The 88,108-nt window shown below is 42.7% G+C and carries 81 protein-coding genes; 70 read left to right on the top strand and 11 right to left on the bottom strand.

Annotated elements, in window-relative coordinates; genetic code table 11:
- On the top strand, nucleotides 1-255 hold a 255-nt coding region (locus T541_RS0111725), incomplete at its 5' end, for an IS3 family transposase (RefSeq protein ID WP_026652845.1).
- A gap of 95 nt (nucleotides 256-350) precedes the next feature.
- On the opposite strand, the gene T541_RS0111720 is transcribed toward T541_RS0111725, so the two are convergent.
- Nucleotides 351-638, bottom strand: coding sequence for a YerC/YecD family TrpR-related protein (locus tag T541_RS0111720; RefSeq protein WP_026652915.1), 288 nt, complete (start codon nucleotides 636-638; stop codon nucleotides 351-353).
- A 221-nt stretch (nucleotides 639-859) separates the two neighbouring features.
- Between T541_RS0111720 and T541_RS0111715 the strand changes: the two genes are divergently transcribed.
- From T541_RS0111715 to T541_RS0111705, 3 genes are all read left to right on the top strand, one after another.
- A complete protein-coding gene (locus T541_RS0111715) occupies nucleotides 860-1,060 on the top strand; it encodes a cold-shock protein (RefSeq protein ID WP_013281837.1) in 201 nt (66 codons plus the stop codon).
- A gap of 194 nt (nucleotides 1,061-1,254) precedes the next feature.
- Nucleotides 1,255-2,037: a murein hydrolase activator EnvC family protein gene (locus T541_RS0111710; RefSeq protein WP_026652914.1), complete on the top strand. Its 783-nt coding sequence runs from the start codon at nucleotides 1,255-1,257 to the stop codon at nucleotides 2,035-2,037.
- Nucleotides 2,038-2,052: 15 nt separating this feature from the next.
- Nucleotides 2,053-2,505: a bactofilin family protein gene (locus T541_RS0111705; RefSeq protein ID WP_026652913.1), complete on the top strand. Its 453-nt coding sequence runs from the start codon at nucleotides 2,053-2,055 to the stop codon at nucleotides 2,503-2,505.
- Between the two features lie 124 nt (nucleotides 2,506-2,629).
- Here T541_RS0111705 and T541_RS0111700 read toward each other — a convergent pair whose 3' ends face one another.
- A complete protein-coding gene (locus tag T541_RS0111700) occupies nucleotides 2,630-5,083 on the bottom strand; it encodes a GH36-type glycosyl hydrolase domain-containing protein (protein ID WP_026652912.1) in 2,454 nt (817 codons plus the stop codon).
- A gap of 430 nt (nucleotides 5,084-5,513) precedes the next feature.
- Here T541_RS0111700 and T541_RS0111695 point away from each other — a divergent pair, with 430 nt between their 5' ends.
- The 7 genes from T541_RS0111695 (at nucleotide 5,514) to T541_RS0111665 (ending at nucleotide 13,058) form a co-directional block, all read left to right on the top strand.
- Nucleotides 5,514-6,539, top strand: coding sequence for a LacI family DNA-binding transcriptional regulator (locus T541_RS0111695; RefSeq protein ID WP_026652911.1), 1,026 nt, complete (start codon nucleotides 5,514-5,516; stop codon nucleotides 6,537-6,539).
- A 23-nt stretch (nucleotides 6,540-6,562) separates the two neighbouring features.
- A complete protein-coding gene (locus T541_RS0111690) occupies nucleotides 6,563-7,468 on the top strand; it encodes an ABC transporter permease subunit (RefSeq protein ID WP_026652910.1) in 906 nt (301 codons plus the stop codon).
- A gap of 27 nt (nucleotides 7,469-7,495) precedes the next feature.
- Entirely contained in the window at nucleotides 7,496-8,431 is a 936-nt protein-coding gene (locus tag T541_RS0111685) for a carbohydrate ABC transporter permease (RefSeq protein ID WP_051538219.1), read from the top strand.
- A gap of 79 nt (nucleotides 8,432-8,510) precedes the next feature.
- Entirely contained in the window at nucleotides 8,511-10,067 is a 1,557-nt protein-coding gene (locus T541_RS0111680) for an ABC transporter substrate-binding protein (RefSeq protein WP_026652908.1), read from the top strand.
- A 184-nt stretch (nucleotides 10,068-10,251) separates the two neighbouring features.
- The gene (locus T541_RS0111675; protein ID WP_026652907.1) at nucleotides 10,252-10,764 is read left to right on the top strand and encodes a hypothetical protein; all 513 of its coding nucleotides are present in this window, start codon (nucleotides 10,252-10,254) and stop codon (nucleotides 10,762-10,764) included.
- Nucleotides 10,765-10,779: 15 nt separating this feature from the next.
- Nucleotides 10,780-12,114, top strand: a complete 1,335-nt coding sequence (locus tag T541_RS0111670; RefSeq protein WP_081779951.1) for an ATP-binding cassette domain-containing protein — start codon at nucleotides 10,780-10,782, stop codon at nucleotides 12,112-12,114.
- Between the two features lie 5 nt (nucleotides 12,115-12,119).
- On the top strand, nucleotides 12,120-13,058 hold the full coding sequence (locus T541_RS0111665) for an ABC transporter permease (protein WP_197025169.1): 939 nt from the start codon (nucleotides 12,120-12,122) through the stop codon (nucleotides 13,056-13,058).
- A 73-nt stretch (nucleotides 13,059-13,131) separates the two neighbouring features.
- Here T541_RS0111665 and T541_RS0111660 read toward each other — a convergent pair whose 3' ends face one another.
- On the bottom strand, nucleotides 13,132-13,485 hold the full coding sequence (locus tag T541_RS0111660; protein WP_026652904.1) for a hypothetical protein: 354 nt from the start codon (nucleotides 13,483-13,485) through the stop codon (nucleotides 13,132-13,134).
- A gap of 220 nt (nucleotides 13,486-13,705) precedes the next feature.
- Between T541_RS0111660 and T541_RS0111655 the strand changes: the two genes are divergently transcribed.
- The 9 genes from T541_RS0111655 (at nucleotide 13,706) to T541_RS0111615 (ending at nucleotide 22,123) form a co-directional block, all read left to right on the top strand.
- On the top strand, nucleotides 13,706-13,984 hold the full coding sequence (locus T541_RS0111655) for a hypothetical protein (RefSeq protein ID WP_155839508.1): 279 nt from the start codon (nucleotides 13,706-13,708) through the stop codon (nucleotides 13,982-13,984).
- Nucleotides 13,985-14,157: 173 nt separating this feature from the next.
- Entirely contained in the window at nucleotides 14,158-15,351 is a 1,194-nt protein-coding gene (locus T541_RS0111650; protein ID WP_026652902.1) for an ABC transporter substrate-binding protein, read from the top strand.
- A gap of 225 nt (nucleotides 15,352-15,576) precedes the next feature.
- The gene (locus T541_RS0111645; RefSeq protein ID WP_026652901.1) at nucleotides 15,577-16,461 is read left to right on the top strand and encodes a branched-chain amino acid ABC transporter permease; all 885 of its coding nucleotides are present in this window, start codon (nucleotides 15,577-15,579) and stop codon (nucleotides 16,459-16,461) included.
- Nucleotides 16,462-16,466: 5 nt separating this feature from the next.
- On the top strand, nucleotides 16,467-17,516 hold the full coding sequence (locus tag T541_RS0111640; RefSeq protein ID WP_026652900.1) for a branched-chain amino acid ABC transporter permease: 1,050 nt from the start codon (nucleotides 16,467-16,469) through the stop codon (nucleotides 17,514-17,516).
- Nucleotides 17,516-18,274, top strand: a complete 759-nt coding sequence (locus tag T541_RS0111635; RefSeq protein WP_026652899.1) for an ABC transporter ATP-binding protein — start codon at nucleotides 17,516-17,518, stop codon at nucleotides 18,272-18,274. The genes T541_RS0111640 and T541_RS0111635 overlap by 1 nt, the downstream gene beginning before the upstream one ends.
- A gap of 24 nt (nucleotides 18,275-18,298) precedes the next feature.
- A complete protein-coding gene (locus T541_RS0111630; protein WP_026652898.1) occupies nucleotides 18,299-19,012 on the top strand; it encodes an ABC transporter ATP-binding protein in 714 nt (237 codons plus the stop codon).
- Between the two features lie 22 nt (nucleotides 19,013-19,034).
- On the top strand, nucleotides 19,035-19,673 hold the full coding sequence (locus T541_RS0111625; RefSeq protein ID WP_026652897.1) for an AAA family ATPase: 639 nt from the start codon (nucleotides 19,035-19,037) through the stop codon (nucleotides 19,671-19,673).
- Nucleotides 19,674-20,559: 886 nt separating this feature from the next.
- Nucleotides 20,560-21,042, top strand: a complete 483-nt coding sequence (locus tag T541_RS0111620; protein WP_026652896.1) for a hypothetical protein — start codon at nucleotides 20,560-20,562, stop codon at nucleotides 21,040-21,042.
- A gap of 49 nt (nucleotides 21,043-21,091) precedes the next feature.
- A complete protein-coding gene (locus T541_RS0111615; protein ID WP_026652895.1) occupies nucleotides 21,092-22,123 on the top strand; it encodes a 5'-3' exonuclease in 1,032 nt (343 codons plus the stop codon).
- On the opposite strand, the gene T541_RS0111610 is transcribed toward T541_RS0111615, so the two are convergent.
- Nucleotides 22,124-22,309: a hypothetical protein gene (locus tag T541_RS0111610; protein WP_026652894.1), complete on the bottom strand. Its 186-nt coding sequence runs from the start codon at nucleotides 22,307-22,309 to the stop codon at nucleotides 22,124-22,126. It abuts the gene before it with no gap.
- An 82-nt stretch (nucleotides 22,310-22,391) separates the two neighbouring features.
- Here T541_RS0111610 and T541_RS0111605 point away from each other — a divergent pair, with 82 nt between their 5' ends.
- Together T541_RS0111605 and T541_RS0111600 are read left to right on the top strand one after the other, a co-directional pair.
- Nucleotides 22,392-23,624, top strand: a complete 1,233-nt coding sequence (locus tag T541_RS0111605; RefSeq protein ID WP_026652893.1) for a sensor histidine kinase — start codon at nucleotides 22,392-22,394, stop codon at nucleotides 23,622-23,624.
- Nucleotides 23,625-23,731: 107 nt separating this feature from the next.
- Nucleotides 23,732-24,427, top strand: coding sequence for a lysophospholipid acyltransferase family protein (locus tag T541_RS0111600; RefSeq protein WP_242840777.1), 696 nt, complete (start codon nucleotides 23,732-23,734; stop codon nucleotides 24,425-24,427).
- Nucleotides 24,428-24,506: 79 nt separating this feature from the next.
- Here the strand turns inward: T541_RS0111600 and T541_RS21400 are convergent, their stop codons facing one another.
- Nucleotides 24,507-24,674: a hypothetical protein gene (locus tag T541_RS21400; RefSeq protein WP_155839507.1), complete on the bottom strand. Its 168-nt coding sequence runs from the start codon at nucleotides 24,672-24,674 to the stop codon at nucleotides 24,507-24,509.
- Nucleotides 24,675-24,884: 210 nt separating this feature from the next.
- On the opposite strand from T541_RS21400, the gene T541_RS0111590 reads away from it, so the two are divergent.
- The 10 genes from T541_RS0111590 (at nucleotide 24,885) to T541_RS0111545 (ending at nucleotide 35,911) form a co-directional block, all read left to right on the top strand.
- On the top strand, nucleotides 24,885-25,079 hold the full coding sequence (locus T541_RS0111590; RefSeq protein ID WP_026652891.1) for a DUF6465 family protein: 195 nt from the start codon (nucleotides 24,885-24,887) through the stop codon (nucleotides 25,077-25,079).
- A gap of 163 nt (nucleotides 25,080-25,242) precedes the next feature.
- Nucleotides 25,243-26,439 (top strand): UDP-4-amino-4,6-dideoxy-N-acetyl-beta-L-altrosamine transaminase, encoded by a 1,197-nt coding sequence (gene pseC / locus T541_RS0111585; RefSeq protein ID WP_026652890.1) that lies wholly within the window; start codon nucleotides 25,243-25,245, stop codon nucleotides 26,437-26,439.
- Between the two features lie 54 nt (nucleotides 26,440-26,493).
- Complete coding sequence (wecB, locus tag T541_RS0111580; RefSeq protein WP_026652889.1) at nucleotides 26,494-27,681, top strand: non-hydrolyzing UDP-N-acetylglucosamine 2-epimerase; 1,188 nt, start codon at nucleotides 26,494-26,496, stop codon at nucleotides 27,679-27,681.
- Nucleotides 27,681-29,111 carry a sugar transferase gene (locus tag T541_RS0111575; RefSeq protein WP_026652888.1) on the top strand — a complete coding sequence of 477 codons (1,431 nt, stop codon included), beginning with the start codon at nucleotides 27,681-27,683 and terminating at the stop codon, nucleotides 29,109-29,111. Before wecB ends, T541_RS0111575 begins: the two co-directional genes overlap by 1 nt.
- Entirely contained in the window at nucleotides 29,108-30,151 is a 1,044-nt protein-coding gene (locus tag T541_RS0111570) for a polysaccharide biosynthesis protein (protein WP_026652887.1), read from the top strand. Before T541_RS0111575 ends, T541_RS0111570 begins: the two co-directional genes overlap by 4 nt.
- Before the next feature lie 6 nt (nucleotides 30,152-30,157).
- The gene (locus T541_RS0111565) at nucleotides 30,158-31,450 is read left to right on the top strand and encodes a glycosyltransferase family 4 protein (protein ID WP_026652886.1); all 1,293 of its coding nucleotides are present in this window, start codon (nucleotides 30,158-30,160) and stop codon (nucleotides 31,448-31,450) included.
- 53 nt (nucleotides 31,451-31,503) lie between these two features.
- Nucleotides 31,504-32,691, top strand: coding sequence for an NAD-dependent epimerase/dehydratase family protein (locus T541_RS0111560; RefSeq protein WP_026652885.1), 1,188 nt, complete (start codon nucleotides 31,504-31,506; stop codon nucleotides 32,689-32,691).
- A 128-nt stretch (nucleotides 32,692-32,819) separates the two neighbouring features.
- A complete protein-coding gene (locus T541_RS0111555) occupies nucleotides 32,820-33,275 on the top strand; it encodes an ACT domain-containing protein (RefSeq protein ID WP_026652884.1) in 456 nt (151 codons plus the stop codon).
- A 41-nt stretch (nucleotides 33,276-33,316) separates the two neighbouring features.
- Nucleotides 33,317-34,525: a homoserine dehydrogenase gene (locus tag T541_RS0111550; protein ID WP_034466940.1), complete on the top strand. Its 1,209-nt coding sequence runs from the start codon at nucleotides 33,317-33,319 to the stop codon at nucleotides 34,523-34,525.
- A gap of 66 nt (nucleotides 34,526-34,591) precedes the next feature.
- Nucleotides 34,592-35,911 carry an aspartate kinase gene (locus T541_RS0111545; protein WP_026652882.1) on the top strand — a complete coding sequence of 440 codons (1,320 nt, stop codon included), beginning with the start codon at nucleotides 34,592-34,594 and terminating at the stop codon, nucleotides 35,909-35,911.
- Nucleotides 35,912-36,009: 98 nt separating this feature from the next.
- Here T541_RS0111545 and T541_RS0111540 read toward each other — a convergent pair whose 3' ends face one another.
- The gene (locus T541_RS0111540) at nucleotides 36,010-36,819 is read right to left on the bottom strand and encodes a hypothetical protein (protein ID WP_026652881.1); all 810 of its coding nucleotides are present in this window, start codon (nucleotides 36,817-36,819) and stop codon (nucleotides 36,010-36,012) included.
- Nucleotides 36,820-37,063: 244 nt separating this feature from the next.
- Between T541_RS0111540 and T541_RS0111535 the strand changes: the two genes are divergently transcribed.
- The 5 genes from T541_RS0111535 (at nucleotide 37,064) to T541_RS0111515 (ending at nucleotide 44,524) form a co-directional block, all read left to right on the top strand.
- On the top strand, nucleotides 37,064-37,570 hold the full coding sequence (locus tag T541_RS0111535) for a DUF6106 family protein (RefSeq protein WP_034466936.1): 507 nt from the start codon (nucleotides 37,064-37,066) through the stop codon (nucleotides 37,568-37,570).
- A gap of 49 nt (nucleotides 37,571-37,619) precedes the next feature.
- Nucleotides 37,620-39,077: an IMP dehydrogenase gene (gene guaB, locus T541_RS0111530; RefSeq protein ID WP_026652879.1), complete on the top strand. Its 1,458-nt coding sequence runs from the start codon at nucleotides 37,620-37,622 to the stop codon at nucleotides 39,075-39,077.
- A 28-nt stretch (nucleotides 39,078-39,105) separates the two neighbouring features.
- Entirely contained in the window at nucleotides 39,106-41,829 is a 2,724-nt protein-coding gene (locus T541_RS0111525) for a putative bifunctional diguanylate cyclase/phosphodiesterase (protein ID WP_242840776.1), read from the top strand.
- 98 nt (nucleotides 41,830-41,927) lie between these two features.
- Nucleotides 41,928-43,634 carry a glutamine--tRNA ligase/YqeY domain fusion protein gene (locus T541_RS0111520; RefSeq protein WP_051538218.1) on the top strand — a complete coding sequence of 569 codons (1,707 nt, stop codon included), beginning with the start codon at nucleotides 41,928-41,930 and terminating at the stop codon, nucleotides 43,632-43,634.
- Nucleotides 43,635-43,666: 32 nt separating this feature from the next.
- Complete coding sequence (locus T541_RS0111515; RefSeq protein WP_026652876.1) at nucleotides 43,667-44,524, top strand: DUF2225 domain-containing protein; 858 nt, start codon at nucleotides 43,667-43,669, stop codon at nucleotides 44,522-44,524.
- Nucleotides 44,525-44,607: 83 nt separating this feature from the next.
- Here the strand turns inward: T541_RS0111515 and T541_RS19470 are convergent, their stop codons facing one another.
- Nucleotides 44,608-44,907, bottom strand: a complete 300-nt coding sequence (locus T541_RS19470) for a hypothetical protein (protein ID WP_051538217.1) — start codon at nucleotides 44,905-44,907, stop codon at nucleotides 44,608-44,610.
- 209 nt (nucleotides 44,908-45,116) lie between these two features.
- On the opposite strand from T541_RS19470, the gene T541_RS20750 reads away from it, so the two are divergent.
- The 6 genes from T541_RS20750 to T541_RS19460 all read left to right on the top strand — a co-directional run bounded on the left by T541_RS20750 (nucleotide 45,117) and on the right by T541_RS19460 (nucleotide 50,902).
- A complete protein-coding gene (locus T541_RS20750; protein ID WP_051538216.1) occupies nucleotides 45,117-45,725 on the top strand; it encodes a TetR/AcrR family transcriptional regulator in 609 nt (202 codons plus the stop codon).
- Between the two features lie 10 nt (nucleotides 45,726-45,735).
- Nucleotides 45,736-46,674, top strand: coding sequence for a carbohydrate kinase family protein (locus T541_RS0111500; RefSeq protein WP_026652875.1), 939 nt, complete (start codon nucleotides 45,736-45,738; stop codon nucleotides 46,672-46,674).
- A 198-nt stretch (nucleotides 46,675-46,872) separates the two neighbouring features.
- Nucleotides 46,873-48,393, top strand: a complete 1,521-nt coding sequence (gene malQ / locus T541_RS0111495) for a 4-alpha-glucanotransferase (protein WP_026652874.1) — start codon at nucleotides 46,873-46,875, stop codon at nucleotides 48,391-48,393.
- Between the two features lie 20 nt (nucleotides 48,394-48,413).
- Nucleotides 48,414-49,445, top strand: coding sequence for a LacI family DNA-binding transcriptional regulator (locus T541_RS0111490; RefSeq protein WP_026652873.1), 1,032 nt, complete (start codon nucleotides 48,414-48,416; stop codon nucleotides 49,443-49,445).
- Between the two features lie 111 nt (nucleotides 49,446-49,556).
- Complete coding sequence (locus T541_RS0111485; RefSeq protein WP_026652872.1) at nucleotides 49,557-50,108, top strand: DJ-1 family glyoxalase III; 552 nt, start codon at nucleotides 49,557-49,559, stop codon at nucleotides 50,106-50,108.
- A 257-nt stretch (nucleotides 50,109-50,365) separates the two neighbouring features.
- Nucleotides 50,366-50,902, top strand: a complete 537-nt coding sequence (locus T541_RS19460) for a CYTH domain-containing protein (RefSeq protein WP_034466931.1) — start codon at nucleotides 50,366-50,368, stop codon at nucleotides 50,900-50,902.
- A 514-nt stretch (nucleotides 50,903-51,416) separates the two neighbouring features.
- Here the strand turns inward: T541_RS19460 and T541_RS20745 are convergent.
- Nucleotides 51,417-52,193 (bottom strand): hypothetical protein, encoded by a 777-nt coding sequence (locus tag T541_RS20745; protein WP_051538215.1) that lies wholly within the window; start codon nucleotides 52,191-52,193, stop codon nucleotides 51,417-51,419.
- Nucleotides 52,194-53,061: 868 nt separating this feature from the next.
- Between T541_RS20745 and T541_RS0111465 the strand changes: the two genes are divergently transcribed.
- Entirely contained in the window at nucleotides 53,062-53,544 is a 483-nt protein-coding gene (locus T541_RS0111465) for a hypothetical protein (protein ID WP_026652871.1), read from the top strand.
- Nucleotides 53,545-53,782: 238 nt separating this feature from the next.
- A complete protein-coding gene (gene tig, locus T541_RS0111460; protein WP_026652870.1) occupies nucleotides 53,783-55,312 on the top strand; it encodes a trigger factor in 1,530 nt (509 codons plus the stop codon).
- Between the two features lie 699 nt (nucleotides 55,313-56,011).
- On the opposite strand, the gene T541_RS0111455 is transcribed toward tig, so the two are convergent.
- A complete protein-coding gene (locus tag T541_RS0111455; RefSeq protein WP_034466927.1) occupies nucleotides 56,012-56,878 on the bottom strand; it encodes a glycoside hydrolase family 43 protein in 867 nt (288 codons plus the stop codon).
- Between the two features lie 62 nt (nucleotides 56,879-56,940).
- Here T541_RS0111455 and T541_RS0111450 point away from each other — a divergent pair, with 62 nt between their 5' ends.
- From T541_RS0111450 to T541_RS0111355, 20 genes are all read left to right on the top strand, one after another.
- Nucleotides 56,941-57,801 carry an AraC family transcriptional regulator gene (locus T541_RS0111450; RefSeq protein WP_026652868.1) on the top strand — a complete coding sequence of 287 codons (861 nt, stop codon included), beginning with the start codon at nucleotides 56,941-56,943 and terminating at the stop codon, nucleotides 57,799-57,801.
- A 208-nt stretch (nucleotides 57,802-58,009) separates the two neighbouring features.
- Nucleotides 58,010-59,404, top strand: a complete 1,395-nt coding sequence (locus T541_RS0111445; protein ID WP_026652867.1) for an ABC transporter substrate-binding protein — start codon at nucleotides 58,010-58,012, stop codon at nucleotides 59,402-59,404.
- Nucleotides 59,405-59,456: 52 nt separating this feature from the next.
- On the top strand, nucleotides 59,457-60,353 hold the full coding sequence (locus tag T541_RS0111440; RefSeq protein WP_026652866.1) for a carbohydrate ABC transporter permease: 897 nt from the start codon (nucleotides 59,457-59,459) through the stop codon (nucleotides 60,351-60,353).
- Nucleotides 60,354-60,365: 12 nt separating this feature from the next.
- Nucleotides 60,366-61,208 carry a carbohydrate ABC transporter permease gene (locus T541_RS0111435; protein ID WP_034466924.1) on the top strand — a complete coding sequence of 281 codons (843 nt, stop codon included), beginning with the start codon at nucleotides 60,366-60,368 and terminating at the stop codon, nucleotides 61,206-61,208.
- A 4-nt stretch (nucleotides 61,209-61,212) separates the two neighbouring features.
- Nucleotides 61,213-62,610 (top strand): MGH1-like glycoside hydrolase domain-containing protein, encoded by a 1,398-nt coding sequence (locus T541_RS19450; protein ID WP_051538214.1) that lies wholly within the window; start codon nucleotides 61,213-61,215, stop codon nucleotides 62,608-62,610.
- Nucleotides 62,597-63,895, top strand: coding sequence for a glycoside hydrolase family 28 protein (locus tag T541_RS19445; protein ID WP_034466921.1), 1,299 nt, complete (start codon nucleotides 62,597-62,599; stop codon nucleotides 63,893-63,895). The genes T541_RS19450 and T541_RS19445 overlap by 14 nt, the downstream gene beginning before the upstream one ends.
- A 168-nt stretch (nucleotides 63,896-64,063) precedes the next feature.
- Nucleotides 64,064-64,666 carry an ATP-dependent Clp endopeptidase proteolytic subunit ClpP gene (gene clpP / locus T541_RS0111420; RefSeq protein WP_026652864.1) on the top strand — a complete coding sequence of 201 codons (603 nt, stop codon included), beginning with the start codon at nucleotides 64,064-64,066 and terminating at the stop codon, nucleotides 64,664-64,666.
- Between the two features lie 64 nt (nucleotides 64,667-64,730).
- Complete coding sequence (clpX, locus tag T541_RS0111415) at nucleotides 64,731-65,999, top strand: ATP-dependent Clp protease ATP-binding subunit ClpX (RefSeq protein WP_026652863.1); 1,269 nt, start codon at nucleotides 64,731-64,733, stop codon at nucleotides 65,997-65,999.
- Between the two features lie 160 nt (nucleotides 66,000-66,159).
- Entirely contained in the window at nucleotides 66,160-66,777 is a 618-nt protein-coding gene (gene yihA / locus T541_RS0111410) for a ribosome biogenesis GTP-binding protein YihA/YsxC (protein WP_026652862.1), read from the top strand.
- 93 nt (nucleotides 66,778-66,870) lie between these two features.
- Nucleotides 66,871-67,473 (top strand): HdeD family acid-resistance protein, encoded by a 603-nt coding sequence (locus tag T541_RS0111405; protein WP_026652861.1) that lies wholly within the window; start codon nucleotides 66,871-66,873, stop codon nucleotides 67,471-67,473.
- Nucleotides 67,470-68,120, top strand: a complete 651-nt coding sequence (locus tag T541_RS0111400; RefSeq protein ID WP_026652860.1) for a hypothetical protein — start codon at nucleotides 67,470-67,472, stop codon at nucleotides 68,118-68,120. Before T541_RS0111405 ends, T541_RS0111400 begins: the two co-directional genes overlap by 4 nt.
- A gap of 373 nt (nucleotides 68,121-68,493) precedes the next feature.
- A complete protein-coding gene (locus tag T541_RS0111395; protein WP_026652859.1) occupies nucleotides 68,494-69,021 on the top strand; it encodes a cob(I)yrinic acid a,c-diamide adenosyltransferase in 528 nt (175 codons plus the stop codon).
- Between the two features lie 45 nt (nucleotides 69,022-69,066).
- A complete protein-coding gene (locus T541_RS0111390; RefSeq protein WP_026652858.1) occupies nucleotides 69,067-69,288 on the top strand; it encodes a hypothetical protein in 222 nt (73 codons plus the stop codon).
- Nucleotides 69,285-71,882 (top strand): ATP-dependent chaperone ClpB, encoded by a 2,598-nt coding sequence (clpB, locus tag T541_RS0111385; protein WP_026652857.1) that lies wholly within the window; start codon nucleotides 69,285-69,287, stop codon nucleotides 71,880-71,882. The genes T541_RS0111390 and clpB overlap by 4 nt, the downstream gene beginning before the upstream one ends.
- Nucleotides 71,883-72,257: 375 nt before the next feature.
- Nucleotides 72,258-76,601, top strand: coding sequence for an Ig-like domain-containing protein (locus T541_RS0111380; protein WP_026652856.1), 4,344 nt, complete (start codon nucleotides 72,258-72,260; stop codon nucleotides 76,599-76,601).
- Nucleotides 76,602-76,670: 69 nt separating this feature from the next.
- Nucleotides 76,671-77,114 (top strand): hypothetical protein, encoded by a 444-nt coding sequence (locus T541_RS0111375; protein ID WP_026652855.1) that lies wholly within the window; start codon nucleotides 76,671-76,673, stop codon nucleotides 77,112-77,114.
- 136 nt (nucleotides 77,115-77,250) lie between these two features.
- Nucleotides 77,251-77,919 (top strand): hypothetical protein, encoded by a 669-nt coding sequence (locus T541_RS0111370; RefSeq protein WP_155839506.1) that lies wholly within the window; start codon nucleotides 77,251-77,253, stop codon nucleotides 77,917-77,919.
- Complete coding sequence (locus tag T541_RS0111365; protein WP_026652853.1) at nucleotides 77,919-78,347, top strand: DUF6560 family protein; 429 nt, start codon at nucleotides 77,919-77,921, stop codon at nucleotides 78,345-78,347. The genes T541_RS0111370 and T541_RS0111365 overlap by 1 nt, the downstream gene beginning before the upstream one ends.
- A 68-nt stretch (nucleotides 78,348-78,415) precedes the next feature.
- Entirely contained in the window at nucleotides 78,416-80,503 is a 2,088-nt protein-coding gene (locus T541_RS0111360) for a WG repeat-containing protein (RefSeq protein ID WP_026652852.1), read from the top strand.
- Nucleotides 80,504-80,519: 16 nt separating this feature from the next.
- A complete protein-coding gene (locus tag T541_RS0111355) occupies nucleotides 80,520-81,053 on the top strand; it encodes a hypothetical protein (protein ID WP_155839504.1) in 534 nt (177 codons plus the stop codon).
- Nucleotides 81,054-81,062: 9 nt separating this feature from the next.
- Here T541_RS0111355 and T541_RS19440 read toward each other — a convergent pair whose 3' ends face one another.
- Nucleotides 81,063-81,947: an AraC family transcriptional regulator gene (locus T541_RS19440; RefSeq protein ID WP_051538213.1), complete on the bottom strand. Its 885-nt coding sequence runs from the start codon at nucleotides 81,945-81,947 to the stop codon at nucleotides 81,063-81,065.
- 260 nt (nucleotides 81,948-82,207) lie between these two features.
- Here T541_RS19440 and T541_RS0111345 point away from each other — a divergent pair, with 260 nt between their 5' ends.
- The 5 genes from T541_RS0111345 (at nucleotide 82,208) to T541_RS0111320 (ending at nucleotide 87,753) form a co-directional block, all read left to right on the top strand.
- Nucleotides 82,208-83,611 (top strand): ABC transporter substrate-binding protein, encoded by a 1,404-nt coding sequence (locus tag T541_RS0111345; protein WP_026652850.1) that lies wholly within the window; start codon nucleotides 82,208-82,210, stop codon nucleotides 83,609-83,611.
- A 77-nt stretch (nucleotides 83,612-83,688) separates the two neighbouring features.
- A complete protein-coding gene (locus T541_RS0111340) occupies nucleotides 83,689-84,585 on the top strand; it encodes a carbohydrate ABC transporter permease (RefSeq protein ID WP_026652849.1) in 897 nt (298 codons plus the stop codon).
- A 5-nt stretch (nucleotides 84,586-84,590) separates the two neighbouring features.
- The gene (locus T541_RS0111335) at nucleotides 84,591-85,487 is read left to right on the top strand and encodes a carbohydrate ABC transporter permease (RefSeq protein WP_051538212.1); all 897 of its coding nucleotides are present in this window, start codon (nucleotides 84,591-84,593) and stop codon (nucleotides 85,485-85,487) included.
- 32 nt (nucleotides 85,488-85,519) lie between these two features.
- On the top strand, nucleotides 85,520-86,158 hold the full coding sequence (locus T541_RS0111325; protein ID WP_081779948.1) for a YesL family protein: 639 nt from the start codon (nucleotides 85,520-85,522) through the stop codon (nucleotides 86,156-86,158).
- Nucleotides 86,159-86,178: 20 nt separating this feature from the next.
- Nucleotides 86,179-87,753 (top strand): glycoside hydrolase family 28 protein, encoded by a 1,575-nt coding sequence (locus tag T541_RS0111320; RefSeq protein WP_026652846.1) that lies wholly within the window; start codon nucleotides 86,179-86,181, stop codon nucleotides 87,751-87,753.
- A gap of 100 nt (nucleotides 87,754-87,853) precedes the next feature.
- Here the strand turns inward: T541_RS0111320 and T541_RS0111315 are convergent.
- Nucleotides 87,854-88,108, bottom strand: a 255-nt coding sequence (locus tag T541_RS0111315; RefSeq protein WP_026652845.1) for an IS3 family transposase, incomplete at its 5' end; no start/stop codon positions are given.

Genomic DNA, 88,108 nt, shown 5'->3' with positions numbered 1-88,108 from the left:
TATTCGAATAGACTGAAGCAAGAACGTATCTTCCAGAGCATGTCACGAAAAGGTAATTGCCTAGATAATTCAGTTATGGAGAATTTCTTCAGCTTGCTAAAACAAGAAATCTATTATGGTGTGGTTTATTACAGTTTCGAAGAATTGAAATCTGAAATAGAACGATATATAAAGTATTACAACGAACAAAGAATAAAAGAAAAACTAGGATGGATGAGTCCTGTTCAATACAGGCTTAACCTCTTGGCTGCATAAAAACAGCGTAGCAGCCATAAACTGCTACGCTTAAAAAGTCTAACTTTTGGGGGTCACCTCAAAAACCTCTCTGACTCGTCATTGATGAAATATAATCAGTCGTTAAGTCTGTCGAATACAAGCTCGTAACCATCATCTCCATAGTTGAGAGAGCGGTTAACACGGCTGATTGTTGCTGTTGAAGCTCCAGTTCTGTCTGCGATCTCCAGATATGTTCTGTGATCTCTAAGCATTGAAGCTACCTCAAATCTCTGTGAAAGAGAGAGGAGTTCGTTGACAGTACACAAGTCTTCAAAGAAGCTATAGCACTCCTCTTTGTTCTGCAAACAAAGAATGGCGTCAAACAGGTGATCAACTGCATCTGTTCTAATTTTTTTGTTCATGTAGTAGGTCCTCCATGTTGTTGTTTTCTTGATGAAAATTAATATTCAAAATAACGTAAATAACTGATTCGTGCTTATGTATTTTATCACTCTAACGTTCTAAAGTAAAGATGTTTGAAAAAGATTTATTTTCTTTACTTTTGTGCATAATTGTGATAATGTAAATATGTTGTCATAGACAACATAACGATTATTTTTTTATTTTTAGTGGAGGTATTACAATGAACAAAGGTACTGTTAAGTGGTTCAACAACCAGAAGGGTTACGGCTTCATCTCAGACGAGGCTGGAAATGATGTATTCGTACATTATTCAGGACTCAACATGGAAGGTTTCAAGTCTCTCGAAGAGGGCGCTTCAGTTGAGTATGATGTAATCCAGGGCGAGAAGGGACCTCAGGCCGTAAACGTAAACAAGCTTTAATTCATTGAACTAAAGCAATTAATCAGACTACAAAGTGCCTTATTCTAAATAGATATATTTTGAATTCGCAAGATTGTAACAATGATTAATCAGAAGAGCCATCTGACATAAGTCAGATGGCTCTTTTGCGACTGTGACAGATTTGCCTTTTCGTATGCTTATATGGTAAAATAAAGTGTTAGTCGGAGGTGAATATGAGCAATTCTAATAAGCCCAGAAAGCACAGACACAAAAGAAATTACACATTCATGATAATATCAGGAGACTCTGATGGAAGCACAAAGCGTCTTCATCTGAATCATTTCAAGACGCAGCTTCTTGCCTATATTTCTTTTGCTGTTGCACTTGCTATTATCTGTTACATTATCTATTCTGCTCTTACTATTAGTAATCTGCGTAAGATGCAGACAAGTGCTCAGACACAGATCAATGAACTTACTGTAACAAATAGTACCTTGGAAGCATCTAATGATATGCTTCAGAACGAAGTTGAACAGTTAAGCGCTGCCATCAATAAAAGACTTGTTGATGAACAGGCATCTGCAGAAGAGGCAGAGACCCTTGCTGTTCCTTCAGGATTTCCTTTAACAGGTACAGCGTCCATGACCAGTGCGATGGATGATCCTACATCAACTGAGGTGACAGCCATCACAGATGACAACAAGGACGACCTTAAGGGCAATCCGATCATGCTTTTTACTGCTGCTTCTGGTAGCAACATAATCGCAGCAGGAACTGGAACAGTTCTTTCTGTTACTACTGATGCCAAGTTTGGCAACCTAGTATCGATAGACCATGGAAATGGCTATATTTCTTATTATCGTAACCAGGGAGATCCATTGGTTTCTGAGGGAGATGCAATTGATAGGGGAGATATTATATTTGTCGTTGGAGAGGATAACACCACCTTGGGTTATCAGATTCAGCAGGACGAACAGTATATTGACCCAGAAGAGTTAATAGAGATCAACGGTTAATGGAGGATTTACAAGATGTTTGGAAACAAAAAAGAAGATGCTGATGTAACAACAGCCTTAGAGCAGGTTGGAACAATCATTGGACCAGGAGCCATGCTTGAGGGACCTCTTACAACCAAGGATTCAACAAGAATCGATGGTACTGTAAAGGGTAACGTTACTATCAGCGGAGCACTGATTGTAGGTCAGGGCGGCAAGATTGAGGGAACAGTTTCTGCTGTTAATGCCTACATCGCTGGCGAGGTAGTAGGAAATGTAGTATCACCTCAGGGTAAGATTGAGATCAGTGATACTGGTAAGGTTATTGGTGATATCACATGCAAGGGAATCATCATTGATGAAAATGCTGTCTTCCAGGGCAGATGTGAGATGACCAATATCGACAAGAACTCAGCTGAGATAGCTAAAGAGAGAGCTGCTGCTGAGAAGACATCAGAGGAGTCCAAGGAGTCCAAGGAGAACAACTAATTAAGCTTTCCAGTGACTTGACAGTTTAACAAAGGTAAATAGTACTAAATCAAAAGCCCGTATTCATCATCGATGAATACGGGCTTTCTTATGTATATTATTTTGGAAAAGAAAAGCTTTTTGATTAACCCATGATTGCTTCTACTGTGTATTCCTTTACAGATGGATCGTAAGGAATTACGTTTCCAGAAACCTCAGCGCCGTTTACAACGAGCTTCTTGATTCCCTTCTGAGCACCATTCTGCTTAACAGAAATCTTGTAGGTAGCACCACGGTACTTTCTTGTTACATCGAAGTCACCAAATCCCTCAGGGATACATGGATCAATTGAAAGACCCTTGTGTGTAGGATAGATACCTAAGATGTACTGTGAAATATTAACAAATGTCCAGGCAGCTGTTCCTGTAAGCCAGCTGTTCTTACCCTGTCCATGGAACTTAGCATCTCTACCAGCTACCATCTGTGAATATACATATGGCTCTGTGCAGTGAACATCACTGATGTCTTCAATGTAAGCTGGGCAAGTCTTCTTGTAGATATCGAAAGCTCTGTTACCATGACCAAGAACTGTCTCAGCAATAGATACCCAAGGATTGTTGTGACAGAAGATACCAGCATTCTCCTTGTATCCTGGTGGATAAGAAGAAACCTCACCAAGTTCAAGGTGATACTTAGTATAAGCAGGCTGTAAGATCATTACGCCATACTTGGTATCAAGTCTTTCCTCAACGCTCTTAAGAGCCTTCTCTGCAAGACCTTCCTTAACACCGATGCCTGCAAGAACGCAGAAGCCTTGTGGCTCGATGTAGATCTGACCCTCTTCACATTCCTTAGAACCAACCTTGTTGGAATATGCATCATATGCACGAACGAACCATTCGCCGTCCCAACCAGCTGTGATAGCTGCTTCATAAACCTTAGCGATTTCTTCACGAGCTCTTTTTGCCTCTGCATCATCTCCAAGGAGTTCAGCAAGCTGTGCGTACTCTTCACCGTACTTAACAAACATACCAGCGATGAATACTGACTCAGCGACAGGTCCCTCTGAAGGTCCGAAAGTCTGGAAGGATTCACCTGGGTGCTCTGAGAAGCAGTTAAGGTTAAGGCAGTCATTCCAGTCAGCTCTTCCAATAAGTGGAAGACCATGAGGTCCCTTGTGGGTAGCTGTGAAGTTGAATGAGCACTTAAGGTGCTCCATGAGAGTCTTAGCAACGCTCATGTCGTTATCGAAAGGAACCATTTCTTTTAAGATAGAAAGGTCACCTGTCTCTCTAATATATGCGCTTGTTCCAGCGATGAGCCAAAGTGGATCATCATTGAAGCCAGAACCGATGTCGGAGTTACCCTTCTTGGTAAGTGGCTGATACTGGTGGTAAGCACTACCATCCTGGAACTGAGTAGAAGCAATATCAATGATACGCTGTCTTGCTCTGTCTGGAATGAGGTGTACGAAACCAAGAAGATCCTGACAAGAATCTCTAAAGCCCATTCCACGGCCGATTCCGGACTCATAATAAGAAGCAGATCTGGACATGTTGAATGTAACCATGCACTGATACTGGTTCCAAATGTTGACCATACGATCAACCTTCTCATTAGAAGAAGAGATGTGGTAGATTCCAAGAAGCTCGTTCCAGTACTTCTTAAGCTCTGCAAGAGCTGCGTCTACAGAAGACTCTGTGTTGTACTTATCAAGCATCTCGTAAGCTTTCTTCTTATTAACAACAGAAGGAGCTTCCCACTTGTCATCCTCAGCATTCTCAATATAACCAAGAACAAAGATGAATGTCTTGGACTCACCAGGAGCAAGAGTTACATCGATCTGGTGAGAAGCGATTGGTGACCAGCCGCTTGCTACTGAGTTAGTGCTCTTACCTTCCTTAACAACGTCTGGGCTGTCAGGACCATTGTAAGCACCAAGGAATGCATCTCTGCTGGTATCAAAACCATCAACCTTAGTGTTAACACCATAGATAGCATAGTGATTACGACGCTCTCTGTACTCTGTCTTGTGGAAGATAACAGATCCGTCTCTTGTAACCTCAACTTCACCAGTGCTTAAGTTTCTCTGGAAGTTCTTCATATCGTCGTCCGCATTCCAGAGACACCATTCAACATATGAGAAAAGACTGAGCTTAGCTTCAGTGTTCTTACTATTAGTAACTGTAACCTTAGAAATCTCACAGTTGTCATCCATAGGAACAAAGGTCAAAACCTGAGCCTTGACGTTGTTCTTACTTGATGTAAATGTGCTATATCCAAGACCATGACGGCACTCATATTCGTCAAGAGCAGTCTTAACTGGCTGCCAGCCTGGATTCCAGATTACTCCCTCAGCAGAATCAGTTGTGTCTTTAATATAGAAGTATTTTCCATTGTTATCATATGGAACATTGTTGTAGCGATATCTGGTGAGTCTTAAAAGCTTAGCATCCTTATAGAATGTGTATCCACCACATGTATTAGATATAAGTGAAAAGAACTCTTTATTACCAAGGTAGTTGATCCAAGGCAATGGAGTCTTAGGTGTGGTGATGACGTACTCACATGATGCATCATCAAAATAACCGTACTTCATATAAACCTCCCGTTACTTAAACGTTTAAGAAAATTTCTAAGCAAATTATATATGGTAAAGTCCTATAATGCAACATAAATTTTAATTTCTTTATGAAAGATAACGAAAACTTTTTATCTTACGTTAAGTGTAGTAAAAATCATAGTTAACGGGAAACTGGTATACAGAATATAGGTAATTACTATCTAATTTAAGTGTAATTTTTCGTAAAGTTGAATATTAACGAAAAAAGTAGCGAAAACGTTTACTCGAATTATTGGTTTCTCATTAACCATTCGGTAAAAATGTATGAAATAACGATAAAATAATTGGATAAAAGTACCAAAAATATAAAATATGCACAAAAGAAATTAAAAAAGTATTGATTTTGGGGTAAATGTGTAGTACATTAAAGACACGAAAACGATTAAGTATTATTTCGAGGGAAAATATGTCGAAGGGGAAAGTATCATTAAAGGACATTTCCGAGGCTTGTGGAGTTTCAGTGGCTACGGTTTCCAAGGCGCTTAACGATCACAGTGATATAGGCCAGGAAACCAAAGAGAGAATTAAAGAAATTGCAGATAAGCTTGGATATCATCCAAATGCTGCGGCTAAGGCCCTTAAGACGAACAGAACTAACAATATAGGAGTTTTGTTCGTGGATGAAGCCAATAGTGGTCTTACTCATGACTATTTCAACCACGTTCTTGATAGTTTTAAAAGAACTGCAGAAGAGAATGGCTTTGATATAACCTTCATAAATGGAGGAAAAGCCAGAATCAACAATATGTCTTATCTGTCACATGCAATATACAGGAACTTTGACGGAGTGATGATCGCCTGTGTGAATTTCTCAGATCCAGAGGTTGATGAACTTGTTAAGAGTAGTATTCCTGTAGTGACAATTGACCATCTTTTTAACAACAGAATAGCAATTGTATCAGACAACGTTAAGGGCATGAGCGAACTTACCTCTTATGTATATGAACAGGGACACAGGAAGATTGCATATGTTCACGGTCTTGAATCTTCAGTTACACAGAGCAGATTATCTTCTTTTTATAAGACACTTCAAGACTACGGTCTCTCGGTACCGGATGAATATGTAGTATCTTCACCTTATCGTAATACTGACGCAGCGTTTGATGCTACTCAGAAGCTATTGGATCTCCCAGATCCGCCAACATGCATCTTTTATCCAGATGACTTTGCAGCATTTGGAGGAATCAATGCCATAAGGCAGAGGGGACTTAGGATTCCAGAAGATATCTCGGTAGTTGGTTACGACGGAATTGAGCTGGCCAGAAGGATAAGTCCTATACTTACAACAATTGTTCAGGATACGGTCAAGATTGGTTCGCTTGCAGCTTCCAAACTGATTGAACTCATCAATAATCCAAAGGGGACACTCATCGAACAGATAGTAGTGAATGGAACATTGGAAAAGGGTCAGTCGGTAGCGAAGATAGATTAAACACATATAGGAGAGAGTAGGGTATGAAAGAATTTTTAAGAAACACGTGGAAACACAGGGCACATGTAGTTATGGCACTACCAGTGTTCCTTATCTTGTTTTTCATCATGTATGTACCTATGGCAGGTCTTGTTATGGCCTTCAAGAATTTTGACTATAACTTAGGAATTTGGAAGAGCCCATGGAACGGCATTGATAACTTCAAGTTCCTGCTTGCATCAAAGGCTACATTCTTAAACATCACCAAGAACACATTGTTTTACTATTTTGTATTTACTATTGTAGGTACATTCTTGAATGTAACACTGGCTATCATGATCGATAAGCTTGTATTTAAGAAGATGGCTAAGACAATGCAGACTCTGATGATCATCCCAGTGTTCATTTCATACGCAGCTGTACAGTTCATTGTATATGCGTTCATCAGTTCAGACACAGGTATCATCAACCATACATTAGGAACAAGCACAAGATTTTATTCATCAGTTAATCTTTGGCCAATGATTCTTCTTATCGTTAAGATCTGGAAGGACACAGGTTACGGCTCAGTTCTTTATATGTCAGTACTTGCTGGTATTGACTCAGAGCTTTACGAGGCAGCTGATATCGATGGTGCGAACTCATGGCAGAAGATCTTTCATATTACAATACCTTCATTGATTCCAATGATAACTGTAATGCTTCTTCTTTCAGTTGGTTCAGTAATGCACTCAGATACAGGTCTTTTCTATCAGGTAACACGTAACAGCGGAATGCTTTACAGAACAACTCAGGTTATTGATTCTTATGTACTTAACGCTATTATGAGTAGTTCAAACTTTGGTTTCGTAGCAGCTACGTCCTTCTTCCAGTCGGTTGTCGGACTCATCATGATGCTTATTGCGAACTTCTCAGTTCGTAAGATCGCACCAGAGAACGCATTATTCTAAGACAACTGAGTTTGAAAGGAGAACAAAATGGCTAAGTTAAAAAGAGATAACAAACTTGATATAGCACCGTCCAAAAAAGAGAGAGTTACAGTTGGACAGGTCATACTTTTGATCATACTTATTTTAGCAACATTGTTTGCATTCCTTCCTGTAGAGCTTACTTTCGTAGCAGCATTTACAGATGAGAGAAGTATCGCAGAGAACGGATTCAGATTCATACCTCTTAAGTTTTCAACAGCAGGTATGGCAGCAGTACTTAAATATGGTAAGCAGCTCGCTCAGTCATATTTAATAACTATTTTCATTACAGTAGCAGGTACATTCCTTGGACTTTTATTTATGAGTATGTTTGCTTACTCAATCAGCCGTAAGGAATTCAGACTTGCAAAGTTCTTATCAATTTACTTATTGATACCTATGCTTTTCAACGGTGGTACACTTTCAGGATATATCATTTTCTCTCAGTACTACCACCTGAAGGATAACCTGTTAGTACTTATCCTTCCACTGTGCGTATCAACAATGAACGTTATTATTCTTAGAACATATATTGTTAACAGTATTCCTGGAGAGCTTATGGAAGCTGCCAAGATCGATGGAGCTGGAGAGTACAGAACATTCTTCCAGATCACACTTCCGCTTCTTAAGCCTTCACTTGCAGCCGTTGGTTTCATGATGGCTACAGCTTACTGGAATGACTGGCAGAACGCTCTTCTGTTCATTAGCTCAGATAACAAGAAACCTTTGCAGCTTCTTCTTATCAACATCCAGAAGAGTATCGAGTTCCTTCTTAACAACGTAAACGTTCCTGCATCAGCAAGAGCTGCTATGGGCGGTACAATCCCACAGTACTCTTCAACAATGGCAACAGTTCTGGTAGTTATTGGACCTATCATGATAGTATATCCATTCTTCCAGAAGTACTTCATTAAGGGTCTTACAGTTGGATCTGTAAAAGGCTAACTTATTTCTTACTTATTAACTTTGGTATTCACCCAGAGGGGGTTGAATATAAAAAACAAATTCTATAAGGGAGGCTTATATGAAGAGAAAAGTTATTTCACTAATGATGGCAACAGCTATGTCACTTTCACTTCTTGCTGGATGTACTTCAGGATCAGCTCCTGCTACATCAGGTGAGGGCAGCGGTGACGCAAACACAGCAGCAGCAGCTCAGTCAGAGGACAACAGTGGTTCTGGGGAAGCAGCAGCTGAGGGAGTTACAGAGATCAGCGTTTACAGATGCTCATTCAACGTAGCTAACCCTGATTCAGCTCAGGTTCAGAAGGTTCAGGATGCAATCAACGAGTACATCGCTGACAAGATTCCTGTAAAGATTAAGCTCACAGATATCGGATCAGGTGAGTATACAGAGAAGGCTAACCTTGCTCTTGCTAACAAGGAGATCAACCTTCTTTGGACAGCTTCATGGGAAGGCACAATCGGAACTAACGATCTTGTACCTCAGAACGCTGTATATGATCTTACAGATATCGTTCCTGGTTCAACACTTTACGGCTCAATGGCAGAAGGCCAGTGGGAAGCTGCTAAGTACGATGGAAAGATCTTCTTCGTACCTGTATATAAGGACAACGTAGAAGGATATGACTTCATGTTCCGTCAGGATCTTATCGATCAGTTCGGTTGGGACATCACAACTGTTAAGGAACTTAAGGATCTCGAGCCAATGCTCGCTGATGCTAAGGACGCTGGTCTTAAGTATCCATTCCTTACACAGAAGACAGCTATGTTCTACAGATGGTACATCGATAGCTTTGATTTCTTCACAGCTGACGCTGGTGCAAACTTCGTTGCTGTAGACAGATCAAAGGATGAAGTAGTTGATACAATCACAACTCCTGAGTACCTTGAGTTCTGCACACTTATGGCTGAATGGGCAGAGAAAGGCTACATCTCAGAGGATGATGTAACAAAGACAACTAACGACCAGACAACACAGACTCAGGATTGGGCTGTAACATGGTGGACAGATATCCCAGTTAACGACGAGGCAGATGCTCGTTATGGTCAGGACGTTACAATGCAGCCTGCAACAGACAGATGGGCTCACTCAACATCAGCTCTTGGTTCTTGCTACTGCGTAACAGCTAATTCAACAGAAGCTCAGGCTAAGGCTTGCGTAGACTTCCTTGGTCTCCTTTACACAGATTCTAAGCTCGCTGATATGTACACATTCGGTATCGAGGGTGAGGACTTCACATACGATGCAAATGGTCAGGTTGAGCAGACATCAGAGAAGTACAACCACTCAATGTGGGAGTCAGCTAACGCTACAATCGTTACTCCACTTGCAAACGAGCCAGCTAACAAGGCAGAGCTCTATGATGCATTCAACGGTGGTGCAAACACATCTTGCGCAGCAGGATTCAGATTCGACAAGAGCCCTGTAGAAGACAAGTATGCAGCATGTGCTAACGTTGCTGGTGAGTACGGATTCGCTCTTGAGAACGGCGGTGTTGCAGTTGCAGACGTTGAGGCTACAATCGCAGCTTACCAGGCAGCTCTTGACGAGGCTGGTTACCAGGATGTACTTGCTGAGTTCCAGAACCAGTACAATGCATGGAAGGCATCTAAGTAATTTAGCTCATTTAATATGCTATCCTATTTTATATCTTGGCCATACCTCCAGGATATAGGATGCTCTTTCCTTTTATAAACGTTTTACAGAAAAGGCCATGGCGTTCCCCGATGCCATGGCTTTTTTCTGTTTATTTGCATTAATCATTTATGATTGATACAATTAATTCAAGGGGGAAGAAAATATGCTTCATTTACCGTATGTGGGGATTGCTTTCGCTGTTGTTTTCTATGTAGTATTTGGCATAGCAGTCAGATTGATGGAACTGTCGGATTCGGACAGGAACAAGGCTCGGCTATCGATAATAGTCGTTTCTTTAACGTCGTTTATGTTATCGACGCTTTTAGGTGGATTTATCCGCTTTCATGAGAATGCTATTTTCCAAGGAGTATTCTTCATCGTTCTTTCATCTTGCGCGCTGGTTATTCTATCAGCGATTTTCATTGAGCTGCACAACATTAGAAAGAGAGTAAAGATAAGAAGATTTATGGTTCTTTTCGACATAGTCGACAGATTTTTAAACGAGGGAAAGACCAAAGAAGAGATCATAAATTACCTGACAGACATTCAGAAGCTCACTATTAAAGAAGCAACAGATTTTATGGATTTTATTTCTGATCCTACTAATTATAAATTCCTTGCTGACGTAAATGATAAAATCCATGAGGCACAGATGTTCCGTAACTCTGGTAAATAATACCGGGAGGTATTGATGATATCTATAAGTTCCGTGGATCCTTATGATATTTTGCGTCAGATTGTATTATATCTTTTTACAGGAATAGGTTATTTTGGGATATTCAGAAAGTGTGGTGTCAAGGGCATTTGGGCCTTTGTTCCCATGGCAAGAGAATATCATATGGGCCTGTGCGCTGATAAAGAGAGTGAAGGTAAAAAGCTCAGCGTCATAACAGGTATTGTTCTTGTCTCTAATTTCTTTATATTTGCCATCGATGAAGAATATATAGAGGTGGCACTTCTTTTAGCTATAGCAACTATAGCTCTTATTATCACTGAAGTTATTTTCCACATCAGAATTCTTATAGGTCTTACCAAGGTCTTTAACAGATCAAAATGGTGGGTTTGGCCTTTGTGGCTGTTTGAAAGCATAACCACTCTGTTATGGGGCTATTCATCCAAATTCCAGCCAAGTCATAAAGTTGATTACGTAGATGAAAGTGTTCAGGTAAAAGAGCTAGGAACTAACCTTAAGGCTACTGATCAGGGACTTTCCGTTAACATTAAGGAGCGCAGCACAATACAGTTCTTTAAAAAGAAAGTTCTTTTAAAAGATATCCACATGAACATTCCGAAGGGACATATGGTGCTGTTACTTGGCGGATCTGGCGCCGGTAAGACCACCTTTGTTAATGCTGTTACGGGATATGAAAAGGCTAAGGCTGAGATCAAGATAGACGGAAGCAATGTCTACAAAGACTATTCCAAGATGCTCTATGATATTGGCTTTGTGCCTCAGCAGGACCTGATGAGGGAGAATGACACAGCGATACTGACTCTTTCAGATGCCGCATCATTGAGGCTGCCATCGAAGGTTAAGAGGCCTGAGATCCATAAGAGGATAAAAGATGTAATGGCTCAGTTTGGTCTGTCTGCAGCCAGCGGAACTTTGGTGGAGAAAATGTCTGGAGGTCAGAAAAAGCGCCTTTCCATTGCCATGGAATACATTTCAGATCCTTCTATATTTATATTAGATGAGCCGGATTCAGGTCTGGATGGCATTGTAGCCAGAAGCCTTTTTACGAGGCTTAGGGAAATTGCGGATCAGAACAAGATTGTAATTGTTATAACCCACACACCGGATAGAGTGGCAGATCTTTTTGATGATGTTATTGTCCTTGCCAAGGATTCCAAGAGAACTGGCCGGTTGGCCTGGTATGGTCCTATAAAAGAGGCCTATGAGTTCTTTGGAAAGGATTCTATGGAGGGAATTCTCTCCTGTATAAACCCTAAGGACGCAGGTGGAGAGGGCCGTGGTGATGAGTTTGTCGAAAAGTATGCAGCACGTCTGCAGGAAATGGTAGGGTGATGGACATGCTTAAGATAAAACACAGAGGGCGAGTGGCCCAGACAAGAATATATCTTGGAAAGTTCTTTAGGATGTTCATCTTTCAGAATGACTGGAAAGTTCTTCCCATGTCGGCTGTCATAGCGGGACTTGTGTCCTTTGCAGTGGGAGCCAATCTGTATAAGACCATGGAAGGCACCCTGATGGGATCCTTTGCCCTGGCCTGTATATGCATCTGGAACGGCTTCTTTAATTCCATTCAGGTGATATGTAGAGAAAGAGCTATTCTTAAAAGGGAACACAGATCAGGACTTCACATTAGCTCCTATATAGCGGCTCACATGATCTATCAGGCAATCCTGTGCGTGCTTCAGGTATTTATAACAATTCAGGTTCTTAACTTTATGAACGTAGTGCTGCCAAGTAAGCCGCTTATTACGGCGATTCCTGTTTTGGACTTTGGAATTACATTATTTTTGGTGACCTACTGTGCAGATATGCTGGCCCTTCTTATTTCAGCTTTTTCAAGGACCACCACAGCAGCTATGACAATAATGCCTTTTATGCTTATTGTACAGCTCCTGTTTTCCGGAGGATTCTTTTCACTTCCTCAGGAGGCTATGCCTTTAACTAATCTGACAGCTACCAAATGGGGACTGACAGCTCTTTGTGCCCAGGGTGATTACAACTCCCTGCCCATGGTCTCAATCTGGAACAGTGTGGTTAAGATGAAGAATATTGAGTACGAGGGACAAAGACCTGTCTATGAAATGCTTAAATATATAGAAGAAAATGACATGAGGGATGAAATCCTCATGGAGACAGGTAAGCAGAATCAGAATCCTGACTATGCCTTTGACAGGGATATAGTTATAAGATGCTGGAAATGGCTGATCATGTGGACTGTTGTGTATGTGGCTCTGGCCATATTCCTGCTGGAATTCATAGATAAGGATAAGCGATAGAACTTCCAGATAAAAACAATAAAACAGGGGCAGACACCACATTTCGTGGCATCTGCCCCTTTAAAAATCTCCTTTATGCCATCAGATCAATGGCATTACCTGTCATTCCATAGCTTGTTCCAGCTGATGACTGGTCATAGCCTACAGTCATATTCTGGAATCTGGAAGCGATGTCGTTGTACATTCTGTTTGCTTCCTGTGATTTCTGAACTACATTTGCTGAAAGTGCAAGAGGATCATTCTCATCATCCTTTGAAACAACCTGCGCATTTGGATACACCACAGGCGGCACGTTCATGATCGCGCCGGACATACCAGTCTCAAGGAAATCATCAGATACCTCTGATTTGTTCTTTATGTTGTAGTTAAGGGGCTGAATGAAATCCATCCCGTATCCACTACCAATTCCACCAATAGATATTCCCATATACACCTCATTTTTCACAAAAAACCTTGTGGTTACCCCATATTCCTCATGGTATTAATGTAGCAGAACAGGCAATCATATATCAATTATCTCTGTCGGAATATTGTATAAAAAATTAGTGGTTAAATCTAAAATTTTGTTAAAATTATGGTATAGTATTATTAGGGCGAAATATAGTATGGGCAGAAAATTTGATTTTCAGAGAAAGGAGCGACTGCTTATGAGTAATAGTCAGCTGCAATATTCTCCGTTCAAACCAAATTTGAAGACAGCCGAAGTATTTGCGTGGGGCGATCCGGAGTATAACTTGTTTGATCAGCTTAACGAGAAGTATGAGCAGAGCCATCCTGAGTTCGTGGAGCTCTCTTCATATGAGAAGATGGTCATCAGGCAGCAGATTCATCATGAAGCTATAGGTCTTACACCGCTTAATCTTATTATGGATTTTGTGGAAGACCCACAGTTTGATGAGTTTAGAGCTGTTGAAGGATACAGATAGAATATTGCAATGAGCTAAAAGAGATTTGTCTTTCTATCACATAGGAAGATAAATCTCTTATTTTTACGGTATTTTCGGTTGACTTTTTCACTACAAAGCTTTAATCTATAAAAGTAAGATCAATTGTATACAAAAATACATTTGATTATTTTTTTATATTGAGGAGGAAAATCATGAAGAAGTTTAACAAATTTGTTAGTGCTGTTCTTACTTCAGTGATGGTAGCTTCCATGGTTGCTGGTTGTGCAGATGCAACAAGCACAGGTGGCGGATCAGCTGAAGGCGCTGGCTCAGATGGAGCTAAGGTATTTAAGATTGGTGCAATCGGACCTCTTACAGGTGGCGCAGCAGCTTATGGTAATGCAGTAGTTAACGGTGCAGAGATCGCTGTAGAAGAGATCAATGCAGCAGGTGGTATCAACGGATATCAGATCGAATACAAGAAAGAAGACGATGAGTGCGATGCTCAGAAGTCTGTAAATGCTTATAACACACTTAAGGACTGGGGCATGCAGTTCCTTGTTGGTTCTACAACAAGTGCCTGCTCGATCGCAGTTTCTGAGAACACTAAGGCTGACAACATGTTCCAGCTTACACCTTCAGGATCTGCTGTAGAGTGCGTTCAGTATGACAACGCATTCAGAGTATGCTTCTCAGATCCTAGCCAGGGACTTGCTTCTGCTCAGTATATTGCAGAGCACAAGCTTGCTACCAAGATTGGTATTATCTATGACAGTTCAGACGTATACTCAACAGGTGTTTACCAGACCTTCGTAGATGAGGCTGGCAGACAGGGCCTTGAGATCGTTTCTTCAGAGGCTTTCACACAGGATAACAACACAGACTTCACAGTTCAGCTTCAGAAGGCTAAGGACGCAGGAGCAGATCTTTTATTCCTTCCTTTCTATTATAAGGATGCTTCACTTGTTCTTACTCAGGCAAGCACAATGGATTATCACCCAACCATCTTCGGTGTAGATGGACTTGATGGAATCCTTACAGTTGAGAACTTTGACACATCACTTGCAGAGGGCGTAATGCTTCTTACTCCTTTCGCAGCAGATGCTACAGATGACCTTACAGTTAACTTCGTTAAGAAGTATCAGGAGAAGTACGGAGAGGTTCCTAACCAGTTCGCAGCTGACGCTTACGATGCAGTTTATGTAATCAAGGCAGCTATCGAGAAGGCAGGAGCTACACCAGATCAGAGCGTATCAGATCTTTGCGAAGCACTTAAGGGTGCCATGACTCAGATCGAGGTTGCAGGCCTTACATCAGCTAAGATGACATGGGATGCTTCTGGTGAGCCTAACAAGGAGCCTAAGGCTGTAGTAATCAAAGATGGTGCATACGTTTCAGCAGACTAATATGTAATTTCACATTAACCGACTTATCTAGCAAGGGATGCTGTAATAGGTATCCCTTGTTTTCTTTTATTCGCGCGAAGGCACGAGCCAGGTGAACATGTAAGCATGTTCACCTGGCGACGCCCGCGGGGTATTTTACATTATGCTATTTCTGGGTTACATAATATTCAATAATGCCGGAATTAGTAGTACTATAAAAAGAGAATTTTTTTGTTGGAGGTCAAAATGAGTTTTCTTAACTATCTCATCAGTGGACTTAGTTTAGGAAGTATCTATGCCATCATAGCCCTTGGTTACACCATGGTATATGGCATTGCCAAGATGCTTAACTTTGCCCACGGCGATTTCATCATGGTAGGCTGCTACATCATCTTCTGTATCAGCAGCAGATTTTCCAATAATCCTTTAATTGGAATAGTGATTGCCATTGTATTCTGTACGATCCTTGGTGTGACTACAGAGCTTGTGGCATATAGACCCCTCAGAGGAGCTGCATCTCCTTTAGCTGTTCTTATTACAGCCATTGGTGTCAGCTACTTCCTTGAGAACCTGGCACTTATCATCTTTGGCGCAGACACTAAGTCTTTTACATCAGTTGTTAGCTGGGAAGGACTTTCACTGGCTGGTGGTAAGCTCAAGATTCAGGGCGTTACTCTTGTAACTATCATTGTGGGTCTCCTTATTCTTATCGCCCTTGAAACCTTTATTGGCAAGACCAAGCAGGGTCAGGCGATGCTGGCAGTTGCTGAGGATAAGGGCGCTGCAGCACTTATGGGTATCAACGTAAACAGAACAATCGCTCTTACCTTTGCCATTGGTTCGTCCCTGGCAGCTGTGGCTGGAGCACTTCTTTGCTCTGCATATCCAGCTCTTTCTCCATATACAGGAGCTATGCCTGGTATCAAAGCCTTCGTTGCTGCGGTTCTTGGTGGAATCGGATCAATCAGAGGCGCTGTTATCGGCGGCCTTCTTCTTGGAATAGTTGAGATTTTAAGTAAGACATATATTTCTTCACAGCTTTCAGAAGCTATCGTGTTTGGAATCCTGATTGTGGTTCTTCTTGTAAGACCTACAGGTATTCTTGGTAAAAAGATTCAGGAAAAGGTGTGATCGGTATGAAAAAACAGACTAAAGACAATTTAATCACATACGGCATTGTGATCGGAGCCTTTGTTTTAGTCCAGCTCCTGGCAAACACAGGCCATCTTTCCAGCCACATGAAGGGACTTCTGGTTCCTGTTACATATTACGCTGTGATCGCAGTTGCTCTTAACCTTTGCGTAGGTATTCTGGGAGAGCTTAGTATCGGACACTGCGGATTCATGTGCGTTGGAGCCTTCTCAAGTGCTTTCTTTTCAAAGGTTACTCAGGACAGCATTCCTACAGGGCCAAGATTTCTTTTAGCATTTATTATCGGAATCCTTGTGGCAGCAGCCTTTGGTTTCCTTATTGGTATTCCTGTATTAAGACTTAAGGGCGACTACCTGGCAATCGTAACTCTTGCCTTTGGTGAGATCATCAAAAATGTCCTGGCAGCCTTCTATGTAGGCGTTGATTCCAAGGGTGTTCACTTCTCCATGAAGAGTGCATCAGACTTAGGACTCCTAGATGACGGCAAGGTTATTATTAACGGCGCCATGGGTATCACAGGATCACCTCAGAATTCAAACTTTACCATTGGAATAGTGGTTCTTCTCATATCTCTTTTTGTGGTTCAGAACCTTATTAACTCAAGACAGGGAAGAGCTATCATGGCTATCAGAGACAATAGCATCGCTGCTGAGGCAAGCGGAATCAATGTCACCAAGTACAAGATGATGGCATTTACCATTTCTGCTGCAATTGCCGGTGCTTCAGGAGTTCTTTTCTCCCATAATATCTCTTCAGTAACCGCATCATCCCAGTACTTTGGCTACAACGTGTCCATTCTGGTGCTGGTATACGTGGTTCTTGGCGGAATCGGCAATATCAGGGGAAGCGTTATCGCAGCTACAATCCTTTACATGCTGCCTGAGATGCTTCGTTTCCTTAACAAATACCGTATGCTTATCTACTCCATCGTTCTTATCGTGATGATGATCGTGAACTGGTCACCTAAGATCATTGAGTGGAGGAAAAGAACTTTTGGCAAGATTTCAATTGGACGCAGAAAGGAGACTGCATAATGGCTTTACTTGAGGTAAACGATCTAAGCATCTCTTTTGGCGGACTTAGAGCGGTAGATGATTTTGATATTACAATTGAAAAGGGCGAGCTCTACGGACTTATCGGACCAAACGGTGCCGGCAAGACCACAGTGTTCAACCTTCTTACAGGCGTATACAAGCCCAATGAGGGAATTATAAGACTTGATGGTGAGGATATCACAAGAAAGAGCACCATCGAGATCAATCACGCAGGAATTGCCAGAACCTTTCAGAATATCAGGCTTTTCAAGAACATGCCTGTTATCGACAATGTTAAGGTTGGACTTTCTGAAAGGTACAAGTACAGCGCCCTTGAGGGAATTCTTCACCTAGGAAGATATCGCAAGGTGGAAAAAGAGATGGATGAAGAGGCCACAAGACTCCTTAAGGTCTTTGATCTTGAAGGGGAGAAGGATACTCTGGCAGCTAACCTTCCTTATGGTAAGCAGAGAAAGCTGGAGATAGCCAGAGCCATGGCCACCAATCCTAAGCTGCTTTTGCTGGATGAGCCTGCAGCCGGCATGAACCCTAATGAGACAAAAGAGCTCATGGAGACCATTGCGCTGGTTCGTAAGGAGTTTGATATGACTATCCTCCTTATCGAGCACGACATGAAGCTGGTTTCTGGTATCTGTGAGAAGCTGACAGTTCTTAACTTTGGTCGTGTCCTTTGCCAGGGCGATACTAAGACTGTGCTTTCAGATCCAGAGGTTATTAAGGCATACTTAGGTGAATAATATCCCATGAGTAGGAGACAATAAATGGACAGATTATTAGAGGTAAAAGATCTAAGCGTATATTATGGCGTCATTCAGGCGCTTAAAGGTATATCCTTCCATGTGGACAAGGGAGAGGTTGTAGCCCTCATCGGTGCCAACGGCGCAGGTAAGACCACCACACTTCACACCCTTTCACAGCTCATCGGAGCAGATGGCGGATCTATCGAATATAAGGGACACAACCTTACCAAGACTCCTAACCACAAAATCGTGGAGCTTGGAATGGTGCAGGTTCCAGAGGGACGAAGAGTTTTTGCAGAGATGACAGTTCTTCAGAACCTCAAGATGGGAGCCTACACCCGCAAGGACAAGGCGGAGATTGAAGAGACTTTGGAAAAGATCTACAAAAGATTTCCACGTCTTGAAGAGAGAAAGAATCAGCTGGCTGGAACCTTATCAGGTGGAGAGCAGCAGATGCTGGCCATGGGACGAGCTCTCATGTCACATCCTGAGATCATCCTGATGGACGAGCCATCTATGGGACTTTCACCTATCTTCGTTAATGAGATCTTCAAGATCATTGAGGATGTTAATAAGGATGGCGTAACAGTTCTTTTGGTTGAGCAGAACGCCAAGAAGGCGCTTTCCATCGCAAACCGCGCATACGTACTTGAAACCGGAGCAATCGTTAAAGAGGGCGATGCAAAAGAGCTGCTTAATGATGAGTCAATTAAGAAGGCATATCTGGGTGAGTAAAGCACTGTAAAAGGGAGAAAACATGAAGAAAAACATCGTAATCACAATCGCAAGACAGTATGGTAGTGGCGGAAGAACCGTAGGCGAAATGCTGGCCAACGATCTGGGGATTCACTACTATGATAAGGAGCTCATTAAGCTGGCTTCAGAGGAGAGTGGAATTAACGAAGGACTTTTCCTTGATGCGGATGAGAAGCTCCGTAATAACGGCTTTTTCAAGGTTCCTGTAAATGTTTATAAGGGAGAGATCATTGGCCCTGACAGTAAGGACTTCACATCTACAGACAACCTGTTTAACTTCCAGGCTAAGTCCATTAAGAAGCTGGCTGAGACCACAAGCTGCGTCATCATTGGACGAGCAGCCAACTTTGTCCTTAAGGACTACGACAACGTGCTGTCAGTATTTGTTCACGCTCCCCATGACTTCCTCATGCAGGAAGCTGGCAAGGTGCAGCCTCTTAAGGGAAAAGAGCTTGAGAAATTCTGCGCAAGGGAAGACAAATACAGATCTGATTACTACACTCACCACACAGGCCAGAAGTGGACCGACGCCATGAACTACGACCTGTGCCTGGACAGCAGCAAGCTGGGCTTCGAGAAATGCGTAGAAGCCATCAAAGCCCACGCCAAGGTACGATTCGGGGAAGATATCTTCGACTGAGTGGCATCAGTCCAGCCCCGGCAGGCTTTATTTTGTGTTGTAAGAGCGAGCCTCCATTTAAGAGCTTTCCAAAAGTGTTTCAAAAATCCTGCTTGCGAATTAACTGTTTGAGGTTAGACTCCCAGATTTTTACGGCAGGTGCTTTTGATCTGGCTCGTTACAAAAAAGGTGCACATTTTCTCAGATGCTCCCGCAGGCTTTTCTTTAATGCGCATGCTGCACGATAAATACTTGCAGGGCGGATTATATTACATGGCAATTGGAGCTTTGCTCCATAGGCAAAATAAAAAACGAGAATTTCCAAACTCCATGAGCTTGGAAATCTCGTTTCCTTTTTTGCCGTAATGAGCGCTTTGCGCTCTTGCCATGTAATATAATCTTTTCGCCCTGCTTCAGACAATCGTTCGCATGCGCGTAAAAGCCTGCCGTGGGAGCATTAGAAAATGGCACTTTTGTTGCCTATACTCGCCAGTATCAAAACACCCTGCCTTTAAAAATCCAGGAGTCTAGCCGAGTTTTAATTCGCAGGATTTAAAAACACCTTTTGGAAAACCTTAAATTGCGGCGAGCGAACCAACACAAAATAAAGCCTGCCGGGGCTGGACTGTGACTACTTCATAAAGTTGTGGACGGGAAAACTGTACAAGACAAAACAGGTGCACTGGCAAGATGCACCTGTTTTTAGGTAGGAGATTTCTTATGACTATTGTATGTCACGAGGTAAACGCCTTGGCATTGACGTCTACGATGTTAGCATCTGCTAACAGAGATTATATTAGCATAGGCTAACAATCATTGCAATACTTTTTTTAGAGTTTTTTATTTTTATTGGAATTAGGGTCCTGCCATGGTAAAGTAATATGTGACATAGCAAGGAGGAAAAGCAATGGGACTAGTTAAACAGCGTGATAAGAAATTCTACTTATTCTGTATATTTTTTGCGTTAGTTTTCATTATATGTGCACTGTATATATCAGGAATGGTTAAGGAGTCCAGCAGACTTAAACAGTTCAGATCAGATGTATTCATGATCTGCAATGATACCAATGTCTGCTATGCAGAGGGACCTGATGGAAAGGTTAAGGTTGATCCTAGTAACCTTCCAGCTATCAGGGCGCTTCTTAATGCATCCAAGGGTAAACTTATCATTGAGGATAAGCCTGTCATTGATCAGATCGAGCTTAACTTTGACTGCGAAGGCGGCGAATGGACAATGCTCATTGGCCAGGTGGACAACGAGCTTATTAAGGTTGAGGTTAGAGGAACCAGGAATTATATCGTATACCTCACAGATGCCAGCAACTATGACAGATATGTAAAGGCTGTATCTCTTGAGGGAATCAACGCCAAGAATAAGCCTATCTCATGAAGCAATGCCTTATTGATAGTACTAGATATATCTTTTTTCAGGGGGAAACATGAGCAATAAATTCATACTTATAGATGGAAGTTCCATGTTGGTTACCAACTACTATGGCAATCTTCCCAAAGCACTTTTATTTGAAAAAGATCCAGAGAAAAAGGAAAAGCTCTTTTCACAGATAATGCACAATGACAAGGGCCAGTACACCAACGCCATGTATGGCATGATGCGTACAATCCTTAAGATAATAGCAGAGCAGAAGCCTACACATATGATGTTCGCCTTCGATATGACAAGGGACACCTTCAGAAGAGAGAAGTATCCTGAGTATAAGGCCAACAGAGGAGATACACCACAGCCCCTTAAGGAGCAGTTCGAGAACATGGAGAACCTCTTAAAGGACATGGGCTTCCAGGTTCTTTGCGACAACAACTACGAGGCGGACGACCTGGTAGGCAGCGTAGCTTCCAAGTTTGAAAAAGAGATACCATCCTTTATCATCACCAAGGATCACGATTATCTTCAGCTTGTTTCCGACTACACAAGGGTTTGGCTGATTCAGACCAAGCAGGAGACAGCAGATGAGCTGGCTGGTAAGTACGGCGCAGAATTTGGCTGGAATTCCAAGCTTTGCCCTATTCCGGATAAGGCCTTTGAGGTAACTCCTAAGCTCTGCCTTTCAGAGTACGGTGTTAAGCCTTTACAGATTCCTGATCTTAAGGGAATCCAGGGTGATACCAGTGATAATATCCCTGGAGTTAAGGGCGTCAGCAGCGCAGCAATTCCGCTTCTTGCAGAGTATGGCACAGTAGAAGGCATTTATGAAGCCATCGACGCCTGCCCAGATGAGAAGGCACAAAAAGAGCTGGCTAAGTACTGGAAGGAATCTCTTGGAATCTCAAGAAGCCCATTAAAGGCCCTTATTCAGTACAGAGACATGGCCTTCCTTTCCAAGGACCTTGCTCAAATAAGAAAAGACTTCGGTTTTACCCAAAGTCTTGATGATTTTAAGATCAATATTAACAGAGATAAAGCCCTTGCTGAATTCGAGAAATACGGCTTTAAATCTCTTATAGACAAGCTTTGATCAGGCCATATTCTTGGACATGACCAGACAAAAGGCTGCAATAACAACAAGTACGAGAGCCAGAATCCTCATCCATTTGAAGGTTTCGGGCTCTTCTTCATTTGCTTTATTAAGTTCACCGATAGTGAATACAACAACTCCGGCAATAAAAATCACAGCCGCATAGATAAGAAGTAGCTTGTTCATGCGCACCTCCAACATCTCTTCTACGATTTATTATACACTAATTACGTTATATTATGTATAATTTCAGTAGGGGGAATATCTTATGAAGCTCTTTATCAAATCCAGATTCACCATATCTCAGCTGATGGAATTCGAAAAAAATCCCGATGTAGTAAATCAGAAGTGTAAGACCACCTGTATAGTACTACTGGGCTTTATTGTATACAGTATTATATCTGTGATACCTTCTCTTATGCGCGGCTATGCCCATGGCGTTGTCACAAATGTCTTTATAGCCATATTGTTCAGTACTGCGGCTTTGCTAATCCATATAGAAAAGAAAAATATCTTTTACGTTGTAACAGGCACCTACGCCCTGAACGTGCTATTGTTCATCCACTTCATCATGGAGACGGACTGGACAATGGGAATGGACGCATTCTGGCTCTTTATCCTGATCACGCCCTTTATCACCGACTATCTGGTGGGGCCTGTATACGGCACTATCGCGGCCTTTTCAGGACTGCTTCTTAGCATAGCTCTTTTCCATACCGATATGAATCTATACCTGCAGCCCTACGGACTTAACATGACCCAGTGGTATAGCACAATCTATATAGTTGTTATGATCTCGGCAGCAGCCATAGTGTATGAGCTTACTGCCTATCAGATTGAGAAAAGAGATTCCGATGAAAAAATCGCTTACTACGAGAGGGAGCGTGTAAAAAAACTTAAAGAGCAGCTCTCCATCTATGAGAATAACGAGCACACCATCAGAAAGTATAAACACGACCTTAGACACTACAACAGAGTTCTGGCGGGGTATATTGAAGAGAAGGACTACGACAAGGCTGCCAATTACCTGAAGGAATTTGATTCCCTGCTTGAGACCGTTACGGCTGTGTCCTTCTGCGACAACCAGATCGTCAACGAACTCCTTACCATTTATGCATCCAGATGCCAGAAGCTTGGCTTTAAGCTCAGGGTAAAGGCCTCGGTTCCTGAGAAATTCCCGATGGAGGAGCTGGACCTTACCAGTCTTTTGGCCAATGCCATGGAGAATGCGCTAGAGGCCCAGGAGAAGGTTCCGGAAAAAGAAAGATCTATACAGGTTGAGATAAACTATGACGGCAAGAAGCTTAAGCTTTTTACCAAGAATCCGTGTGCCATCATCAACACCTTTGGGGAGGACGGTCTTCCTGTCAGCACCAGAGAGATTCCAAGCGGAATCGGAACAGAGCAGATAAAAGAAATATCTGAGAAATACAGCGGTATCGCCAGCTTTACTCAGGAGGGGGATTTCTTTATTCTAAGAGCAATAATGACCTGTGTATGATAATCCGTTAAGTTGCGCAGAATTATTACATTTGATAATATTAAGCGATGAAAAAAGGGAAGTTGGATTATTGAATGCGTAATTATTTTCACACGATATTAATTAATTTGCATAGAATCATTTACTATGTGATCAAGGCCAGACTTTGGACCTTTAACATGGACTCCCACACAGATGAGGAGAGATATGTTATTGCCAGGGAGATGGTTTCTAAAATGAATAAGTCATCGGGATATGAGACTATTGGCGATGGAATGGATAAGCTCCCTAAGGAAGGGGGATATGTTCTTTATCCTAACCATCAGGGCAAATATGATGTTCTTGGAATTGTGGATACTCATGATAAGCCCGTGTCCTTTGTTATGGATGAAAAGAAATCTCATATCATCTTAGTTGCAGAATTCCTTAAGCTTGTGAGGGGTAAGACCATTCCTCTTAATTCTCCAAGGGAAACCATTGTTGTGTTTAGGGAGATGGCTGAGGAGATCAAGCAGGGAAGGAAGTTCATTCTTTTCCCAGAGGGTGGATACAAAGAGAACAACAGAAATATTGTTGAGGAGTTTAAGCCAGGAAGCTTTAAACTGGCTCAGATGGCTAAGGCCCCTATTGTTCCTGTAGCTCTTGTGGATTCCTATAAGGTTTATAACAGCGATCACTACGGACCTGTTACTACATACACTTATTACCTTGACCCTATCTATTATGATGAGTACAAGGATATGAAGACCAGAGATATTGCGGCCCTTGTGGAGGACAGGATAAAGGCCAAGATTGAAAAACATCTGGAAGAGCATTCAGCATGATCAATATTTTTTCTCAATAAAAAGCGGTGTGTCTATATGAAACACACCGCTCAATTTTTTTATTTAGTTCTTTTAAATCTTATTTCCACTTTTTCAAGCCTTCGAATGCATATCCGGAAAGGTCCACACCACAGTCAACGCTACTAAGAGTCTGAAGACTTGGTCTAAAAGATTCAACGTGGATTACTTCCAGTCTTTGTCTCGTAATATTTTTTGAAGGGGGAATTCCAGTTTTCTTATTAGTCATAATGGGCACCTCCTTGTGAGAACAAATAAACAATCTCCTCTTGTACTTTTATTATAAAAGACAGATAATTTGTTGAGAAGTAAGAAAATACTAAAAATTCATCGTTTTTGAAATAATCATTCACTTTTTTTCAAAAAAAGAGTTATAATGTAACGTAAATATACATAACACATATTGATTTTTTTCTTAAGAGAGGGAGGAAAGGAAACAATGGCAGCTAAAGTAAATGCAAAAATTGAACTTCAGCTTGGTGACAAGGCTCTCAGTGAAGAGGAACTTGTATCAAGAGCTAAGAAAGCTTATGGCAAGACAGACATCAAGAACCTTGATATCTATGTTAAGCCAGAAGAGGGCAAGGGTTATTTTGTAGTAAATAACGATGCTACTGGAAGCTTTGATCTTTAATTGATCATCTGACATTTTTGCTAACGACCATGAGGAGCAGACAGGACTATATCCTGCCTGCTCTTTCTTTTGGGGTCTTTCTAATCCTGAATTTAGACATATAGGAAGAAACATGATAAAATACGAAGTTAGGTATGTGTATTTTTAAGAAAGAAGGGATAATATGGAAAAGCTTGCTATACTTGGCGGAAAGCCAGTTAGAGAAGAGAAGATATATTACGGTCGTCAGTGGATCGGAGATGACGACGTTGAGGCAGTAGCTTCAGTACTTAAGGGAGATTACATCACCTGCGGACCTTCAGTAGAAGCTCTTGAAAAGAAGCTTTGCGAAGTAACAGGTGCTAAATATGCAGTAGCTGTATGTAACGGAACAGCAGCTCTTCACTGCGCATGCATAGCAGCAGGACTTAAGGAGGGTGACGAGGTTATTACAACTCCTCTTACCTTTGCTGCATCTGCTAACTGTGCAGTATATGTTGGCGCAACACCAGTATTTGCTGATGTTGATCCAGAGACCTATAACATTGATCCAGACAGCATTGAGGCTCATATCACTGAGAAGACCAAGGCTGTTGTTGCTGTAGACTTTACAGGACAGGCCGTTGATCACGACAGGATCAGAGCCATCTGCGACAAGCATAATCTTATCTGCATCATCGATGCAGCTCACGCAATTGGAACTAAGTATAACGGTAAGCCAGAGGGTTCAATTGGCGACATGACATGCTTTAGCTTCCATCCAGTTAAGACCATCACATCTGGTGAGGGCGGTGCCATCACTACTAACGATCCAGAGCTTTACAAGAAGCTCCACCTTGCTTCACAGCACGGTATTGTTCGTACTCCAGATGAATTCGTTGAGAAGAATCCAGAGGGTATCTGGTACTACGAGATGCAGACCCTTGGCTTTAACTACAGAATGACTGACTTCCAGGCAGCACTTCTTATCAGCCAGCTTAAAAAGCTCCCTGAATTCTCCAAGAGAAGACACGAGATCGTTAAGAAGTATGATGAGGCCTTCAAGGATGTTCCAGAGATCATCGTACAGAAAGAGATTCCTCAGTCAGATACAACAAGACACCTCTACATCATTCAGCTTGATCTTGATAAGCTCAGTTGCACAAGAAGAGAGTTCTTTGATGCCATGAGTGCTGAGAACGTTCAGTGCCAGGTTCACTACGTACCTGTTTACTGGTTCCCATTCTACGAGGAGAGAGGCTACAAGAGAGGCCTTTGCCCAGTAGCTGAGAAGATCTACAAGGGAATCATGAGTATTCCTCTTTATCCTATGCTTACAGACGAGGACACAGACAGTGTAATCGAGGCTGTTAAGAAGGTTGTTGAGTGGTACAGAAAGTAATCTGTAAAAAGAGCTAAAAAGAAAAAGAGAAGAAATCTAGGAGCATTAACTTATATGGCAGATAATGTTGGATTTAAGAATAATGGCAAATTAAAGCTACTGATCATTGTAGGTACAAGACCTGAGATCATCAGACTTTCCGCAGTTATCAAAAAGTGCAGAAAGTACTTTGACGTGATCCTTGCCCACACTGGTCAGAACTATGACTATAACTTAAATGGTATTTTCTTTAAGGACTTAGAGCTGGACGAGCCTGAGGTTTACCTTGACGCAGTAGGAGAGGACCTGGGCGCCACAATGGGTAACATCATCGATAAGAGCTACAAGCTTATGGTGGAGACAAGGCCTGATGCAGTGCTGGTTCTTGGAGATACCAACAGCTGCCTTTCAGTTATTGGAGCCAAGAGACTTCATATTCCTATTTTCCACATGGAGGCTGGTAACAGATGTAAGGACGAGTGCCTTCCAGAAGAGACCAACCGCAGAATTGTGGATATTATCTCAGACGTTAACATGGCTTACTCAGAGCATGCAAGAAGATATCTTGCAGACTGCGGACTTCCTAAGGAGAGAACCTTTGTTACAGGATCTCCAATGGCTGAGGTTCTTAGAGCTAACCTTGATAAGATCAAGAGTAGCAACGTTCACGAAAGACTTAGTAAGGAAACAGGCGTAGACATTAAGCCTGGCAAATACATTCTTCTTTCTGCCCACAGAGAAGAGAACATTGATACCAAGGAGAACTTTGAGTCCCTCTTTGGTGCCATCAATGAAATGGCCCAGAAGTACGATATGCCAATCCTCTATTCCTGCCATCCAAGAAGCAGAAAGAGACTTGAGGAATCAGGCTTTGTTCTTGATAAAAGAGTTATCGCCCACGAGCCACTGGGCTTCCATGATTACAACTGCCTTCAGATGAATGCCTTTGCAGTTGTATCCGACTCAGGTACACTTCCTGAGGAGAGCAGTTTCTTTTTAAGTGTTGGAAATCCTTTCCCTGCAGTATGCATCAGGACCAGCACAGAGAGACCTGAGGCCATGGATAAGGGTAACTTCATCTTAGCTGGTATCAGCAAGAGCAGTCTTCTTCAGGCTGTAGATACAGCAGTTGAGATGAACAAGAACAGTGACCTTGGCGTACCAACACCTGACTACGTTGATGAGAATGTATCAGACAAGGTAGTTAAGATTATTCAAAGTTTTACATTAGTAGTAGATAAAATGGTTTGGAGAAAGGTTTAATGGGGAAAACTAAGATCCAAAATAGATATATATACAGATGGCTTTGCATGGTTCTTTTGTCCATTATTGCCACAGGAATGTTCTTCTTTGTCTGGATCAGATTCGTAAGATTCAACAACCAGACCGGAAGCCTTATGGGACTAGGTAACCTCCTTATGGCAGCAGGCATCTACTTTGTCCTGTACCATATTATTGGTAAGGCCCTTAAGGCCTTCAGGATTGGCGTTGACAGAAAGGCCAATCTTCTGGCTTCCCAGGTGCTTACACTCTTTAGTGTAAACTTTGTGGAAATTCTGATTTCCTGTGCTATCACCGGACAGTTCAGATTCTTTCCGGATTTCCTTTGGAGATATGCTCTTTTATCATTGGTTCAGAGTGTAGTTCTGTGCCTATTGATACTGCCACTGGTTGACCTTTACAGATATCTTTTCAAGGCCCATCAGATCCTGGAGATCTATCAGGATGCAGATTATGAAAAGCTCCATTTCATGAATGGAAGACCGGACAAGTTCCACATCGCAGATGTAGTCAATGTGAACATTGGATTGCAAAAGATCTACGACATGATGGAGCCCTACGATGCAGTATTCATCAACGATATTCCATCGGAACTTAAGAACGACATCCTTAAGGAATGCTTCAATCAGGGCAAGAGAGTTTACTTCACACCTAAGATTTCAGATATAATTGGCAAGAATTCAGAGGAGATCAATCTTTTTGATACACCTCTTTACCTTTGTAGGAACAGCGGGCTTTCAGCATCGCAGCTCTTTGTAAAAAGAACTTGTGACATAATCTTTTCACTTATTGGAATTATTCTCACAAGCCCGATTCTCTTAATTACCGCCCTTGCTATTAAGCTTGAGGATGGGGGCCCTGTGTTCTTTAGACAGGACAGAACCACCATCGGCGGAAGAGAGTTCAGCATTCTCAAATTCAGATCCATGATCGTGGATGCGGAGAAGGACGGACGTCCTCATCCAGCCGGGGAGAAGGATCCAAGAATTACCAAGGTTGGATCTTTTATCAGAGCAACCAGAATAGACGAGCTTCCACAACTCATCAACATCTTAAAGGGAGATATGTCCATTGTGGGACCACGCCCTGAGAGAGTTGAGCATGTAAGGAAGTACACAGAGGATATTCCTGAGTTTGTGTACAGACTTAAGGTAAAAGGCGGACTTACAGGTCCTGCCCAGGTTTTTGGTAAGTATAATACGAGCCCACTTAACAAGCTTAAGATGGATCTCTTTTACATAACAAATTACTCTATACTGCTGGATCTTCAGATACTGTTTGAGACAGTTAAGATCCTGGTTCAGAAGGAAAGCACGGAAGGCTTTACCGATGAGAAGGCAGCAGAGATGCACAATGCAGACAACAGGATCATTGAGATCAGTAATAATAGAAATACAGGAGATAGGAAATGAGTGAATTTAAGGATAAGACACTACTTATAACAGGAGGTACAGGAAGCTTTGGTCACTGCGTACTTGACCACTTCCTTACAAGTGATATCGGAGAGATCAGGATCTTTTCACGTGATGAGAAGAAGCAGGATGACATGAGACATGAGCTTCAGGCTTTCTATCCTGAGTACTACAACAAGGTTAAGTTCTTTATTGGCGATGTACGTAACATTCAGAGCCTTCGTGACAGTATGTATGGCGTTGATTATATCTTTCATGCAGCAGCTCTTAAGGAGGTTCCAAGCTGTGAGTTCTTCCCTATGGAGGCTGTAAGAACCAACATCGAGGGTACAGACAATCTTATTCATGCAGCTGTTGAATGCGGCGTTAAGCATGTTATCTGCCTTTCAACTGATAAGGCAGCTTACCCAATCAATTCAATGGGTATCTCAAAGGCCATGATGGAGCATATCGTTTATGCCAACGCAAGAATGGCAGCAGAGAGAGGTACAATCCTTAATTGTACTCGTTACGGTAACGTAATGTGCTCAAGAGGATCAGTTATTCCACTCTTTAGGGAGCAGATCAAGAATGGCCATCCAATCACAATTACAGACCCTAACATGACAAGATTCATGATGAACCTTGATGAGGCTGTTGACCTTGTTATGTTCGCATTTACACACGGTAACCCAGGAGATCTTTTCATCCAGAAGGCAGACGCTGCTACTATCGGAGATCTCTCTACAGCAGTTCAGAGACTCTTTGGTGAGACTGAGGTTAAGGTTATCGGATCCCGTCACGGTGAGAAGCTCTACGAGACTCTTCTTACCAAGGAAGAGAGACTTCGTGCAGAGGATATGGGCGATTACTACCGCGTTGTTGCTGATGCAAGAGATCTTAACTATGACAAGTTCTATGTTCAGGGTGAAGTTCACACTGCAGCAGATGAGGCTTACACAAGCCATAACACCAACAGACTTGATGTTGACGGTATGGTCAAGAAGCTCCTTGAGACCAAGTATGTTCAGGAAGAGCTTGAAAAGCTTAAGAATGCGTAATCTATTATGACAGATGCAAACAGTAATAATGGCAATCTGAATATGAATAACGAAAAGGGCCTTAAGATACTGGTGGTTACCGAGTGCTTTTGGCCTGATATATATGCGGTTAATGACATCGTGGAGAAGCTGGTTCAGAAAGGCCACAGAGTAACTGTACTCACAGGCCTTCCAGACTACACCACCACCAGGATTCCGCCTGAATATAAGCATGGTAAGAATAGACATCAGAACTATAAAGGGGCTGATGTCTATCGTGTTCCTACCATCGCAAGACGCCATGGGCCTATTTTCAGAAGTCTTAGCTATCTGTCCTTTGCTTTTAATGGCAAGTTCAGGGCTTTGACTCAGGATTTTAAGCACACTGACGTCTGGGGGAAGACTTCCGAGGATGCAGACTTCGATGTTATCTACGTGTGGGAAGTATCGCCAGTTACTATGGCAGTGCCAGCGATAGCCCTTAAAAAGCGCTATCACAAGCCGCTTTTTTTATATTGCATGGACATTTGGCCTGAGTGCGTAAAGGCCATGAGCATCAAGGAGGGAACTCTTCCCTACAGGATGATACATGCCTGGACCAAGAGGATTTACAAAGCCTGCGATCATATCGCGGTTTCTTCAGAGCCATTCTTTGAGTACCTTCAGAGAGTTAACGGCATTGGCAGAGAGAAGATGAGCTACCTTCCTCAGTACGCTGACGCTGGGCTCCTTTCACTGGATACTAAGAAGACCCCTGACGGAAGGACGGATTTTCTTTTTATCGGCAATATTGGAAAGGCTCAGAACGTGGACTGCCTCATTAGAGCCATGTCTGTGTTTAAGGGTAGGAACGACGTTACCCTTCACATGGTAGGCGGCGGATCTGCCTACGAAGATACTGTAGCCCTGGTAAAAGAGCTGTCTTTGGAAGACCAGGTTATCTTCTACGGACCAAAGCCCTTTAAGGAGGCTGTGGCCTTCTATACCAAGGCAGATGCATGTGTCCTGACTCTTGATGGAAGTACCCGTATTGGAGATACACTTCCAGGTAAGCTTCAGACCTACATGGCAGCAGGTAAGACTATCCTGGCAGCAGCTAATGGTGCAGCCAGCGATATTATCGGTAAGGCCCAGTGCGGTAAGTGTGTTACTGCCGGGGACGATGTGGCCTACGGACAGGCCCTTTTGGATTTTGCTGATAACAAGGATAAGTATGCTGACTGTGGAGATAAGGGCAGAGACTTCTTTAGAGATAACTTCATGGAAGATCAGCACTTCGAGACGCTGATAGATAAACTTAGAGAGATGAGCGGTAAGTAATTAGCTCTTTTTACAGATTCAGATTAAGAAATACGAGAAAGTGAGTGAATGAGATGAAAATTCTCGTTACAGGTGCAAAGGGCTTCGTTGGACGAAACCTTGTGGAAAATCTTAAGAACATCAGAGATGGCAAGGATAGAACCAGGCCTACACTTCATATCGAGGGAATATTTGAATACGACATAGATAGCGATCCTATTCTTTTAAAGGACTACTGCCAGGAGGCGGACTTTGTCTTCAATCTGGCTGGAGTTAACAGACCTAAGGATCCTAAGGAATTCATGGAGGGCAATTTTGGCTTTGCCTCCACTTTACTTGGGCTTTTGGAGGAGTATGGCAACAAGGCTACAATTATGCTTTCATCCTCAATCCAGGCCTCATTAGAGGGAAGATTTGCAGATTCTGAGTACGGTAAGAGTAAGCTTGAGGGAGAAAAGCTCTTCTTTGAGTACAGCAAGAGAACCGGTGCCAAGGTGCTGGTGTACAGATTCCCTAACCTTTTTGGCAAGTGGTGCAGACCTAACTACAATTCTGCTGTGGCTACCTTCTGCAACAACATCGCCAATGATCTTCCTATTCAGGTCAACGACCCATCTACAGAGCTTGAGCTTGTCTACATTGATGACCTGGTAAAAGAGATGCTTGATGCCCTTGAGGGCAGAGAGCACAGGGATGGTGACTACTGCAAGGTTCCTGTAAGCCATAGAGCAACTTTAGGAGAGATCGTAGATCTTTTAAACAGACTCGAAGCAATGCCTAAGAGCCTTGTGATGCCTGAGATTCCGGAAGGGTCTTTTGCCAAGAAGCTCTATTCAACATATCTTTCATACCTTCCTAAGGAGAAGGTTATTTATGACATTCCAATGTCTTCTGATGACAGGGGACATTTTACAGAACTTATTAAGTCCGCTTCCTGCGGACAGGTCAGCATCAACGTTTCCAAACCTGGTGTGACCAAGGGCCAGCACTGGCACAATTCTAAATGGGAGATCTTTATCGTGGTATCAGGTCACGGGCTTATCCAGGAGAGGAAGCTTGGCATAGACCCGGAAACAGGTAAAGAGTATCCTGTTCTTAACTATGAGGTTTCAGGTGATAAGATTCAGGCAGTGCAGATGCTTCCTGGATATACACACAACATTGTCAATCTCTCAGAGACAGAGGATCTTGTTACAGTCATGTGGGCTAACGAGATTTTCGATGAGAATAAGCCTGAAACCTATAGAGAAATAGTAGAGTAATGTGAAATATTAACAAAAACCTCGCCAAAAATCCTGTCTTGTTAGTGAAAATTATTATTGCCTTTGGGACTTTAATGTGCTAAACTCTTTCCAGTGCAAACAGATGTCCGCGGAGGAAATACATTTTCATGCAACAAGATACAGGATACTACGTAATTAAAAAGCAGGCTGTACCAGAGGTTCTTCTCAAGGTTGTTGAGGCTAAGAAGCTACTGGAGTCCGGAAAGGTCAAGACAGTTAATGAAGCTGCCACAAGACTTGGCATCAGCCGTAGCTCTTTTTACAAGTACAAAGAGGATATATACGAGTTTCACGATAGCCTCCAGGGAACCACACTTACACTCACATTCCAGATGAATGATGAGGTGGGACTTCTGTCTTATGTGCTCAATCTCATTGCTGAGTTTGGAGCCAACATCCTTACGATACATCAGTCGATTCCGCTTAACGGAGTTGCATCTATTTCAATCACAATTCAGGTTTTACCAACTACAAGAGATGTAATGGAGATGATTTCCATTATGGAAAAGGCCGAAGGTATGCACAAGGTCCATATTACTGGACGAAGTGCTACGTTCTCTTAATTTGTTTTTAATACACTTAGAATATATACTTGGAGGAAGACATGGCAAAGGTAGCAGTTTTGGGTTATGGAACAGTAGGAAGCGGCGTAGTAGAGGTTTTGGATACTAATGCCCAGGAAGTTGCAAAGAGCGCAGGAGAGAGCGTTGAACTTAAGTACATTCTGGATCTTCGCGATTTCCCAGGAGATAAGCATGAGGCTCAGGTGGTTCATGATATTAACGTGATCTTGGATGACCCTGAGGTAGATGTTATTTGCGAGACTATGGGTGGTCTTGAGCCAGCCTTTACATTTGAAAAGAACGCCATTATGAAGGGCAAGAGCGTATGCACTTCTAATAAAGAACTTGTGGCTGTTCACGGACCAGAGCTGGTAGAACTTGCCAAGAAGCACAATGTGAGCTACCTTTTTGAAGCCAGTGTTGGCGGCGGAATTCCTGTTCTTCGCAGCATCAATGATTCTCTCAAGCATGAGAAGATCGATGCCATAACAGGTATCCTTAACGGAACCACCAACTACATCCTCACCAAGATGGATAAAGAGGGAATGGGCTTTGAGACAGTTCTTAAGAAGGCTCAGGAGAAGGGCTACGCAGAAAGAAATCCTGAAGCTGACGTTGAAGGCTATGATGCCTGCCGTAAGATCGCCATTCTTTCAAGCCTTATGAGTGGTAAGCATGTTAACTACGAGGATATCTATACAGAGGGTATTTCCAAGATCAGCATCGAGGACTTTGAGTATGCAAGAGCGCTCAACATGTCTATTAAGCTCCTTGGAATGTGCAAGAGAAATGAGAATGGCTTCTTTACTATTGTTGCTCCATTCCTTGTTCCTCAGGAGAATCCTCTTGCAGCTGTTAACGGAGTATTCAATGCCATCAACGTTCATGGCAATATGCTTGGCGATGTAATGTTCTACGGAAAGGGCGCCGGCAAGAATGCCACAGCAAGTGCTGTTGTTGCTGACGTTATCGATATTCTTAAGCACAAGGGTAAGCACATCGAAGTTAACCTTGGATCAGAGAAGGCAGAGCTTACAAGCAAGGACAACGCAGTAAGACGCTTCTTTGTAAGAGTTCCAGAAGGCGAGAAGGACAAGGCCTATGAGCTCTTTGGACAGGACATTGACGTTGTTAAGAGAAACAGCGTTCATTCAGAATTCGCCTTCGTTACAGACCTTGTTTCTGAAAAGGATTTTGAGGAGAAACTGTGGAAGTTCGACAGCGTTAAGGGATATATCAGACTGTACTAATTGCCTGCTGATCAGACAATAATATGATTTTATAAATAATATTATGATTATCGAGGAAAAGAAATTATGAAAAAGGTAGTTAAATTCGGCGGTAGCTCACTTGCCAGCGCAGAGCAGTTCAAGAAGGTTGGCGAAATCATCAAGGCAGATCCTGACAGAGTATATGTTGTTCCTTCTGCTCCTGGAAAAAGAAATTCCAAGGACACCAAGGTTACTGACATGCTCTACAAAACCTACGCCCTTGCTGAGGCAGGAAAAGATTTCTCCAAGCAGCTTGCTGATATCAAGGCAAGATATGATGAGATCATCAAGGGACTTTCCCTTAAGCTTAGCCTTGCCGATGAGTTTAAGACAATCGAGAAGAACTTTAAGATAAAGGCAGGAAGCGACTACGCAGCCAGCCGTGGAGAATACTTAAACGGTATCATCATGGCAGCATACCTTGGCTATGAGTTCATCGATTCTGCTACAGTTGTATCTTTTGACAAGAACGGTGAGTTTGATGCAGAGAAGACCAACAAGCAGATGGCCAAGAAGCTTGAGAAAACTCCAAAGGCTGTAATCCCTGGATTCTACGGAGCATATTCCGATGGCAAGATCAAGACCTTCTCAAGAGGTGGTTCTGACATCACAGGCTCCATCGTTTCAAGAGCTATCAAGGCTGATGTTTACGAGAACTGGACAGATGTATCAGGATTCCTTGTTGCAGATCCTCGTATCATCGAGAAGCCACCACACATTGAAACTATCACATATACAGAGCTTCGAGAGCTTGCCTACATGGGAGCTTCAGTTCTTCATGAGGATGCTATCTTCCCTGTTCGTAAGGAAGGTATCCCGATCAATATCAGAAACACCAACAAGCCAGAGGATCCTGGTACTTGGATCGTAGAGTCTACAGCTAAGAAGTCCAAGTTCGTTATCACAGGTATCGCAGGTAAGAAGGGCTTCTGCTGCGTGAACATCCTTAAGGATCAGATGAACTCTGAGGTAGGATTTATGCGTAAGGTTCTTCAGGCCTTCGAGGATCAGGATATCTCAATCGAGCACGTTCCTTCTGGAATCGATACTATGACTGTATTTGTTCAGCAGGATGAGTTCATTGAGAAGGAGCAGTCAGTTGTATCTGAGATCCACAGACTTGCTCATCCAGATATGCTTGAGATTGAGTCAGACCTGGCACTTATCGCAGTTGTAGGTCGTGGCATGAAGTCAACCCGTGGTACAGCGGGCCGTATCTTCTCAGCCCTTGCTCATGCTTCAGTCAATGTCCGCATGATCGATCAGGGTTCTTCCGAGCTTAACATCATCATCGGTGTTGAGACTCGTGACTTTGAAAAGGCCATCAGAGCTATCTACGATATCTTTGTAACAACAGCAATCTGATGATTTAGAGGCTGCCTGGTATTCCGGGTAGCCTTTTTTGTGGCAAAGAAAAAGCACGTACCATATTCAAAATGGTACGTGCTTTATTGATGTCTATTTTACTGCTCCAGCATGAATTCTATGAACTTAAGGCACATGTCAGTGCGCTGTGTTGTCTGAATGATGCCGATGATAGGAGCATCTGTTGCTTCATAGGCGTGGGCCCCTGAAAGAACCTTGGAAGTAGTCTGATCTACGCGGATACCTACAGGAATTGGCTTATCCATGTTCTCGATTGGAACATCAGGATAAACGCCTGTCTTGTACTGCTCAGCAGCCATGGCTGCGTAGTGGTTGTCCTTGTCATACTCTCCTGTAGAGAGGAAGGTCTGATATGCATCTGAATCAAGGTAATCCAGGAAGGACTGATCTACATATACAAGCTGGTCGCTGTATTTGGACAGCTGCTCCTCTGAAAGAACTGTAGTCAGATCAATGAAGGTCTGCATATTAGCGTAGTAGTAAAAGGCTGAAGTATCGCCCATGATAACATCCAGCTCTCCTGCAGAGATGTTAGCCATGATCTTCTGTACAGTAACCATGGTCATCTGGTCAACGGTCTGAGGATTGTAGCTTGAAGACATATCGATGTTACATTCATAGGAGCTGGTGTCCATCTGTGAATATTCTTCAAAGGACTTCTCGACATCCTCCTGTGAAAAAGAAGCACTGCTGTTGATGACCATAGCGTAGAAGCCTGTTGGCTTAGCTGCTGCAATATCGTGGATAAGTACGCTTATAAGAATGATCACTGCTATTGCCACAACAACATGAATCTTGTAGTATTCCCAAAAATAATCCCAGTGTGCTTTAAAACCCTGGCCCTTAAGTTTCTTCCTTTGTTCCCTTATTTCCTCATGTACTGACATTTAAAAATCCTCTTTTCTATATAATAATTAACAGAAAAATAATACTTTTTTATTGTTAAAACATATATAATAATGCTAGGGTACTTTCGCATTGTTTAAATGATAGAATTTTGGTCTGAGAGTGTCAACAGAATTCACAAAAAAGTCTTGAAAGACCAATTGAAATAATATAAGATAGTCGATAAAATGGCACTGAGGTGTTTTTTCCTCATCCAAGACTATTTCAGGAGGATAGATTTCAGACATGGCCAGCGATAACAACTACGTAGAATGCCTTGTTGCTAGTAAGGCTTCCCCGGTAATTACATTACTCAAGTACATTACCTTGATACTAGCTATTTTTTCTTTTTTAGCCTTTATCCTTATTGGCTTTATCGGACTTATCTTTTTAGTACTATTTGGAGTTGCTTATTATTTCCTATCACTTAATGCGAATATCGAATTTGAGTATCAGTACTGTGACAGAGAGATCACTGTAGACAAGATCCTCAACAAATCTAAGCGCAAGAACGTTGGTAAATATGACGTGGCTAAGATCGAGGTCATGGCACCTTCAAGATCTTATCATCTCGATGAGTACAAGAATAAGACCCTTAAGGTTCTTGATTACTCAGCAAGGGAGAAGAACCCACAGCCAGATCCAACTTATACAATTATATATGATGGCAAGGAAAAGTTGATTCTTGAGCCTGACAGCGACCTTGTTGCTGCAATCAAGAATGTTGCACCAAGAAAGGTGTTCACTGATTAAAGATCAGTTCACATAACAACAAGATTTTAGGGAAGAATGGAGTTTGAAGATGGGACAGATTATCGGCGAAGGAATTACTTTTGATGACGTGCTTTTGGTACCTGCTTATTCACAGGTTATACCAAACCAGGTGGATGTAGGAACTTATCTTACACGTAAGATCAGACTTAACATTCCTATGATGAGTGCAGGAATGGACACAGTAACAGAGCATAGAATGGCAATTGCCATGGCTAGACAGGGTGGTATCGGTATCATCCACAAGAACATGTCAATCGAAGCTCAGGCAGAAGAAGTTGACAAGGTTAAGAGATCAGAGAACGGCGTTATTACTGATCCATTTTCACTTTCACCAGAGCACACACTTGCAGATGCAGATTCTCTCATGGCTAAGTTCCGTATTTCAGGCGTGCCTATCACAGAGGGAAGAAAGCTTGTAGGTATCATCACTAACCGTGATCTTAAATTTGAAACAGATTTTTCCAAGAAGATAAAAGAGGTAATGACATCTGAGAACCTTGTTACAGCTAAGGTTGGCATTACCTTAGAGGAAGCTAAGAAGATCCTTGCAGCATCCAAGAAGGAGAAGCTTCCAATCGTTGATGACGACTATAATCTTGCAGGACTTATTACTATTAAGGATATTGAGAAGACTATCAAATATCCTCTTTCAGCCAAGGACGACCAGGGAAGACTTCTCTGCGGCGCAGGCGTTGGTATTTCTGCTAACTGCCTCGACAGAGTTGCAGCCCTTGTAGATGCTAAGGTTGATGTTATCGTACTTGATTCAGCTCATGGACATTCTGAGAACGTTCTTAAGTGCCTTAGAATGATCAAGGAGCACTACCCAGATCTTCAGGTAGTAGCTGGTAACTGTGCTACAGGCGCTGCTACTAAGGACCTTATCGAGGCTGGTGCTGATGCTGTTAAGGTAGGTATCGGACCTGGTTCTATCTGTACAACACGTGTTGTTGCAGGTATCGGTGTTCCTCAGATCTCAGCAGTTATGGACTGCTATGAAGTTGCTAAGGGATACGGTATTCCTATCATCGCTGATGGTGGTATCAAGTATTCAGGAGATATTACAAAGGCCATCGCTGCAGGTGCTAACCTTGTAATGATGGGATCAATGTTTGCTGGCTGTGATGAAGCTCCAGGAGAGTTCGAGCTTTATCAGGGCAGAAAGTATAAAGTATATCGTGGAATGGGATCTATTTCAGCTATGGAGAATGGCTCAAAGGATCGTTATTTCCAGGAAGATGCCAAGAAGCTTGTTCCTGAAGGTGTCGAGGGTCGTGTAGCCTATAAGGGAACAGTAGAAGACACAGTATTCCAGTTAATCGGCGGACTTCGTTCAGGTATGGGATATTGCGGTTGCGGTTCTATTGAAGAACTCAAGGAAAACGGCAGATTTATTAAGATGACATCAGCAGCTCTTCGTGAGTCACATCCTCATGACATCCAGATTACTAAGGAAGCGCCTAACTATAGCGTAGACGATCACTAATTTTCTACATTTTTCTTGAGGGGGAAAATTGCAGGAGAAAGTTACTGGAGCGGAACTTGAGATGACCACAAAAGTGGGCTCTTTAGGTGAACCAAAAGGAGCTCTTGGTAAGTTTGCGCCAAAACACTCTGAGCAGATGCAGTCCTGGCAGGACAGATTCTGCGAGATGGCTGGTGTTTATGCTCTGTGTCTTGACGACGTGGGAACACCACTGACTCAGTTCTCCGGCAATCCTCATGAAGTTCAGATTATCAAGAAGTACGTCACTGACGTACGTATCCATAATATATTCAAAAGAGTCTCTGAGAGCGATTTGGAGGATCAGGCTGTAGAAATTACAGAGATCCCCAATCTTCGCCTTGGGGCAGTAGCTGTTAAGAATAACGGCGAGACCAACGCGGTGTGGATTGTCTGCGGCATCTTTGTAAATGCAGACTATGACGAGGAATTCTTCCACGAACCACCGCTTAACTCATTCCAATATGAAATTTCCGAATCCAAATTTTATAAGACCTTAGATATACTAAGGGAGACCCTTAATGTCCTAATCCAGGTGGAGGCATCAAGGTCTGAAGCTGTTGCCATAAGTGAAGAAAGCAGACAGCAAAAGCTTGAGATGACCACATCCTTCCACAGGGCAGAGACCATGACAGAGATAGTATCTTTCCTTGATAGTAACGAGGCTATTGAGACCATCATGGTGGACATCCTGTCTAAGCTTTGTAATTATCTGCAGATAAGTAACGCCTTTACCTGCAGGATTCATCACGATACCCTGATGGACATCATAGTTCAGTGGACTGTTCCAGGTCTTACCAAGATGTTCACGGACACCACAGACCAGGATGTATGCTGGTTCCTTGGAAGTGATAAGGCTGTTGTTATTTCCAGTGACACCCAGATGAATGCCGGCGAGCGTGAGCAGCTTGATACCTTTGGCATCAAAGCTCTTGTTTCCATGCCTATTATCATAAACGGCGCCCCAAGATTCTACGCATGTCTTACAGAAACCAAGGAAAGCAGAATCTGGTCCATTGATGATATTAAGTTCATCAACGACGCCATCAGAATTCTTCAGAGTATTATCACTAAGAGAATACAGACCAATTCACTGGCTAGCTCTTTTGCCTCATTGGAAGCGGTCCTTGATAATGTGGGAAGTAGTATCTATGTAAGAGACATTGGCACCGGAGTTCTTCTCTTTGCAAATAGGAGCTTTAAGAAGCACTTCAGTAGAGAGCTGGCAGAGAATAAGCTGATAGAGCTCTTTGAATCCAACATTCCATCAAGGTCTCACTCCGGTAACTACGAGGTTTATCAGAAGGCCAGAGAGAAGTGGTACGACGTATACTACACCAGGATTAAGTGGGTCGACGGAAGACCGGTTTCACTGTGCGCTATTTATGATGTAACGGAAAAGAAATTGTATCAAAAGAGAATTGAGCAGCAGGCCTATACTGACTTCCTTACAGGCCTATACAACAGAATGTGCTGCGAAAAGGATCTGGCTAGATACGTGGATCAGGCAAGACAGACCGGCGGCCATGGAGCCCTTATGTACCTTGACCTTGACGACTTTAAGCATATCAACGACAGCTTGGGCCACCAGTACGGAGACGTGCTGCTTCAGGATATTTCCAAGGCTGTCAGCAATATAGAGGGAATCAACAATTCCTGCTATCGTATGGGCGGCGATGAATTTGTCATCATCGTTCCTCCAGAGAGCTATGAAAGACTTGATAAGATCATGGAGGATATCAAGAACGCATTTGCAACACCTTGGTATCTGAAGGACAGCGACTACTACTGCACTATGAGTATGGGTGTAGTTAAGTTTCCTGACCATGGCGACAATGTTTCAGAGCTTATCAGAAAATCTGACGTGGCCATGTACGAGGCCAAGAAGTCAGGTAAGAACAGGATCGCGGAGTACTCCGATAATATTGATTCTTCCTCAATCCACAGACTGGACCTTGAGAAGAACATGTACGATGCCATTGGAAAGAGCTGTGAAGAGTTTGAAGTTTACTTCCAGCCAATTATCCAGACAGCTCCTGCTAAGGGCAAAGGTAAGGTTAAGCACATCGGCGCAGAGGCCCTTGTCAGATGGAACAGCAGTAAGCTTGGCTTCCTTAACCCTGACGAGTTCGTGCCACTGGCTGAGTACCTGGGCCTTATCACACCTATCGGTAACCACGTTCTTAAGAAGGCCTGTCAGTGCCTTAGACAGTGGAATGAATCCGGCATGGGAGAATTTGCTATCAGCGTTAACTTCTCCGTTGTACAGATAATGCAGAATGACATTGTGGATTATATAAAGAGCTGTATCGAAGAGAACAACATTGATCCTCACAGCATAATAATTGAGCTGACAGAGCGTCTTGCCATCAATGATCTGGCAAGGACCAAGCAGACTCTTTTGGATATCAAGGCCCTTGGCGTAAGGCTTGCACTGGATGACTTTGGAACAGGCTATAGTGCGCTTAGCAGTATCAGAGCCCTTCCTTTTGATATCATCAAGATCGATCAGAACTTTGCCCAGGATATTGATAAGAGCGAGTTCAACAGAGCCTTTGTTAAGACCATGTCTGATCTTGCCAAGACCATTGGCGCAGAGGTTTGCGTAGAAGGAATTGAGACCAAGGAACAGCTTGAAGCTCTGAAAGGCCTGGGTGCAACCTACATTCAGGGATACTATTACGATAAGCCCCTCAGGAGAGCGGCTTTTGAAGAAAAATATGTTTATAAGTGAACACTTCTTCGAGTTATGGTATAATATGATATCGAGTTGTTCTATGCCTATTTATAGGTACAATTCTATAATTTATAGAAAGTTGGTTTTTCACAGAAATGGCAGAAGAAGTTATTAAGAATGTAAATGAAAATGCAGAGGGAGACAACACTCCTTCAAGACACTTTATTGAGCAGGCTATTGATAAGGACCTGGCAGAGGGTGTGTACGACCACGTTTGCACACGTTTCCCACCTGAGCCAAACGGTTTTTTACATATTGGACATGCCAAGAGTATTCTTCTTAACTATGGAATGGCTAAGGAATATAACGGTAAGTTCAACATGAGATTTGATGACACCAATCCTACAAAGGAGAAGGCCGAGTTCATGGACTCAATCATTGAGGATGTGAAGTGGCTTGGTGCAGATTATGAGGATCGTCTTTTCCATGCATCAGATTATTTCGATGAGATGTATGAGGACGCAGTTAAGCTTATCAAGAAGGGTAAGGCCTATGTTTCAGAGCTCTCAGCTGAGGAGATGCGTGAGTACAGAGGAACACTTACAGAACCTGGTAAGGATGATCCTAACAGAAACAGAAGCGTAGAAGAGAACTTAAAGCTCTTTGAGGATATGAAGAATGGCAAGTTCGAGGACGGAGCTGTTACACTTCGTGCCAAGATCGACATGGCTTCACCTAATATCAACATGAGAGACCCTATCATTTACAGGGTTGCTCACATGACACACGCTAGAACAGGCGATAAGTGGTGCATCTATCCTATGTACGACTTCGCTCATCCTATCGAGGATGCCATCGAGGGAATCACACATTCTCTTTGCACCCTTGAGTTCGAGGACCACAGACCACTTTACGACTGGGTTAAGGAGGAGTGCGAATACAAGAACCCTCCACGCCAGATCGAGTTTGCTAAGCTTTACCTTAACAACGTTGTTACTGGTAAAAGATATATCAAGAGACTTGTAGAGGACGGCATCGTTGATGGATGGGATGATCCAAGACTTGTAACTATCGCTTCTCTCCGTAGACGCGGATTTACACCAGAGTCTATTAAGATGTTCGTTGATATGTGCGGTATTTCAAAGGCTAACTCAACTGCTGAGTATGCAATGCTTGAGTACTGCATCAGAGAAGATCTTAAGCTTAAGGCTAAGAGAATGATGGCAATCCTTGATCCTGTTAAGCTCGTAATTGATAACTATCCAGAGGGCGAGACAGAGTATCTTGATATCGAGAACAACAAGGAAGTTCCTGAGATGGGAAGCCGTAAGATCCCATTTGGCAGAGAGCTTTACATTGAGAGAGAAGACTTCATGGAGAATCCTCCTAAGAAGTACTTCAGACTCTTCCCTGGCAACGAAGTAAGACTTATGAACGCTTACTTTGTAACATGTACAGGAGTTGTTAAGGATGACAACGGCGAGATCACCGAGATCCACTGCACATACGACCCAGAGACCAAGGGCGGAGACAGCGCAGATGGAAGAAAGGTAAAGGGAACAATCCACTGGGTTGCTGCCAAGGAGGCAGTTACAGCAGAGGTTCGCTTATACGAGAACATCATTGATGAGGAGAAGGGTGTTTACAATGAGGATGGATCACTTAACCTCAATCCTAACTCTATCACAGTGATCAAGAATGCTAAGCTTGAACCAGAACTTGGCAAGGCACAGCCTTACGATAAGTTCCAGTTTGTAAGAAATGGATTCTTTAGCGTAGATAGCAAGGATTCCAAACCTGACGCACCTGTGTTTAACAGAATAGTTTCACTTAAGAGTTCTTTTGTGCTTCCTAAAAACTAAGCTTTGACTACACAAAGAAAAGAGGTATAGGGATGGCTGGTATTTTTTCTGGACTTGAAAAACTTGGACTTGGTAACATTGGCGGCGGAGATCTTTTTGAGGATCCCAAGAAAAAGGAAACTGTTGTTAAGAAGGAGGAGCCTGTTAAGAAACTTTCCTTGGTAAACGAGGAGGATTTCCTTTTTGACAAGAAGTATGCCTGTCCTGTCTGTGAAAGTTCTTTTGAGGTTAAGACCGTAAGAACCGGTAAGGTAAGGATGAAGAATGTTGATCTTGATCTTAGACCGGATTATTCCGAGGTGGATCAGAACAAGTACGATGTAATTGCCTGCCCAGAGTGTGGCTATGCGGCTCTTGGAAGATATTTCACAACTCTGAACAAGTATCAGATTGAGGATATCAGAAGTAAGATCTGCATGAACTACAAGAAGCAGGAATACCATGAACCAACCTATAACTATGAATATGCCAGAAACCTTTATCAGCTGGCGCTTGCCAATGCTGTTGTTAAAAAAGCTAAGAACAGTGAGAAGGCTTACATCTGCCTTAAGACAGCCTGGGTAATCAGAGGCGAGACACAGCGCCTTGACCCTTCTGCAGACGATTACGATGCTAAGAAGGAAGCTAACGATGCTCAGGAGAGAGATCTTTTAACCAACGCCCTTAACGGCTTTGTAATGGCCAGACAGTCTGAGGAATTCCCTATTGCGGGAATGGACTCCACCACACTGGATTACCTCATTGCAGCTCTTGCCTATGAGACAGACCAGTACGACGTGGCAGGTAAGATGATCTCAGAGCTTCTTACTTCCAGAACAGCCAACAGCCGTATCAAGGATAAGGCTCGTTTCTTAAAGGAGCTTATGGCTGAGAAGAATAGCGGGCAGTAATATAGATTTTTAGAATAAAAGAAAACAATAAAAAGCCCCGGTGATCAGTGATCATCGGGGTTAATTATTTCTGTGTTATTCGATTATTTATCTTCGTCGTTGAAGAATTCTTCGGAAGATGCAGGCTTTGGCTCAGATTCCTTAGCTGGAGCTTCGTTATCCTCACCAGTCTTAATATCTACATATTTCCTTGAGCCAAACTTAACATCAGCTGAACTCTCGAACTCATCATCTTCGAAATCGTCGAAGTCATCAAAGTCATCATCAAAGCTGTCTGCAATCTCGGCATCACGTTTAGTTAAATAATAGTACGCACCTGCTGCGGCTGCTCCTACAGCAGCACAAAATAATACGAATTTTCCTATTCCACTACCCTTGGACATACCAAGCCCTCCTATTCGAACGATACCTTAATTCTAATACAATTTAGATATTCTGAAAAGTGTATTGTATTAAAATTTAATAAATAACGGTAAATCGTTTGAAGTGGTATGGTAGAAATGATATATTAATTCTAGACTGGCATGGTCAATTGGCGGTTGTTATAATGGATAGGTAACCACCAACTTACTAATCTTGTGGAGCTTAAGACATGAATGAGAAGTTTTTCGACCAAAAAAAAGAAAAGCAAGCTAGAATGATCAATGCCGCGTTAAAGGTCTTTTCTGAGTATGGTTATTATCATGCCAGCACAGATGAAATAGTTAAAAATGCGGGGATCAGTAAGGGACTGTTGTTTCACTACTTCAACAGCAAGCTGGGACTGTATTCATTTCTCTATGATTACGCTACACGTGTAGTGACATTGGAACTTACCCAGAATGTTGAAAAGAATGAAACCGGATACTTTGAACTTCGCAAGCAGATCTACACTGCTAAGATCAATGCCCTTTCCCAGTATCCATATATCTTTTTATTCCTTAAGAAGGCTGAGACTGAGGATCATCCTGAGGCGCTGGCTGAGATTGAGGACAGGAGAGACAGATATAACAGAATCATAAGTACATTGTTAGAAAGAGCTGACATCACCGGATTTAATTCCAAGGCAGACTATGAGAAGGTAGGAAATATCCTGGATTACACCTTTGATGGTCTTATGGAAAAGAATATAAAGAGCGACCCATTTAGAGCTGACTTCTTTTTGGAGGAAGCCCTTGAATATGTAGACATGATAAAGGATGTTACATACGAGGAACAATAAGGAGGCTAATATGAGTAAGTTCTTGGTAGCTGGTGTTACACAAATTGAGACTATCGTCAGAGTAGACAAGATTCCCGTAAGCTATGCACCACTTACTAGCGTAAATGATTCCATTTTTACAGCTATGGGCGGAGATGCTTACAACGAGTCCCTGGCTCTTAAGTGGCTGGGCGATGACGTGACCTTCATGTCCATCGTTGGACGCAATCAGGATCTTAGTCTTATCAATCCGCCAGACCGTAAGATTACTCTTTCCACCGAATACATCATTCCTCAGATGAAGGAAACTCCTACTGAGGTAGTTCTTTATGATAAGGACAGAAAGCAGCAGATCTTTGAAGATATCAAGGATCTTCGTGAGAATGTCTATGACATGTCTATGGTTGCTCCAATCGCAGAGAGCTGCGACATGATGGTGCTTGCCAACGCTAACTTCTGCAGACCTTTTGCTAAAGAGGCTGCTGCCCGCAAGAAACCTATCGCAGTTAATATCAGAACCTATAACAGAGAAAAAGAAAAATATAATACTGATTTCTTAGAGCCAGCCAAGGTTCTTTACTTTAGTGATGATAACCTTGGAGAGGATCCGTACGAATTCATTGATCGTATGTCCGCAACCTATGGCACTGAGATAATCATCCTTGGACAGGGTAGTGAAGGACTTATCCTCTTTGATAAGACTCAGAACCTGAGAGTTCACTACAAAACCGTTAAAACCAATGAGGTTGTTAACACCATTGGTGCTGGTAACGCCCTGTTCGCCTGCTTCCTCCATTACTACATGGAGACAGGAGATAGCGTTAATGCCATCAAGAATGCGCTTCTGTTCGCATCCTACAAGATCGGTTACATGGGAACATCAAATGGTTTCATGACACCAGATCAGCTGGAACAGTGGAGAAACTTAATCTGGGGTATCAAGAAAAACGAATTCACTACAGGGGCATAAATGCTAATTTAATTTGTGACAACCTAGGAGGATCGGCCCGAAATGGTCGATCCTCTTTTTATATGGTAAAAGAACTATAACTTGAAAAAATACATAGAAACGTGTAAAGTAGAGTTATGGAAACGTTACCGGTAATTTTGAATTTGTTCCGGAACATTCACATTCAAGTATTATTTTTTCAGATTGAGAGGGATTAAAATGGCAAAGACACAGAAAAGTAAAAGAGCTTGTGGAGTGCTTCTACCTATTTTTTCATTGTCATCAAAGTATGGAATAGGATCTTTTTCCAAGGAGGCTTATGACTTTGTGGATTTCCTTGAAAAGACCGGGCAGAGCTACTGGCAGATATTACCATTAGGACCAACAAGCTATGGAGATTCTCCATATCAGTCTTTTTCAACATTTGCTGGAAACCCATATTTTATAGATATCGACGCACTTATCGGTGAGGGACTCCTTAGTAAGGCAGACCCTGATAAGTACGACTTTGGCGGAACTGAAGAGTATATTGACTACGAGAGAATGTATCGTCATCGTTTCGACCTTCTTAAGAAGGCCTATGATAATATCGGTAAGAGCAAGAATTCCAAGACCATAATCAAGGAATTTGAGGCCTTTAAGAAGTCCAGAAACAACGACTGGCTCTTTGATTATGCTCTTTTCATGGCTCTTAAGAACGACAACGGCGGAAGAGCCTGGAATACATGGGAAGAGGGCATTAGATTACGTAAAAAAGATGCCATGGCTAAAGCTAAAGAGAAGTACAAGGAGGAGATAGATTTTTATAGCTTCCTTCAGTATCTCTTTGCTAAGCAGTGGATGGCACTTAAGGAATATGCCAACAAGAGGGGCATAGATATCATCGGAGATATCCCAATCTATGTTGCCTTTGATAGCGCTGATACCTGGGCTAATCCAGAACTGTTCCAGCTTGATAAGAACAATGTACCTATCGACGTGGCTGGATGCCCACCAGATGCCTTTAGTGCAACAGGTCAGCTCTGGGGCAATCCTCTTTACCGCTGGGATTACCACAAGAAGACAGGATATAAGTGGTGGATGAAGCGAATCGCTCACTGCTACAGACTTTACGATGTAGTAAGAATCGACCATTTCAGAGGCTTTGATGAGTACTATGCAATTCCTTATGGCAATCCAACAGCTGAGATTGGCGAGTGGAGAAAGGGCCCAGGAATTGAACTCTTTGACACAATGAAGAAAGAGCTGGGCGAGAAGAGAGTCATCGCTGAGGACCTTGGATTCCTTACACCATCAGTAATTAAGCTGGTTCAGAGAACTGGTTATCCAGGAATGAAGATCCTTCAGTTTGCTTTTGATTCAAGAGAAGAGAGCGATTATCTGCCTCATAACTATACTAAGAACTGTATCGTTTATACTGGAACCCATGACAATGCCACAACAAGAGGATGGTTCAATGATATCCCAAGACAGGACCGCAAGTTCTGTAAGGAGTATCTTGGCATCAGATACAGCAAAGAGGCAGTATGGGCTATGATCAGAGCTGCCTTTGCCAGCGTTTCAGATACAGTTATTATCCCTATGCAGGATTACCTTGAGCTTCCAGGCAATGCAAGGATCAACACTCCTTCTACCCTCGGCGGCAACTGGGTATGGCGCATGAAGAAGGATGCTCTCTCAGAAGAACTTGCCCAAAAGATGCTGGACTATGCTAGGATATACAAGAGACTTTCAAAATAATAAAAGCGTAGGTTGTTATTATGGCAGGTATAACAATTAAAGAAATAGCCAAAAGATGCGGTGTTGGAGTCAGCACCGTATCCAGGGCTTTAAATGATCACTCAGATATCAATCCTGAGACTAAGAAAAGGATTATGGCCGTCATCGAGGAGACAGGCTATATTCCCAATAACAGCGCAAGAAACCTTAAGAGAATAGATGCCAAGTGCATAGCAGTGCTGGTAAAGGGTATTACTAACCCCTTCTTCTCACCTATGATCGAGGTGGTTGAACAGGCCACTGAGGAAAAGGGCTATGCTCTTGTACTTAGACACGTTGAAGCCTATGAAGACGAGGTGGACGTTGCTCTTGAGCTGGAAAAAGAGAAACGACTTCGCGGAATCATATTCATGGGCGGAAGTGCCATGCATTCAGCAGATAAGATCAAGAAGCTCAATGTACCGGTTGTTTTTGCCACTATCGGTTCTGATATTTCTGATAATCTCAGTAGGAACTCCTATTCAACAGTATCAGTGGATGATGCCCTTGAAAGCCGCAAGATGGTGGAGTATCTCATTGGCCTTGGCCACAAGAAGATCGCCATCCTTACTGAGGGTAATGATAACCCTTCAGTTGTTCAGCAAAGACTTCAGGGATATCTTCAGGCCCTTAAGGACAATGGAATCGAGCCTAATGAGAAGCTTATCCGCTTTGTAGACAGGCGCATTTATTCCATGCGTAACGGTTATGACACCACCAGAGCCCTTATCAAGTCCGGTGAGAAGTTCACAGCCATTTACTGCATTTCCGACGTGCTTGCCATCGGTGCCCTTCGTGCCCTGGCAGATGCAGGCCTTAGAGTTCCTCAGGACGTAAGCGTTGCCGGATTCGACGGACAGGAGATGGCGGATTTTTGCATTCCTCGTCTTACCACCATTAAGCAGCCTCTTGATGAGATTTCTAAGGAGACTATGAGACTTATCTTTGACATTATCGAGGGAGAGAGTCATCATAGACATATAGTATTCCCTGGAGAACTTATTGTTGGGGAATCTACCAAAGAGATCAGATAATAAAACTATTAGAAATCATTAGATGTTATAATGGTACTGTTCGAGGTTTACAGACTTTGGACAGTATCATTTTTTTGACTTAATAATTCAGCGATTTACCAAGGAGGAAGTATGGCAAAAACAGCGATTTTTTTGGCAGATGGATTTGAGGAGATAGAGGCTCTTACAGTTGTGGACCTTTTAAGACGCGCTGGCATAGAGATCACCATGGCATCAATCATGGGAAGAAAGAGTGTCACTGGATCACACAACATTACCGTGGAAAGTGATGCCCTTTTGGAGGATGTGGACTTTGACGGAATTGATATGATCATTCTTCCAGGTGGCCAGCCAGGAACCAGGAATCTTGGGGCTTGCGATAAGCTTAAAGATCAGATTAGTTCTTTTAACCAGAAGGGCAAGATGCTGGCAGCTATCTGCGCAGCACCTACTGTATACGGCAAGATGGGAATCCTTGATGGTAAAAAAGCTTGCTGCTATCCGGGATGCGAAGTGGACTTAGGCAGTGCAGATGTGCAGACCACTGAGGTTACTAAGGACGGCAACTTTATCACAAGCCGTGGCATGGGAACAGCTATTCCATTTGGGCTTGCTATTATTGAGCACTTCCAGGGTAAGGAAGCGGCAGATGAAATGGCTGCAAAAATCGTATATAATAAATAATGTATTTGATGAGGGTGTCAGGTATGGCACCCTTATTTAGATATAGGAAATTTCTCCGAAATTCCTATATCATAAAAAACGCTCCGCTATGGATGCACACTACTGTGTATGACATTTCACTAGGCTCGAAAAAACCTCGCCAAGTGATCTGCACATCGCGCGATAGGTAAATGTTGCATAAATGCAACCGCGCTCGGCGCGAGCATGTTGCAAGCAACATGCTTTCTAGTTTCAGATTCTATTATTCAGGGGGATTTATGGGAGTAGAGATTGAGAGAAAGTTTACAATAAAGAGCCTTCCGGAGGGGCTTGAGAGATTTCCTTGCCACAGGATTGAGCAGGGCTATCTTAATGTTTCTCCAGCTGTCCGCGTGAGACGTGAGGATGACTCTTATTACATGACCTATAAGGGCAACAGAAACGCAGATGGAATCGGCCAGACCGAGTACAACATGCCTCTGGATGCTAAGAGCTACGGACATTTAATTGCCAAGGCAGATGGCAACGTAATCTCTAAGAGGAGATACCTTATTCCTCTCAACGATGATAGTTTTACCAAGGAGTTCCTGAGAGACCATCCTGATGTTGCAGATATGATACGAAACGGTGACATGAAGATTGAACTGGATGTATTTGAAGGCGTTTATAGAGGCAGAGTTCTTGCAGAAGTAGAATTTCCTAGTAAAGAGATAGCTCTTTTGTACAATCCTGCCAGCTGGTTCAGGGACGACGTTTCCGGAGATCAGAGATATAGCAACGCCTACATGAGTACTGAGAAAATTGTTTTGGCGTAAAACCATATTTTATAATTATTGATTGGAAAAGAGATTATTACCCACAGCAACATTATATGTATTGGGCAAGAAAGGCGATTATCGCAAATTTACCCAGGGCATCAGCGTATGTATTGGGCAAGAATGAGGAATTATATATATTTACCCGTGATAGTAGTGAATGCGTTGGGCAAAAGTGTCGATTTTTTAGGATTTGCCCGTGGCACCAATGTATAACTCGGGCAAGAATAGTAATTATTGTTTTTTTACCCATGATACCAACACATAACTTGGGCAAGAATGCCGATTATTATATATTTACCCATGACATCAGCTCATGACTCGGGTAAGAATTGAAAATATTGCCTTTTTGCCCAAGACACCAACTCATTCCTTGGGCAAGAATGCCGATTATTGCTAGTTTACCCAAGACACCAATCCATACCCTGGGCAAGATTAGTGGTTATTTCAAATTTACCCAAGATGACCGACAACATCAGACCGAAGACAAATATTATGACAGGTAAATCCTACTTCAAGTGAGATACTGCTCAATTATCTGAGACACCTTGATAGGATAAAAAGGATTCTTGGGGTCTTCATAGGTTGCAATGAAGTTGATGCTTGGTATGTAGCCGGCTCTTAAATATCTATTGAGCTTGTACAAGCAATTATTCTCAATATATTTTGGATCATCCATCTTTCCAAAGTGTTCCCAAATATAGATTTGACCGGTCCTTTTGTTTTTGACTGTGAAGTCAGGGTAAAAGAAATCGCTTCCTACCGCAAGTTTCTTCTCATAAATATAAGGAACCTTGGATCTGAATAGTTCATCAGCTATCATAGCTTCTGACTTTGAGCGAACCATATCTCCTTTGAGGGTCTGAATTATCAAGTGCTCAGGGTGCTTGGTACATTCGTCGTCATCGGTTGCCCACTCATCAATTTCATCAGCATATTCAGGGACATCTAGCAAGAATGACCTCAGCTCAGGATGTTTCCTGATAATATCGTCAGGATCCTTGGGACTCCTGGATAGAAATAAGTCCAGCGCTCGAATTTCCTTTTTGTAAGCAGATATTTTGTCTTCATAATATCGCTTGGTGCAGAGACTCTTTATGAGATCTTTTTCTGCAGCTGGGATATAGCTCCGGTTCATGTTGGTCAAATTGAAGAATTTGTATGAAGTACCATTCTTGCTAAAAGAAATCTTGCCTTCGAGAAATTCCCTCTTATTAAATTGTTCTTCCAAAGCACGAAGCTGTACAACAAGCCTCTGCTTTTCCTTTAATGCAATGTCACTAATAAACATTAAAATCCCTTTTCTGTTAAATTGTATTAGAGTTGAAATCTGACAAGAATTATGTCGATAAGAAAATATCAAGAATTCGAAAGATTTCGCGATGACAACAATAACATGCTTTTTTGGAATTGTAAAGAGATAAGGGCAAGCTCTAGTATTTATGCGGATTTGCCTATGTTATAGGGGCGGATGGATGTTTTGTTTGAAATTACCCGTGATAGAGGAGTGGCTTTTGGGTAAGAAGGATGTTTTGTTTAAAAATACCCATGATTGTGGAGCGGCTTTTGGGTAAGATGATTGTTTTGCGTGAAGTTACCCAAGGAAGGGGAGTGTGGTTTGGGCAAAATCGGTTTAAAAAATGATATTACCCAAGACAGAGGCATGATTCATGGGCAAGATGGGCAGAGAATACATTTTTACCCATAGCAACATGATTTTGCCTGGGTAATATGGCCAATTGTTTAGAATTTGCCCAAGAGTGCTAAAAAACAATCCATTATGAGACATTCAGAAAAACGTTAGCATAAAGAATCAAAGAGAATCCCCAAATTACGGCAACAAATATATCAATATAACTTCAAAACCCAAATCACAAATTCATCGAGGAAAAGGCTTGGTAATCTCTTTTTGTTTGTGAACCAAAAGAAATAATATTACATTTTCACAAAAATACATATATTAATATTTCATACATATTAAAATATCTGCTATGGATAAAAAAGAGGGTCTGGAAAATACAGATTTAGTCCAGTAACAGGATTACTATATGATTTAGCTGGTAGGGTAGCACCACAAAAAATACAAAAAATATTACAAGATCCATGGATACAAAAAGCGATGAATAAAGGACTGAATTATTTAGGAGAGGAACCATATTATGGACATTAAAGATATTAGATGCACAAAAGACATGAAAACAAAGATTTATAAACTCGAAGAATCAGATTTTAAGATAAGTGGAAATAGAGAAAAGATTTGGCCTGATTTTTACGAAGAGAAGGGATTTATATTATTTGGTGAGAAAATGACATTTACAGATTCTGACGTAAAGAGAATAGTAAGGGCTAATTATGATATGGCTGGATTTGAATCTAGTTTTAGTGAGTTTAATATTGGCGATTATTTTGATGTTGAGAATCCTGAGGAAGCTTTAAGAATTGCACTTATTATCTCAGAAATATGGGGATGTAAACTAAGAAATATGTTTCCTTGCTATGCCTTCAGAATCATTATTGCTATTGAAGATGAGGACGTAAATCTAAGGTATTATAGACATCGCGATGGCGAGATGGAACTATTTGGCGATGATGATATTGAGGATAGAGACGGATTTGCAGCTATAAGATATGTTGATCCTTAATACAAATATAATCTGCAACGTTAAAAAAGAGAACGGAGTTCTATAATGCGGAATAATGTGTTCATATCTGGTTATAATATGCTTTCAAAATTGAATACGTAAATTGAAAAAAAGATGGAAATATTTAAGCCACTATGATATAATCTGAAAGCGATTGTGCCTAAATAGGCAACTAAAGAGCTGCGACTATATTATGGTGGCTCTTTACATAAATTTTTTTAGGAGGAATCATTAAGAAATGAGCGTAACAGTAGAGAAGCTTGAGAACAGCATGGCTAAGCTTAAAATCGTTGTTTCTGCAGAGCAGCTTGAGAAGGCTATCCAGAAGGCTTATGACAAGAATAAGAACAAGATCCAGATTCCTGGATTCCGTAAGGGTAAGGCTCCTCGTAAGATGATCGAGCAGATGTATGGTAAGGGAGTATTCTATGAGGATGCTGCCAACGAACTTATCGAGGAAGAGTATCCTAAGGCAGTTGAGGAGTGCGGCGAGGACGTTGTATCTTCTCCTAAGATTGATGTAGAACAGCTTGAGGCTGGTAAGGACTTCATTTTCACAGCAGAAGTTGCTCTTAAGCCTCCAGTAAAGCTTGGTAAGTACAAGGGTGTTGAGGTAGCTAAGATGGATCTCGACGTAACAGACGAGGAAGTTGATGCTGAGATCGACAGACAGAGAAATACTAACGCTAGAACTGTAGACGTTACAGATAGAGCAGTTGAGATGAACGATATCGTTACTCTTGACTTCGAGGGATTTGTTGATGGTGTTGCTTTCCAGGGCGGCAAGGGAACAGATTATCCTCTTACAATCGGTTCAGGTGCTTTCATTCCTGGATTCGAGGAGCAGCTTGTTGGATTTGAGATCGGCAAGGAAGGCGACGTTAACGTAACATTCCCTGAGGATTATCAGGCAGACGAGCTCGCTGGTAAGGCTGCAACATTCAAGTGCACAGTTAAGGCTATCAAGGCTAAAGAGCTTCCTGAGCTCAACGATGAGTTCGCTAGCGATGTATCAGAGTTCGATACACTTGCTGAGTACAAGGAAGATGTTAAGAAGAAGCTTGCTGACAAGAAGGCTACAGAGCAGAAGGCTCAGAGAGAAGATGAAGTTGTTAAGGCTGTCATCGAGGATTCAGACATGGAGCTTCCTGAGGCTATGGTTGAGACTCAGCAGAGACAGATCGTTAATGACTTTGCACAGAGACTTCAGATGCAGGGCATGAACATGGATCAGTACCTTCAGTACACAGGTTCAAGCGTAGACAAGATGCTTGAGCAGGTTAAGCCACAGGCTATCGAGAGAATTCAGGCTAGACTCGTTCTTGAAGAGGTTGCTAAGGCTGAGAAGATCGAAGTTTCTGACGAAGAGTTCGAGGAAGAGCTTAAGAAGATGGCTGAGCAGTACAGAATGGACCTTGATAAGCTTAAGGGACTTATGTCTGAGACTGAGCAGAAGACTATGCGTGATGACCTTAAGGTTCAGAAGGCTGCAGATTTCCTTGTAGAGAACGTTAAGGAGACAGCTAAGAAGGCTGCTGTTAAGAAGACAACAACTAAGAAGGCAGCTGCTGCAGACGCAGAGGAGAAGCCAGCTAAGAAGACAACTACTAGAAAGACAACAACAAAGAAGGCTGCTGCAGACGCAGAAGAGAAGCCAGCTAAGAAGACAACTGCTAAGAAGACAACAACTAAGAAGGCAGCTGCAGCTGACGGAGAAGAGAAGCCAAAGAGAACAACTCGTAAGAAGAAGACAGAGGAAGAGGCTTAATTCTCACTCACATAGAATTATTAAGGGACTTGCAAATGCAAGTCCCTTTTTTGTGGTGTTAAGGCAATGCGAGGGGAAGCCCCCACAGTTTCTATTTTGCGGTGGTTCGCTCGCTGTAATTTAAGGCTTTCCAAAAGGTGCTTCTAAATCCTGCGAATTAAAACTCGATTTGGCTTTTGATTTTTAAAGGCAGGGTGTTTTAATACTCGCGAATATAGGCAATAAAAGTGCCATTTTCTAATGCTCCCATGGCAGACTTTCCCGCGCATGCGAACGATTGTCTGAAGCAGGGCGTAAGGATTATATTACATGGCAAGAGCGCAAAGCGCTCGTTACGGCAAAAAATAAACGAGATTTCCAAGCTCACAGAGTTTGGAAATTCTCGTTTATTATTTTGCCTATGGAGCAAAGCTCCAATTGCCATGTAATATAAATCCGCCCTGCAAGTCTTTTCGTGCAGCATGCGCATTGAAAGAAAGGCTGCGGGAGCATCTGAGAAAATGTGCACCTTTTTTGTAACGAGCGAGATTAAAAGCACCTGCCTTAAAAATCTAAAAGCCAAACCTCAGACAGTTAATTCGCAAGCAGGATTTCTGAAGCACTTTTGAAAAGCTCTTAAATTACAAGCTCGGCTCTTACACCGCAAAATAGAAACTGTGGGGGCTTCCCCTCGATTGTTATAGTCGCCAAAAGGGAACATCATTTGCAAAGGCCTTCTTCACTTAGTGGAATTAGTACGGGGTGTTCCTCGGGTGTCTTATTTGGCTGGTGAAGGACCAGGTAGAGGTGGCCTTCATAGTCTTTGAAGAGCATGCCGTGGCCGCCGTCCTTGTCGAAGAGGGGCATTTCGTCGATGGTCCAGTTGCCGGTGATGTCGCCGTTATCGGAGTGGGCAATGCCTTCAGCGTAGTTGCCTTCTGAGAAGCTGGCCCAGAGCATTATGAGGGATCCGTCGGGCAGGCGGTGCATGAAGGGGCCGTCAGTTACGTAGACAGGGCCTTCGAAGAGACGATGCTTAATTGGAGAAACCCAGGGCTTTGCCATGGAGGCCTTAAATAGCGTTCTGGGTGTGGAGATAGCTCTTTTTAAATCTGAGGAAAGCTCTACAGCGCAGATCTCGCCGTCCTGAAGGTCAACCCATTCGTGGCTAAATACCATGTAGGGCTTGCCAGCCTTATCCACATAGAAGGTGCCATCAAGGCAGTTCCACTCATCAGGAGTGATCTTGCCTTCGCTGTGAAGGCGGTAGGGACCAAGGGGGGTGTCGGCCTTAAGAATCATGGTACCCTTCATGTCCTTGGCTTCTGAATTGAAGGTTGCGAACATATAAAATGCGCCTTGATATTCATGGACCTCGGGAGCCCAGTAGTTCTTGTCAGCCCAGAAGTCATCGGGCTTGTGGAAAACTTCAAAGGGGCCATCCCAGGTCTTTAGATCACTGCTGACATAGCCATCAAAGCCATCGGCCTTACCCCAGCAGGTCCTAGCTCTTGTGCCGAACAGATAGTATTTGCCGTCATAGGGAAGAATAAAAGGATCTCTTACATTGATTTCAGTTAACTCCATTGTGGTCATACCCCCTGATATACTGTAGAATATATACATTAGCATAAGCTATGGGGGATCAAATGTATACTTCAATTTACAGAGAAAAGTTTGACGGTTTTGCAATCGGGAGAGTTGAAAGAGACCAGGACTTTACTTCCAAGCTTGGTTTCTATCACAATGAATATCAGATTCAGTACATCTTCAAGGGGGAGAGATTCTTTTTTGTTGATGGCAGATGCTATCGCCTTTCTGAGGGGTGCATTGCCATAATCGACAAGTCTCTTATCGCCAAGACCTGCATCATTGGCGGACATTTCCACGACAGACTTCTTATAGAGATTGAGGAAAAGAGCTTTAGGCCTATAGCGGAGCTGTTTGGCATCGATATAGGTGAGTTCTTCCATAAGCACCACGGTGTCTACCAGGTTGGGGATAACGAGGTTATGATGCGCATTCTTTCTGACATTGAAAATGGTGTTCTAAAGGACAAATCGGGGACAAGAGAAGGAAAGCTTAAGAACTATATTCTCCAGATCATGCTTGAGCAGGAGAAGTGGGATAAGAAAAAGACTGTTAAGTTCAACGACGAGGGTGTTAAGTCCCATATCGATAAGCAGAAGAGAGTTCATCAGGTGGCAGACTACATCGCCAAGAACTACGCCACAATTGAATCCGTGGATGCTCTTGCAAAGAAGTTCTACATGAGTAAGTCATACTTGTGCAGGATTTTCAAAGAAGTCACTAACTTCACTATCTCAGAATATATCAATCTTTACCGCATAGCAGCCAGCAAGGAATACCTTATGAATGAGGATATGTCCATGGCAGAGATTGCTAACAGGCTGGGCTACGACAGCCTCACTTACTTTGAAAGGGTCTTCAAGAAGCAGATGGCAGTAACTCCTCTCCAGTATCGCAAGACACTGACCAGACATAGATAGCTCTTTTGCCAGACAAGAGCTGAAATGCATGGAAACTACAACTGTATTATCACACCGGTAAATATAGTTTGAAAAATGGATTAAGTTTCACTTTAATGCTCAAAGTGCCCGAAATCATTGAATCCCCGGAAAATCGCCGATACAATTTTGATTAAAGAAAGACGTCTTTACAAACAAAATGTGTTGGGATTTGAATAAGGAGGAGAACATGAAGAGAAGGTTACTTAGTTCTTTAATGGTATTGACTATGCTGACAGCATCAGTTGTAGGCTGCGGAAATGCTGCTGCAGACAGCACAGATTCTGCACCACAGCAGGAAGCCACTAAGGAAGAAAAGGCAGAAGCACCTGCTGACAGTGCTACCGAAGCACCAGCAGAATCTGAAGAAGAAATCACACTTCGTATGGCATGGTGGGGTTCACAGGACAGACACGACAAGACAATCGCAGCAATCGAACTCTACGAGAGCCTTCATCCAAACATCACTTTTGAATATGAATTCTATTCTTTCGACGACTACTTCACCAAGCTCAAAACTCTTGTAGCTTCCGATGAAGTATGGGACGTATTCCAGCTTGGCGGAAACTTCCCTATGTATCTTGATAAGATTTACCCATTAGACGAATACATTGAATCAGGCGTTGTTGATGTATCCAACATCTCAGAGGCTAACCTTAAGACCACAAGAGATAAAGACGGCACACAGCTTGGACTTACCAACGGAATCAACACCTACGGTATCGCTTATGATCCAGCAATGTTCGAAGAAGCAGGAGCAGAGCTTCCTAACGAGAACTGGACCTGGGACGATTATCAGAAGGCAGCTGACCTGATCACAGAAAAGCTTGGAATCTTTGGTTCATCCACATTCCTTTCATCAGACTTCATCGCAGGCTGCTCAGCTTACGTATCACAGCAGGGTGCCCTTGGCGAGAACAGCTTCTTTAACATCGACCTTACAGGAATGGGCTTCACAGATTATCAGCTCCTTACACCTTTCATTCAGATGAGAGCTGACATGATCAAGAAGGGTTCATACCCAGACGCAGGTGCTTCAGCAGAGGTTACCAACATCGAGAACGACTTTCTCGTTACCGGCGAAGCAGCTATGACATGGGTTGCTGTTAACCAGTTCCCAACAATCTACAACGTATGCGAAGAGCAGGGAAGAACTCTTGCCCTTGCACCAATTCCTAAGGTTACAGCAGATGGTAATTCAGGTATGGTTATTCAGTCATCACAGATGCTCTGCGTATCACAGGATTCAGCTCACAAGGAAGCAGCTGCAGCATTCATCAGCTGGTTCGAGAACGACATCGACTGCAACATGATCCTTCAGGCAGAAAGAGGAATCCCTTCTAACGAGCTTGTTAGAGAAGCCCTTGCAAAAGAGGCGACAACAGCACAGCAGATCATGTATGACTACGTTGATTACGTAAGTAAGCTTCCTACACCAAGTGAATACAATGTTCTTTCACCTGATGGACAGGATCAGGTTCAGGATAACTACCTCAACTACATTCAACAGGTTGTCAGCGGCGAGATTACAGCGGATGAGGCAGCACAAAAGACCTATTCCGATGCAGAGGCTTTATTCAAATAATTAGAATCCCGCCTGGTAACACAGGCGGGGTTTTTTACAGGAGGAATTTTGGGTGGAGAAACTTAGAGCAAAACTAAACAGCGATGCTGTGGTGGGACACGTATTCGCTGCGCCTTTCATATTCGGATTTGTGTGCTTTTCGCTGATCCCTATCTGCATGTCCCTTGGGTACTCTTTTACGGACTATTCTCTGGGAAGCAAGCAGGCAGTATTTGTAGGGGTAAAGAACTTTCTAAACCTGTTTAAGGACGAGGTCTTTTCAAAGTCTATCCTTAAAACCCTGCAGTACGTACTTATATCTGTGCCCATCAAGCTATCTTTCGCTCTTCTTGTGGCATATATCCTCACAAGGAAAAGCAGAATGGTAACCCTCTACAGATCCCTTTACTACGTGCCATCACTGGTGGGCGGTTCTGTAGCTGTGGCTCTTGTGTGGAAACAACTCTTTGCAAGGAAAGGTCTTTTTAACTCAATCCTTGTGAACATGGGCCTTGAGAAGATTAACTGGTTCGGCGATGAGCATCTGGCCATCTATCCCTTGATCCTGATGGCTGTGTGGCAGTTTGGATCCTCAATGATCATCTTCGCTGCCGGGTTAAAAGAAATACCAAGGACCTACTACGAAGCAGCTCAAATTGACGGAGCCAATGGCTTCCAGAGCTTTTTTAGAATTACACTGCCATGTCTGTCACCTATTATTCTTTACAACCTGGTAATGCAGACAATTGCGGCATTCATGACCTTTACCCAGGCCTTTATCATCACTGGTGGCGGGCCAAACAACGCCACAATGCTCTATGCGCTTAATGTGTACAATCAGGCCTTTAAGTACAACAACATGGGCTATGCCTGCGCCATGAGCTGGGTAATGCTGATAGTTATGAGCCTTATCACACTGCTTATCTTTAGAAGCTCCAAGTTCTGGGTATTTAATGAGGCAGAGGGTTAACGGGGGAGAGACATGAAGGAAAGAAGACTAATTACAAAAATCCTGTATCACATCCTTGTTCTGGCCTTTGGATTCATCATGGTCTATCCGGTTCTGTGGATGATCAGTGGCTCTTTTAAGGATAATGCAGAGATACTAAGGGGAACACTTAGCCTTATTCCCAAAGACCTTAAGATGAGCAACTATCCAACGGGTTTCAGGGGCTTTGGCGGAACGAGCTTTGCAGTGTTTTTTAAGAACTCAATGGTAGTAACAACAATAGCAACCTTTGGAACGGTTATATCCTCATCACTGGTGGCCTATAGCCTTTCAAGGATCAAATTCAGAGGAAGAAACCTGTGGTTTACCTGCATGCTGGCAACAATGATGCTTCCAGGCCAGGTAATTATGATCCCACAGTATCTTATATATTACAGGCTTCATTTGGTGCCTGGTTATGTACCGCTGATCCTCCCATACTTCTGCGGACAGGCATTCTTTATATATCAAATGATGCAGTTTATGCAAGGCATTCCAAGAGAGCTGGATGAGGCGGCCAAGATTGATGGTTGTAGCAAGTATGGCATTTACGCCAGAATAATCCTTCCATTGTTAAAGCCAGCCATCGTCACCACCGTCATCATTCAGTTCTACTGGAAGTGGGATGACTATATGGGACCACTGCTTTACTTATCAAGACCACAGTCCTATACAGCCTCCATCGCCATCAAGCTCTTCGCTGACTCAGCATCGGTGACAGACTATGGCGCAATGTTTGCAATGTCGACCCTATCACTGATTCCTGTCTTTTTGATATTCCTTTTCTTTAACAAGTATCTGGTAGAGGGAATCGGAACAAGCGGACTTAAAGGATAATACTATGATTGAAGCAAGTGTTAGATTTGATTGTTCTGATCCATCCCTATTGGCGCTTATTAGGGCCGCAGAGGAGAAGTGCCTTAAGAACATCAAAAGGTTTGGGGATAAAGAAGTCCTTATTGAGGGCGGCGGCTATGAGAAGGTCTGGATCGAGACCCAGCCCATGGGCGGAGCCATGTATGGCAAAAGAAATATCGAAGTAGCCCTTAATAACGTTAAGATCTTCATGGACCATCAAAGGGAAGACGGGCGCCTTCCCGGAAGCATAGAAAATAAGCAGGGTGTGATAGTACCACAGTTTGATAAGTTCCAGGGCTTTTGCTTTGCAGAGCCTGCCCTAGATGTCTATTACCTCATTGGAAAAGATAAAGCTTATCTGCAGCAGCTCTACGAAGTACTGATTAAGTACGATGAGTACTTATGGGCAGTCCGGGATTCCGACGGAGACGGATGTCTTGAGAGCTGGTGCGTCTATGACACCGGCGAAGACAACGCTGTAAGGTACGGAGATGCCCCCAACTACTGGGACAAGGATGTGGCTCCAGATGAGTTTACCCTGGTTCCTATCGCCTCCATGGACTTCATGAGCTACTCCTATTCAGCAAGGAAGGTGGTCTCAGAGATAGCAAGACTTCTTGGGGACGAGGACAGCGCCCTTTTATATGATAAAAGAGCTAAAGAAGTCAGGGACAAGTTGCGAGATTATCTGTGGGATGAAAGAAATGGTGCCTTCTTTGACAGGGACAAGAAGCACCAGACCATGACAGCTCTTTTGCATAATAACCTTAGAACAATGTACTGGGGCAGCATGGATCCGGAACAGGCAAAGCGTTTCGTCTATGACCACCTGACTAACCCTGATGAATTCTGGACTAAGCTTCCGCTGCCAAGCGTGGCGGCTAATGACCCTGTCTTTAGAAATGAAAGAGTCAACAACTGGAGTGGCCAGTGTCAGGGCCTTACCTATCAAAGAGCCATCAGGGCTTTAGAGAATTACGGCTATTATAAGCTTATTCCAAAGCTTGGAAATAAGCTGTTTGAAGCAATAGGAAGTGAACATGCCTTCGTTCAGCAGTACGATCCCTTTACCATGGAGCCTTGCATGGAGAGCGTTGCCGGGCTTCAGGATGGATATGGACCCACACTCCTTTCAAGTCTTGAATATTTTGCCAGAATGTATGGAGTGAGCCTTATCCGTGATAAACTAGTGTGGGGATGCAGTAGGGGTGCAGATGTTACCTATGAGCAGACCTATGGAGACAGTTCTTTTGTCCTGGAGAATTCCGGAGATAAGGCAAGAGGATTGATAAACGGAAAAGAAATCTTTGTGGCCCAGAGAGGGTGCCGCATAGAGACTGATCTAAAGGGGAAGGTAATAGCTAAGAATGAAGGATTTTAATGTAGTTGACTATGGTGCAAAGCCAGATGGAATAAGCAAATGCACGGATGCGATACAAAGAGCTATAGATGATTGCAGCACTGAGGGGGGAAGGGTAGTGTTCCCGGCAGGTGAGTATCTGTCGGGTTCACTCCTTCTTAAGTCCAATGTGGAGCTGCATCTTGAAAGTGGAGCAGTGCTCGTTTCAAGTCTTGATGAAGCGGATGTGGTGGATTTTTCCAAGGATTTTGTAGATGACAACGCGGATACAGGCTGGGAGGGAGGCTGCTTTCTCTATGCCTGCCATGCCAGGGATATTACAATTTCGGGCTTTGGAACAATTGATGGCCAGGGACGAAAGGTCTTTTACGACGATGAGCCAGAGGACTCTCCCAAGGAGTGTCCGCTTAACGTGAAGGGCTTCAGGCCCAGGATGAGCTTTCTTGAGGATGTGGAGAATCTCACAATTGTGGATGTGACCTTTAAGGATGCGGCTTTCTGGACCTTGCATATGGCGGGATGCAGAAATGTCCGTATTGAGAACATCAGGATCATGAACCACAAGAGGGGCGTAAATACTGACGGTATCGATCCTGACTGCTGCAAAAACGTGATAATAAGGGGCTGTAACATAGTAAGCGGCGATGACTGTATCGTCCTTAAGTCCACAGCGCCTATGTATAAGAAGTACGGTGACTGCGAGAATATCATAGTAAACAGCTGCGTTCTCAGCACCTGCTGCAGCGCCATCAAGATCGGCACTGAGACCTACGGGCCTATCCACGACGTGATCGTGTCAGACTGCGTCCTCAAGGACTGCATCAGGGGAATCGGCATCTGGTCCAGGGATGGAGGCGAGATCTACAACATCACCATGCACCATATAAGCGGAAATACCAGGAACTTTGCAGACAGCGTTCTTAAAAAGGCTGCCATTTACTCCTGGTGGGGCGAGGGTGAGCCGGTGTTTATATCAGCTGTAAAAAGAGAAAATGTGGACAGGATCCCTGGCAAGGTCCACCACGTCAGCATTGATCACCTGATGCTTAAGAGCGAAGCGCCTATTGTGGTGGCTGGGGAAGAGTACAGTCCTATATCCGATGTGAAGATCACTGATTCTGTTATCAGGATGGAGAATCAGAGCGGAAAGACAGCTATGGTGCTGGATGAAAGACCCTCTGTCAACGGAAGAAGAGAAATGAAAATGCCTGTAGTTTATAACAGGGGTTCCAAGGACGTTTTTGTGGAAGCTGATATACAAATTGGGGATAGTATACGAGAATTATTTTCAAGTATGGACATTTAGTGGAAAAGGGGAGATAAACTCCCCTTTTTTGTGGATTAAACCAGCGGTATAAACTGCAATTGCGCCGGAGCTCTTTTAAAAATGTTAATTTAGACGTATAATAGTATTTTAGATGAGTATATCCAATTGCGAATACTCATTTAGTATGCTTTAGAAAAGGAGTACAACATGAGTTTAATACCTTACGTCATTGAACAGACAAGTCGTGGAGAGAGATCATATGATATCTACTCAAGACTTTTAAAAGAAAGAATTGTATTTTTGGGAGAAGAGGTTAATTCTACATCAGCCAGCATCGTAGTAGCACAGCTGCTTTTCCTTGAGGCTGAGGATCCTAACAAGGATATCCACATGTACATTAACAGCCCTGGAGGAGAGATCACTTCCGGAATGGCTATCTACGATACAATGCACTACATCAAGTGCGATGTAAGCACAATCTGTATCGGTATGGCTGCCAGCATGGGTGCATTCCTTCTTGCCGGTGGTGCAAAGGGTAAGAGAATGGCTCTTCCTAACGCAGAAGTTATGATCCACCAGCCACTTGGCGGAACACAGGGTCAGGCTACAGAGATTGAGATCGCTGCAAGACATATCCTTAAGACTAAGGAGAAGATGAACAGAATGCTTGCTGAGAACTGCGGCAAGACATATGAGCAGGTTGCAGCTGATACTGAGAGAGATAACTGGCTTTCAGCACAGGAAGCTCTTGATTACGGTCTTATCGATTCTATCATCGAGAACCGTCCAAGCGAGAAGGACAAGAAGTAATTTAGTTGCGGGGGGCAGCAGGTCTGCTTTAGCAACGATAATATATTAGTTTAGGAGTATTGTAATGGCAGGAAAGAATTCCGGAGAGATCAGGTGCTCTTTTTGTAACAAGACACAGGATCAGGTTAAAAAGTTAATAGCAGGCCCTGCTGGGGTTTACATCTGCGATGAGTGCGTTGATATCTGTGCTGATATCATCGAGGAAGAGTTCGAGGACGAGCCAGTAGCTACCAAGAACCAGCAGATCAACCTCCTTAAGCCCGCTGAGATCAGAAGCTTTTTGGACGAATATGTAATCGGACAGGATGAGGCCAAGAAGGTTCTGGCTGTATCAGTTTACAACCACTATAAGCGTGTTCTTGCACCTAAGAGTGAGGACCGCAATGATGTAGAGCTTCAGAAGAGTAACATCATCATGATCGGACCTACAGGTTCTGGTAAGACATATCTTGCACAGACCTTAGCTAAGATCATCAACGTACCATTTGCTATCGCAGATGCTACAACTCTTACAGAGGCAGGATATGTAGGTGAAGATGTTGAGAACATTCTTCTTAAGCTTATCCAGAATGCAGATTATGATATCGAGAGAGCTCAGTATGGTATCGTTTATATTGATGAGATTGATAAGATCACCAAGAAGAGCGAGAATGTTTCAATCACAAGAGATGTATCCGGTGAAGGCGTTCAGCAGGCACTTCTTAAGATCGTAGAGGGAACTGTTGCCAGCGTTCCACCACAGGGCGGACGTAAGCACCCACATCAGGAGCTTATTCAGATCGATACAAGCAATATCCTCTTTATCTGTGGAGGAGCCTTCGATGGTCTTGATAAGATCGTAGAGGCAAGACTTGACCGCAATTCAATCGGCTTCAATGCTGAGATTGCAGACAAGACTGAGAGAGAAATCGGAGAAGTTCTTAAGGAGGTTACACCTCAGGATCTTGTTAAGTTTGGACTTATCCCTGAGTTTGTAGGTCGTGTGCCTATCACTGTAACTTTAGAGGGTCTTTCTAAGGAAGCTCTTGTCAAGATCCTTACTCAGCCTAAGAACGCTCTTGTTAAGCAGTACCAGAAGCTGTTCGACTTCGATGACGTTAAGCTTACCTTCGAGGATGAGGCTGTTCAGAAGATCGCAGCTATGGCTTATGAAAGAGAGACTGGAGCAAGAGGACTTCGTTCTATCATGGAGAAGACCATGATGGATGTTATGTACGAGATTCCTTCAGACGACACCATCAGCGAATGTGTTATCACAGATGCTTCTGTTGATGGAACAAGCCAGCCGCTTATCGTACACCGCGATTCCAAGAAGCTTAAGCAGGCTAAGTAATAAATTAAACATTGCGATTATCAGGCGTTGGATGTTTGCAATATACTTCCAACGCCTGTGTTATAATATGGTGTAGTGCCAATAACTGGTTAATACTCAGATAATTGATCTGTTATGGGCATCATGTTACAACAGTCAGAATGTATATTCAGGAGAAATTATGGTAATTAAAAACGTTAATCTAGAAACAGTATGTGGAATCACAAGTACACTTCCAGATAATATTCATCCGGAGTTCGCCTTTGCTGGAAAGAGTAATGTGGGAAAGAGCTCTCTTATCAATGGCCTTATGAATCGTAAGAACTATGCCAGAACTTCACAGGAGCCAGGTAAGACTCAGACCATCAATTACTACAACATCAACGACGAGTTCTATCTTGTGGATCTTCCAGGCTATGGCTTTGCAAGAGTTCCTGAGAAGGTTAAAGAGCAGTGGGGCAGAATGATCGAGAACTACCTCCACACATCAAGACAGCTGCGAAGAGTATTTCTTTTGATCGATATCAGACATGAGCCTTCAGCCAACGATGTGCAGATGTACAAGTGGATCGTTCATCAGGGCTTTCAGCCTGTGATCATCGCAACTAAGGCTGACAAGATCAAGAAGAGCCAGCACGAGAAGCACCTTAACATGCTTCGTAATGGACTGGGACTTCCTGAGGAGATCAAGATCTTCCCTTATTCAGCTCTTTCTAAAGAGGGACGTCAGGAGATCTACGATTACATGGACAAGCTTCTTGCAGAGGCAAACGCTGCAGAGCAGGATACAGAAGAGTAAGCTGGAGTTTAGCTGAGAAATAGAAAGACTGAAGGAAAAAGAGAAAAATAAAGAATAGAACTAGATAGAAAGAGCTAGAGATTGGAGGCAGGTATGAATCTGAAGTTTAAGTTAAAGGTTGATTATGTTGCGCAGTCTATTATCATGATTGTTATTGGTCTGGTGCTGATGTTCTGGACCAAGGCCAGCATTGATTTTGTGGCAAGGGCACTGGCTGTGCTTCTTATGGTAATCGGTGCCATCTTTATTATTAGCTATCTTTCCCACAAAGAGAGGAATTTTGAGCTTTCAGGAAGCTTCGTGGTGGGACTTATCATTTTTGCCATCGGTGGCTGGATCTATTTAAATCCAGGTAAGTTCACTGATTTCATTCCTAAGCTTTTTGGTCTGTTCATTCTGATCAGTGGTATCAGAAACGTGGGACAGGCATTTTCTCTTATGAAGTATAAGGCTAAGACCAGCTGGGTTTCACTTATTATCGCTTTCGTAACCATGGGTCTTGGTGTATTTCTTTTAACAAATCCTACAGGGGCTAAGGAGATCGCAGTTACCCTGATCGGATTGTTCCTGGTGGTAGATGGAGGTACTAACCTTATCAGCTCGCTTCTGGTGGAGAAGGCAGAGAAGCGAGTTAAACAGGAGCAGGAAGCTATCGATGTTGATGCGGTTATTGTTGAGGAAGAAGATAAGAAATGACCTTTGAGCCAGTAGAAGTATCGCTTGATGAGAACTGCTTTGCAGAACTTGTCAGGCGATATCATTTTAATGAAGAAGATAAAAAAGATATAGTAAAGCTTTATAGACAGCTGATCCCCAGAGTTCATGCTGTTTTTCACTATGTGGTGGAGAATAGTGATGATGGATGTTCTAGTGTGGTGGAGAATGATAATCGTGGAGTAGATGGATGTCACAGTGATATTGTGGAGAACGACAATCTCGGAGGAGACAGTAGCTGTGCATACGTGGTGGCAAGTCTGGGGAGAGCAGTGGATAGCCTGCAGGATAGCTTTCTGCAAAAGGGTGATATCAGGAGTGCCTATATTCTGGACTGCATTGCCTCTGAGCTCTTGGCTAAAGCCTATGATGGAATCGATGAAAGACTCTATGAGCTGACGGGCAAGTATGCCGGAGACTACGTGTTTGTGGGAGATGATGAGCTTCCTTTGGAGAGTACGCCTGAGATCATGGTAAAACTTGGACAGAAGAAGATCAGGTATAATGAGGCTTTTGCGCTGATTCCTAAGAAGAGTGTGCTTTTTAAGACAGCTCTTTTACCAGAGAAGCCTCACAAAGCTGGGATGTGCAGTAACTGCGGAGCGGTGGACTGCCAGATGAGGTGGTAGAGCAGCTGAAATCCGCTGTGGTACCAAAAAACAAGAGAAATCTTTGGGTACAGAAGTCGAAAATGGCAGTTTGTACCCTTGGCTAGGAGTAAGTTAGAGGGTACAAAAGCCAAAAATGCTAGTTTGTACCCCCAACTAGAAGCAAGTTAGAGGGTACAGAAGCCAAAAATGCTAGTTTGTACCCCTAACTAGAAGCAAGTTAGAGGGTACAAAAGTCGAAAATGACAGTTTGTACCCCCAGCTAGAAGCAAGTTAGAGGGTACAGAAGTCAAAAATGACAGTTTGTACCCCCCAGCGAAAAGAAAACAGAGGGTACAGAAGCCCAAAATGGAAGTTTGTACCCCCAACAGTTAAAAACAGAAGAGGAAGAAGCATGAGCACAGGACTAGTACATTTATACACAGGTGAAGGAAAGGGCAAGACTACAGCTGCAATAGGCTTGTCTGTCAGGGCAGCAGGCGCTGGCAAGAAGGTAGTGTTTGCACAGTTTATGAAGGGAAGAGATACTTCGGAGCTTAAGAGCCTTAGCAGCATAGAAGGAATTACAATTGTCAGAAGCGCAGAGGAACTGGGCTGGCTTGATAAGAATAATGCTGAGCAGGTGCTGAAGTTCACAGATACTCACAACAACCTCTTAGAGGAGATAGAGACCTTTATCATGAACGGTCAGTGCGATGTGCTTGTGCTAGATGAGGTGACTTATCCTTATAGCTATGGCGTCATAGATAAGGATAGGCTGGAAGAACTGATTACAAACAAGCCAGAAGAAATGGAGATAGTTTGCACTGGTAGAAATGCGGATGAATTCTTTGTTGATCATGCTGATTACATTACTGAAATGAAGAAAATTAGACATCCCTATGACAATGGAATTCAAGCCAGAGAGGGAATTGAATTCTGAGAAATATGGATTAGTGGAATGATATAATTCAAGCAAGAGGACATAGTGAATTCTAGAATAATAGAATTCATGCCAGAAAGAGAGCAGAGTTCGGAAAACAGCTCTAAATTACATAATGAAATTTCGCATATTGACATTGTGTTATTCTGTGTTATAGTTGTAATAGAACAACAAACACAACAACACAATGTCATTTTTTCTTTATTCAGGATAATGGTGTGGGACTGGGATATAAGCATTATTCCTGAGGTGAGGAGGTTGTTATGAATATTCAGAAATTCACACAGAAATCTATCGAAGCAGTCAGTGCCTGCGAGAAGATTGCCCTTGATTATGGCAATCAGGAGATTGAGCAGGAACATCTTTTATATGCTCTTATGACTATAGAGGATAGCCTTATTGCTAAGCTTGTGGAGAAGATGGGAATAGACAAGGACTCTTTTATCTCCAGAATTGAACAGGCAATTGGCAAGAGGACCAAGGTTTCTGGCGGCCAGCCATATGTTGGAACAGATCTTAATAAAGCTCTTTTATCGGCTGAGGATGAGGCCAAGGCTCTTGGTGATTCCTACGTGTCTGTGGAGCACCTGTTCATGGCGGTTATCAAGAAGCCTAACAGAGAAGTTAAGGATATCCTTAGAGAGTTCGGCATAGACAGGAACAGATTCCTTCAGGTTCTGCAGGAGGTAAGGGGTAACAGAACAGTCAACACTGATAACCCTGAGGCTACCTACGATACCCTGAACAAGTACGGCACAGAGCTTGTAGATAAGGCAAGGAAACAGAAGCTTGATCCTGTAATAGGCAGAGATACAGAGATTAGGAACGTCATCAGGATCCTGTCCCGTAAGACCAAGAATAATCCTGTGCTTATCGGCGAGCCTGGTGTTGGTAAGACTGCGGTAGTTGAGGCTTTGGCTCAGCGAATTGCCAGTGGCGACGTGCCTGCTGCCCTCAAGGATAAAAAGATCTTTTCTCTTGATATGGGTGCATTGGTGGCTGGAGCTAAGTACAGAGGCGAGTTTGAGGAAAGACTTAAGGCTGTTCTTGAGGATGTTAAGGAGTCCGATGGAGAGATAATTCTTTTTATAGATGAGCTTCATTTGATTGTGGGAGCTGGCAAGACCGATGGCGCAATGGATGCTGGCAACATGCTTAAGCCAATGCTGGCAAGAGGCGAACTTCACTGCATCGGTGCCACAACACTTAATGAGTACAGACAGTACATCGAGAAGGATGCGGCCCTTGAGAGACGTTTCCAGCCTGTAATGGTGGAAGAGCCTACAGTTGAGGATACCATCAGTATTCTTAGAGGCCTCAAGGAGAGATATGAGGTTTTCCACGGCGTTAAGATCATGGATAGCGCTCTGGTTAGCGCTGCAGTTCTTTCTAACAGATACATTTCCGACAGGTTCCTTCCGGATAAGGCTATTGACCTGGTAGATGAGGCCTGCGCCCTGATCAAGACCGAGATGGATTCCATGCCTGCTGAGCTGGATGAGCTTAATCGTAAGATCATGCAGATGCAGATCGAGGAGGCTGCCCTTAAGAAGGAGGACGATTCCCTTTCAGTTGAGCGTCTTGCTAATCTGCAAAAAGAGCTGGCGGAACTCAAGGAAGACTTTGACACCAGGAAGGCTCAGTGGTCCAATGAAAAAGAGGCAGTGGATAAACTGGCAGCCATGCGTGAACAGATAGATACCATCAATTCAGAGATTGCCATCGCCCAGAGAAATGGTGATTATGAGAAGGCTGGCGAGCTTCAGTATGGTAAGCTCCCTGCACTTAAGAAGCAGCTGGAAGAAGCTGAAGAAGAGGCACGTCAGAAGGAGTCCGATGAAAGCCTTGTACACGAGAAGGTATCTGACGAGGAGATCGCTGGTATCATCAGCAGATGGACTGGAATCCCTGTTAATAAGCTAACTGAGAGTGAGAGGAATAAGACTCTTAACCTTGCAACAGAGCTACATGAGAGAGTTATAGGCCAGGATGATGCTGTAACCCTTGTATCTGAGGCTATTATGAGATCTAAGGCTGGGATAAAAGATCCTACTAAACCAATCGGTTCATTCCTGTTTCTTGGACCAACAGGTGTTGGTAAGACAGAGCTTGCCAAGAGCCTTGCTCAGGCGCTGTTTGACGATGAGAACAACATGGTTCGAATCGATATGAGTGAGTACATGGAGAAGTACAGCGTCAGCAGACTTATCGGAGCGCCTCCCGGATACGTGGGCTATGAAGAGGGTGGTCAGCTTACCGAAGCCGTAAGACGTAAGCCTTATGCGGTAGTTCTTTTTGATGAAATCGAGAAGGCCCATCCGGATGTGTTCAACGTACTGCTTCAGATTCTGGATGATGGTCGTGTTACAGATTCTCAGGGAAGAACCGTGGACTTTAAGAATACAATCCTTATCATGACCTCTAACATCGGAGCTCAGTACCTGCTTGAGGGAATCAGAGATGATGGAACCATCAGCGAAGATGCTCAGAATGCTACTATGGAAGACCTTAGAGGGCACTTTAGACCTGAGTTCCTTAACCGTCTTGATGAGATCATTATGTTTAAGCCTCTTACAAAGGACAATATCGGAGGCATCATCGAGCTTATCGTGGAGGATCTTAATAAGAGACTTTCAGATAGGGAGATAAGTGTCAGACTTACAGATGCTGCAAAGAGATATGTTATCGATGAGGCTTATGATCCAATATACGGCGCAAGACCTCTTAAGAGATTTGTGCAAAAGCACGTGGAGACCCTTTCAGCTAAGCTGATCCTTGAAGATAAGGTAAGACCACACGATACCATTGAGTTCGATGTGGATGGAGATGAACTTGTGGCCAGGGCAGTAGCCAATGCATAAAGTGTATAAATATGTAATGTGTTTGCATATAATATGTTAACCGGATTTGTTTTCTGACAATTTGAGGATTAACGGAATAATGTATGTAAAAAATAAACTTTCGTACGAAATGTATGAAGGTTTATTTTTTTGCAACAATTTAGGGGAGTTGTCTGTATATATAAATAGAGGGGTATTAACGATATCTAAAATGCGCATGGTTAAGCCTCTGGCGGAATGATTCAAAATTTCATTAAATTAATTGACGATTAAAAATTTATTGCTGAATAAATATTCGTAACCTATAATCATTTTTGTGTTTATAAAAATTTTATTATTCAGTAACACAACCTAAGAGAACGGAATCTCTGGATCGTGGAAATTAAGGGAGGAAACATGAAAAAGGATGGTATTTTTTCTCGGTTCAAACTGAGAGTGATTCCAATGTTGATGGCAGCATCATTGCTGTGCAGCAACTTCGTAACTATTAATACCTATGCTGAAGAGGCAGCTACTGAAGCTTCTTCTGTAGTAGAGGAGCAGAGCACTGAGGGTAATGGTGAGCCAGAAGGCCAGCCAGGTGAGACAGAAGGCGCAGGCACAGAAAGTACAGGTACAGAGGGTGCAGGAACAGAAAGCACAGGTACAGAAGGTGCTGGAACAGAAAGTACAGGTACAGAGGGTGCAGGAACAGAAAGCACAGAAGCTACTGAGGGTACAACTGAAGAACAGCAGACTACAGATGGAAATGTAGATCCTGCCACTGCTGAAGGCGAAGCAGAAGGCACAGCTACAGGAGTAGTAGCATATGATTTCGAAAACATGACAGAGGAAGAGTTGGCTGCAGCTGGTTTTACTTTGGATGAAGATGGGAATATCATTGATGCTACTGGAACTATTGTTTATACAAAGGGCGGCCATAAGGAGTCACTTAACGGTCATGAAAATCCTACAGAGATTATAGTGCCTGCAAAATTGGGGCTTGTTAACGCTAAATACGTAACAAATATGCCAGAAGGTGTGACTCTTACAGTTAAAGCTCGTGTTTCTTTTGATGGAGAAACTCAGACATTGACAGAAGGTACAGATACTGAGGTTTTTGTCGAAGGCGGAATTATAACTTTTGAGTATTCATATTCTTTTGATGGCTCAAGTGCAAAGGCAGAAGATTATAACATTGTCATCAAATTTGATGGTGAAACAGATAACGCGCACGTTTCAGATGGATCTATTGCATGTGATTGCGATAATATGGATGAGTCACATACTCTTTCATTTGATTTTAGATATGCAGATAAAACAGCTCCAACGGTTAAGAGTTTTTGTGATATAAATGGAAATTTATCAGATGAGTATGTTTCAAATAGAACAGAGGATCTTACTTTCTACGCTGAAGCATCTGATAATTGTGGAATTTCTAAAGTTGAAATTGTAACTAATATAGGCAATTTTACTATGGATGGTCCTGATGAAAACGGTAAGTTCAGTTGGCATCCGAGTGTATCTGGAGTTTACCACATTACAAAGGTGATAGCTTATGATACAGCTGATCCAGTAAATGTAAGCAATGACTATCCAGTGAATGTAAAGGTATACTATAACGTTCCTTCTGAAGAGCGTGATATTACTGCAATTAAGCTAAATGAGAGAGAATACTACTCAGCATGTAATATGAATGAGGATGGGGATGCAAAGCCAAGAGTGTTCTTATCCGGAGCTTCGGGTAGAGAACTTTCTGAGATCGTGGTAACTGATTCTGAAGGACATACGTATCATATCAAGAATGTAGACAGTGAAGAGTTTGGATTTGTGACATACTGGGGATGCACATATACTTTACCTATTAAAGATGTTGAAGGTAAAGTGGAATATACATTTACTCCAGTTTATAAAAAGACAAGTACAGGCAGTGCTTCTTCACAGGAGCCAAGCGCTAATGTGACTGTTACTGTAGATAACAAGGCACCACAGGGAACACTTGATTTTGGCTTTAATACAATTGATGGTTACACTGCATTTTCAACAAGTACTGATACATTAACTACAGTAAGTACCAGTAAGGATCTTGAACCTAAAATTGTTATTACAAGTGATGAAGATCTTAGAAAGGTTACATACCAGATAAATGGCAGAACTAGAACTGTATGTAATCCATCTAAGGATGATTCTGGAAAATACATCATTAAGATAGATTATTCTGCAATTGAAAATCATACTACTGAATTCATTATAGATAATGTCAAAATGTATGATAAAGCAGGTAACTACAACAAGTTTGATAATAAGCTGGACTACACTCACGATGAAGTAGGACCAGAAATCAGATGCTTTATTTCTCATAATGGTGGTCCTTATAAGCAGTATAGTTATTATCCTACTAAGGAAAATCAGGTTGTTATCAGAGTAAGAATATATGATAATGGACGTTTAGATCTTTCTAAGTATGCTCCAGTATTTAAAATTGGAGCGAATGGAAAAGAGATAGATTCTGAAAATGTTGTTCTTGTTAAAAAATATCCTGAGGATAGTGAACAACCTAAATTTGCGGAATATGACGTAACTCTCCATGCTGATGATGGATGGGATGGAGTTTGTCTTTATATAGTTGCAAAGGATGCAGCAGGTAACGAAGGTACTGGTGAAGGACCAAGCATGGTGCTTGATAATGTTGCTCCAAAGCTCTGGTTCACATATGATCCTCAGCCACATACTACACAGTATGGTGGGGACGAGTTCTTCAGTACTACAAATGTGACTATTAAGGCGATTGTAGAAGAAAAGCATCCTGATGAAAAGAATATTAGAGCTGGTATTCACGTTAAGGGAAAGACTACCGGTGAAATTAGTGCTACATGGGTAAGAGAAGGTGACTTGTATATTGGTACCTTTGTGACAAATGGCGATGACATTTACGAAATCACAGTAAATGAAAAAGAAAATACAGATTGGGATTGGGTAGGTAATAATTTTGTCTATAGAGACAATCCTGGAATTCCAATTCCTAAGTTCACTGTAGACTCAAAGTCTCCAGAGGTTGAGATTACATTCGATAACGAAGACGTTAAGAATCAGAAGTACTACAACAAGGCTAGAACAGCAACAATCACTGTAAAAGATCTTACTTTTGCAGATCAGGCATCAACAGTAGAGATTAAGAGCACTTATGGTAGTGCAACAGCTGGCTCTTTCTCAGGTAATGATGGAGTATATGTAGCAACTGTTCCATTCTCTAAGGATGGTATCTATAGCTTTACAGTTACTGCATATGATAAGGCTGGTAACCCAGCTACAATTAAGACTAACGAAGAATTCGTAGTTGATACAACAGAACCTAAGCTCTCAATCGAATACAACAACAACGCAGCCAAGAACCAGATGTACTACAACGCATCAAGAATGGCTACAGTTACTGTTGAAGATATGACATTCAGCTCAGAGCTTGTTGAGTATGGTATGCAGCCTATCGCTGATGGCTCACCACTTCCATCACTTGGAAGCTTCAGCACATCAGATATGATAAGCACTTCATACATGACATTTGATCAGGACGGTACATACGCATTTGTAATTAACTGTACTGACCTTGCTGGTAACACATCAACATCATATATCTCAGATATATTTGTTATTGATACAACAGCACCAGAGGTTACATTCTCTGGAGTTGAGAACTACTCAGCTAACAATGGAACAGTAGCTCCTACAGTTTCATATGTTGATAAGAACATGGATATGGAAGCAACTGTTGTTACCATGACAGGTTCTAACAATGGTCCAGTATCTGTTGGAAATGCAGTTACTAAGACAGAGAACGGATTTGTTGTTTCTTACAACGACTTCGCTCACGACAAGAGCATGGATGATCTCTATACTCTTTCAGCTAAGGTTTATGACCTTGCTGGTAACGAATCTGAGGAACAGATTGTATTCTCAGTAAACCGTTACGGTTCAGTATTCGTACTTGGTGATGCAGCTAAGTCACTTAACGAGAACTTCTACACAAATGATCCTCAGGACATCGTGATCACTGAGATCAACGTAGATGAACTTACATACAGAGATATCTCTATCAGCTGCGATGGTGATATCACAGAACTTGAGAAGGGCTCAGACTACACAGTTACAGCTCAGGGTTCTGACACAACATGGAAGACATACACATATACACTTGATAGTGAGAACTTCAATAAAGACGGCGTATACTCTGTAACAGTTTATACAAAGGATAAGGCTACAAACTCTCAGGACAATAAGTCTAGAGATGCTGAGATCAACTTCGCAGTTGACCTTACAAATCCTAGTATCGTAACTGCTGGTATCGCTAGCGACGAAGTTTACCATGAGGAATCTCACAACGTTAACATCAACGTTGCAGATAACATGGGACTTACTTCATTCCAGATCTTTAGAGATGATAAGCAGATTGGATCATACACAGCTGAAGAGCTTGAAGCAAACGGTGGTACAATCGAGCTTACACTTGATGAAGCAGACCAGAAAGCTTTCGACCTTAAGCTTGTAGCAGTGGACGTAGCTGGTAATGAAGAGACTACTACATACAGCAATGTAATGATCACTTCAGAAACTGCCTCAATTGGACCAGAAGATCCTCCATTGCCACCAACTCCAGATCCAACCAATAATCACTTGATTATTTTCATCATCCTTGGATTCTGCGTAGTTGCTATAGCTTCCGGAGCAGGTATATTTGCTTACAAAAAGAAAAAAGTTACTGAATAATTTATAGTATAATAATAGAGCTGCCAACTGGTTTGGCAGCTTTATTGTCAATGTTAAAGGAAAAAACAAATGCAAGATCCAGTTATCACAGCTAAATCCAATATTGCAGCATTTATCACAGAAGTGTTCCTTATCTTGCTGGGATGTATATTTCCAGGAACCATGGTACTACTGCGGTTTATGGGGGCCACATGGAAGGAGTTGCTTCAAATAACTCCAAGCCTACTGCTTACCTTTTACTTTTGGCACACTGGTTTTGGAATGATGTATTTTACAATGTGGGCAAACTATGAGGAAATTGCAATTAGAAGGCTTTATTCCGGCACAACACACATTAATCTGAAAGATATTGTAACCTTCAGGGATGAGCTCAAGGACAAAAGAGGTCGCTCTAATGGCCCTAGAAGACTTACAATAGTTACTCGTGATAAAACCTATACTTTTGGCTATTATCCAGCAACCCTTGACCGTGGGTATCACGAGTTTATGCATTTTCTAGAGAAGAATACATAATAGTTAAAGTGGAGTTTTAATCTACTTAGAAGAAAATTGCAAAGAACTTGCACCAGTAGAACGACTAGGCGGATAATTGAGTTTTCGGTGTATAAAGATTATGAGAATAGAAAAGAATAAAGATTGGGGAATTATAATGAGGAAAAAGATTTTATTACTATCAATGGGGATTGTACTTGCGTTGTCAGGATGTGGTAATTCTGCACCAGCGAAGACAGAAGAAGTAAGCGTAGAAACATCTGCTCAAGATTCATCAGTTGAGACAGATAACTCATCCACAGATGGAAATAGTACAGGAACAGATTCAGAAGATCAGAGCACAGATCAGTCAGCATCTCAGGCATCAAAAGAGGAAGTAGACGTCAACGAGATATTAGACAGCTGCAATATGATCCAGATTCTTTATGGATTTGATCCCAGTTCAAATGTCTTTTCAGAGGAAGAATACTGGTTTAGAATGACCGCAGATATGAAACAGAATGTTTCACTTCTTAACGTTAATTGTGCTGGTCCACAGCCAAATGGCGTAGAAGCTGGTAATTACAGAATGGATGGAACAGAGAACTTTACAAAGCTCATTGATGTTTTAAAATCCTGTGAGCCAGTCATTCGTGAAGATCATGAATCATACAAGCCAACAGATTTCCATGGAGATCCATATATCATAGTGCTGGTATATCCTTACGGTTATTCACCTAATGCAATTTACCACGATTATTATATTCAGATAACAAAGGACAGTGATGAACTTGAGGACTTCCTTCTGGATGTCTATAACCAAGTGAAAGAGGACAAAGTAGGATAATGGAAACCTGTAATGTAAGAGTTAAGAAAACTGATTTATTGATGAGCATATTCGTTTGTGTTTTCGGAATTGTAGTGGTTGGAAGGCGCTTGATGAGCGTTGGCGTTCAAAAGGACAGATTCAGTGCAATTTTCCTTGTGGTATTCTGTGCCGTAGCTATATTCACCACCGCCAGCATGTTATACAACAACATTCGCATTGATGGTGATAGCTTGGTGGTTCGTAGATTATTTAAAAGAACTATTGTGTTATCGCATGGAGACATCACAGGATATTTAAAGGGTTCTGGCACCAAGACAGACTACGTTATATTTTACTATGACAATAAATCATGCAGATTAGTTCAGCGCAATACTGAGAACTACGATATGCTTTTACTTTTCCTTACCAAGTACTGCAAAGAAATTGGAACTAAGGAAAGCGCTTGAAGTTAAGCAGTCTTATCGCAACACTGCGAAGATTTTGAAAAAAGTTTTTTATAGTTAGGAATTCATTTATGCAAGAGAAAAAGATAATCTCCAAAGTCCATAAATTTATATTTGTGATACTCATGTTTTTTATCATAAATATTTTTCTTCGTATCTTTCTTGGAAGATATTTTGGTGATCGAGGAGGATATGTAGTAATTGATGCTAATGGTAGAGAGGTTACCGGGATAGCATATGATTTTATAACAGAGTTTAATGAAAATGGAATAGCTTTTGTTAGAGATTATTCATTTAGTACTGAAGATAATCATGATGGATATGCCTTTATTGATGTGGAGGGTAACCAGCTATATCCTGGAGTATTTGATGGAATAGAGAGCCTAGAAATCCGAAACAATATAAGAAGATATAGTTATCCTACATATTATATTGATAATGATGTATTCATATCTAGCAGTGATAATAAAATCTACATTTTTTCTTTTAGTGAAGAAAAACTATATTCTGCAGAAGGAGGAATTGTTGAATATGAGAGCATCTATTCTGAAGGACTAATCCCAGTTAAATTAAAAGGCGACAAATATGGATATCTAAATGCACATGGTCAGTTGGAAATATCTAATACGTTTTCTTATGTTCACGCTTTTCAAAATGGAATTGGTGAAGTACGTTTAGATGGAAAAGAAAAGTATATAGACCATGATGGCAATTATGTGGATGAAGCGATAGCTCTTGAATTGTTATCAGAAGAGAAAGATCTATCTCCTTCAAGAAATGATGACTATAAATATGGTTATGTTGATAAAAATGGCAATACGGTAGTTGATTATAAATATAGTTATGCAGAAGATTTTTGTAATGGTTTTGCAGTGGTTGAAGAAAACTATGATAAGCGCGGTTATATAAATGCAAATGGTGAAGTTATAGTTCCATGCAAATATAGTCATGCATATGATTTTTCAGAAGACGGTTTTGCAGTTGTATCAAAAGGCGAAAGAGAATTTGGAAATTATTATGAAGGCTTTGTTGATTCTGATGGTAAAGAGCTTTTTAGTCCACAGTTTTATGGCGTGAAAGACTTTAGTGGTGGGTATTCTAGCGTTGCCCTTGCCAGAGGTCAGTTCATCAAATACAACTTCTCTAAAGATGTAAAGTGGAGAATTGGATATACAATAAAAGCTTTCTTCCTGTCAGCATTGCTCTGGTATTATCTGCATAGGTATCATCTGCTAATACTATTCCTGGTTTATGTGGCTATTTTCATATGTTGGGCTAATCATACTAATTGCCACAGAGTACAGGGAGGATACTACGTTATTAACCGCAAAGGTAAGATGTATACCAAGAGAGAGTATGACGTATTAAGCAAGTTCAACAATAATGGATTAGCTTATGGAGTCCTGTATTTTAAGAAATGGAAAGATGTCGGTAAGAAATGCGGCTTTGTGCGTCCAAATGGAAAAGCTGTATTTATGAAGGAGTTTTCCGGTTTAGGACCAGAGCTTTTGCCCTATGAGCTTGTGGGTGACAACCAAAAGAATATCCTGATGCATGGTGGAGAGAGCACAGCTCTTTATTCCTTTAAGGGAAAAGCACTATGTGTAATACCAGATACAAAATGTATTCCTGAGGCTTCAGTCTATAGCGAAGGCCTTAGAGCATTGGAAGTTATATCCACCGGCTTAAAGGGTTATATCGACGATGAAGGAAGGTGGGCAATAGAGCCAAAATTCGAAGATGCTCAGCCTTTCGCTAACGGAAGGGCTACAGTTAAGCTTAATGGACAGATGTGCGTTATAGATCATGATGGAAATGTTGTTGCAGAAGGTAATAACATTAGTGAGGAACCTTCCAGTGAATATCATGATGGACTTGCCAAGATTCAATCTCCAGAGAATGGAATGTACGGCTTTGCTAACGAAGCTGGCGAAGTAGTTATCCCATGCGAATTTGAGGAAGTCCGTGACTTCTCAGATGGTTTTGCTGCTATCAAGCAGAATGGCTCCTGGGGCTTTATAAGGACAGATGGAACATTCCTGATTAAGCCTTATATGAAGGATGTTATTGATTTTAGTAATGGTTATGGTGCCATCTGGACCACTGATGACGTAGATCTTTCGTTCTTGGTGGAGAAAGAGAAAAAGAGGACAAAGTAGGATAATGGAATACGTAATGTATTACGCAGTAGCCCTGATGTTTGGCGCAGTAGCGATACTGTTCTTTTACACAGGCTTTAACGGATCTGGCACAGTTGATAGTAAGCCGCTGTACTACGGAATAGGTGCAGTCTTTGGGCTTCTATCCTTTGCTATGTTTGTTAAAAATGGAGCGCTAATTGAATCATTGCTTGGCCTCATAGTAGGGGTTCCCTGCGTATGGTTTGGAATAATGCACATAATTGATGTCTTTCAGCACAATATCCGAGTTGAGGCCATTCTTAAGAAAATTACATACCACAGAGGTGGCAGAGGCGGCGGCAGCTACAGACTGGACTTCGAGGTCCCTCAGTATAGGACCAAGTACACCGTGGACAGCGTATCCTCCAAACGTAAATTCATCGAAGGTGAATCCTACGTAATCTACATCTCCAAAAAGGACGCCAAAGCCCATGTGCACCGCATCCGCAACGTCCTCCTAGGCCTTATCATGGTCCTCACAGGCCTCATGTTCCTTAGCATCATAGGTATGGTCTTGAAAATATTTTGATATAGGGCATCAGAAAGCGTGTGCTTCCCAGTACTTGTCGTTGAGGATAGGCTGCTCCTTGGTGTACTCGGCGGCGTGGGCCTTTCGGAACGCCCTGGGCGAAATATCATAGTTCTTTTTAAATGCATCCTTGAAATAATTGCCATCGCTGAATCCACAGTTGATGGCAATTTCTGTTATTGAATGCTGGGTAGACAATAGCTCCAGTGACGCGTGCTTGAGCCTTACCTGGGTCTGATACTTCTTGATTCCCATTCCCATAGTCTGATAGAACTTCTTGCTTAAATACGACGGCGAAAGACTTGCAACCTCCGCCAAATCCTCTAGGGACAGCGGCTGATAGTAGTGATCATTGATATGCTGTACCACCTGGAAGATGTCCTCTGCCCCCGCAACAGAAAGGGACACACTGGAATCCTTGATGGAGCAGTAGCGTCTGCAGTACAGGAAGAACTCTTTTAACAGAAGAGTCTGCATGGCGGCAGTGTTCTCATCGTCGATGTTCTCCTCCTTCAGCATAGCATCCACCACAGAGAGAATCTGGCTCTGATACTTGCTGGGAATATGGATGACCCGGGGAGTTAAGAACTTATCCTCCAGATCCGGGCAAAAGAGCTGGCTATTCTCCGTAACGTCACAGCTTCGGAAATAAATATTGGTTCTGAGAGTCTGAGCCAGGTACCTGTTAAAGTGAAGGACCTTAGGCGGAATGATGAGAAAGTCCCCAGGGCCTAAGTCGTAGCGCACGTTGTCGATGAAAAAGCGGCACTTTCCCTGGCGCACCAGAAACAGCTCATAGTAGCAGTGAAAATGATTATCAATAATTCCGTAATTTGCTTCTCTTGTAATCTGATGAAGATAGACACGATCTATGTCTAAATCTGTGGTTCGCATAAATGCTTCCCCTCCTGCATTTTAAACGCTTATAAATGGTTGGAATTGCATAGAAAAAGTACCGATATGACTGGGATAGAGCCCCCTCATTAATTATAGTCCATGGATGACAAAAAATCAGTATTTTATCAAAAAGATGACGTTAAAAAAGTATTATTACCGGGGCAAAACCTTTATTGTAAAGATATCAGTTAATAGGGGTATTAACACGGGTTACAAACACATATTTCACCCTAAGGGGGAAGCAAGGAGGATTTCGTATGAAAAAACTGACAGCAACTATTATGACTGGTCTGATGGCGACATCTCTTTTAGCTGGATGCGGGGGAACAACTACAGAAACAACCCAGAATACTGATTCTCAGCCATCTAGCGAGAAGACTACAGAGGCTGCACCTGCAGCTGATCAGCAGGCTGACTCAGGTAGTGCAGATTCCTATGAGTCATGCACACTGACCTTTGACTGGTGGGGCGGCGATGCAAGACACGAAGCTACTATCGCAGCAATCGAGGCTTTTGAAGCCAAATATCCCGGAATCACAATCGAATACAACTACGGTGCATGGTCTGACTGGGAGACAGCCAAGGCTTCTGAGTATCTTTCAGGCACCAACCCAGATGTACAGCAGGTAAACGCAGACTGGATCGGCAAGTACGACGCAGACTGTACAACATATCTTGACCTTAACACTGTTTCTGACGTTCTTGATCTTACACAGTATGATGCTTCAACACTGGCATTTACTCAGGATTCCAAGGGTGGACAGGCAGCTATTCCTATCGCTCTTACAGGACGTACCTTCTACTGGAACAAGGCAACCTTCGAGGCAGCAGGCCTTAGCACACCTACTACTCTGGCTGAACTTGAGGCAGCAGGCCCTATCTTCAAGGAGAAGCTTGGCGATAACTATTATCCACTTGTACTTACAGAGTATGACCGTGCAATCATGCTTGCTTTCTATACACAGGCCCAGACTGGCGAGCCTATCATCGACCAGAACGGCAACTTCACACTTACTCAGGATCAGGTAAAAGATGCCCTTACATGGATCACATCTCTTGAAGAGAACCACGTAATTCCTACAATCGAGTATTACGACGGCGAAGGCGCAGAGTCTATCGATAAGTCAGCAAGATGGATCGGCGGCGAGTACGCTGGATGCTTCACTTGGGATTCATCACCATCATCTCTTCAGAACGCACTTCCTAACCCTGACGACTTCGAGGTTGGCTGCGAGCTTATGGATACAGGCAAGGCAGGCTCAGGCTGCTACGTTAAGGTTTCTCAGATGTTCGCAATCAGCGCTAAGACAGAGCATCCTCATGAGGCAGCTCTTTTCCTTAACTATATCTTAAACGACGAAGAAGGTGCTAAGCTCATGGGCACACAGCGTGGTATCCCAGAGTCTAAGGCAGCTTACGCAGTATGCGAGGCTGAAGGCGCCATCGACCCTGTAGTTGCAGCTGCACACAAGAGCGTTATGGATTCTAACCCTATGTACTGGAATCCTCTCTTTGACGATTCTTCACTTAAGGGCGACACAGCAGTTTACAACACATTGTTTGAGAACCTTTCCTATGGCGTAAGAGACGGATCCTATTCCATCGACGACGCTGCGCAGGATCTCTATGATGCCTACGTTGCAGTAGCACCAGCCAAGTAATAATTATTTCTGTTAAAAGAACTAACGTCTGCCAGGGAATTTCCTGGCAGACTTTTTACAAAAAGGTGGGGAGAACTTTGAGTAAAATACAGAAAACACTTCGAGACAACATTGGATTTTTCTTTGTTATTCCCTGGCTGGTAGGCTTTTTGATCTTTAAGGCATATCCTTTTATTTCATCTTTTTATTACAGCTTCACGGACTACGACCTGTTCAAGGGAATTTCAAAGCACACTTTAGAAAACTACATAAATGTATTTGCCAATAAGCAAGAGAGAACTGCACTAATCATCACATTTAAATATGCCTTCATGACAGTGCCACTTAAGCTTGTATCGGCGCTGTTTATCGCATATATCCTTAACTTCAAGATTAAGGGCGTTAACTTTTTCCGTACTGCCTACTATATTCCATCTATCCTGGGCGGATCCGTTGCCATAGCGGTTCTTTGGAGAGCTCTTTTTAACGACGAAGGATTGATCCGCATGATATTTGGAATATTCGGCATAGAGGGACCACACTTCTTTACCAACAGCAACTGGGCACTGTTCATGATCTGCCTCCTTAGAGTGTGGCAATTTGGATCTGCCATGGTAATCTTCTTGGCGGCCCTAAAGGGTGTTCCCACAGACCTCTATGAAGCGGCAGCCATCGACGGCGCCGGCAAGTGGAGACAGTTCTTTACCATTACAGTTCCGCTTATTACGCCTGTCATATTCTACAACCTGATAACTCAGCTGGTGCAGGCCTTCCAGGAATTCAACGGCCCCTTCATTATCACCAAGGGCGGACCTAGAGGAAGCACCACGCTCATGACACTTCTTATTTACAACAATGCCTTCGGTGGAACCTACAAGATGGGCAAGGCCTGCGCTCAGGCATGGGTTTTGTTTGTTATCTTAGTCCTTTTCACAATGATCTCCTTCTGGAGCCAGAAGCATTGGGTTTACTATTCAGATGAGGACGGGAGGTAGAAAATATGGCAAATGTTCAGACTAAGACTGCATCCCAGGCTCAGAGAGACCTTGAGAGAAAAAGAAGAATCTCCCTGGTCATACGCTACTTCATCCTGATAGTTGTAGGTCTTTTCATGGTTTACCCGCTGGTGTGGATGGTGGGCGCAACCTTTAAGAATAATAGTGAGATCTTTTCCACAATGAATCCTATACCTATGAAGCCTACGCTGGACGGCTATGTTCACGCCATGGACAACTACGGCGGAACCATCAACATCTGGCAGGCCATGCTCAACACCTATTCCTACGTTATTCCAGAGGTTATTCTTACGGTTATCTCCTCGGTGCTGACAGCCTACGGATTTGGCAGATTCAAGTTCAAGGGCCACGACATCATGTTCACCCTGATGATGGCAATGCTGTTCCTGCCTCAGGTGGTGCTCAACGTGCCACAGTTTCTGTTCTACAACAAGATTGGCTGGGTGGGATCCAAGTTCTATCTGCCACTTATCGTTCCTACGGCCTTTGCGGTGGAGACCTACTTTATCTTCATGCTGATCCAGTTCCTTAGGAATATTCCAAAAGAGCTGGAGGAGGCAGCCAAGATCGACGGTGCCAACGTGGTTCAGACCCTGACCAAGATCATAGTGCCAATGCTGATGCCGGCCATTGTGTCCTGCGCACTGTTTAAATTCATGTGGGCTTCCAATGACTTCCTTGGCCCGCTCCTTTACGTCAAGACACCGGCCAAGTATCCGGCCACCATCTTTGTCCGTCTGTCCATGGACTCAGAGTCAGGCTTTGAGTGGAACAAGGCTCTGGCAGTTTCGCTGATATCCATCCTGCCTAACATTCTGGTGTTCTTCGCGGCCCAGAATCAGTTCGTGGATGGTATTTCTGCAGGAGGAGTCAAGGGTTAAGAAGTTTACGACTAGAAAGGTAAGGCATAATTATGTTTAAAGGCTTATTCAGTCCGGATAACCCTGTTATCCGATTCACGATAAAACTGGGCTACATCTGGTGGCTCAACATCTTATGGCTCTTAAGTTCTCTTCCCATCATTACAATTGGGGCTTCATCAACTGCGCTCATTTACAGCTGTATGAAGCTCCACAAAGATGAGGGCTATCCAACCGCCAACTTCTTCAAATCCTTTAGGGAGAACCTGAGGCAGAGCACCATTCTGTGGTGTATCTACCTGGTGGTGGGGCTTATCCTTGGAGCAGACATCATCTTTTGGAATCATCAGGGAAAAGAGAACCGAATTGTCTGGGGGATCATGATAGCGGTAGGAATTCTTTACAGCATCTCTTTATCCTACGTCTTTGCGATCCAGTCCAAGTTCAACAATTCTATAAAACGAACAGTGGCATACTCTGTGATTGTGCCATTTCACAACATGAAGGAGACACTGCTTATTCTGGTGACTCTGATGGCAGTGGTGTTCTTCAACGTTACATCAATTTTTATGGTGAACTTTTTTACCCTGAATCTGGGAGTGGGGCTTATAGCATACCTTCTGTCAGTGTTCTACATGGCAGTATTCGAAAGGTACATACCGCAAAAAGAGCCTGACAAAACCGACATCTAGCATATAGCGAAGGAAAGAAAATGGAATTCACGATAGTAGCCGTAACAGTCAGAAGCATCACAATAGAACTGGATAATAGTGAGATCTACCAAAGTCAGGCTGTCCATGACTATTATATCGACGGCAGGATGCGTTTATCTTCTGACAGGAACGTGGTGAGTATCATAGGTCTTTTGCCGGACAGGGAGTATGAGCTTACCGTGGCCTGCGGCGCAGATACAGGTAAAAAGAGCTTTCGCACAAAGAAAGAGAGTGTCCTGCTAAATGTTAAGAAGTTTGGCGCTTTGGGAGATGGTAAGAGCATTGACACAGATCAGATCCAGGCAGTAATTAGTTCCTGCCCTGCGGATGGCACAGTTTATTTTCCAAAGGGAACATATCTCATGGCCCCTGTATTCTTAAAGAGCCATGTGAACCTTTGGATTGACAATGAAGCTACGCTACTAGGAATTCCTGATAGGAAAGAGTATCCGATCCTTCCCGGGATGGTTCTTGGAACCGATGAGAAAACAGAGTACAACTTTGGAACCTGGGAGGGCAATCCTTTAGATAGTTTTGCTTCTCTTTTAACAGCTATAAATGCAGAAGATATCGATATCTTTGGAGAGGGAGTTATTGATGGAAACGCACCAGCCGGGGACTGGTGGGTTAACCAGTGGGAGAAAAGAGGGGCCTGGAGACCAAACACCATCTTCCTGTCAGGCTGCAAAAATGTGCTGCTCCAGGGCCTTAGAATTCAGAATTCTCCAAGCTGGACCATACATCCCTACTATTCAGAGAATTTGAAATTCTTTAATCTAGATATCCAAAATCCTCCTGATTCACCTAATACCGACGGTTTTAACCCTGAAAGCTGTCAAGACGTAACCCTCCTTGGCACCAGGATCTCTGTGGGAGACGACTGTATAGCCATTAAAAGTGGCAAGTACTATATGGGCGTTTTCCACTGCCGCCGGACCAAAGGCATTGTGATCAGGAACTGTAAGCTTGAAAGAGGCCACGGCAGCGTCACCATTGGAAGTGAGGTTGCCTGCGGCGTTGAGAACGTCAGAGTTTCAAAATGCATATTTGAAGGCACAGACAGGGGAGTAAGACTTAAGACCCGCCGTGGAAGGGGAGAGCAGTCCTACATTAACGATCTGGAATTTGAGAACATAACCATGGACCGGGTTCACATGCCAATGACCATCAACATGTTCTACTTCTGCGATCCTGATGGCCACAGCGACTACGTCCAGAGCCAAGACTATCACCCAGTGGATGAGATGACACCCCGAGTTGGTCACATCGCCCTTCGCAACATCACAGTAACCGGCGCCGATGCATCTCTTATATGCGCCTATGGCCTTCCTGAGATGCCCATCGAATCCATCGAAGTTACCAACCTTCACGCCACCTTCCTTCCGCCGACCCAGAGAACCCCTCAGGTCCCCATAATGATGGACAACTTCCCTCAGATGAGCGGCCAGAGCTTCTACCTGAGAAATATTCTCAAAGCCCGCCTGGAAGATGTCACCGTCGAAGGCAGCAGCGACACATCACCCGAAGCCATAGGTGTGAAGGAACTTATCACAAACCAAGTGACATACAACTAATCATGCTTATATGTAAAACTTACGGAGCCAAAGAATATATGAGGTGACCCCCAAAAGTTAGACTTTTTAAGCGTAGCAGTTTATGGCTGCTACGCTGTTTTTATGCAGCCAAGAGGTTAAGCCTGTATTGAACAGGACTCATCCATCCTAGTTTTTCTTTTATTCTTTGTTCGTTGTAATACTTTATATATCGTTCTATTTCAGATTTCAATTCTTCGAAACTGTAATAAACCACACCATAATAGATTTCTTGTTTTAGCAAGCTGAAGAAATTCTCCATAACTGAATTATCTAGGCAATTACCTTTTCGTGACATGCTCTGGAAGATACGTTCTTGCTTCAGTCTATTCGAATA

This window comes from Butyrivibrio proteoclasticus P6B7, assembly GCF_000622085.1.
Classification (GTDB): domain Bacteria; phylum Bacillota; class Clostridia; order Lachnospirales; family Lachnospiraceae; genus Butyrivibrio; species Butyrivibrio proteoclasticus_A.
The sequence above is the reverse complement of the archived record's forward strand: the minus strand, read 5'-3'. Positions and strand labels throughout refer to the sequence as shown.

Coding starts and splice junctions, on each gene's coding strand:
- T541_RS20750 (WP_051538216.1), top strand. CDS start 45,117: ATGAATGAGAAGTTTTTCGACCAAAAAAAAGAAAAGCAAGCTAGAATG.
- T541_RS0111630 (WP_026652898.1), top strand. CDS start 18,299: ATGGACAGATTATTAGAGGTAAAAGATCTAAGCGTATATTATGGCGTC.
- clpB (WP_026652857.1), top strand. CDS start 69,285: ATGAATATTCAGAAATTCACACAGAAATCTATCGAAGCAGTCAGTGCC.
- yihA (WP_026652862.1), top strand. CDS start 66,160: ATGGTAATTAAAAACGTTAATCTAGAAACAGTATGTGGAATCACAAGT.
- T541_RS0111690 (WP_026652910.1), top strand. CDS start 6,563: ATGAAAGAATTTTTAAGAAACACGTGGAAACACAGGGCACATGTAGTT.
- T541_RS20745 (WP_051538215.1), bottom strand. CDS start 52,193: ATGTTTATTAGTGACATTGCATTAAAGGAAAAGCAGAGGCTTGTTGTA.
- T541_RS0111535 (WP_034466936.1), top strand. CDS start 37,064: ATGGCCAGCGATAACAACTACGTAGAATGCCTTGTTGCTAGTAAGGCT.
- T541_RS21400 (WP_155839507.1), bottom strand. CDS start 24,674: ATGACTAATAAGAAAACTGGAATTCCCCCTTCAAAAAATATTACGAGA.
- T541_RS0111550 (WP_034466940.1), top strand. CDS start 33,317: ATGGCAAAGGTAGCAGTTTTGGGTTATGGAACAGTAGGAAGCGGCGTA.
- T541_RS0111695 (WP_026652911.1), top strand. CDS start 5,514: ATGTCGAAGGGGAAAGTATCATTAAAGGACATTTCCGAGGCTTGTGGA.
- T541_RS0111625 (WP_026652897.1), top strand. CDS start 19,035: ATGAAGAAAAACATCGTAATCACAATCGCAAGACAGTATGGTAGTGGC.
- T541_RS0111700 (WP_026652912.1), bottom strand. CDS start 5,083: ATGAAGTACGGTTATTTTGATGATGCATCATGTGAGTACGTCATCACC.
- T541_RS0111675 (WP_026652907.1), top strand. CDS start 10,252: ATGCTTCATTTACCGTATGTGGGGATTGCTTTCGCTGTTGTTTTCTAT.
- clpP (WP_026652864.1), top strand. CDS start 64,064: ATGAGTTTAATACCTTACGTCATTGAACAGACAAGTCGTGGAGAGAGA.
- T541_RS0111605 (WP_026652893.1), top strand. CDS start 22,392: ATGAAGCTCTTTATCAAATCCAGATTCACCATATCTCAGCTGATGGAA.
- T541_RS0111545 (WP_026652882.1), top strand. CDS start 34,592: ATGAAAAAGGTAGTTAAATTCGGCGGTAGCTCACTTGCCAGCGCAGAG.
- T541_RS0111715 (WP_013281837.1), top strand. CDS start 860: ATGAACAAAGGTACTGTTAAGTGGTTCAACAACCAGAAGGGTTACGGC.
- T541_RS19440 (WP_051538213.1), bottom strand. CDS start 81,947: ATGCGAACCACAGATTTAGACATAGATCGTGTCTATCTTCATCAGATT.
- T541_RS19450 (WP_051538214.1), top strand. CDS start 61,213: ATGATTGAAGCAAGTGTTAGATTTGATTGTTCTGATCCATCCCTATTG.
- T541_RS0111355 (WP_155839504.1), top strand. CDS start 80,520: ATGTATTACGCAGTAGCCCTGATGTTTGGCGCAGTAGCGATACTGTTC.
- T541_RS0111405 (WP_026652861.1), top strand. CDS start 66,871: ATGAATCTGAAGTTTAAGTTAAAGGTTGATTATGTTGCGCAGTCTATT.
- T541_RS0111540 (WP_026652881.1), bottom strand. CDS start 36,819: ATGTCAGTACATGAGGAAATAAGGGAACAAAGGAAGAAACTTAAGGGC.
- T541_RS0111655 (WP_155839508.1), top strand. CDS start 13,706: ATGAGTAATAGTCAGCTGCAATATTCTCCGTTCAAACCAAATTTGAAG.
- T541_RS0111705 (WP_026652913.1), top strand. CDS start 2,053: ATGTTTGGAAACAAAAAAGAAGATGCTGATGTAACAACAGCCTTAGAG.
- T541_RS0111555 (WP_026652884.1), top strand. CDS start 32,820: ATGCAACAAGATACAGGATACTACGTAATTAAAAAGCAGGCTGTACCA.
- pseC (WP_026652890.1), top strand. CDS start 25,243: ATGGAAAAGCTTGCTATACTTGGCGGAAAGCCAGTTAGAGAAGAGAAG.
- T541_RS0111665 (WP_197025169.1), top strand. CDS start 12,120: ATGCTTAAGATAAAACACAGAGGGCGAGTGGCCCAGACAAGAATATAT.
- T541_RS0111635 (WP_026652899.1), top strand. CDS start 17,516: ATGGCTTTACTTGAGGTAAACGATCTAAGCATCTCTTTTGGCGGACTT.
- guaB (WP_026652879.1), top strand. CDS start 37,620: ATGGGACAGATTATCGGCGAAGGAATTACTTTTGATGACGTGCTTTTG.
- T541_RS0111610 (WP_026652894.1), bottom strand. CDS start 22,309: ATGAACAAGCTACTTCTTATCTATGCGGCTGTGATTTTTATTGCCGGA.
- T541_RS0111615 (WP_026652895.1), top strand. CDS start 21,092: ATGAGCAATAAATTCATACTTATAGATGGAAGTTCCATGTTGGTTACC.
- T541_RS0111680 (WP_026652908.1), top strand. CDS start 8,511: ATGAAGAGAAAAGTTATTTCACTAATGATGGCAACAGCTATGTCACTT.
- T541_RS0111450 (WP_026652868.1), top strand. CDS start 56,941: ATGTATACTTCAATTTACAGAGAAAAGTTTGACGGTTTTGCAATCGGG.
- T541_RS0111645 (WP_026652901.1), top strand. CDS start 15,577: ATGAGTTTTCTTAACTATCTCATCAGTGGACTTAGTTTAGGAAGTATC.
- T541_RS0111380 (WP_026652856.1), top strand. CDS start 72,258: ATGAAAAAGGATGGTATTTTTTCTCGGTTCAAACTGAGAGTGATTCCA.
- T541_RS0111620 (WP_026652896.1), top strand. CDS start 20,560: ATGGGACTAGTTAAACAGCGTGATAAGAAATTCTACTTATTCTGTATA.
- T541_RS0111490 (WP_026652873.1), top strand. CDS start 48,414: ATGGCAGGTATAACAATTAAAGAAATAGCCAAAAGATGCGGTGTTGGA.
- tig (WP_026652870.1), top strand. CDS start 53,783: ATGAGCGTAACAGTAGAGAAGCTTGAGAACAGCATGGCTAAGCTTAAA.
- T541_RS0111345 (WP_026652850.1), top strand. CDS start 82,208: ATGAAAAAACTGACAGCAACTATTATGACTGGTCTGATGGCGACATCT.
- T541_RS0111365 (WP_026652853.1), top strand. CDS start 77,919: ATGGAAACCTGTAATGTAAGAGTTAAGAAAACTGATTTATTGATGAGC.
- T541_RS0111445 (WP_026652867.1), top strand. CDS start 58,010: ATGAAGAGAAGGTTACTTAGTTCTTTAATGGTATTGACTATGCTGACA.
- T541_RS0111670 (WP_081779951.1), top strand. CDS start 10,780: ATGATATCTATAAGTTCCGTGGATCCTTATGATATTTTGCGTCAGATT.
- T541_RS0111590 (WP_026652891.1), top strand. CDS start 24,885: ATGGCAGCTAAAGTAAATGCAAAAATTGAACTTCAGCTTGGTGACAAG.
- T541_RS0111370 (WP_155839506.1), top strand. CDS start 77,251: ATGAGGAAAAAGATTTTATTACTATCAATGGGGATTGTACTTGCGTTG.
- T541_RS0111570 (WP_026652887.1), top strand. CDS start 29,108: ATGAGTGAATTTAAGGATAAGACACTACTTATAACAGGAGGTACAGGA.
- T541_RS0111435 (WP_034466924.1), top strand. CDS start 60,366: ATGAAGGAAAGAAGACTAATTACAAAAATCCTGTATCACATCCTTGTT.
- T541_RS0111395 (WP_026652859.1), top strand. CDS start 68,494: ATGAGCACAGGACTAGTACATTTATACACAGGTGAAGGAAAGGGCAAG.
- T541_RS0111485 (WP_026652872.1), top strand. CDS start 49,557: ATGGCAAAAACAGCGATTTTTTTGGCAGATGGATTTGAGGAGATAGAG.
- T541_RS0111325 (WP_081779948.1), top strand. CDS start 85,520: ATGTTTAAAGGCTTATTCAGTCCGGATAACCCTGTTATCCGATTCACG.
- T541_RS0111500 (WP_026652875.1), top strand. CDS start 45,736: ATGAGTAAGTTCTTGGTAGCTGGTGTTACACAAATTGAGACTATCGTC.
- T541_RS0111400 (WP_026652860.1), top strand. CDS start 67,470: ATGACCTTTGAGCCAGTAGAAGTATCGCTTGATGAGAACTGCTTTGCA.
- malQ (WP_026652874.1), top strand. CDS start 46,873: ATGGCAAAGACACAGAAAAGTAAAAGAGCTTGTGGAGTGCTTCTACCT.
- T541_RS0111335 (WP_051538212.1), top strand. CDS start 84,591: ATGGCAAATGTTCAGACTAAGACTGCATCCCAGGCTCAGAGAGACCTT.
- T541_RS0111560 (WP_026652885.1), top strand. CDS start 31,504: ATGAAAATTCTCGTTACAGGTGCAAAGGGCTTCGTTGGACGAAACCTT.
- T541_RS0111360 (WP_026652852.1), top strand. CDS start 78,416: ATGCAAGAGAAAAAGATAATCTCCAAAGTCCATAAATTTATATTTGTG.
- T541_RS0111575 (WP_026652888.1), top strand. CDS start 27,681: ATGGGGAAAACTAAGATCCAAAATAGATATATATACAGATGGCTTTGC.
- T541_RS0111685 (WP_051538219.1), top strand. CDS start 7,496: ATGGCTAAGTTAAAAAGAGATAACAAACTTGATATAGCACCGTCCAAA.
- T541_RS0111515 (WP_026652876.1), top strand. CDS start 43,667: ATGGCTGGTATTTTTTCTGGACTTGAAAAACTTGGACTTGGTAACATT.
- T541_RS0111640 (WP_026652900.1), top strand. CDS start 16,467: ATGAAAAAACAGACTAAAGACAATTTAATCACATACGGCATTGTGATC.
- T541_RS0111375 (WP_026652855.1), top strand. CDS start 76,671: ATGCAAGATCCAGTTATCACAGCTAAATCCAATATTGCAGCATTTATC.
- T541_RS0111650 (WP_026652902.1), top strand. CDS start 14,158: ATGAAGAAGTTTAACAAATTTGTTAGTGCTGTTCTTACTTCAGTGATG.
- T541_RS0111660 (WP_026652904.1), bottom strand. CDS start 13,485: ATGGGAATATCTATTGGTGGAATTGGTAGTGGATACGGGATGGATTTC.
- T541_RS19460 (WP_034466931.1), top strand. CDS start 50,366: ATGGGAGTAGAGATTGAGAGAAAGTTTACAATAAAGAGCCTTCCGGAG.
- T541_RS0111720 (WP_026652915.1), bottom strand. CDS start 638: ATGAACAAAAAAATTAGAACAGATGCAGTTGATCACCTGTTTGACGCC.
- T541_RS0111520 (WP_051538218.1), top strand. CDS start 41,928: ATGGCAGAAGAAGTTATTAAGAATGTAAATGAAAATGCAGAGGGAGAC.
- T541_RS19470 (WP_051538217.1), bottom strand. CDS start 44,907: ATGTCCAAGGGTAGTGGAATAGGAAAATTCGTATTATTTTGTGCTGCT.
- wecB (WP_026652889.1), top strand. CDS start 26,494: ATGGCAGATAATGTTGGATTTAAGAATAATGGCAAATTAAAGCTACTG.
- clpX (WP_026652863.1), top strand. CDS start 64,731: ATGGCAGGAAAGAATTCCGGAGAGATCAGGTGCTCTTTTTGTAACAAG.
- T541_RS0111465 (WP_026652871.1), top strand. CDS start 53,062: ATGGACATTAAAGATATTAGATGCACAAAAGACATGAAAACAAAGATT.
- T541_RS0111320 (WP_026652846.1), top strand. CDS start 86,179: ATGGAATTCACGATAGTAGCCGTAACAGTCAGAAGCATCACAATAGAA.
- T541_RS0111710 (WP_026652914.1), top strand. CDS start 1,255: ATGAGCAATTCTAATAAGCCCAGAAAGCACAGACACAAAAGAAATTAC.
- T541_RS0111455 (WP_034466927.1), bottom strand. CDS start 56,878: ATGGAGTTAACTGAAATCAATGTAAGAGATCCTTTTATTCTTCCCTAT.
- T541_RS0111565 (WP_026652886.1), top strand. CDS start 30,158: ATGACAGATGCAAACAGTAATAATGGCAATCTGAATATGAATAACGAA.
- T541_RS19445 (WP_034466921.1), top strand. CDS start 62,597: ATGAAGGATTTTAATGTAGTTGACTATGGTGCAAAGCCAGATGGAATA.